Source organism: Nocardia sp. NPDC004168 (assembly GCF_040610355.1).
GTDB lineage: Bacteria > Actinomycetota > Actinomycetes > Mycobacteriales > Mycobacteriaceae > Nocardia > Nocardia sichangensis.
The window spans coordinates 1-114526 of record NZ_JBEXME010000002.1 but is presented as its reverse complement, the minus strand read 5'-3'; the positions used below and the strand labels follow the sequence as shown (position 1 = coordinate 114526).

At 68.1% G+C, this 114526-nt stretch carries 104 protein-coding genes and 1 riboswitch (1 of these 105 cut by a window edge); of the genes, 57 read left to right on the top strand and 47 right to left on the bottom strand.

Annotated elements, in window-relative coordinates:
• Positions 1–275 carry the 5' portion of a hypothetical protein gene (locus ABZW96_RS04260; protein ID WP_355071230.1) on the bottom strand. The gene continues 88 nt to the left of window position 1, outside the view, so the window shows 275 of its 363 coding nt (coding positions 1–275); its start codon is at positions 273–275; its stop codon lies beyond the left edge, outside the window.
• Between the two features lie 267 nt (positions 276–542).
• Here ABZW96_RS04260 and ABZW96_RS04255 point away from each other — a divergent pair, with 267 nt between their 5' ends.
• The 5 genes from ABZW96_RS04255 (at position 543) to ABZW96_RS04235 (ending at position 6142) form a co-directional block, all read left to right on the top strand.
• Positions 543–1892 carry a hypothetical protein gene (locus ABZW96_RS04255; RefSeq protein ID WP_355072077.1) on the top strand — a complete coding sequence of 450 codons (1350 nt, stop codon included), beginning with the start codon at positions 543–545 and terminating at the stop codon, positions 1890–1892.
• Positions 1892–2911: a hypothetical protein gene (locus tag ABZW96_RS04250; protein WP_355071229.1), complete on the top strand. Its 1020-nt coding sequence runs from the start codon at positions 1892–1894 to the stop codon at positions 2909–2911. The genes ABZW96_RS04255 and ABZW96_RS04250 overlap by 1 nt, the downstream gene beginning before the upstream one ends.
• Before the next feature lies 1 nt (position 2912).
• Positions 2913–4439, top strand: coding sequence for a tetratricopeptide repeat protein (locus ABZW96_RS04245; RefSeq protein ID WP_355071227.1), 1527 nt, complete (start codon positions 2913–2915; stop codon positions 4437–4439).
• The gene (locus tag ABZW96_RS04240; RefSeq protein ID WP_355071225.1) at positions 4436–5692 is read left to right on the top strand and encodes a CHAT domain-containing protein; all 1257 of its coding nucleotides are present in this window, start codon (positions 4436–4438) and stop codon (positions 5690–5692) included. Before ABZW96_RS04245 ends, ABZW96_RS04240 begins: the two co-directional genes overlap by 4 nt.
• A 219-nt stretch (positions 5693–5911) precedes the next feature.
• Positions 5912–6142 (top strand): hypothetical protein, encoded by a 231-nt coding sequence (locus ABZW96_RS04235; protein ID WP_355071223.1) that lies wholly within the window; start codon positions 5912–5914, stop codon positions 6140–6142.
• A gap of 11 nt (positions 6143–6153) precedes the next feature.
• On the opposite strand, the gene ABZW96_RS04230 is transcribed toward ABZW96_RS04235, so the two are convergent.
• From ABZW96_RS04230 to ABZW96_RS04205, 6 genes are all read right to left on the bottom strand, one after another.
• Positions 6154–6558 (bottom strand): nitroreductase family deazaflavin-dependent oxidoreductase, encoded by a 405-nt coding sequence (locus ABZW96_RS04230; RefSeq protein WP_355071221.1) that lies wholly within the window; start codon positions 6556–6558, stop codon positions 6154–6156.
• A 99-nt stretch (positions 6559–6657) separates the two neighbouring features.
• Positions 6658–7497, bottom strand: a complete 840-nt coding sequence (locus tag ABZW96_RS04225) for an alpha/beta hydrolase (protein ID WP_355071219.1) — start codon at positions 7495–7497, stop codon at positions 6658–6660.
• A gap of 33 nt (positions 7498–7530) precedes the next feature.
• Positions 7531–7827, bottom strand: a complete 297-nt coding sequence (locus tag ABZW96_RS04220; protein WP_355071217.1) for a hypothetical protein — start codon at positions 7825–7827, stop codon at positions 7531–7533.
• 98 nt (positions 7828–7925) lie between these two features.
• Positions 7926–8651: an amino acid ABC transporter ATP-binding protein gene (locus ABZW96_RS04215; RefSeq protein ID WP_355071216.1), complete on the bottom strand. Its 726-nt coding sequence runs from the start codon at positions 8649–8651 to the stop codon at positions 7926–7928.
• Positions 8652–10448: an ABC transporter substrate-binding protein/permease gene (locus tag ABZW96_RS04210; RefSeq protein WP_355071214.1), complete on the bottom strand. Its 1797-nt coding sequence runs from the start codon at positions 10446–10448 to the stop codon at positions 8652–8654.
• A gap of 152 nt (positions 10449–10600) precedes the next feature.
• Entirely contained in the window at positions 10601–11395 is a 795-nt protein-coding gene (locus tag ABZW96_RS04205; protein ID WP_355071212.1) for an LLM class F420-dependent oxidoreductase, read from the bottom strand.
• A 148-nt stretch (positions 11396–11543) separates the two neighbouring features.
• Here ABZW96_RS04205 and ABZW96_RS04200 point away from each other — a divergent pair, with 148 nt between their 5' ends.
• From ABZW96_RS04200 to ugpC, 3 genes are all read left to right on the top strand, one after another.
• The gene (locus ABZW96_RS04200; RefSeq protein WP_355071210.1) at positions 11544–12803 is read left to right on the top strand and encodes a helix-turn-helix domain-containing protein; all 1260 of its coding nucleotides are present in this window, start codon (positions 11544–11546) and stop codon (positions 12801–12803) included.
• A 126-nt stretch (positions 12804–12929) separates the two neighbouring features.
• A complete protein-coding gene (locus tag ABZW96_RS04195; RefSeq protein ID WP_355071209.1) occupies positions 12930–13916 on the top strand; it encodes a phosphotriesterase-related protein in 987 nt (328 codons plus the stop codon).
• A 91-nt stretch (positions 13917–14007) separates the two neighbouring features.
• Positions 14008–15090: a sn-glycerol-3-phosphate ABC transporter ATP-binding protein UgpC gene (gene ugpC / locus ABZW96_RS04190; protein ID WP_355071208.1), complete on the top strand. Its 1083-nt coding sequence runs from the start codon at positions 14008–14010 to the stop codon at positions 15088–15090.
• Positions 15091–15231: 141 nt separating this feature from the next.
• On the opposite strand, the gene ABZW96_RS04185 is transcribed toward ugpC, so the two are convergent.
• Positions 15232–15750: a helix-turn-helix domain-containing protein gene (locus ABZW96_RS04185; RefSeq protein WP_355071206.1), complete on the bottom strand. Its 519-nt coding sequence runs from the start codon at positions 15748–15750 to the stop codon at positions 15232–15234.
• Between the two features lie 111 nt (positions 15751–15861).
• Between ABZW96_RS04185 and ABZW96_RS04180 the strand changes: the two genes are divergently transcribed.
• A complete protein-coding gene (locus tag ABZW96_RS04180; RefSeq protein ID WP_355071204.1) occupies positions 15862–17034 on the top strand; it encodes an acetyl-CoA C-acyltransferase in 1173 nt (390 codons plus the stop codon).
• A gap of 113 nt (positions 17035–17147) precedes the next feature.
• Here the strand turns inward: ABZW96_RS04180 and ABZW96_RS04175 are convergent, their stop codons facing one another.
• Together ABZW96_RS04175 and ABZW96_RS04170 are read right to left on the bottom strand one after the other, a co-directional pair.
• Complete coding sequence (locus ABZW96_RS04175; protein WP_355071203.1) at positions 17148–17486, bottom strand: hypothetical protein; 339 nt, start codon at positions 17484–17486, stop codon at positions 17148–17150.
• Positions 17487–17522: 36 nt separating this feature from the next.
• Positions 17523–17912 (bottom strand): hypothetical protein, encoded by a 390-nt coding sequence (locus ABZW96_RS04170; protein WP_355071201.1) that lies wholly within the window; start codon positions 17910–17912, stop codon positions 17523–17525.
• 106 nt (positions 17913–18018) lie between these two features.
• Between ABZW96_RS04170 and ABZW96_RS04165 the strand changes: the two genes are divergently transcribed.
• The gene (locus ABZW96_RS04165; RefSeq protein WP_355071200.1) at positions 18019–19005 is read left to right on the top strand and encodes an o-succinylbenzoate synthase; all 987 of its coding nucleotides are present in this window, start codon (positions 18019–18021) and stop codon (positions 19003–19005) included.
• A 382-nt stretch (positions 19006–19387) separates the two neighbouring features.
• On the opposite strand, the gene ABZW96_RS04160 is transcribed toward ABZW96_RS04165, so the two are convergent.
• A complete protein-coding gene (locus ABZW96_RS04160; protein ID WP_355071198.1) occupies positions 19388–19900 on the bottom strand; it encodes a TIGR04338 family metallohydrolase in 513 nt (170 codons plus the stop codon).
• Positions 19901–20003: 103 nt separating this feature from the next.
• Positions 20004–20849 (bottom strand): DUF2786 domain-containing protein, encoded by an 846-nt coding sequence (locus tag ABZW96_RS04155; RefSeq protein ID WP_355071196.1) that lies wholly within the window; start codon positions 20847–20849, stop codon positions 20004–20006.
• Positions 20850–20971: 122 nt separating this feature from the next.
• Here ABZW96_RS04155 and ABZW96_RS04150 point away from each other — a divergent pair, with 122 nt between their 5' ends.
• The 6 genes from ABZW96_RS04150 to ABZW96_RS04125 all read left to right on the top strand — a co-directional run bounded on the left by ABZW96_RS04150 (position 20972) and on the right by ABZW96_RS04125 (position 27905).
• Positions 20972–22273: an ABC transporter substrate-binding protein gene (locus tag ABZW96_RS04150; protein ID WP_355071194.1), complete on the top strand. Its 1302-nt coding sequence runs from the start codon at positions 20972–20974 to the stop codon at positions 22271–22273.
• Between the two features lie 122 nt (positions 22274–22395).
• A complete protein-coding gene (locus ABZW96_RS04145) occupies positions 22396–23343 on the top strand; it encodes a sugar ABC transporter permease (RefSeq protein WP_355072075.1) in 948 nt (315 codons plus the stop codon).
• On the top strand, positions 23343–24236 hold the full coding sequence (locus tag ABZW96_RS04140; RefSeq protein WP_355071192.1) for a carbohydrate ABC transporter permease: 894 nt from the start codon (positions 23343–23345) through the stop codon (positions 24234–24236). The genes ABZW96_RS04145 and ABZW96_RS04140 overlap by 1 nt, the downstream gene beginning before the upstream one ends.
• 235 nt (positions 24237–24471) lie before the next feature.
• Positions 24472–26760 carry a transglycosylase domain-containing protein gene (locus tag ABZW96_RS04135; RefSeq protein WP_355071190.1) on the top strand — a complete coding sequence of 763 codons (2289 nt, stop codon included), beginning with the start codon at positions 24472–24474 and terminating at the stop codon, positions 26758–26760.
• Between the two features lie 251 nt (positions 26761–27011).
• Entirely contained in the window at positions 27012–27470 is a 459-nt protein-coding gene (locus ABZW96_RS04130) for a GyrI-like domain-containing protein (protein WP_355071188.1), read from the top strand.
• Between the two features lie 9 nt (positions 27471–27479).
• Positions 27480–27905, top strand: coding sequence for a GyrI-like domain-containing protein (locus ABZW96_RS04125; protein WP_355071187.1), 426 nt, complete (start codon positions 27480–27482; stop codon positions 27903–27905).
• A gap of 69 nt (positions 27906–27974) precedes the next feature.
• Here ABZW96_RS04125 and ABZW96_RS04120 read toward each other — a convergent pair whose 3' ends face one another.
• The 4 genes from ABZW96_RS04120 to ABZW96_RS04105 form a co-directional block, all read right to left on the bottom strand.
• On the bottom strand, positions 27975–29075 hold the full coding sequence (locus ABZW96_RS04120; protein ID WP_355071185.1) for an inositol-3-phosphate synthase: 1101 nt from the start codon (positions 29073–29075) through the stop codon (positions 27975–27977).
• Positions 29068–29625 carry a PadR family transcriptional regulator gene (locus tag ABZW96_RS04115; protein WP_039803160.1) on the bottom strand — a complete coding sequence of 186 codons (558 nt, stop codon included), beginning with the start codon at positions 29623–29625 and terminating at the stop codon, positions 29068–29070. Before ABZW96_RS04115 ends, ABZW96_RS04120 begins: the two co-directional genes overlap by 8 nt.
• 113 nt (positions 29626–29738) lie before the next feature.
• Positions 29739–30536: a DUF1707 domain-containing protein gene (locus tag ABZW96_RS04110; RefSeq protein ID WP_355071184.1), complete on the bottom strand. Its 798-nt coding sequence runs from the start codon at positions 30534–30536 to the stop codon at positions 29739–29741.
• A 5-nt stretch (positions 30537–30541) separates the two neighbouring features.
• Positions 30542–31645, bottom strand: coding sequence for a DUF1707 domain-containing protein (locus ABZW96_RS04105; RefSeq protein WP_355071183.1), 1104 nt, complete (start codon positions 31643–31645; stop codon positions 30542–30544).
• 112 nt (positions 31646–31757) lie between these two features.
• On the opposite strand from ABZW96_RS04105, the gene ABZW96_RS04100 reads away from it, so the two are divergent.
• The 3 genes from ABZW96_RS04100 to ABZW96_RS04090 all read left to right on the top strand — a co-directional run bounded on the left by ABZW96_RS04100 (position 31758) and on the right by ABZW96_RS04090 (position 37449).
• On the top strand, positions 31758–32177 hold the full coding sequence (locus ABZW96_RS04100; protein WP_355071181.1) for a DUF5318 domain-containing protein: 420 nt from the start codon (positions 31758–31760) through the stop codon (positions 32175–32177).
• 684 nt (positions 32178–32861) lie between these two features.
• Positions 32862–35057, top strand: a complete 2196-nt coding sequence (locus tag ABZW96_RS04095; RefSeq protein WP_355072073.1) for a transglycosylase domain-containing protein — start codon at positions 32862–32864, stop codon at positions 35055–35057.
• A gap of 661 nt (positions 35058–35718) precedes the next feature.
• Complete coding sequence (locus ABZW96_RS04090) at positions 35719–37449, top strand: glycosyltransferase 87 family protein (RefSeq protein ID WP_355071179.1); 1731 nt, start codon at positions 35719–35721, stop codon at positions 37447–37449.
• 21 nt (positions 37450–37470) lie between these two features.
• On the opposite strand, the gene ABZW96_RS04085 is transcribed toward ABZW96_RS04090, so the two are convergent.
• A complete protein-coding gene (locus tag ABZW96_RS04085; protein ID WP_355071177.1) occupies positions 37471–39042 on the bottom strand; it encodes a TerD family protein in 1572 nt (523 codons plus the stop codon).
• Positions 39043–39070: 28 nt separating this feature from the next.
• Positions 39071–40492, bottom strand: coding sequence for a TerD family protein (locus ABZW96_RS04080; protein WP_355071175.1), 1422 nt, complete (start codon positions 40490–40492; stop codon positions 39071–39073).
• A 181-nt stretch (positions 40493–40673) separates the two neighbouring features.
• Between ABZW96_RS04080 and ABZW96_RS04075 the strand changes: the two genes are divergently transcribed.
• From ABZW96_RS04075 to ABZW96_RS04055, 5 genes are all read left to right on the top strand, one after another.
• Positions 40674–41297: an AIM24 family protein gene (locus tag ABZW96_RS04075; RefSeq protein WP_355072071.1), complete on the top strand. Its 624-nt coding sequence runs from the start codon at positions 40674–40676 to the stop codon at positions 41295–41297.
• 6 nt (positions 41298–41303) lie between these two features.
• Complete coding sequence (locus ABZW96_RS04070) at positions 41304–41999, top strand: AIM24 family protein (RefSeq protein WP_355071173.1); 696 nt, start codon at positions 41304–41306, stop codon at positions 41997–41999.
• Positions 42000–42001: 2 nt separating this feature from the next.
• The gene (locus ABZW96_RS04065; RefSeq protein ID WP_355072070.1) at positions 42002–42766 is read left to right on the top strand and encodes an AIM24 family protein; all 765 of its coding nucleotides are present in this window, start codon (positions 42002–42004) and stop codon (positions 42764–42766) included.
• 103 nt (positions 42767–42869) lie between these two features.
• Entirely contained in the window at positions 42870–44372 is a 1503-nt protein-coding gene (locus ABZW96_RS04060) for a hypothetical protein (protein WP_355071171.1), read from the top strand.
• A 137-nt stretch (positions 44373–44509) separates the two neighbouring features.
• On the top strand, positions 44510–45355 hold the full coding sequence (locus ABZW96_RS04055) for a hypothetical protein (RefSeq protein ID WP_355071170.1): 846 nt from the start codon (positions 44510–44512) through the stop codon (positions 45353–45355).
• 3 nt (positions 45356–45358) lie between these two features.
• Here the strand turns inward: ABZW96_RS04055 and ABZW96_RS04050 are convergent, their stop codons facing one another.
• A complete protein-coding gene (locus tag ABZW96_RS04050) occupies positions 45359–46156 on the bottom strand; it encodes an MBL fold metallo-hydrolase (protein WP_355071168.1) in 798 nt (265 codons plus the stop codon).
• A gap of 47 nt (positions 46157–46203) precedes the next feature.
• Here ABZW96_RS04050 and ABZW96_RS04045 point away from each other — a divergent pair, with 47 nt between their 5' ends.
• Positions 46204–46602, top strand: a complete 399-nt coding sequence (locus tag ABZW96_RS04045; protein ID WP_355071166.1) for a MerR family transcriptional regulator — start codon at positions 46204–46206, stop codon at positions 46600–46602.
• A gap of 40 nt (positions 46603–46642) precedes the next feature.
• On the opposite strand, the gene ABZW96_RS04040 is transcribed toward ABZW96_RS04045, so the two are convergent.
• Together ABZW96_RS04040 and ABZW96_RS04035 are read right to left on the bottom strand one after the other, a co-directional pair.
• Positions 46643–46798, bottom strand: a complete 156-nt coding sequence (locus ABZW96_RS04040; RefSeq protein WP_355071164.1) for a hypothetical protein — start codon at positions 46796–46798, stop codon at positions 46643–46645.
• A 180-nt stretch (positions 46799–46978) separates the two neighbouring features.
• Entirely contained in the window at positions 46979–47146 is a 168-nt protein-coding gene (locus ABZW96_RS04035; protein ID WP_355071163.1) for a hypothetical protein, read from the bottom strand.
• A 148-nt stretch (positions 47147–47294) separates the two neighbouring features.
• Between ABZW96_RS04035 and ABZW96_RS04030 the strand changes: the two genes are divergently transcribed.
• Positions 47295–48140 (top strand): hypothetical protein, encoded by an 846-nt coding sequence (locus tag ABZW96_RS04030; protein WP_355071161.1) that lies wholly within the window; start codon positions 47295–47297, stop codon positions 48138–48140.
• On the top strand, positions 48137–48706 hold the full coding sequence (locus ABZW96_RS04025; RefSeq protein ID WP_355071159.1) for a class IV adenylate cyclase: 570 nt from the start codon (positions 48137–48139) through the stop codon (positions 48704–48706). Before ABZW96_RS04030 ends, ABZW96_RS04025 begins: the two co-directional genes overlap by 4 nt.
• On the opposite strand, the gene ABZW96_RS04020 is transcribed toward ABZW96_RS04025, so the two are convergent.
• Genes ABZW96_RS04020 through ABZW96_RS04000 form a run of 5 tightly spaced genes read right to left on the bottom strand, consistent with a single transcriptional unit; the run spans position 48678 to position 54564 of the window.
• Complete coding sequence (locus ABZW96_RS04020; RefSeq protein WP_355072068.1) at positions 48678–49466, bottom strand: HAD family hydrolase; 789 nt, start codon at positions 49464–49466, stop codon at positions 48678–48680. The genes ABZW96_RS04025 and ABZW96_RS04020 overlap by 29 nt on opposite strands.
• Before the next feature lie 59 nt (positions 49467–49525).
• Positions 49526–50665 carry a cysteine protease StiP family protein gene (locus ABZW96_RS04015; protein WP_355071157.1) on the bottom strand — a complete coding sequence of 380 codons (1140 nt, stop codon included), beginning with the start codon at positions 50663–50665 and terminating at the stop codon, positions 49526–49528.
• The gene (locus tag ABZW96_RS04010; RefSeq protein ID WP_355071155.1) at positions 50662–52122 is read right to left on the bottom strand and encodes a phosphoribosyltransferase family protein; all 1461 of its coding nucleotides are present in this window, start codon (positions 52120–52122) and stop codon (positions 50662–50664) included. Before ABZW96_RS04010 ends, ABZW96_RS04015 begins: the two co-directional genes overlap by 4 nt.
• The gene (locus ABZW96_RS04005) at positions 52119–53333 is read right to left on the bottom strand and encodes an HpcH/HpaI aldolase/citrate lyase family protein (RefSeq protein ID WP_355071153.1); all 1215 of its coding nucleotides are present in this window, start codon (positions 53331–53333) and stop codon (positions 52119–52121) included. Before ABZW96_RS04005 ends, ABZW96_RS04010 begins: the two co-directional genes overlap by 4 nt.
• Before the next feature lie 13 nt (positions 53334–53346).
• Entirely contained in the window at positions 53347–54564 is a 1218-nt protein-coding gene (locus tag ABZW96_RS04000; protein ID WP_355071151.1) for a hypothetical protein, read from the bottom strand.
• A 144-nt stretch (positions 54565–54708) separates the two neighbouring features.
• Between ABZW96_RS04000 and ABZW96_RS03995 the strand changes: the two genes are divergently transcribed.
• From ABZW96_RS03995 to ABZW96_RS03985, 3 genes are all read left to right on the top strand, one after another.
• Positions 54709–55284, top strand: a complete 576-nt coding sequence (locus tag ABZW96_RS03995; RefSeq protein WP_355071149.1) for a TerD family protein — start codon at positions 54709–54711, stop codon at positions 55282–55284.
• Positions 55285–55443: 159 nt separating this feature from the next.
• Positions 55444–56541 carry a DUF475 domain-containing protein gene (locus ABZW96_RS03990; RefSeq protein WP_355071148.1) on the top strand — a complete coding sequence of 366 codons (1098 nt, stop codon included), beginning with the start codon at positions 55444–55446 and terminating at the stop codon, positions 56539–56541.
• A gap of 95 nt (positions 56542–56636) precedes the next feature.
• Positions 56637–57260, top strand: coding sequence for a Tellurium resistance (locus ABZW96_RS03985; protein ID WP_355071146.1), 624 nt, complete (start codon positions 56637–56639; stop codon positions 57258–57260).
• Position 57261: 1 nt separating this feature from the next.
• On the opposite strand, the gene ABZW96_RS03980 is transcribed toward ABZW96_RS03985, so the two are convergent.
• Positions 57262–58158 (bottom strand): DMT family transporter, encoded by an 897-nt coding sequence (locus ABZW96_RS03980; protein ID WP_355071144.1) that lies wholly within the window; start codon positions 58156–58158, stop codon positions 57262–57264.
• A gap of 84 nt (positions 58159–58242) precedes the next feature.
• On the opposite strand from ABZW96_RS03980, the gene ABZW96_RS03975 reads away from it, so the two are divergent.
• Positions 58243–58776, top strand: a complete 534-nt coding sequence (locus ABZW96_RS03975; RefSeq protein ID WP_355071143.1) for a CGNR zinc finger domain-containing protein — start codon at positions 58243–58245, stop codon at positions 58774–58776.
• Here ABZW96_RS03975 and ABZW96_RS03970 read toward each other — a convergent pair.
• Entirely contained in the window at positions 58773–60164 is a 1392-nt protein-coding gene (locus ABZW96_RS03970; protein WP_355071141.1) for a hypothetical protein, read from the bottom strand. The genes ABZW96_RS03975 and ABZW96_RS03970 overlap by 4 nt on opposite strands.
• Before the next feature lie 214 nt (positions 60165–60378).
• Here ABZW96_RS03970 and rpsF point away from each other — a divergent pair, with 214 nt between their 5' ends.
• From rpsF to dnaB, 5 genes are all read left to right on the top strand, one after another.
• Positions 60379–60666, top strand: coding sequence for a 30S ribosomal protein S6 (rpsF, locus tag ABZW96_RS03965; protein WP_039803204.1), 288 nt, complete (start codon positions 60379–60381; stop codon positions 60664–60666).
• A gap of 88 nt (positions 60667–60754) precedes the next feature.
• On the top strand, positions 60755–61291 hold the full coding sequence (locus ABZW96_RS03960; RefSeq protein ID WP_039803206.1) for a single-stranded DNA-binding protein: 537 nt from the start codon (positions 60755–60757) through the stop codon (positions 61289–61291).
• Positions 61292–61349: 58 nt separating this feature from the next.
• Complete coding sequence (rpsR, locus tag ABZW96_RS03955) at positions 61350–61601, top strand: 30S ribosomal protein S18 (protein ID WP_043700357.1); 252 nt, start codon at positions 61350–61352, stop codon at positions 61599–61601.
• Between the two features lie 17 nt (positions 61602–61618).
• Positions 61619–62071 carry a 50S ribosomal protein L9 gene (gene rplI, locus ABZW96_RS03950; protein WP_355071139.1) on the top strand — a complete coding sequence of 151 codons (453 nt, stop codon included), beginning with the start codon at positions 61619–61621 and terminating at the stop codon, positions 62069–62071.
• A gap of 629 nt (positions 62072–62700) precedes the next feature.
• A complete protein-coding gene (gene dnaB / locus ABZW96_RS03945; RefSeq protein WP_355071138.1) occupies positions 62701–65295 on the top strand; it encodes a replicative DNA helicase in 2595 nt (864 codons plus the stop codon).
• Positions 65296–65313: 18 nt separating this feature from the next.
• Here dnaB and ABZW96_RS03940 read toward each other — a convergent pair whose 3' ends face one another.
• Positions 65314–65727, bottom strand: a complete 414-nt coding sequence (locus ABZW96_RS03940) for a MerR family transcriptional regulator (RefSeq protein WP_355071136.1) — start codon at positions 65725–65727, stop codon at positions 65314–65316.
• 26 nt (positions 65728–65753) lie between these two features.
• Positions 65754–66770 carry an NADP-dependent oxidoreductase gene (locus ABZW96_RS03935; protein WP_355071134.1) on the bottom strand — a complete coding sequence of 339 codons (1017 nt, stop codon included), beginning with the start codon at positions 66768–66770 and terminating at the stop codon, positions 65754–65756.
• A gap of 194 nt (positions 66771–66964) precedes the next feature.
• On the opposite strand from ABZW96_RS03935, the gene ABZW96_RS03930 reads away from it, so the two are divergent.
• The gene (locus ABZW96_RS03930; protein ID WP_355071133.1) at positions 66965–68635 is read left to right on the top strand and encodes a cutinase family protein; all 1671 of its coding nucleotides are present in this window, start codon (positions 66965–66967) and stop codon (positions 68633–68635) included.
• Positions 68636–68748: 113 nt separating this feature from the next.
• Here the strand turns inward: ABZW96_RS03930 and ABZW96_RS03925 are convergent, their stop codons facing one another.
• A complete protein-coding gene (locus ABZW96_RS03925) occupies positions 68749–69969 on the bottom strand; it encodes a hypothetical protein (protein ID WP_355071131.1) in 1221 nt (406 codons plus the stop codon).
• Positions 69970–70217: 248 nt separating this feature from the next.
• Here ABZW96_RS03925 and ABZW96_RS03920 point away from each other — a divergent pair, with 248 nt between their 5' ends.
• From ABZW96_RS03920 to ABZW96_RS03905, 4 genes are all read left to right on the top strand, one after another.
• The gene (locus ABZW96_RS03920; RefSeq protein ID WP_355071129.1) at positions 70218–71129 is read left to right on the top strand and encodes a DMT family transporter; all 912 of its coding nucleotides are present in this window, start codon (positions 70218–70220) and stop codon (positions 71127–71129) included.
• A 102-nt stretch (positions 71130–71231) separates the two neighbouring features.
• The gene (locus ABZW96_RS03915; protein ID WP_355071128.1) at positions 71232–71897 is read left to right on the top strand and encodes a class I SAM-dependent methyltransferase; all 666 of its coding nucleotides are present in this window, start codon (positions 71232–71234) and stop codon (positions 71895–71897) included.
• Between the two features lie 134 nt (positions 71898–72031).
• Complete coding sequence (locus ABZW96_RS03910; protein ID WP_355071126.1) at positions 72032–73375, top strand: wax ester/triacylglycerol synthase family O-acyltransferase; 1344 nt, start codon at positions 72032–72034, stop codon at positions 73373–73375.
• A 218-nt stretch (positions 73376–73593) separates the two neighbouring features.
• On the top strand, positions 73594–74718 hold the full coding sequence (locus ABZW96_RS03905; protein WP_355071124.1) for a nitronate monooxygenase family protein: 1125 nt from the start codon (positions 73594–73596) through the stop codon (positions 74716–74718).
• Positions 74719–75098: 380 nt separating this feature from the next.
• On the opposite strand, the gene ABZW96_RS03900 is transcribed toward ABZW96_RS03905, so the two are convergent.
• The gene (locus ABZW96_RS03900; protein WP_355071122.1) at positions 75099–75875 is read right to left on the bottom strand and encodes a GntR family transcriptional regulator; all 777 of its coding nucleotides are present in this window, start codon (positions 75873–75875) and stop codon (positions 75099–75101) included.
• Between the two features lie 105 nt (positions 75876–75980).
• Between ABZW96_RS03900 and ABZW96_RS03895 the strand changes: the two genes are divergently transcribed.
• Positions 75981–77471 (top strand): AarF/ABC1/UbiB kinase family protein, encoded by a 1491-nt coding sequence (locus ABZW96_RS03895; protein ID WP_355071121.1) that lies wholly within the window; start codon positions 75981–75983, stop codon positions 77469–77471.
• A 120-nt stretch (positions 77472–77591) separates the two neighbouring features.
• Here ABZW96_RS03895 and ABZW96_RS03890 read toward each other — a convergent pair whose 3' ends face one another.
• Positions 77592–78191 (bottom strand): GDSL-type esterase/lipase family protein, encoded by a 600-nt coding sequence (locus ABZW96_RS03890; protein WP_355071119.1) that lies wholly within the window; start codon positions 78189–78191, stop codon positions 77592–77594.
• A gap of 85 nt (positions 78192–78276) precedes the next feature.
• On the opposite strand from ABZW96_RS03890, the gene ABZW96_RS03885 reads away from it, so the two are divergent.
• Positions 78277–79071 (top strand): 2OG-Fe(II) oxygenase family protein, encoded by a 795-nt coding sequence (locus ABZW96_RS03885; RefSeq protein ID WP_355071117.1) that lies wholly within the window; start codon positions 78277–78279, stop codon positions 79069–79071.
• Positions 79058–79822: an SDR family oxidoreductase gene (locus ABZW96_RS03880; protein ID WP_355071115.1), complete on the top strand. Its 765-nt coding sequence runs from the start codon at positions 79058–79060 to the stop codon at positions 79820–79822. The genes ABZW96_RS03885 and ABZW96_RS03880 overlap by 14 nt, the downstream gene beginning before the upstream one ends.
• Before the next feature lie 8 nt (positions 79823–79830).
• Here the strand turns inward: ABZW96_RS03880 and ABZW96_RS03875 are convergent, their stop codons facing one another.
• Positions 79831–80700 carry an SDR family NAD(P)-dependent oxidoreductase gene (locus tag ABZW96_RS03875; protein WP_355071113.1) on the bottom strand — a complete coding sequence of 290 codons (870 nt, stop codon included), beginning with the start codon at positions 80698–80700 and terminating at the stop codon, positions 79831–79833.
• Between the two features lie 21 nt (positions 80701–80721).
• Positions 80722–81621 (bottom strand): polysaccharide deacetylase family protein, encoded by a 900-nt coding sequence (locus ABZW96_RS03870; RefSeq protein ID WP_355071111.1) that lies wholly within the window; start codon positions 81619–81621, stop codon positions 80722–80724.
• 279 nt (positions 81622–81900) lie between these two features.
• On the opposite strand from ABZW96_RS03870, the gene ABZW96_RS03865 reads away from it, so the two are divergent.
• Positions 81901–84273, top strand: a complete 2373-nt coding sequence (locus ABZW96_RS03865; protein ID WP_355071109.1) for a lysylphosphatidylglycerol synthase transmembrane domain-containing protein — start codon at positions 81901–81903, stop codon at positions 84271–84273.
• On the opposite strand, the gene ABZW96_RS03860 is transcribed toward ABZW96_RS03865, so the two are convergent.
• Positions 84270–84968 (bottom strand): class I SAM-dependent methyltransferase, encoded by a 699-nt coding sequence (locus ABZW96_RS03860; protein WP_355071108.1) that lies wholly within the window; start codon positions 84966–84968, stop codon positions 84270–84272. The two genes, ABZW96_RS03865 and ABZW96_RS03860, sit on opposite strands and share 4 nt — an antisense overlap.
• Positions 84969–85066: 98 nt before the next feature.
• Between ABZW96_RS03860 and ABZW96_RS03855 the strand changes: the two genes are divergently transcribed.
• Positions 85067–85639: a TetR/AcrR family transcriptional regulator gene (locus ABZW96_RS03855; protein ID WP_355071106.1), complete on the top strand. Its 573-nt coding sequence runs from the start codon at positions 85067–85069 to the stop codon at positions 85637–85639.
• A gap of 46 nt (positions 85640–85685) precedes the next feature.
• On the opposite strand, the gene ABZW96_RS03850 is transcribed toward ABZW96_RS03855, so the two are convergent.
• Positions 85686–86288 (bottom strand): cysteine hydrolase, encoded by a 603-nt coding sequence (locus ABZW96_RS03850; protein WP_355071104.1) that lies wholly within the window; start codon positions 86286–86288, stop codon positions 85686–85688.
• Positions 86289–86356: 68 nt separating this feature from the next.
• On the bottom strand, positions 86357–87928 hold the full coding sequence (gene fadD5 / locus ABZW96_RS03845; RefSeq protein WP_355071103.1) for a fatty-acid--CoA ligase FadD5: 1572 nt from the start codon (positions 87926–87928) through the stop codon (positions 86357–86359).
• A 342-nt stretch (positions 87929–88270) separates the two neighbouring features.
• Here fadD5 and ABZW96_RS03840 point away from each other — a divergent pair, with 342 nt between their 5' ends.
• Complete coding sequence (locus tag ABZW96_RS03840; RefSeq protein ID WP_355071101.1) at positions 88271–89248, top strand: nitronate monooxygenase family protein; 978 nt, start codon at positions 88271–88273, stop codon at positions 89246–89248.
• A 6-nt stretch (positions 89249–89254) separates the two neighbouring features.
• On the opposite strand, the gene ABZW96_RS03835 is transcribed toward ABZW96_RS03840, so the two are convergent.
• Positions 89255–90226 (bottom strand): MBL fold metallo-hydrolase, encoded by a 972-nt coding sequence (locus ABZW96_RS03835; RefSeq protein WP_355071100.1) that lies wholly within the window; start codon positions 90224–90226, stop codon positions 89255–89257.
• A 114-nt stretch (positions 90227–90340) separates the two neighbouring features.
• Between ABZW96_RS03835 and ABZW96_RS03830 the strand changes: the two genes are divergently transcribed.
• The 3 genes from ABZW96_RS03830 to ABZW96_RS03820 are packed head-to-tail and all read left to right on the top strand — an operon-like array spanning position 90341 to position 97598.
• On the top strand, positions 90341–90673 hold the full coding sequence (locus ABZW96_RS03830; protein ID WP_355071098.1) for an acyl carrier protein: 333 nt from the start codon (positions 90341–90343) through the stop codon (positions 90671–90673).
• A complete protein-coding gene (locus ABZW96_RS03825; protein WP_355071097.1) occupies positions 90670–95739 on the top strand; it encodes an SDR family NAD(P)-dependent oxidoreductase in 5070 nt (1689 codons plus the stop codon). Before ABZW96_RS03830 ends, ABZW96_RS03825 begins: the two co-directional genes overlap by 4 nt.
• Entirely contained in the window at positions 95736–97598 is a 1863-nt protein-coding gene (locus tag ABZW96_RS03820) for a fatty acyl-AMP ligase (RefSeq protein ID WP_355071095.1), read from the top strand. The genes ABZW96_RS03825 and ABZW96_RS03820 overlap by 4 nt, the downstream gene beginning before the upstream one ends.
• A gap of 21 nt (positions 97599–97619) precedes the next feature.
• On the opposite strand, the gene ABZW96_RS03815 is transcribed toward ABZW96_RS03820, so the two are convergent.
• From ABZW96_RS03815 to ABZW96_RS03805, 3 genes are all read right to left on the bottom strand, one after another.
• Positions 97620–98024: an RNA-binding S4 domain-containing protein gene (locus ABZW96_RS03815; protein WP_355071094.1), complete on the bottom strand. Its 405-nt coding sequence runs from the start codon at positions 98022–98024 to the stop codon at positions 97620–97622.
• Positions 98025–98027: 3 nt separating this feature from the next.
• Positions 98028–98624 (bottom strand): NlpC/P60 family protein, encoded by a 597-nt coding sequence (locus ABZW96_RS03810; protein ID WP_355071092.1) that lies wholly within the window; start codon positions 98622–98624, stop codon positions 98028–98030.
• Between the two features lie 78 nt (positions 98625–98702).
• A riboswitch (cyclic di-AMP (ydaO/yuaA leader) is annotated at positions 98703–98872 on the bottom strand.
• A gap of 219 nt (positions 98873–99091) precedes the next feature.
• The gene (locus tag ABZW96_RS03805) at positions 99092–99349 is read right to left on the bottom strand and encodes a hypothetical protein (RefSeq protein WP_355071090.1); all 258 of its coding nucleotides are present in this window, start codon (positions 99347–99349) and stop codon (positions 99092–99094) included.
• A 168-nt stretch (positions 99350–99517) separates the two neighbouring features.
• On the opposite strand from ABZW96_RS03805, the gene ABZW96_RS03800 reads away from it, so the two are divergent.
• From ABZW96_RS03800 to ABZW96_RS03770, 7 genes are all read left to right on the top strand, one after another.
• Positions 99518–100699, top strand: coding sequence for an ATP-binding protein (locus ABZW96_RS03800; RefSeq protein WP_355071089.1), 1182 nt, complete (start codon positions 99518–99520; stop codon positions 100697–100699).
• Positions 100700–100860: 161 nt separating this feature from the next.
• Positions 100861–102816: an acyl-CoA dehydrogenase family protein gene (locus ABZW96_RS03795; protein ID WP_355071087.1), complete on the top strand. Its 1956-nt coding sequence runs from the start codon at positions 100861–100863 to the stop codon at positions 102814–102816.
• A gap of 330 nt (positions 102817–103146) precedes the next feature.
• The gene (locus ABZW96_RS03790) at positions 103147–104109 is read left to right on the top strand and encodes an alpha/beta hydrolase (RefSeq protein ID WP_355071086.1); all 963 of its coding nucleotides are present in this window, start codon (positions 103147–103149) and stop codon (positions 104107–104109) included.
• Positions 104110–104300: 191 nt separating this feature from the next.
• Entirely contained in the window at positions 104301–104588 is a 288-nt protein-coding gene (locus ABZW96_RS03785; protein WP_355071084.1) for a hypothetical protein, read from the top strand.
• Positions 104589–105357: 769 nt separating this feature from the next.
• A complete protein-coding gene (locus ABZW96_RS03780; RefSeq protein WP_355071083.1) occupies positions 105358–106188 on the top strand; it encodes a hypothetical protein in 831 nt (276 codons plus the stop codon).
• A gap of 25 nt (positions 106189–106213) precedes the next feature.
• Positions 106214–108154 carry a fumarate reductase/succinate dehydrogenase flavoprotein subunit gene (locus ABZW96_RS03775; protein ID WP_355071081.1) on the top strand — a complete coding sequence of 647 codons (1941 nt, stop codon included), beginning with the start codon at positions 106214–106216 and terminating at the stop codon, positions 108152–108154.
• A gap of 2 nt (positions 108155–108156) precedes the next feature.
• The gene (locus ABZW96_RS03770; protein ID WP_355071079.1) at positions 108157–108903 is read left to right on the top strand and encodes a succinate dehydrogenase/fumarate reductase iron-sulfur subunit; all 747 of its coding nucleotides are present in this window, start codon (positions 108157–108159) and stop codon (positions 108901–108903) included.
• A gap of 46 nt (positions 108904–108949) precedes the next feature.
• Here ABZW96_RS03770 and ABZW96_RS03765 read toward each other — a convergent pair whose 3' ends face one another.
• The 5 genes from ABZW96_RS03765 to ABZW96_RS03745 form a co-directional block, all read right to left on the bottom strand.
• On the bottom strand, positions 108950–109147 hold the full coding sequence (locus tag ABZW96_RS03765) for a hypothetical protein (RefSeq protein WP_355071078.1): 198 nt from the start codon (positions 109145–109147) through the stop codon (positions 108950–108952).
• An 89-nt stretch (positions 109148–109236) separates the two neighbouring features.
• A complete protein-coding gene (locus ABZW96_RS03760; protein ID WP_355071076.1) occupies positions 109237–109461 on the bottom strand; it encodes a DUF397 domain-containing protein in 225 nt (74 codons plus the stop codon).
• Between the two features lie 178 nt (positions 109462–109639).
• On the bottom strand, positions 109640–110110 hold the full coding sequence (locus tag ABZW96_RS03755; protein WP_355071075.1) for a DNA-directed RNA polymerase subunit beta: 471 nt from the start codon (positions 110108–110110) through the stop codon (positions 109640–109642).
• Between the two features lie 205 nt (positions 110111–110315).
• Positions 110316–111239, bottom strand: a complete 924-nt coding sequence (locus ABZW96_RS03750; protein WP_355072065.1) for a DNA-3-methyladenine glycosylase 2 family protein — start codon at positions 111237–111239, stop codon at positions 110316–110318.
• Between the two features lie 363 nt (positions 111240–111602).
• Positions 111603–114392: an FAD-binding and (Fe-S)-binding domain-containing protein gene (locus tag ABZW96_RS03745; protein ID WP_355072063.1), complete on the bottom strand. Its 2790-nt coding sequence runs from the start codon at positions 114390–114392 to the stop codon at positions 111603–111605.
• Positions 114393–114526 lie beyond the last annotated feature (134 nt).

Here is a 114526-nt window from a genome sequence, read left to right as displayed (position 1 = left end):
CCGCTCGGCGTGAAGGGGTAGCTGAGCGCTTGATAGGAGCCGACACCATACTGCGGGAACGGCCCGCTGGCGTAGAGGCCGAAGCAGTCGACGTGCAAGACGTAGTTGCTTCCTCCGTCGGGTTGGCAAGTCGTCGACGCACCGAAAAGGTCTCGCTCGACGACGCAATCCTGCGGCGCCGCTTGGGCGGTCCCGGAACCGACAATTGCGACGAATGCCAAACCCGAAACACCGGCCGCCGCGACGCGTACAGCGGTAGTCAACACTTTCTTCATAGAATCTCCTCCTGTTCAGGGTTCTCTTCGGCCGTCAGCGGCTGGATGTTACGACTGGCAGAGCTGAAACCGACAGTGAGTGTGGACAATTCGGTGTCCGATACGAAACGTCCGTTCCTGGTGGTGACGGCTTACCTCGGAGTGCTTGACTGCTTGCGGCGCCGGTTCGTATACGACCGACGCCGAGGAATCCGTCGTGAGGTTGCCGTGCACCCGCCGGGACGAGAGTCGCGGCAATACACTGCACGCATGCGACGACCGCGCGCCATGGTGCTCGATGAGGTGTGGCGCAGGCTCGAGGGTGTCGAACCGCTCAGCGGCCCGCACGGGGGTCCGCTGCGCCGGACGGTGAAGCTCGTGCTCGACCCGTTGGTGATCCGGCCCGTGCAGCATCCGTTGTGCGCGGGGCCGATCCTGACGGCGGATGGCGCGGTGTTGTTGGAGGCGCGCATTCAGGCGGCGGCCGATGTACTGCGTGCGACGGCGGCCTGGTTCACGGTGCTCAAGCAGGTGCGGCGGACACTGCGGATCACCGAGGGGCACCCGCAGGATCTGTATTTCCAGCGCTGTTTCGAGCTGGCGACCACCTCGGGTATGCCGGATCCGGCGCGGGCGCGCGGAGTCGCGGAGGACGCACTGCGCGAGATCCACGAGTACACCGCCGGACGCACCACGCAAGCGCTGAAGGAATACCTCACCGACCGCGAGCGGGAACGGGAGCTGGCCGGTCTGCTCGAGCTGGCCTGGCGGCGGCGTCCGCTCACCGGCCCGCCGGGCGGTGACCACGACGCGGAGGTGGACGAGCTGCTGGAAGCCTGTGCGGCCGCACGACTCGGTGAGGACGCCGACGGACAGGAGACCCTGGACCGGCTGATCGCCGCCCATGCGGGTACGCACGCGGGGATCCGGCTGTGGCAGGACGCGTCCGCTCAGGAACTCGGGTTGACCACGCATCCGGTGCCGCCTCGCCCCGCGATCGGTTCTTCGGCCTCGAAATCGACCCTCGGGCTCCCGTTCGATCGCACCGTGTACGAGCGGGTGTTCACCGTGCTCCAGGCATCCACCGAGCGCGCGGAGCTGCCGCCGATCCCCGAGCTGGTCGACGCCGAGATCGCGCGGAGTTGTGCACCGTGGGCGCTGCTGGACGAGTCGCTGCGCGTAACAGCGACGGCGGGGACCGCGCTGGCGACCGGTTTGGCGCCCATCGAGCACCGTCGTGAACAGTCGACGGGCCGACCGCGGCTACGTCTAGCCGAAACAGCGACGGAAACAATGCAATCCACGGCGCATCAGGTGGTGAACAGCCGCTGGCAGCGGGAAGCATACGTGTTGCAGGCGCGGCGGCTGGTGGTGTCCGCCGAGCGGCCCACCGGTCCGCTGGCCGCCATCGCCGCCGAGCTGATCACGCCGTGGCAGCCGTACCTGCGGCGCTTGTGGGTCCGCTTGCACGGCAGAGATGTCCGAGAGTTCGCCGTTTACGATCCGGACGAGCTGTGGGATCTGCTCGACGGTGTGGCGCGTTCGGTGATCCTGGACCATCGCACGCGGGTCAAGCGGGCGCTGAGCGTGCGGGCGAGCGTGGGTGAGCCGGACGCGGCGGAAACGAAGGCGAGCTGATGACGACCGTACGCATCCGCCGCCGCGACGGCCTGTGGATCCTCGCGCCGGACGACGCTCCGACCGTCGTGGACGGCGCGGCCGGGGTGGACGTGCTCGTGCTCGAGGTGGCGGGCGGGCATCTGACGTGGAGCCTGCTCAGCGGGCAGACGACCCCGGCGGCGGTGCTCGACGACCTCGACCTCGCACAGGAGTGGATCTGGGCGGTGTACGGCCCAGAGGTGGCCATCGCTCTCGACGAAACGAGCGGCAGTGAAGGGGAATACACGGCCGAGCCCGCACTGCCCGACCTCGCCGCGCATGCCTGGCGGCTCGGCTACGCCCGCTGGGCGGCACGCTGGTGGCCCGCGTCGACTCTGGACGGCATCGCCCCGCTGGACGAAGACCTGCTGGAAGACGAGATAGCCACGCTGAGCGAGGAATGCGATCTGATCGTCGACGGCGCCGACGCGACTCCCGAAGAACGCACGGCCGCACGGGCACTCGGCCGCGCGGAGGATTACGCGCTCGCCGCCGGACCGGCCACCATCGTCGCGCCCGGCGCTCTCGTCCTGGCCAGGGGCAGCGCGGGCTGGGACTGGCATCGCTGCCCGCCGGGCCTGCTCGACGCCTCGGAGCGCGCCGTGTCCTGGGAAGTGGTGCGCGCGGCGGGGACCACGATAGTGCGGGTGAGCGCGGTCGCCGCCCCACTTTCGCCAACGGACCTACCGGCACACCTGCATCCCAGGGCCGGAATTCGCACTCCGGCAGACGCCGCCGACGTGCCGCTGATCCGCGACGGCGAGCTCTGGCGGGCCGAGAGCACGGCCCCGGCCGGAGCGGAAGCGGGCGTGACCGTGCACATCTACGTCCCGGGCGTCGGCGTGGACGAACAGGAGCCGGACGCGGCGACGCGCCGAGCGCGGATTCGCGACCTGGTCACGACGCGGCTGCACCGCGCGGACGAAGCATCCGGCAACTCCGCCGACTCGCTCCTGCTGGCGGAAATCGCCGCTGCCGCGTCGGATTCGGACTTCTGATATGACCGAGGCGACTCCGGACGACGGCCGGGAACTGCTCGCCGCTGGCGCCGCCGCATACACCCGCGGCGACCCCGCCGAGGCGAAACGCCTGTTCGAGGACGCCGCTGAACGAACAACCGGCGATATCCGGCTCGGCGCGATCATCAACGCCGCGAGCATGGCCGACGAACTCGGCGACCACGCCGCCTCGCTCGCCCTCTACCGCTCGGCGTTGGCCGAGATGCCCGAACACGCACCGCGATTGCGCCCGAATGCCCTGGTCAACATGTCGCAAGCGCTCCAGCATCTGGGCGATCTCGACGCGGCGCAAGCGGCGCTGGAGCAAGCACGCGCCTTGCTCGCCGACAACACCGACACCGATCTCGGTGTGCTGCGCGTAGCCTGCCTGCTCTCCCTGACCGCCGTCGCACTGCACCGGCAGAACTGGGCCTACGCCGCCGAGATCGCCGCCGAATCACTCGACGCGGCACGGCGTTTCGCGCCGCAACTGGCGGGTCATCCGCTGATGAATCTCGCCGCCACCTACTTCGAGACCGGACGCCGCGACCTGGCCGTCGATTTCACGCGGCAAGCGCTCGCCGCGTTCGAGTCCGCGGGCGACCGCAACGCGGTCGCCGAGACCGAACAGAATCTCGCCACCATGCTCGTCCGCCTCGAGCGGTACGACGAGGCCGAGGCGCCGCTGCGATCCAGTCAGGCCTATTTCGAGCAGGCCGGGCTGGGGTATCGGGCCGGGGTCGGACTCAAGACCATGGGATTTCTCGCCGAGGGCCGCGGCGATCTGGCGGACGCCCAGGATCTCTACGGGCGGAGCCTCTCGTATTTCGTCACGTCTAGCGCCGTACTGGATGCCGCCGACCTGCGCATTCGTTCCGCCACCGTGGCGTTCAAGTCCGGGCGGGTCGCAGAGTGCGAGGAATTGCTCGCCGCCGCGTTCGCGGTCTATGCCGAGCGTGGCCTAGGCCTGCACTGCGCCCAGCTCGATTTCTGGCACGCGACGCTCCTGGAAGGCGCGATCGACGCGTCCGAGTCGCCGCCCGCGGAGTTGCTCTGGCGCGCTGTGGGGATCGCCGTTCCCGCCGCCCTGGCCATCGACGCCGTGCGCCACACCTTGCCGAACGGTACGCAGCGCGAGCAGTGGAACCGGCAGATCGCCGACCCCGCGATGCGGCTTGCGTTCCGCTTCGCCTACCTTTCCGGCAACGGTGTCCTCGTCACCGATTTGGTCGAAACACAGTGCGCTGGGACAGCTTTGGCGCTCGATCGCACCGAACGGGCGACTCGCACACGGCTTCCGCTCGATCTGCTCGACCCGCCGGAGGACTTCACCGATCATCCCGGCAACGCCGCCCTGCAACTGGGCGCCGCCTTAGCAGAGGTCGCGGCCGGAGCGGGTCTGCCGGTCGCTCCGCCACCGCGCCTGGCACTTGCCGCGGAAGGCCGAATCGCGCTCGCGCCGTTCATCGCCGCCGCCGAACAGCGCTACGGCCGGGTGATCCGCGACGATCGGGTGCTGACGGTATGACGCGACCGACGGTGCTGGTCCGCATGGCGGACGCGGGAGACATCTACGTGTCGTGGCGATGGGTCGACGACAGCGCGCCTCGCGGCGCGGGAGTGCTCCCGGAGGACGCGGCGATGCGGGCGGTCGGACTGCTCGCCGACGCGCTGCCGCGTCCCGCCGAGCCCGGCGGTCTCGAGCAGGCGCTCACCACCGGCGCGTTCGCCGACTACGAACGGGAATATGCCGTCGCACAGGCGCTTTCGCGAGCACTTTTGCCTTATGGCCTGGCCGCACAGCTCTACGAGCTGTGGCAGCGCGGCGTGCGCCCGCATATCCGGCTGCAACCGTCACCGCGTGTCGCCCAGGTGCCGTGGGAACTCGTCGCGCCGGATCGCGACGTCCGGCTGATCGACATCGCCGACGTCAGCCTGCTCGCGCCTGCCGGCGTCGCGCAAGCGCCCGGACGGATCGCCCGCACTTGGACCGAGACCGCCGCGCGGCCGGTCGTCGCGGTGCTGGATCCGCGCATTCCCGGCTTCCGCGCCGATTCGACGCTCGGCTCGGTGCTGGGCCGGATGACCGCTGAAGCCCCGCTCGCACAACGAATGGCGATGTACACCGCGAACGACCGCTTGCGCCCCGCGGTAGCGAACCCGGTCGAGACCTTCCGGCGCACGGATGTCGATCGCGACTGGCTCGGCTCCGTCCTGCGCGCGGGCGCGAGCCGCTTGCTCTACGTCGGACACGTCACCGCCGCCGCGCCCGGATCGGGCCGCAGTGAGGACGCCGAACTGCATCTCGCCTGCACCGCCGATGCCGTCGGCTTCGCGGAACCGTCCCGCACCCACCGGCCGCTCTCGGCCAAAGACCTCCTGCTCGGAACGCATACCATCGAATCGGAACCTGTTGCCGGACAACGACTGTGGCCGATCCCGAGCCGGGTCGCGCTGATCGCCTGTGAGAGCGGCGGCGACCTGCGGTTCAGCGAAGCGCTCGGCTTGACCGCCGCGATGATCACCGGCGGCGCGGAACTGGTCACCGCCAGCCGGTGGCCGCTGCCCACGGATTTCGCCTTTCAGCGCGTCGCGGGCGCACCGGCGCAGGTCCACCCGCTCCAGGAGACGATCTGCGCCATCGACGAGGCGCACGAGCGACCCGACCCCGTGACCGCCATCGCCGAATGGCAGCGCGACCGTCTCAGCGCATGGCGCGACACCGGCCGGATCGAGCATTCCCCGGTGCTCTGGGCGGCCTTCGCCACCGTGTGCGCCTAACTCGGGCAAACCATCCCGCGCGGTCTCCATATACCGGTCTACGTGCAGCGATGCCGCGGGAAACGCGCGAGAATGGGTAACGCAACTAGTGCGCAAACCGACACTCAGCTTCGAACGTGTGGATAAGCTCGAACGCCGTCACCCATCACGATTCGCGACCAGGAGAACCAGCAACACCAGTTGGATGACCGCCTCGACCGGCCTCTGAGGAGCCCACCAATGCGCTACTACGCCGTCTACGACAACGACGGAAACCTCGCCACCATCCTCGGGCAACCCGACGACGCGCCGCCGCTGCGCCCCGCCGCCTTCCACCGGGGCCAACGGCTCACGGAACTGGCTCTACCGGAAGGGGCCGTTGACCCCACCGACCCCGACAATCTGACCGCCCTGCTCGACCTGGTCGCCGACCGGCGAGTCGACGCGGCCGACACGCGCGCCCGACGCTAGTCCGGTGCTCGTCACGCCCGCGTGAGGGCGACCACCGGGATGACCCGGGACGTCTGCATCTCGTGTTCGGCGAAGAACGGGTAGGCGTTCTTCAGCATCGCCCAGGTGCGGGCACGGTCGTCGCCGGTCAACGGGGCGGCCAGCGCCGGATAGCTCTCCTCGCCCACTTCGACGGTGACGCGCGGGTTCTCCCGCAGGTTCGCGTACCAGTCGGGATGTTTCGGCGCACCGATGTTGGAAGCGACGACGAGCAGGCGGTCGCCGTCGTGGTGGAACATCAGCGGGGTGGTGTACGGGGCGCCGGTTCTGCGGCCGATCGTGGTCAGCAAGATCAGACGGTCGCGTTGCATGCCCTCGATCTCGCCGCCCGCTCGGAACTGGGCGATGGTTCGCCGATTGACTTCCTTGACCTCCACGGTTCACCTCCCTTGCCTGTCGGTGGACGAGACTCAGCTTTCCCCCCGTCCGCGCACCGTGTGCGGGGAACGGCGGGATGAACAGCGCCGCCGAGGCATTCACCCGCGATGGGCGAGCAGGTGCTGGATCAGCAGGCGGGTCAGCGCCTCGGGCGCCTCTTCCGGAACCCAGTGCGAGACGTCCTCGAGCATCTCGAATCGGTACGGGCCGGAGACGTATTTTCCGGTCGCCAGCGCCGCGGTGGAGCCGAAGGTCGCGTCCTCGGTGCCCCATACGTACAAGGTGGGAACGCACACCGGGCCGGTCGGACCGGCGAGGTCCATGGCGCGATACCAGTTCAACGCGGCGGTGAGCGCGCCGGGCCGCGACAACCGACCCACGTAATCCTCGACGCGTTCCTCCGGGATCTTCCACTCGAAGATCCGGCGCAGCGCGGCGGCGTCGTCGGCGAGCAGAGCCCGCTCCGCGGTGCGCGGCTGCCGAAGGGCGATCACATGGTGGGACCGCAACGCTTGATCCTCGTCCTCGGCTATCGCCTGCTGGAGCGCGGAAGGATGCGGATGCGACACCGCGCTGAACGTGCGGACGCGCTCCGGCAGCTCCGCCGCCACTGCCCATCCGACCCGCGCGCCGCAGCCGTGGCCGATCAGGTCGAAGCGCTCCCACCCCAGCGCGTCGGCTATCGCGACCACGTCGCCGACCAGTTCCTCGAGCCGATAGTCGGCGGCTCGCTCCGGCCGCACCCCCGGCGAGTACCCGCGCTGGTCGGGCGCGACGACGCGGCACCCGCCGCCGCCGAGCACGCGGAGCTGGAACTCCCACTCCCGTGCGCCTTGGGGGAACTCGTGCAGCAACAGCACTTCCCGTCCGCCGGGAGCGCCGGCGGCCAGTACGTCGAAGGTTCCCGCCCCGGTACGAATCTCGAGTTCTTCGATCACCCGCCCGACTCTAGAACCGGAGACCGACGCGAATCAGTGCTCGTCGAAGTGACCGTCGTGGGCGGCGTGACGATGGCCGTCGTGCAGGTAGTCGACGTGGTCGCCGTGCTGGACGGCCTCGTGGCCGCAGTTCGGACCGTGCCGGTGCGGGTGATCGCGGCATTCGCAGTGCTCGGACCGCTCGCATTCGTCGTAGTGACCCGCGTGTTCGCGATGCAGATGACCATCGTGGGCGTAGTCGATGTGATCGCCGTGCTGGAACGCCGTGTGCCCGCAGTCCGGGCCGTGCACATGGTCGTGGCCGGTGTGCTGGGCGTGTGCTGTGGTCATCGAATTTCCCTCTTTCCTCGCGCGGATAGCTGGAATCGTGATGACAAATACATTAGCAGATGCGCATCAATGAAAGTTGCGCCGAATGTGCTACCGACTCAGAGCACCTGGGCGAGGAACCTCTGCAAACGCGGAGTCCGCGCGTCGTCGAACAAAGCGTCGGGCGTGCCGGTCTCCACGACCTGCCCCTGATCCATGAACACGACGCTGTCGGACACCGTGCGGGCGAAGCCCATCTCGTGGGTGACCACGACCATCGACATGCCGCCGGAGGCGAGGTCGGTCATCAAACCGAGCACGCCCTTCACCAGCTCGGGATCCAGCGCCGAGGTGGCCTCATCGAAGAACATGAGTTCCGGCTGCATCGCCAGCGCCCGTGCGATGGCCACGCGCTGCTGCTGCCCGCCGGACAGGTTCCCGGGACGGGAATCGGCTTTGTCGGCCAGACCGACGATCTCCAATTGCTCGACGGCCAGTGCCCGTGCTCGGTCCTTGGACAGGCCGCGCAGCTTGCGCGGGCCCAGCGCGACGTTCTCCGCGACGGTCTTGTGCGGGAACAGATTGAAATGCTGGAACACCATGCCGATACGCTGCCGCAGCCGGTCCGGATTCTCGGTGAGCACGGACTTGCCGTCCAACAGCACGTCGCCCTGATCGGGCTCGTACAACCGGTTCAGCACCCGCAGCAGGGTCGACTTGCCCGACCCGGACGGCCCGATGACGGTGACGGTCTTGCCCGCGTCGACGTGGATGTCGATCCCGCGCAGCACGTGGTTGTGTCCGAGCGTCAGATGCAGTCCGGTACCGGTGAGGGAGGCACTCATCTATCCGCGCCCTTCCGTGATCGTGGCCGCCTCCACCTGGTCGATCGGCCGGTCGGGTCGGCCGGTCCGCATCCGGCGGTCGATGTAGTTCACCAGGTGGGTGAGCGGGATGGTGAGCAGCAGATAGGCCAGACCGGCGGCGACCAGCGGCGAGAGATTGCCGGTCTGCGCGTTGAGATCGCGGCCGACGGCGAACAGCTCGCGCTGGGTGGCGAGCAGGCCGAGGAAGTAGATCAGCGAGGAATCCTTGATGAGGGCGATGAACTGGTTCATCAGAGCCGGGAGCACCCGGCGCACGCCCTGCGGGATCACCACCAGCGTCATCGCCTGGCGGTAACCGAAACCGATGGCGCGCGCCGCCTCCAACTGCCCGGCCTCGACCGATTGGATGCCGGAGCGGAAGATCTCACCGATATAGGCCGAGGCGAGCAACGCCAGCGCGACCGCACCGAGCCAGTACGGGTTGTTGCCGGTCAGGTTGCGCACCACCGGCCCGACGCCGAGACCGATCAGCAGGATGATCACCACGGCGGGCAAACCGCGGAAGATGTCGGTGTAAACCCGCGCGGGCCAGCGCAACCAGCGAGTCCGCGAAATACCGGCGACCGCGAGCAGCATGCCGATCACGGTGCCGAGCGCACCCGAGACCACCGCGAGGATCAAGGTATTGGGCAGGCCGGTCTTCAACAGATCGGGAAATGCCTTGCGGTACAGCGACCAGTCGAAGAACGTCTCCCGCAACTGCTGCACCGTGGATTTCGGCGCGTTCTGCTCCGTCTCGTCCTTTTTCTTGCCCGCCGCGAGCGCCGCGAAGTCCGGCAGCTGCGGCGCGGGCGCGGCCCGCGAGCCCGGCTTCCAGCCCGGCGGCAGCTCCCGTGGCACCCAGTCGGTGTAGAGCTTGGCGTAGGTGCCGTCCGCGATCACCGCGTCCAGGCCGCTGTTGAGCGCGTCGATCAGCGGCTGGTTGTTCTTGGCGACCGCGTAGCCGACGAAGTTGTCCAGGCTGAAGGTGTTCTGCGACACCGATGTTCCGTCGCCCGGCTTGATCGCGCCTTCCGCTTGGGCGGACGGGGCCACCCAGGCGTCCACCTGGCCGGACTTCAAGTTGGCGTAGGCGGTGTTGTAGTCGGGGAACTTCACCGGGTCCAGATGCAGCTGGTTCACGACGAACTCGTCCTGCACGGTGCCCTGCACCACCGCGATCCGTGTGCTCCGGTTCAGGTCGGCGAACCCCTTGATGCCGCTGCCGCTCGGCACCACCAGGGAGAAATAGCCGAAGTCGTAGCCGTTGGTGAAGCCGACCAGCTGGCGGCGCGCGTCGGTGGTGGTGATGTTGGACGAGCCCACGTCGAAGCGACCGCCGGACACCTGGGCGAGCAGCCCGGCGAACTCGGTGCCGGAGAACTCCACCTGGAGGCCGAGCTTCGCGCCGATCGCCTTCAGCAGCTCGTTGTCGAAGCCGGTGAACGTGCCCTGCCGGTCGACGCAGATGCTCGGCGGCGCGTCCGAGAGCGTGCCGACGCTGAGCTTGCCGGGCGTGATCAAGCCGAGCTTCGAGACGTCGATCGAGGTCAGCGGCGCGGTGGTCGCGGTGGTGTAGCGGTCGCTGCCCGCGGCGGCCGACGAGGCCAGGTTGGTCGGCGCGGCGGAGGCGGCGGCCGGGCCGGGCGGTGCGCAGAGGTTGCGCTCGGTGCTCGCGTCGTCGGAGCCGGAACCGCACGCCGTCGCGCTGAGACCGACGGCAAGCAATATCACGGCGATCAACGCACGAGACCGAACAGCGGGCAGAACAGCCATGACGGACAACCCTAGCGGCGGAATTCTGCTAACCCACGGCTACCCCAGGGCCGGAATTGCCGGAATCCATGCCGCCGCGGCGGTCCAGAGTTTCGATCACGGTGATTCGAACTCCACACCGCCCTCGCGCAACAGTCGCCGGGCAATCCGGATCAGGCCAGCCCGCTCACCGGTTCCGGGTTGACCTCGTCGCGCCACCGCACGGCCTTCGCGACCTCGCTCAGGTCGTAATCCGGTCCGCTGGCCCCGATGGTGAAGGTGGTCACCCCCGCCTCGACGAAAGCGGGCGCCTTCTCCAGACCCGGCCACTGCACCGAGCGCTCGATGCGCGCTTGATCGGTGCCGACGGCGGCGCAGTGCTCGGCGAGCACCTTGTTCTTGTGCGCGAGCACGTCCAGGTCGGCGAAGGTGTGCCACATGTCGGCGTACTGCGCGACCAGCCGCAAGGTCTTCTTCTCGCCACCGCCGCCGATCAGGATCGGCAGGTCGCGAGTCGGGCGCGGATTGAGCTTCGGCAGCCGGGCGCTGATCCGGGCGAGGGTCTCCTTCAGCAACTCGAGCCTGCTGCCCGGGGTGCCGAATTCGTAGCCGTACTCGTCGTAGTCCTTCTCGAACCAGCCCGCGCCGATGCCGAGGATGAGCCGCCCGCCGCTGATGTGGTCGACGGTGCGCGCCATATCGGCCAGCAGATCCGGATTGCGGTAGCCGCCGCCGGTGACCAGCGCGCCGATCTCCACCCGTTCGGTCTGCTCGGCGAACGCGCCCAGCATCGTCCAGCACTCGAAGTGCGCGCCGTCGGGATCGCCGGTGAGCGGGTAGAAGTGGTCCCAATTGAACACGATGTCGACGCCCGCGTCCTCGCACCGCAACACCGCGTCACGGATGAGCCGGTACTCCGGCGCGTGCTGCGGTTGTAGCTGAACTCCGATACGAACTGGACGACTCATGGCATTACTCCTCGTCGCTCGGCCCGCCCCCGCCCCGAGGCTACCGGCGCGGTGGGGTTCCCGCAGGTCGCCGCACGATGCTTCCGGCGCATCCGGCGGGGGCTAGGTTGAGACCCGATGCCGAGCCCGGCGAAGGGAGGTGTCGCCAGTGGCCGACGGCGAGAACGAAGTGGTTCGCGCGGTCGTCTCGACGATGCTGCGCGGTCGCGATCAGCTGATCGCCGAGCTGTCGGCGGTGATGCGCGCGCAAGTCGCGGCGCTCGACCTGGATGCCCGGCTGCGGGGCCTGTTCGAGGCGGGCACCACCGACAATCTGATGTCCGTCCTCGACTTCGTGCAGAACGACGCCGCCGAGCACGACGTGCACGCCCCGGCGCGGGCGCTGGTGTACGCGCGCACGCTCGCGCAGCGCGACGTCCCGCTGTCGGCGCTGATGCGGGCGTACCGGGTGGGGCATGCCGGGTTCCTCGACATCGCGATGCGCTACGCGGCGGAACTGGGTGGCTCCGACAGCGCGGCGGCGATCATCCGGATCGTCCATCGCTCCGCGGTGTACATCGACCGGGTGTGCGAGCACGTCGGCATCGCCTACGAGCAGGAGCGCGACCGGTGGGTGGGCAGTCGCGGCGGCCTGCGTCAGGAATGGGTGGCGCGGGTGCTCGACGGCTCGGCCGACGACATCGACCAGGCCGAGCAAGTGCTCGGCTATCCCTTGTCCGGCCGGCACGTCGCGGTGAACGCCTGGACCGAGCCGCAGCTGTCCGCACGGGCCGCGGTGGATGTCCTGGACGCCGTGCGCGCGGCGCTGGTTCCGCTGCTCGGCCACCCCCGCCGGGCGCTGCTGGTGCCGACCGACGAACGCGAAGTGCGGCTGTGGTTCTCGATCGCTCGGGACACGACCATCGATGCCGAGGCCATCGAGCGTGCCCTGTCGGCACTGGCGTTGCCGGTGCGTGTGGCGGTGGGCGGGCGCGGCTCCGGCGTCGCGGGATTCCGCCGCAGCCTGCGGCAAGCCGATCGGGTGCGCGAACTCGTGCTGCTGGCCGGTCCCGACGCGCCCCGCGCGGTGTCGCACGACCAGGTGGCGGCCGTCGCGCTGCTGGGCGGCGACATCGAGGAACTGCGCCAGTACGTGGCCGACTGCCTGGGTGAACTCGCGACCGGCAACCAGCGCAATCTCTGGCTGCGCGAAACCCTGCGCGTCTTCCTGGCCAACAACCGCAGCTACGCCGCGGCCGCGCAGGAGTTGGCCGTGCACCGCAACACCGTCCAGTACCGGGTGCGGCAGGCACTCGACCTGACCCGCCACGACTTCGACGATCACGATCGCACGCTGCACCTGCATCTGGCGTTGCAAGCCGCCCGCTGGTTCGGACCGGCGGTGCTGCAACCGTGCCCGGTGGCCTGAGCCACGTCCTTCTGTGCGATGCGCACGAAAGTTGTACGAAGATTCAGCACCGGAGAATATGGCCCACCTCACATACCGGTTCGTACGATTCCTGCGAATGCGCAGCTCAGATGAGGAGAAATCGCTGTGTCGACGCTGGAAACCGTGCGCGGGCCGATCGATTCCGCCGAGCTCGGAGTGACACTTATGCACGAGCACGTCTTCGTGCTCACCGGGGACGTCCAGCAGAACTACCCGGCCGAATGGGGCTCCGAGGACGAACGCATCGCCGATGCCGTGCGACGGTTGCGGGTCGCCTACGACGCCGGGGTGCGGACGATCGTCGATCCGACGGTGGTCGGGCTGGGCCGCTACATCCCACGGATCCAGCGAATCGCCGAGCAGGTGCCGCTGAACCTGGTGGTCGCCACCGGCATCTACACCTACGGGGATGTCCCGTTCTTCTTCCACTACCGCGGCCCTGCGTTGAACGAGATCGTCGGCGCCCAGGTCCCCGACCCGATGGTCGACATGTTCGTCGGCGACATCCGCGACGGCATCGCGGGCACCGGGGTCAAGGCGGGCATGCTCAAGTGCGCGATCGATAAGCAAGGGCTGACCGCGGGCGTCGAACGGGTCATGCGCGCGGTCGCCAGGGCCCATCTCGAGACCGGCGTGCCGATCACGGTGCACACCCATCCGGAGTCGCGCGCCGGGCTCGACGTGAAGCGCGTGATGTGCGACGAGGAAGGCGTCGACCCGGGTCGCATCGTGCTCGGGCACAGCGGCGACACCACCGACTGCGATCACCTCGCCGAACTCGCCGACGCCGGCTTCGTGCTCGGCATGGACCGCTTCGGCATCAACCTCGACACCACCTTCGAAGCCCGCGCCGACACCCTGATCGAGATGGTCCGCCGCGGCTACACCGACCGGATGGTGCTGTCCCAGGACGCGAGCTGCTACATCGACTGGATCGAGCCCGCCGCCATGGCCGCCCTGCCGCAGTGGCACTACACCCACCTGTTCGACGACGTGTTCCCCTACGTGCTCGAACGCGGCGTCACCAAGGAGCAGATCGACACCATGCTCGTCGACGTCCCGCGCGCGTTCTTCGAGGCGCGCACCCGCTGACGTGGCTCGTCGCCGGCCCGCCCGATAGGATCGCCGCACCCTTACTCGGATCGTCCGGCACGTTCCTGCCGGGATGGGATGTGAATTCGTCATGGCCACTGTGACCTTCGACAACGCGACGCGGCTCTACCCCGGATCCGCCAAACCCGCGGTGGATCGGCTGAACCTGGAGATCGAGGACGGCGAATTCCTCGTCCTGGTCGGTCCCTCCGGCTGCGGGAAATCGACCTCGTTGCGCATGCTCGCCGGGCTGGAGGAGGTCAACGGCGGACGCATCCTGATCGGCGAGAACGACGTCACGCACGCCGAGCCGAAGGAACGCGATATCGCCATGGTGTTCCAGAACTACGCGCTCTATCCGCACATGACCGTCGCGGAGAACATGGGCTTCGCGCTGAAGCTGGCCAAGGTGGCCAAGGCGGAGAAGGAGAAGCGGGTCCTGGAGGCGGCCAAGCTGCTGGACCTGGAGCCCTTCCTGGATCGCAAGCCGAAGGCGCTGTCCGGCGGCCAGCGTCAGCGGGTGGCGATGGGCCGCGCGATCGTGCGGCAGCCGCAGGTGTTCCTGATGGACGAGCCGCTGTCCAACCTGGACGCCAAGCTGCGCGTGCAGACCCGCACCCAGATCGCGCAGTTGCAGCGCAGGCTCGGCACCACCACGGTGTACGTCACCCACGACCAGGTCGAGGCGATGACCATGGGCGATCGGGTCGCCGTGCTGAAGGACGGCCTGTTGCAGCAGTGCGCCACTCCGCGCGACCTCTACCGCGATCCGGCCAACGTGTTCGTCGCGGGGTTCATGGGTTCGCCTGCCATGAACCTGTTCACGCTTCCGGTCACCGATAGCCGGGTGGAGCTGGGCGGGCACGCGATCGCGCTGCCGCGCACGGTCGCGGACGAGGCGGGGAACACCGTGACGGTCGGTATCCGCCCGGAGCATTTCGAACTGGGTAACGGCTCCGGCATCGAGATGGAAGTCGACGTGGTGGAGGAACTCGGTTCCGACGCCTACATCTACGGCCGCACCGTTGCCGAAGGCGGGACCGACGGCGCCGGGGAAACCATCGTCTCGCGCGCGGATTGGCGCAATCCGCCTGCGAAGGGCGCCCGGCTGCGGCTGGCCACCGCGCCGGAGCACGTCTACTTCTTCGACACCGAAGGACGCAGGCTCAACTGAGCACGCTGCCGGGTGGGCCGCACGGCTTCGGCTCTCGGCTCGATCCAGCGCGAGGCGGTCACCGCCGGCGGCTCGGCAGCTCAGGTGTGGTCGCGGCATCGCAGGTCGACGGCCCGCTCGGCACAGCGCCGCGAGCAGGCATCAGTCTGTCGCGTCCACTCGACGGCGCTCGCGCCGCTGCTGGGCGTACTCCTCGTTGAGCCGTACGCCCAGTTCCTCGAGTTCGATCTCGCGGCCGGACTCGCTGCGCACCTGCACCCGCACCGGGGCGCCGGTCGACTCCTCGACCAAGAGCAGTGGGGCAGGCCCCGGCTGCAAGTAGGCGTCGCCCCACTGCATGAGCGCCAGCACGGCGGGCAGTAGATCTCGTCCCATCCGGGTGAGCACGTATTCGTGCCTGGTGCGCTTGCCTTCCTCTTGGTAGGGCCGTTTCGCCAGCAAGCCCGCCTCGGTGAGCTTGCGCAACTGGGCCGCGGCCGCCGCGTCGGTGATGCCGACGCGGCTGGCGAACCCGTCGAACCGCCGGGTCCCGTAGTACGCCTCGCGCAGGATGAGCACCGCCGAGCGCGTACCGACGATGTCCATCGCCTTGGCGATCGAGCATTCCTCGGCCTTCCACGCGCTGAGATCGGCCAACGGTCCTTCCATCACTGCTGCCATGACGAACATCATACCGGAGCTGACTTGTGTCAACTATTGCCAGGTGTAATCTGACTATGTGTTGATAGAGCCAGGCATGGCGGCCCGGCTCTCGGTCCGGAAGGAAGCACCATGAGAGACGCGGTGATCGTCGAAGCGGTACGCACGCCGATCGGCAAAGGCAAGCCGAACGGAGCACTGCACGATGTCAATGCGGTTGATCTGCTGGCCCACAGCCTGCGCGAGGTGGTGAACCGCAGCGGCATCGATCCCGCCCTCATCGATGACGTGATCGGCGGCGTCGTCACCCAGTTCGGCGAGCAGGGGGCGAATATGACACGGCGGGCCGCATTGGCCGCCGGATATCCCGAATCGGTCCCGGCCACCACCGTCGACCGGCAGTGCGGCAGCAGCCAGCAGGCGATCCACTTCGCCGCGCAAGGCGTGATCGCGGGCGCCTACGACATCGTGGTCGCCGCGGGCGTGGAGTCGATGGGCCGGATTCCCATGGGCGCCAATCTGGTCGGATCGGACGACATCTCCGGCGTCGGCTTCGCCGAGCGCTACCCGGAAGGCCTGGTGTCGCAGGGCATCAGCGCGGAGCTGATCGCGGCGAAATGGGGACTCACCCGCACCCAGCTGGACGAGTTCGCGCTCGCCAGCCACGAGAAGGCCGCGCTCGCCACCAAGAACGGCCTGTTCGCGCGGGAACTAGCGCCGATCAACGGACTCGCCACCGATGAGGGCATCCGGGTCGGTAGCACGCTGGAGACGCTGGGCGCACTCCGTCCCGCCTACTACGACCCGGCCATGGCCGCCCGCTTCCCGCAGATCGGCTGGGCGATCACGGCCGCGAGCGCGAGCCAGGTCAGCGACGGCAGCGCGGCGGTGCTCATCATGACCAGCGAGCGCGCGAAGGAATTCGGGCTGAAGCCGCTCGCCCGGCTGCACAGCTTCGCGGTGGCCGGCGACGACCCGCTACTGATGCTCACCGCGGTGATCCCGGCGACCAGAAAGGTCTTGCAGCGGGCCGGTTTGCAGCTGTCGGACATCGACCTGATCGAGATCAACGAAGCGTTCTCGCCGGTGGTCCTGGCCTGGGCGCACGACACCGGTGCGGACCTGGCGAAGGTCAACGTCAACGGCGGCGCGATCGCGATCGGGCACCCGCTCGGCGCGTCCGGCGCACGCCTGATGACCACGCTGGTCCACGCCATGCAGGACCGCGGCGCCCGCTACGGCCTGCAAACCATGTGCGAGGCAGGTGGTCTGGCGAACGCCACCATCGTGGAGCGGCTGGGCTGATCCGCTTCTGTCCCATCCGAATCCATGGGCGGATCTGTGGGCAGTTTTCGACCGGCACCCTCCGCTCGAAAACTGCCCACACCTGGGCAGATCGAACTCGGAGAAGCGGCAGATCAATACGAGACCAGCACGACCGCGATCAAGAAGCCGACCAGCCAGGATTCGAGGATCAGCGGCACCGCGATCAGCGGAGTCCAAGCGATCGGCCTCCGGTCGCGCACCTTCTCCAGGGCCGAGACGACCGCTGCGAGCACCGACGCCACGATGCCCGCCCAGGCGATGACCTGTGCCCACGGCAGGTACCCGACGCCTCGGCCCTCGTGTCCGTCGCGCAGGAGCACTTCGTAGAGCGGGACGAAAGCGGCCATCACCCAGCCGAATCCGAGGACGATCACCGACCCCAGCGCCACGCGCAAGGCATCGGCCGTTCGTCGCCGGATGTGCCACGCCATTGCTTCAGCATGACCGGTCAACGGCCGCAGGGCATCTCAAGCGCCTGTGTAGACCTGGGAAGCCAGCGCGACGCCGCCGGCGAACGACAGGACGATGAGCGCCATCGCCAGCACCGGCCAGTACCACATGTACCAACGCTTGATCGCGGCCAGAACGAGGATCGCGGTAACCCCGACGATCGCGGTCGCCGTCCCGCCCCATGACACCGCGAACGCCCAGCCGAGGTATTCGGTGCGGCAGTTGTCCTGGCCGCACGGATCTGAGGCGAAGGCGAAGAAGACGGTGAAATAGGCGGCGGCCGCACCCAGAACTACGGCGACGGAGTACAGCACGACGGCGAGTACGACGTCCCAGGTCCGCACCGGCCGCTGCCCTACGGGCGGCGTGCCGTACGGCCAAGGCTGCGGAGTACCGGTGTGGATCATGACGCCAACGATCCCGTCTCGCGCGCCGGGCCGACTCGGGGAAACTACTCGAGTCCGCATGCGCAATCCCGCGATCGGCCGCCGCAGCCGCATAAGCTGGTCGGCGATGAGCGACTCCGCAGCGCAGAACGTCGTCTACGCCATTCCGATGCGCACCCGCTTCCGTGGCATCACGGTGCGCGAGGGCATGCTGATCCACGGGCCGCTCGGCTGGGGCGAATTCTGTCCGTTTCCCGAATACGACGACCGGGAGGCCGCCGGCTGGCTGGCCACCGCCGTGGAGCAGGTAACCACCGGCTGGCCCGAACCGGTGCGGGATCGCATTCCGATCAATTGCACCGTGCCCGCCGTCGACCCGCGGCAGGCGCACGCGATCGTGGCCCGATCCGGCTGCCGCACCGCCAAGGTGAAAGTCGCCGACCACCCGGAATCGCTCGCCGAGGATCTGGCCAGGGTGGAGGCGGTCCGCGACGCGCTCGGCCCCAACGGCGCGATCCGAGTCGACGCCAACGCGGTCTGGGATATCGACACCGCGGTGCGCCACATCGAGCTGATCGACAAGGCCGCGGGCGGGCTGGAGTACGTGGAACAGCCGTGCCGCACCATCGAGGAACTCGCCGCGGTGCGCCGCCGCGTGGACGTGCGCATCGCCGCCGACGAATCCATCCGCCGCGCCGAGGACCCGATGCGGGTCGCGGTCGCCGGGGCCGCCGACATCGCCGTCCTCAAATGCACGCCGCTCGGCGGAGTCCGCCGCGCCTTGCAGGTGGCCGAGGCAGCCGGGCTGCCCTGCGTGGTCTCCTCCGCCTTGGAGACCAGCGTCGGCCTCGCCGCCCAGCTGGCGCTGGCCGGGGCGCTGCCCGAACTCGACTTCGCCTGCGGCCTGGGCACCTTGAGCCTGCTCACCGGCGACGTGACGCGCGGCTCCCTCCGTGCGGTCGACGGCTACCTGCCGGTCCTGCGCACCCCACCCGAGCCGGAACCGGAATTGCTCGAAAGCCATCGGCAGCCCGATGCCGATCGCGCCGCCTGGTGGCAGGACCGCTTGGCTCGCGTCAGTGCCCTCGCCGCACAGAAGAACCCGGCCACATAACGCGCGTGGTTGCAACGGGTCCACCTCGCACCCCCAAGCGACACCTGTGTTCGGGGTCAGGCAGGTGTGGCAGCGTGCACCGAACCCCTCAGGATCTGCTATACCCTGCTACTCCCGAGACCGAGACGAGCACGCGTACCAGCGGCGCAGGTAACGCACCAACTCCACGGCCAAGATCAACGCCGACCCGTTACTCGAGCCTTCTCCTACTCCAGCAGCGCACCTCGATCCCACCAGACCCTACACAGGACCGCTAGGCTCAACATCGCCTCATATTCGCAGGCAGGGCGGCCTAGCGGCCACGATGACAGCCGCCTGGATCGCCATTCCGGTCACCAGGTGAATGCCTGATCGCGAAACCTGGTAAAGAATCGCCGGCCGCTCACCCGATCCGGACGCCGCATCCCAGCATCGTCGTGCGCAAGAGCAACGCTGCCTCAGGACCGACGACGCCGTCTACGAGGTCCACGTAGCGGTCGCAGAATTCCGGGCCGTGCGGGGCTGCCGACTCGGGGGCGGATTCGAGGTGATGCGCCAGTTCGTGCAGGATGACCAATTCCCGCAGCGCCCACGCGGTGCCGCCGGTGTGCAGCGGAACCGCCAGAACGTTCCCGGCCGCCTCGTAGTGCGCGGCCGTTGTTCCGGCGCGAGAACGGACGCGCACCGCCGCGGCGGCCCGCTCCCAGCGCGCCCGCACCCAATTGAGCGCCAGCACCTTGTCCGTATAGCTCTGTACGGATTCCACCGAGGCGAAGCGGCGCTCGATCGGCAACGTGAGCTGCGAACCATAGAGTTCGACGGTGCGCACACCGTGCTCGTCCGCGCGATCGAACACCCCGCGTACCAACTGCTCGGCGTCGTAGACCTTGGCACGCTGGCCGTCGCGCACGGTCATCGCCGCGCCGCCGATCCCACGGGCGGCATCGGCCTGTCGCCGAGTTGCGCCGACCGGACCCCGGCAGCCGCTCGCCCGGTTCGGCCCGTGACGTCCACGCCGGTCAACCGCCCTCGGAAGAGTTCAACTTCTTACGCGCGGCGGGCAGTTCGGGCGAATTACCGATCCGTGCGGCCCGCCCCGCCCGGTCCCCCGCCGCCCGCGCCGCCGCCGAATGTCCCGCCGACTCCTGCGGCCCGCGCCAGGTGCCTCGCGCCTCCGACGTCTTCGCGTAGAAGTCTGTGAGCTCGATCTCCTTGTTCCGCAGGGCCAGCGCCGTCCCGGACACCTCGGCGTCGCGTGGCAACACTTCGGCTTCCACCTCTGCCTTGACCTCCGACAGCCGCCGCCCGATCCGCGCGGCGAACGCCATCTGGAAATTCAGCCGCGCCGTCACACCGGCGACCGGCGCCTGCACCCGGCGCCGCACCTGGCGACCCCACCGCTTCTCCACCACGATCTTCTCGACGGTGGCCGATCGGTAGGCCCCCGACTTGATGTACTGGTCGGACGCGCGCACCATCTGCACGAGCAGGCTGGCGTAGAGCGCCTCGCAGGTGTCGATGTCGGAGTCGAACCCGTAGGCGTAGACCTGCGTCGAAGTCCGGGCGACGTCACAGCGCACGTCGTTCGCGGCCGCGATCGCGACGAACAGCTGGACATAGGTGCGCAACCCGCGTTTGCCGGGCTCGCCGATCGGAATGATCCGCTGCACCGGTGTGGGCCTGCGCTCGCGTCCCGCGATGTGCGCCCGCGCCACGGCGAGGTCGATGGACGACTTAGTGGCCAGCCGCTGAGCAGCGGCGAGAAACGCCTCGGCCTCGTGTTCGTTGTCCGTGCACTCGGCCTTGCGCAGCAGCCCACCGATGCGCGTGAGCATCCGATCGGGAACCGCGTTCGGCGAAGACATCGCGCCCCAGCCTAGTGGGCGAGTTCCAGCCACTGTCCCGCACGCCGGATCGGCACCATGTATCTTGCCTTGTGCACCGGCAGGGTGTGCTGCCGCTCACGAACGATCCTGGAGTGTTTGCGATGGCTGTGAAGAAGGTGACGTCCCTACGTTCGTCGCTCGTACCGCGGGCCGCGGTGGCCCTCGCGGCGGTCGGGCTGCTGACCGCGACGTTCACCAGCGCCTGCTCCAGCGACAGCAGCGGGAGCCCGATCAGCCAGAATCTCACCGGTCGCGGCCCGATCACCTACGTCGAGGGCAAGGACACCACCGAGACCGGCGCGGTGAAGCAGCTGATCGAGCGCTGGAACGCCGCGCACCCGGACGAGCAGGTGACGTTCAAGGAGCAGTCGAACGACGCCTCGCAGCAGTACGACGACCTGGTCGAGCACATGCGTTCCAAGCAGTCCAACTACGACGTGGTCGCCTTGGACGTGCCGTGGACCGCCGAGTTCGCCGCCAAGGGCTGGATCCAGCCGCTGAAGGATTCCTTCGCCATCGACACCAGCGCGCTGCTGTCCCCGCCGGTCGCCAGCGCCACCTACAACAACACGTTGTACGCCGCGCCGCGCAACACCAACGGCGGCCTGCTGTTCTACCGCAAGGATTTGGTGCCGAACCCGCCCAAGACCTGGAACGAGCTGCTGGCCCAGTGCCCCATCGCGCGCCAGCAGAACATCGGTTGCTACGCGGGTCAGTTCGCGCCCTACGAGGGTCTGACCGTGAACGCGGCCGAGGTGATCAACGCCTACGGCGGCAGCTTCGTCGGCGCCGACGGCAAGACCCCCACGGTGAACAGCCCGCAGTCCCGCGCCGGACTGAAGGTCCTGGTCGACGCCTACAACAACGGCGACATTCCCAAAGAGGCCATCACCTTCAAGGAGCCCGAGTCCAGCAACGCCTTCGCGACGGGCAAGCTGATGTTCCTGCGCTCGTGGCCGTCCACCTTCGGTGACGTCGGCGGCGAGGCCTCCGCCGTGAAGGACAAGTTCGCGGTCGCCCCGCTGCCGGGGGAGAACGGCGTGGGCGCCTCCACCCTCGGCGGCTACAACGCGGCGATCAGCGCGTACTCCAAGAACAAGGCAACCGCGCTGGACTTCCTGCGCTTCCTGATCAGCGAGGACGCGCAGCACATCGTCGCCGCGGGCGCGCTGCCCTCGGTGCGCGCGTCCATGTACGACGACCCGGCGCTGATCGCGAAGATGCCGTACCTGCCCGCGCTCAAGGACTCCATCGCCAGCGCCGTGCCGCGCCCGGTGACGCCGTTCTACCCCGCCGTGAGCAAGGCCATCCAGGACAACGCCTATGCTGCGTTGAACGGAACCAAGTCCGTCGACGACGCGATCACCGGTATGCAAAAGGGCATCGAAACCGCTGGATCGTGAGCGGTTGAACGCAACGGACCCGACGAACCCGCAGGAGAGAAACGGTGTCGGATCCTTCGGGAACGGCGACTAGCGTGCCGGAAGACGAATTCGTTCCGGCCAGGCGCGGCTTCGCCGCCAGGCTGGCCTCGGAGCTGCGTCGCTCCGGGAAAGCCTGGCTGTTCGTCACCCCCGTCCTGATCGCGCTCGCGGTCGTCATCGGTTATCCCGTGTTCCGGGCGCTGTGGATGTCCTTCCAGAAGGACTCGGGACTCGACCCGGCGACCGGCATGTTCGTCGAAGGCGGCAACGCCGGGTTCGACAATTACACGCACTGGCTGCTGCAACAGTGCCAGATCGCGACCGGCGAGACGGTGCCGTGCCCGACCGGCAATCTCGGCTCGCAATTCTGGCTGGCCATCGGGGTCACGCTGTTCTTCACGGTCGTCACCGTCGCGCTGGAGGCCACGATCGGCCTCGGCATGGCCATGGTGATGGGTAAGACCTTCCGTGGCCGGGCGCTGCTGCGCGCGGCCGTGCTGATCCCGTGGGCGATCCCGACCGCCGTCACCGCGCGGTTGTGGGAATTCATGTTCCAGTACGACGGCGTGGTGAACCGCGTGCTCGGCACGCACATCCTGTGGACTTCGGACCCGTGGCCCGCCCGGATCGCGGTGATCGCGGCCGACGTCTGGAAGACCACGCCGTTCATGGCGCTGCTGCTGCTGGCAGGCCTGCAAGTCATCCCGGCCGACGTGTACGAGGCGGCTCGCGTCGACGGCGCGTCGGCCTGGCAGCGGTTCACCCAGATCACGCTGCCGCTGCTGAAGCCGGCCCTGCTGGTCGCGGTGCTGTTCCGGACCATGGACGCGCTGCGGATGTACGACCTGCCCGCGATCATGACGCTGGGCAACCCCGCCACCCGCACGGTATCCATCCTGGTGGTCGATCAGGTCCGGCAAGGCCCCAACAGCGCGGCCGCGTTGTCCACGATCACCTTCCTTTTGATCTTCGCCGTGGCGTTCGTGCTGGTGAAGATCCTGGGCGCCAACGCGGTTCGTACCCAGGAAGAACAGCGGGAGGCGCACTGATGTCCGTGCAGACAGCGGAGCAGGCCGTGACGAGCGAATCCGCCGCGGCGCCGGTGCCGTGGACCAAACGCATCGGCTCGGTACGGCTGTACCTGGGCGCGCTGATCGTGCTGGTGTGGGGGCTCGCGCCGTTCTACTGGATGGCGGTCACCGCGTTCCGCGATCCCGACTACACCTTCGACAACACTCCGTGGCCGACCCACGTGACGCTGGAGAACTTCCGCAACGCGTTCGACACCAGCCGCGGCAACGACTTCGGCAAGGCGCTGGTCAACAGCCTCGTCATCGGCTCCATCACGACGGTGATCGCGCTTGGGATCGGCGTGCTGGCCGCGTACGCGCTGGCCCGGCTCACCTTCCACGGCAAGTACGTGGTGTCCGGACTGATTCTCAGCGCCTCGATGTTCCCGGTGGTCGTCCTGGTGACCCCGCTGTTCCAGCTCTTCACCAACCTCGGCTGGATCGGCGAATACCAGGCGATGATCATTCCGAACATCTCGTTCGTGCTGCCGATGACGGTCTACATCCTCGCGTCCTTCTTCGCCGAACTGCCGTGGGAACTCGAAGAAGCCGCGCGGATCGACGGCGCCACCAAACTGCAGGCCTTCCGCTTGGTGATGCTGCCCCTGGCCGCTCCCGCCGTGTTCACCACCGCGATCCTCGCGTTCATCGCGGCGGTCAACGAATACCTGCTCGCCCGTTTGCTTTCCAGCGACAAGACCGAGCCGGTCACCGTCGCCATCGCCCGCTTCTCCGGCAACAACCCGCTGGTGCAGCCGTACGCGGCGATCATGGCGGCAGGCACGATCGTCACCATCCCGCTGGTCGTCATGGTCCTGATCTTCCAGCGCCGGATCATCTCCGGCCTCACCGCGGGCGGCGTGAAGAGCTGAGTCTTTTGCCGCTTCGCTCGAAACCCGTGGTTGAGCTGGTGTGGTGGCGTTGGCGGGATCGCTAGGGACAGATAGGTTCGCCGCTTCGCGCAGCACGCATATGGTCTGCGTGCACCGCTGTGTCAACGGCCCGAGAAGTGGAAACCCGGTTGTGAACGTACGCGGTAAACTCGGCCTTTCGATGCTCTTTTCCGTCCGTTCGTGCAGGTGAGTTCGTCCGACGCTCCGGGAGGAGATGATCGTGAGCTCGTTCCGCAAACCGCGTGAACGCAGGCGTGGCGCCAAGGGGGGTCCTCCGACCGCACCGTATGCCTCGATCGCGGGCTGGACGCAGCGGCCGGATACGGCGAACCGGAACGCGCGGGAGCGGCGCGAGCGCGCGGCGGCTCGCCGGAAATCGCGACCGACCGCGCCACGCCCCGCGGAGCCGGATCGTCCGCCGCGCAGCCGGGCCGAACGCATCCGTCGCCTGCTGCTGGCCTTGTTCATCATCTTCGGCGTGGTGCCCGCGTTGCTGTCGGTCCTGGCGTACTGGAGCGCCGAGATCCCGGATCCGAATGCGGTGCAGACCAATCAGATCGCGACCGTCTTCGCCGCCGACGGCAGCACCGTGCTCGCGAAAATCGTCCCGCCGGATGGGAATCGGACGCCGGTCCCGTTGTCCGATGTGCCGCGCCCGGTGCGCGACGCGGTGCTGTCGGCGGAGGACCGCAATTTCTACACCAATCCCGGTTATTCGACTTCCGGCTTCCTGCGCGCCGCGCGAGACAATCTGCTCGGCAAGGACAACGCGGGCGGCGGCTCCACCATCACCCAGCAGTACGTGAAGAACGCCTTTCTCGGCTCCGAACGCACGGTCACCCGCAAGATGCGCGAGCTGATCATCGCGGCGAAGATGGCACGGCAGTGGAGCAAAGACGACATCCTCGCCGCCTACCTCAACACCATCTACTACGGCCGCGGGTCGTACGGCATCGGCGCGGCGGCCAAGGTCTACTTCGACAAGCAGGTCGACCAGCTGACCCTCGCGGAGGGCGCGGTGCTCGCGGCGCTGATCCGCACGCCCTCGATCCTGGATCCGGAAACCCACCTCGCGGACCTGAAGGCGCGCTGGCGGTACGTGATCGACGGAATGGTCGAGATGGGCGCGCTCGCGCCGGGCGATCGGGACGCGACCACCTTTCCGCCGATCATCCCGCTCAGCCAGATCCCGGACGAGAACGTGGCTCGCGGCCCCGAGGGCCTGATCCGCAACCAGGTCGTGCGCGAGCTGCGCGACTCCGGCATCAGCGAGCGCGACTTGAACAAGGGCGCGCTGCAGATCACCACCACCATCGACGCCAGAGCGCAGCACGCGGTACTGGGCGCGGTGCGCGACCGGCTCGGTGCGCAGCCACCGGAACTGCGCGCCGCGGTGGTGTCGATCGATCCGCGTTCCGGCGCGGTACGCGCGTACTTCGGCGGCTACGACGGCATCGGCTTCGACTTCGCCCAGGCGCCGTTGCAGACCGGCTCGGCGTTCAAGGTCTTCGCGGCGATCGCCGCGCAACAGCAGAGCATTCCGCTCTCCCGCGTGCTGGACAGCTCCCCCGTGACCGACCGCGGTACCCGGATCACCAACGTGGACGGCGAATCGTGCGGCAGGTGCACCATGGCCGAGGCGCTCAAACGCTCGCTGAACACCAGCTTCTACCGGCTGACCATGACGATGTTCGACGGTCCTCAGTCCATCGCGGACGCGGCGCACGCGGCGGGGATTCCGGAGGAGCTGCCCGGCGTCGCGGGCAAGACCCTTACCGAGGACGGCGGGAAACCGCTGAACGGAATCGTCCTCGGGCAGTATTCGGTCCGGCCGATCGATATGGCCTCGGCGTATGCCACGATCGGCGCGTCGGGCGTCTACCACCGGCCGTACTTCGTGCAGCGAGTGGTGACCGGTGACGGGCGGGTGCTGCTGGATCGCGGCGAGCAAAAGGTCGGCGACCAGCCGCCCGCGGGTCAACAGCGCATCTCCAAGACGATCGCGGAGAACACCGTCGAGGCGATGCTCCCGATCGCGGCCTACTCCAACGGGCACGCGCTGAAGAACAACCGCCCATCGGCAGCCAAGACAGGTACCACGCAGTTCGGCGCGAGCGAGTCGAACAAGGACGCGTGGATGATCGGCTTCACCCCGTCGCTGTCCACGGCGGTGTGGGTCGGAACCGATCAGCCACAACCGATCCGCACCGCACGCGGAGCCGACATCTACGGCTCCGGCCTGCCCGCCGACATCTGGAAACAGGTCATGGACGACGCGCTCGACGGCGCTCCGATCGAACAGTTCCCTGGTGCGCAGGCTCCGGGCGCGCAAGCCCCGGCCCGGCCGAATCCGAGCAAGCCGCCCTCCGGCGGTCCCTACGACATCCTGAACCCACCGCAGCCGTCATCGCAGCGCGAGCCCGTCGTCATCATCCCGCCCAGCCCGCAACCGCCCAGCGAGGTCGAGATTTTCCCCGGACTGAGCATTCCGGTTCCTGGATAGCGATGATGCTGTGACCTTCCGTGGCCCGGCGGAACGCATGACATGGCAGCATCGTTTGCCAGAGTGAGAGCGAACAGCGAGTGCGTCGGAACGGGCCGACGCCGAAACCGCGAAAACAATGCGGAAGGATATGCGCCCGAGCGACGACAGCGCGGCGCGAGCGACGGGCCCGGAGGCGGTAGCCTGCGTCACCACGGAGGGCACCGGGACCGACGCCAATTGAGGACAGACGAGACATAGGGGCTACGCCGGTGGATTTCAATGTCGTTGACCAACCCGAGACGCTGGTGGCGGGAACAGTGCTTCGCAGCCCCGCGCTCGCGGTCGAGGGGCCGCGCCGCGCGAAAGTCGAAGAGGCGTGGAAGCGCAACCTGGCCCGCAAGCTGCCCGGACCGCCGACCACCGCGTACGTCGACCACGCGCCGGAGATCAATTCGTACCTGACCCATATCGTCGGCTACCGCTGTCACGGCTTGGCCGACCTGCAGCCCGGAGACGTGCTCGCCCGGGTGCCCGCCGGGCGCTTCGCCCGGTTCGTCGCCAGTGGAGACAATCTCGGCGACACCATCGTGAGCATCTGGCGAGCAGTGTGGGACGCGGAGGCCGCGGGGCGGCTCATTCGCGCTTATACCGGCGACTGGGAACACTATCCGGACGCACGGACGGTGGAAGTTTTCGTGGCAGTGGCAGACGATCAGGGCAACGGGTAGGAACAGACAGTGGACTTCGAGATCGTCACATTGCCGCAGAGCATGGTCGCGGGCCTGACCGTGCCGCTGGCCGGCCGGGAGGTGACCGCGCGTGACCTCGACCTGGTGAACTTCACCTGGGATCGCTATCTGGCGCGGGAGAAGAACGTGCCGCGGGTGGCGGCCTACATCGGTCAGAACGACCACGCCGTCGCCGTACTCGGCTACGAGATCGGCGCGATGGACGAGCTGGACTCCGGCGATGTGCTCACCATCATCCCGCAGGGCCGCTACGCCAAGTTCGTCGTCTCCGACAAGCCCTACGACCTGCTGCGCACCGCCTGGGCACAGGTGGCGAAGGCGGAGAACGCGGGAACCATCACCCGCTCCCACACCGCGGAGGTGGAGCGCTACACCGGCCCGGCGTCGGTGGAGGTCTACGTCTCGCTGGACTAGCGCGGACGCCGCACAACGCAGCCGGCCGGAGGCTTCTGCCTCCGGCCGGCTTGCGTCGGTGTCACCGAATCACTCGGCGCCGATGATGAAGGCTTCCAGCTGGGCGCGCGCGATGTCGTCGGCGAGCTGCTGCGGCGGGGACTTCATCAGGTAGGCCGAGGCGGGGATGACCGGTCCGCCGATGCCGCGGTCCTTGGCGATCTTCGCCGCGCGTACGGCGTCGATGATGATGCCCGCGGAGTTCGGCGAGTCCCACACCTCGAGCTTGTACTCCAGGTTCAGCGGCACGTCACCGAAGGCGCGGCCTTCCAGGCGGACGTAGGCCCACTTGCGGTCGTCGAGCCAGCCCACGTGGTCGGACGGGCCGATGTGCACGTCGTTGGCGCCGAGTTCCTTCTTGAGGTTGCTGGTGACGGCTTGGGTCTTGGAGATCTTCTTCGACTCCAGGCGCTCGCGCTCGAGCATGTTCTTGAAGTCCATGTTGCCGCCGACGTTCAGCTGCATGGTGCGGTCGAGCTGCACACCGCGATCCTCGAACAGCTTGGCCATCACGCGGTGGGTGATGGTCGCGCCGACCTGGCTCTTGATGTCGTCACCGACGATGGGGACACCGGCTTCGGTGAACTTCGCCGCCCAGACCGGGTCGGAGGCGATGAACACCGGCAACGCGTTGACGAACGCGACACCCGCGTCGATCGCGCACTGCGCGTAGAACTTGTCGGCCTCCTCCGAGCCCACCGGCAGGTAGGACACCAGCACGTCGACGTTGTTGTCCTTCAGCACCCGCACCACGTCGACCGGCTCGGCCTCGGACAGCTCGATGGTCTGCGCGTAGTACTTGCCGATGCCGTCGAGGGTCGGCCCGCGCTGCACGACGACGTCGCTCGGCGGCACGTCGGAGATCTTGATCGTGTTGTTCTCGCTGGCGAAGATCGCCTCGGCCAGGTCGAAGCCGACCTTCTTGGCGTCCACGTCGAACGCCGCGACGAACTTGACGTCGCGGACGTGGTACGGCCCGAACCGCACGTGCATCAGGCCGGGGACGGTCGCGGATTCGTCCGCGTCCTTGTAGTACTGCACGCCCTGGACCAGCGAGGAGGCGCAGTTGCCCACACCCACGATGGCGACGCGAACCTCTGTGGCGTTGTCAGCCTTCTTGACGTCACTCATGGCCGATATTTCCCTCTTTCTGTGGTGCCGCCTTCGTCGATTGCTCCGCCGCAATCAACTCGTTGAGCCAGCGCACTTCGCGCTCGCTTGATTCGAGTCCGAGTTGATGGAGCTGCCGGGTGTAGCGATCCAACGACCCGCTGGCCTTCTTGATCGCCTCCCGGAGCCCCTCTCGGCGCTCCTCGACCTGACGCCGCCTGCCCTCCAGGATCCGCATCCGCGCTTCCGCGGGAGTGCGGCTGAAGAAAGCCAGATGAACGCCGAAGCCGTCGTCGGTGTAGTTCTGCGGCCCGGTGTCGGCGAGCAACTCGCTGAACCGTTCCCGCCCGGCCGGGGTCAATTGATAGACCCGTCGCGCGCGGCGTGTCGTCGCGCCCGCGGGGATCTCCTCGGCGATCAACCCGTCCGCCTGCATGCGGCGCAGTGTCGGGTAGAGCGATCCGTAGGAGAAGGCACGGAAGGCCCCGAGCAGGCCCGTCAACCGCTTGCGCAGCTCGTACCCGTGCATGGGCGCTTCCAGGAGCAGCCCGAGGATTGCCAGTTCGAGCACCGGGCTTCACCCCCTGACTGTGTACAGAACCTAACCGATGGATGCGACTTTCCACTATATCGGAGCGATACATCTGTGCACAGCCGTAGGCCCGGTGGGGGTGTCGGGCGCAGTCAGCGAGTGGGCGGGAAGACCGCGAGCGGCTCGCCCGCGAAAGTGGCCGTCAGGGAGCCGGACGAACCGCCTTGGTCCTTGACATAGATCTGTAGCACCGGGCCGAGATCGACCGGACCTGTGGAGCCGAAACTCAGCATTACGTGGGTGACCACACCATTCGGTGTACGCACGGATTGCGGCGCTCCGGCCAGCAGACCGGCGACGGCGGGCACATCGATGGTCGAGAGGTCGAAGGTGCGAGTCCCGCGTTCCCGCTCCGAGGTCCGTGAGCTGCGGAAGTCGCCGTTGTAGTAGTAGTCTCCGGTCTCCGACGCACTGCCGGGCTGCTGCCGGTCCACGACCACGTACTTCGGAAACAACGTGACCTTGTCGGCGACCAGGTCGCCGAACTCGGCCCGGTATTCCGCGAGGAAATAACCCAACCCCGCACCCGTGGTCAGGTCGGGAACGTCCTCGGAGGACCCGGGCAGGTCGACGCCACATCGGCTGATCCCGCCGATCATCGCACCTGCCACGAAGGCCGCGACCAGCGCCGATACCGGCGCCAGCCAGCGGCGTGGACGCCGCCGGTCCACCCGGACCGCCGGGGCGTTCGCCAGCCCGTCCGGCACCTGGAGATCATCGATCAACTCGTCGAGCTCGCCGAAGGACTTCGCGCGCATGGCTCGGGCGGTGCGCGCGGCGTGCTCGGCGGCGGTGAGCTGGCCGTCGGCCAACGCGGCGTCCAGCAGGCCGCACACGTCGGCGCGATCGGTGTCGCGGGCACGGACGTCGCTGTATCGGGTGGTCGCCATCGCTCTCATCCTCCGAAGGGCCAGACGCGGCGCACCTCGCCCGCCGGGGTCAGCACGAAGTGGCCGCTCTCCTTGACGGAGTTGCCCACGTGGATTTCGACGACAGGTTGCCCGGTGGCAACGCCGTAACCGGGGGACAGGCCGTTCACGCCCACCCTCAAAAGCGTGACGACGCCGCCGGGCACCCGGGTCGTCGCGGGCGCGTCGGCGAGAGCCCGGCCGATCGTGTCCACATTCAGCGCGGCCAAGTCCACCGACGGGGTATCGGTCTTGCGCGTCTCGATCTCATGGGACTGGGCGAAACCACCGCGGTAGTCGTACTGGACCTTCCGGTTCGGCTGGCCGGGCACGGCCCGGGTGAGCGTGGCCAAATCGTCGTGCAGATACAGCTCGTCCACCTGCAGATCGCCGAATTTCCGCTGGTAGTTGCGCAGGAAGAGGGCGATTCCCTCGGCGGTGACCAGACTCGGCGTCGCGACCACCACGGGCTGCACCGACCCGAGTTCCGCCACCGTCGGTGCTTGGGCCGCGGATCGCGGTTCCGCTTCCCTGGTCACCGCGAGAAAACCGGCGCAGGCGGCCAGCGCCGCGGCCACGGCCACCGCGGCCCGATACCACTGACGCCGATGCGAACGCGGCGGTCGCGGGGCGGGGGCGACGTCACGGGGCCGCTGGAGATCCGCGACCAGATCGTCCAGATCTCCCAGGGTGCGCGCTTCCGCGGCGAGTTCGGTGAGGGCGTCGTGCTCGTCTTCGGACAGCTGGCCATCGGCACGGGCGCGGTCGAGCAGTTCGCGCGTAGTGGCGCGATCGGCATCGCGCGCCCTGGTGTGACCGGGATAACTACCGCCGGAACCGGAGCGGCGCAATACTTTTCGCGCGACCGACGGGCGCCGCGCGGCGAACCCGCGCGCAGCGGCCGGGGTTTGCAGGTCGGCGGTGAGCGCGGCCAATTCGCCGAGCGTCTTCGCCGCCGCGGCCTGCGCGATCCGGTCGTGGTACTCGTCGGCGCCGAGCTGCCCCTCGGCGTAGGCGGCATCCAGAAGACCGGATGCGTCGGCGCGGTCGAGATCACGCGCTCGCATGCGCCCGGATGCTGCGGTGGACACAGACGGATCGTAGTCCGGGTAGCGGCGCGACGCGCTGGATCGGCCCGGCCGGGAACGGTCAATCCGCAGCAGCCCGGGGCGGCCCGATTCCATCCCCGCTACTCTGGTTCTCGTGCGAATTCAGCGGCAAGTTGTCGACTACGCCCTGCGGCGCCGGTCGCTGCTGGCTGACGTCTATGCGGGCCGGGTCGATGTCGCCGAGGTGTGTGATGCGAATCCTTATCTCTTGCGTGCGGCGAAGTTCCATGGCCGCGGGAGCGAGGTCACATGCCCCATCTGCCGGAAGGAACAGCTGACCCTCGTATCCTGGGTCTTCGGCGACGGCCTGGGGCCGGTCGCCGGATCGGCTCGCACACCCGAGGAGCTTGCGCGACTCGCCGAGACGCGCGAAGAATTCTCGGTTCATGTCGTCGAGGTATGCCGGACCTGCAGCTGGAATCATCTGGTGCAGTCCTATGTACTCGGTTCCGCGCCGGCACCGCCGCGACGCCGCTCCGGGACACGCGCGAACCGGCGCACCGCCGCCGAATGAAGTGCCTGGGTCGTCCCCGGCGGGTGACTCGCGGAGCCGGCATGCGTCCGCCGCGGTGACGACTACCGCTGATTGCCACCTGGACCGCTACGAGTTATGGAGATCTTGTCAGTGAATTCGCCCTACGAGCCCTACGGCGATGAGCCACATGGCGGTCGTCCTCCGCAGAGTTCACGTCCAAGTCCCAACCCGTATCAGAATCCCCGTCCCGGACCACCTCCCGGCGCCCGTCCGGTCCCGCCGCCCGGTGCGCGTCCCCTCCCCGGTGAGCCGCGCGGCCCCCAGCCGCCGCGCCGTCCCGGCCCTCCGCCGAACGGTCGCCCTCCGCAGGGCGGCCGTCCGCCCCAGCCGAGCCGGCCGCCACAGCCCAACCGCGGCGCGCCCAATGGTGGCGCTCCCGGCCCCCAGCCTGCCCAGCGGACGCAGCGGCCGGGTTCCCTGACCGAGGCGGTGAACGAACGCGACAGGCGCGGCCCCGCCACCGGACCGCGTCCGGCCACCGGCGCACGTCCGGCGGTGGACCGTGACGGACGTCGCGTCCCCGGTAGCGGCCCCACGACCGGCGAACGCAGGCAGGCCGCGGGCGGTCCGCCGTCGGGCCCGCCGCCGCGTCGTGGCGGCAGCGGCGGCTCCGACGGGCCGGGAAGGCGGCAGCCCGGGCAGCAGAAGAAATTTCCCTGGCGGATCGTGCGCCGCACCCTCTACGTGCTGATCGCGTTGGCCATTCTGCTGCCCAGCGGCATCTTCCTGGCCGCGTACACCACGGTGTCGGTGCCGCAGCCGGGCGACCTGAAGTCGAACCAGGTGGCGACCATCTTCGCCTCCGACGGCACCTCGGTGATCAGCAAAGTGGTTCCGCCGGAAGGCAACCGGACCGACGTCACCATCGACCAGATCCCGCCGCACGTGCGCAACGCGGTGATGGCCGCCGAGGACCGCGACTTCTACACCAACCCCGGCTTCTCGATCTCCGGCTTCGCGCGCGCGGCCAGGGACAACGTTCTCGGCCGGGAGAGTGCGGGCGGTGGCTCGACCATCACCCAGCAGTACGTGAAGAACGCGCTGGTCGGTGACGAGCACTCGCTGACCCGCAAGATGCACGAGCTGGTCATCTCGGCCAAGATGGCGCGGCAGTGGAGCAAGGACGAGATCCTCGCCGCGTACCTGAACACCATCTATTTCGGTCGCGGCGCGTACGGCATCGACGCGGCGGCCAAGGCGTACTTCGGCAAGCCGGTGTCGGAACTCACCGTCGCCGAGGGCGCGGTGCTCGCCGCCACCATCCAGCTGCCGTCCAGCCTGGACCCGGAGAAGAACCCCGAGGGCGCGAAGACCCGCTGGAACTACGTGCTCGACGGCATGGTCTCCGGCGGCAACCTGAGCGCGACCGAGCGACAGGGCCTGCAGTACCCGCGGGTCGTCCCGCTCTCCTCGACTCGGGACAAGGCGCAGGACTCCGGCCCCGAGGGCCTGATCAAGACCCAGGTGCTCAAGGAACTCGGCGCGGCGGGCATCAGCGAGCAGCAGCTGAACACCGCGGGCTTGCAGATCACCACCACGATCGACCCGAAGGCCCAGCAGGCCGCCGTCGACGCGGCCACCTCGAAGATGCAGGGTGAACCGGAGCAGCTGCGTACCGCCGTGGTCTCGATCGATCCGCACACCGGCGCCGTGCGCGCCTACTACGGCGGCAACGACGGCCAGGGCTACGACTTCGCCAACGCCGGTTTGCAGACCGGTTCGTCGTTCAAGGTCATCGGCCTCGCGGCCAACCTGGAGCTGGGCATCCCGCTGTCGCAGATGTACGACAGCTCGCCGCTGACCGTGAACGGCATCAAGATCTCCAACGTCGAAGGCGAGGGTTGCGGCACGTGCACCATCGCCGAGGCGCTGAAACGGTCACTGAACACCAGCTTCTACCGGATGGAGCTGGACATGCAGAACGGCCCGCGCAAGATCGCCGACATGGCGTACAAGCTCGGCATGCCGGACACCATCGCGGGAGTCGGCAAGACGCTCACCGAGTCGGACGGCTCCGGGCCCAACAACGGCATCGTGCTCGGCCAGTACCAGGCGCGGCCGCTCGACATTGCCTCGATGTATGCGACGCTGGCCGCCTCCGGCGTCTACCACGCGCCGCACTTCGTGTCGAAGGTCGTGACCGCCGACGGTCAGGTCCTGCTCGACCGTGGTGAGGTAGCCGGTGAGCAGCGCGTTTCGGCCGCTGTCGCCGACAACGTCACCGCCGCGATGAAGCCGATCGCGGCCTACTCCCGTAACCACGGGCTGGCCAACGGGCGCGAATCGGCGACCAAGACCGGTACCGCGCAGCTGCTGGACACCGGCGAGAACAAGGACGCCTGGATGGTGGGCTACACCCCGTCGCTATCGACAGCGGTGTGGGTAGGCAGCGTCGACAACTCGCCGCTGCGCAACTACAGCGGCGGCATGATCTACGGCTCCGGTCTGCCCTCCGACATCTGGAAGGCGACCATGGACGGCGCGCTCTCGGGGACTCGCAACGAGACATTCCCGAAGCCCGCCCCCATCAAGGGCCAGGCCGGTGTCCCCGAATGGTCGGCGCCCTACACCCCGCCGTCCACTGTCGACTCTCCGCTTCTGCCACCCGTGGTGGTCGCGCCGACCCAGGTGGAGATTCTGCCCGGCATCACGATCCCGGTCCCCGGCGTCCAGCCCGCACCTCAGCAGCAGCGCCCGCAGCAGCAGCGTGAACCGGACTCCGGACCGCTGCCCGGCCAACCGGTCGCACCGTCCGACGGTGCCGCACCGACGGCCACCGGCTCACCGAGACCCGGCAACAACGGCAACTCGGGTAACAACGAAGGCACGAACGGAACCGCTCCGACACGGGGCCGATAGTTCGCCGGCGCACAGGCCGGGTCCGACCGCATCAGGTCCGGTCCCGGCCTTCGTCGTATTTGCGCCGGATTGCCGAGAGACGGCTTGCTCCCTGGGCTGGTAATTCCGGGAAGCCGTGATCGATCGGTCCGGTCGGCGAATTCCATTCCCGGCGCCCTCGGATGCAAGTACATATCCGAACTTCGGTGGACAGGATCACCGTGAAAAACGCCCCTCTGGGCAGACATTATTGGTCAGCAGGCGGATCACCGAACTCGCCAAGGATGTCCAGACCAGAATGCGTTGATCATGCGGGCCATCCCCGCCCGGCGTCATTCATACCCAACGCATGAGAAAATACGGAAAGGCTCGACCGCCCAACAGCGGTCGAAAGACCGAATCCTTTCAGCCCTGGCCAACGTATCCGATCGCAGCCAGGGCCGACACGAAGGAAGAGATCAGATCGGAGTCTTGTACCAGAAACCATTCGGATCCTGGTAGCACCTCTCCCTGGCACCCGCCCAGCTCGAGCATTCTGCGTACTTGAAGTATCCCTGCGGGACGACATACGTTCCGAATTACGCTCGCGATGCTCGGAGGCCGTGCGCGGATGGCAACGCGCGGAAGACCGAAGCCGACTCGGTCCGGACCGTGGGCCGTACTCCGGGTAGCCTCGGTTTCCGTGACCGATCAGCAGCTGGTGGAGCCACGGAGGAATGGGAGGGCACCGCTGTCGGACCAGAAGGCGCCCGGTGGGGCGTACTACGCCGCCCCTGCTCCGCTCGCCTCTGATCTGCGATCGGCGGACGCGCGGGACCGGCCGAGTCGCAACGATTCGCTCGCCGCGCAATTGTCGACGGTGATCGGTGGGCCGGTCGGTGATCATGCGCTGATCGGGCGGGTGCGGTTCTGGACGCCCATGCGGGTGCTGATGGCGTTCGCCCTGGTGTTCCTGGCGCTCGGCTGGTTCGGCAAGGCGGGATGCATCCAGCAGACCACCGGCGCGGACGGTCCCACGCTCGACTGGAACAACGGCCGCCAGTACGTGGCGATGTGCTATTCGGACACCGTGCCGCTCTACGGGGCCGAGCGCCTGAACGAAGGCGCCTTCCCGTACAAGAAGCAGTGGACCGAACAGACTCCCGACGGTGGACGGGAGACGCGGTACATGGAATATCCCGTGCTCTCGGGCCTGTACCAGTACCTTTCGATGCGGATCGCGAAGAGCTGGGACGCTTCGCCGCTGCCCGGCGCACTCCAAGTGGTGATCTACTTCAACGTCGTCGCGGTCGGTCTCGCCATGGCCTGGCTGATCACCGTCTGGGCGTCGGCGTTGCTGTCCGGCCGCCGGATCTGGGACGCGGCGCTGATCGCCTGTTCGCCGTTGGTGATCGTGCACGCCTTCACCAATTTCGACGCGCTCGCGACGGCCTTCGCCGCGACCGGCCTGCTCGCCTGGGCCCGGCGCAAACCCGTGCTGGCGGGAGTGCTGCTCGGTCTGGGCGGCGCCGCCAAACTGTATCCGCTGCTGCTGCTCGGGCCGATCCTCGTGCTGTGCCTGCGTACCGAGACGAGGCAACGCACGCTGCGCACGCACCTCGGCCTGCGGATACGCGACATCGACGGCTGGCCGACCTTCCTGGCGTGGGTGCGGGAGACGCCCTACCGCATCCAATTCCTCAGCGCCCGACCGATCGGCGCCGCGTCCGTCGCGATGTGCGCCGCGCTGGCGACCTGGCTGGTGGTGAACCTTCCGATCGCCGCGCTGTTCCCGAACGGCTGGCAGGAATTCTTCCGGCTCAACACCACCCGGCACGCCGACCCGGACTCGATCTACAACGTGATCTCCTCGTTCACCGGCTGGCGCGGCTTCGACGGCGCGCTGACCTACGGGGAGCAGCCCGCGATCCTGAACGCGGTCTCACTGCTGGCGTTCGTCGCGGCCTGCGCGGTGATCGCCTACATCGGATTCACCGCGCCTCGACGGCCGCGGCTGGCGCAACTGTGCTTCCTCGTGGTCGCGGCGTTCCTGCTGACGAACAAGGTGTGGAGTCCGCAGTACTCGTTGTGGCTGGTGCCGCTGGCCGTCCTGGCGCTGCCGCACCGGCGCATCCTGCTGACTTGGATGACCGTCGACGCGCTGGTCTGGGTGCCGCGAATGTTCTACTACCTCGGCTTGGACCGCAAAGGTTTGCCAGAGCAGTGGTTCACCGGCACCGTCGCCCTGCGCGACTTGGCGGTGGCGGGGCTGTGCGCCCTGATCGTGCGCCAGATCTACCGCCCGGAGGAGGACCTGGTGCGGCGCGACTTCGTCGACGACCCGGTCGGCGGTGTCGTCGACCGCATGCCGGATCCACTGCTGCCCTGGCTGCCTGAGCCGCTGCGGCCGCGAACGGCGGTCGCGGGCGGCTGACCCGGTCGCCGGTTCAGGCGCTCACCTCGTACGCAGGAAGCGCGCCTGCCGTTCCGGCTCGTGCGGCAACAGATCCAGATCGAGTTGCCAAGCGCTGCCGGTCCATGGATCGAACAGCGGCGTGCCGCCGATCGTCGGCAGGTGGCGGCACGACTGCGACAGCATCGCCACGGTGGTGTCGGCCGAATCGGATTCGTTCGCGCCCACGATCACGATGGACAGTCCGATCAGCTCGCCGCGCGTGATCAACGCGCCGATGCGCTGTGCGTCCGAACTCTGGTAGCCGTGCGGAAAGTCCGCGGCCAGCAGGACCCGGTGCTCGCTGGGCGGCGTGAAAGCACCGCTCGTATAAGCCAATTCCGCCAGTTCGGCCGCGTCCACCAGCGCTTGCAGCCGCGCCGAGATGTCGGCGTGGTCGGTGATCGGCGGTCCGTTCAGCACGGGAGCGAGCAGGCCGGTGAAGCCGCCGAACGCATCGGTGAGGTCGATGATGTCGACCAGCGTTCGCCGTTGCGGCGCCGTGGCGAGCAACCGCGCCAGCAGTGCGCCCACGACCGGCGCGACCGCACGGGTCGACTCGGCATCGATCCACAGCGGCCGATTCAGCGGCACCGGAACACAGTACGGAATACGCAGCGACCCCCGGTCGAGCGCGTACAACTCACCGAGCCGGATACCGTCGCTCGGCGCGGACGGCTTGTCCCAAGCGGGTGAGTCCCAGGACGCGAGGGCGCGCGGCAGCACCCGGTCGGCCGCGGCGAGTTCGCCCATCAGCTGTTCGGCATCCCGCTGGTGGTTGCGCTCGGCGGTGTCGACTAGTTCGTCGTGCCGTTGCTGCGCGGCGCTGCGCGCCTGCTCGGCCGCCGGAGTGTTCCTGGTCGCGGGATCGGAGACGGCGAGCGACAGCTCGTGATCCAACCGCTTGGCCGCGTACTCTCGCGCCGATACCAGCGCGGCGGCCGACCGCGCCGCGTCCTCGAACACCATCCACAGCCGTTCCAGGCCGTGACCGACTTCCAGCGGCGCACCGGCGGCGGCGATCTGCGCGTCACCCGCCAGTGGACCGGACATGGTGTGCGTACCGGGTTGGTCGGCCTGCTCCGGGGCCGCACCGTCGACCTCGACGCCGTGCGCGGTGAGCAGCACGGCGAGGCCGCCCGCGTAACCCTGGCCCACCGCCCGCAGTTTCCAGGCCGGACCGCGCCGGTACACCTCCAGGCAGATCAGCGCCGTCTCACCGGACGACGGGGTGATCGCGAATTCGGCGGTCGCGCTGTCGTTCTCGGACAGGGTGGCGGTGACCGGCCCGAGCCCGCCCGCCCGCGCGGGGGCGGCCGGATCGGCGCTGACCACCAGTAGTACGGCCTTCGCGTCCGCGCGCACCTCGGTGAGCGTGATCGTGACCCCGTCGGCCGCCAAGGCGACCCCTGCCGTGGCGGGCTGGTTGTAGAAGACGAAATCGTCGCTCGAGAACACCTTCAGGTTCTCCGCCACCACCAGCGCGGAAACATCGAGGGCAGCCTCGGCTTTCGCACTGAAACGAACGACCTCACCGGTCAACGGGATGTTCTGACCGGCCTGCAGTTGAATCACCTTGTCCGCCCTGCTGTCCCGCCGCCGATCAACCGTTGACGAGGAAGCGGCCGAGCTGCGGCACCGCCTCACCCGGATGCTTGGCCTGGAAGCCTTCGCCGAGCGCCTGCAGTTTCCAGTCGTTGCCCACCCGGTACAGCTTGGCCATCGCCATCGCGGTGAACGGCATGCCGCCCGCGAGGGTGTATCTGGCCAGCTCGCCGTTGTTCGTCCCGTCGACCAAGCGGCAGAACGCGTTCTGCACCTGCTCGAAGGTGTGGCCCTTGTAGGAGGTCACGATGAACAGCAGCGTGTTGACGTGCGCGGGGACGCGGGTCAGGTCGACCAGGATCACCTCGTCGTCGCCCTCGCCCTCACCGGTGAGGTTGTCGCCCTGGTGGCGGATGGAGCCGTCTTTGGAAGTCAACTGTCCGTAGTACGCGACGTCCACCGGGTTCATGTCGGCGAACATGATGACCGACGCGTCGAGGTCGATGTCGACCGTGCGGTTGCCGAACATGCCGCGGCTGCGCACCGGATCCCAGCCGAGACCCATCTTCACGAAGGTCAGCGCGGCGCCTTCCTTGCGCAGCGTGACGCGCTGCCCCTTGACCAGGCTGACCGGGCGGTCCTTGCTGAGGCTGACCTCGGCGGGCTGCTGCGGCTGCGGCGGCTGGCCGGGCGGCGGGTAGCCGGGCCCGGGGCCGGGCGGCGGCGGGTAACCCGGACCGGGCGGCGGATAACCAGGGGCACCCTGCGGTGGCTGGCCGGGGCCGGGCGGCGGGTAGCCAGGTCCGGGCGGCGGATAACCACCGGTCGGCGCGTACTGCGGCGCCTGCTGCTGGGTGGGGTACGCCGGGGTGGTCGGCGGCGGGTAGTTCGGCTGCTGCTGGACGGGCGGCTGCTGAACCGGCTGCTGCGGAGGCGGCGGCGGGGCCTGGGGAGCCTGAGCGGGCTGGGCGGGAGCATCGTCGACCGTCACACCGTGATCGGTGACCAGCGCGGCGAAACCGCCCGCGTAGCCCTGTCCGACCGCACGCACCTTCCACGCACCCTGGCGGCGGTACAGCTCGAGCGCGATCACGATCGACTCGGTGTTCAGCCCGTCGATCCGATAGGCGTACAACTGATTTCCGGCCGCATCCGACACGATCGCGGTCGGGGCGGGGAACCTACCGAAATTGCTGTTCGCGTCGTCGAGCGTGATCACAGCGCGAATCTGATCGATGTCGGCGGGCACCGCGTTCAGCGACACAGCCAGCGACGCGGGCTGGCCCGCGGGCGCAGGCTGCAGATTGACCCCGGGGCCGCTCGGCTGGTTGAAGAAGACGAAATCCGCATCGGAACGGACCTTGCCCCGCTCGGTGACCAGTAGCGCCGACAAATCCGCCGGCGCCGTGAGCTGGACGGATATCACCACGTCGTTGGTGGCCAGCGGACCGTTCTGGCCCTTGGCGAGAGTTGCGGACAAGTTCGACCCTTCGCTTGTCGGTGCGTTCGCCTGACACTCTACGAGAAACGCGCTGCGCGGCGCTGGAATCGAACGGCCGTGCTGCCCCGACACCCACGGAAGCATCGGTTAGGGTGACGGCACGTAGATGGAATACGGCGACTCCACCGTGTTCCCGATCGAGACAGCAGGCAAACATTCCATGGCGCAACTGTTCGAGCAGTCGAAGAAGGTGATCGAGGCCCACCTGGCCGGCACCAGTCTCCGCGCGATCTCCGGTTCGATGATCGCCTACGAGGGAAACGTGCAGTTCAAGGCGGCCGGCTTCGGCGGTGGCGACGGCGTGCTCGCCGGGCTGAAGCGCCGAGCCACCGGTGAGAAGCTCTCGCTGATGGAGTGCGCCGGTCACGGACGAGTGTTCTTCGCGGTCAACGGCCAGCACGTCACCGTCGTCGACTTGAACAACGAGACGCTGCAAGTGGAGTCGCAACAACTGCTCGCGTTCGCCGGGAACCTCCGCACCGACGTGCGTTTCGCCGGTTTGCGCGGTGCGTCGACCGGACAGGGCCTGTTCACCACGACCGTCTCCGGCCAGGGCCAGGTCGCGCTGCTCTCGGCCGGCGGTCCGCTCATCCACCTGGAGGTCTCGCCGCAGTACCCGCTGATCGTCGATCCGGACGCGTTCGTCGCGGCGCGCGGAAACCTCAACCAGTCCTTCGTCACCGACGTGTCCTGGCGCAGTTTCGTCGGTCAGGACGCGGGCGAGGCGTTCTCGCTGCGCTGGGACGGCCACGGCGTGGTGTTGATCCAACCGGCGGAACGGTAGAGACGGATGTTCGAGAAGATCAACGGCAAAGTCGTCAAGGTCAACGTCGGAATGGCGGGGGGCGTGGTCGCCCGCAACGGCGCGATGCTGTTCTACACCGGCGATGTTTCCTTTGCCCCCCACCAGGTTCCGGGGGCGCAAGGGATGGGCGGCATGGGCGGGCTGATGGGGCTAGCGGGCCGCGCGATGGCGGGTGAGCACGAGCGCACCATGCTCGCGCAGGGCAATGGCGAGGTCCATTACGGATTCGCCGGCCTGGAGGTGCACGTGGTGCACATGCAGCCGGGTGCGACGTTGCGCGTCGAGGCTTCGCGACTGCTCGCCAACACCGCCGGATTGCAGAGTTCGGTGGTCTCCGTGATGAGTTCGGGTGGCGGAGGCGGTGGCGGCCTGATGGGCGCGCTGCGTGGCGCCGCCTCGGGGGCGTTGACCGGACAGGGCCTGTTCACCACCCAGTTGTCCGGGCAGGGCGCCGCGGTGCTGCTCGCGCACGGCGGATTCCTGGAATTGCAAGTAGGCGGCCCGAATCCGATCGTGGTCGATCCGCAAGCCTTCGTCGCCGCCTACGGCAATGTGCAGACCGAGCTCAAAGCGGCGCTGAGCTGGCGAGACGCCGTCGGGCGCGGTTCCGGCGAGGCGATGCAGTTGCATTGCGTCGGGCAGGGCGTCGTCTACGTGCAGGCCTCCGAAGAGAAGTTGTGAGCATGTCCCAGATCCTCAACCCCATGAACCTCGGTGAGAGCGACAACATCCCGGGAAACAGCTACGCCTACTGCATCGACCTGAACAAGCCGTGGTTCATGCGCAAGGGCGCGATGATCGCCTACTACGGCGACATCCGGTTCCAGGCGCTCAGCCACGGGTTGCAGGGCGGACTGCTGCACATGGTGTCGCAGCAGTTCTCGGCGCCGCTGTTCACCGGCGACTACGTCGTCGCGGAGGGGCACGGCAAGCTGATCATCGGCGACCGTGGCTACGACATCAACTCCTACGATCTCGAGGACAACGGCAACCTGACCATCCGGGCGGCGAACCTGCTGGCCTTCGAGCCGGGCCTGTCGCTGAACCAGTCCATCGTGCCCGGGTTCCTCACGTTGATCGGCACCGGCAAGTTCCTCGCCTCGTCCAACGGGCCGGTGATGTTCGCCGAGCCACCGCTGCGCGTCGACCCCGAGTCGCTGGTCGGCTGGGCGGATTGCCCTTCTCCGAGCCACCACTACGACGAACGCTGGATCTCGGGTTTTCTGGCCGCCGGTGCGGCACGATTCGGCGTGAACTCCGGTGAGGAGCGCCAGTTCGATTTCACCGGCGCGGGGACCGTGCTGATCCAGTCCAGCGAGAAGGTGCTCAGCGACTCCGTGCTGGTGCGCACCATCGAGGGACAGATCCAGAGCGGCATCACCGTCGGCGGCCTGCAACGACTGCAAGGACTCATCGCCCAGCAACTGGCCGGGCACCAGCAGTACTGAAACGCGGCGCGACGCGAATCGGGTACCCGACGGTCGCGGCCGTGCCCGCGTAATCACTCGCGTGGGGGATTCGCGGCCCGCCGGACCCGGATACCGTTCATTCGTGTTTCACATCCTCCCCTCCCAGGTTCTGCGCGCGACGCTGCCTGCGGCAATCCTTGCCGCGGTAGTCGCGGTGCCCGCCGCCGCGACGCCGATCCCTTCGGTGCCCGCCGTGCCGGAACCGGCGCGATTCGTCGGTGCCGCCGCGAGCGGCGAACCGGTCACCGGCATCCCACCGGTCCCGCAGAACCCACATCTCGCGCCGAACGGAAACTCGGGAGTCCACAACGACGGGTGGATGAGCGATACCTACCGCCGCCCCGGTCCGCTCGGCCGGTCACCGCGGACCGATTCCCTGCTGCTCGGCAGCGAGTGCGGTTCGGTGGCGTTCGACCGCGCCGGACGCATCGTCAGCACCTGCCTGGGGCTGCAACCGGGCCTTTACCTCATCGACCCGACGACGATGAGCGTCCTCGGCAAACATCCACTGCCGGGCAAGAATCCCCTCGATACGCTGCGGCCCGGCGCTTTCAACAATTTCGGCGGCGGCGGGTACTTCTACCTCGATGACGAAGACCGCGCCGTGGTGGGCACCAGCACCGGACACATTCAAGTGTTCGCCGAGAACCCCGCCGCCGACGGGTTCTCGCTGGTACGCGACTACGACCTGACCGGCGTGCTGCACCCCGAGGAGACGCTGAACTCCGCACTGCCGGACTCGAACGGCCTGATCTGGTTCGTGGCCAAGACGAACGGCGTGGTCGGCACACTGGATCCGGATACCGGAGCGGCGCAGGTGGTTCGGCTCGGAGACGGTACGGAGAATCAGATCGAGAACTCGTTCGCGGTCGGTGCGGCCGGTGAGGTCTACATCGCCACCAACCGGCGGCTCCTGCGTTTCGACGCCGGTCCCGACGGCGCGCCCCGGATCACCTGGCAAACCACCTACGCCAACAGCAACCAGCGCAAGCCGGGCCAAGTGGACGACGGAACCGGCACCACGCCCACCGTCCTGCCCGACGGCTATGTCGCCATCACCGACAATGCCGATCCGATGAACGTCGTCGTCTACCGCACCGCGCCCTCGGTCGCCGAACGGCAGGTGTGCGCGGTGCCGGTGTTCGAGCCGGGCCACAGCGCCACCGAGAACTCGCTGATCGGCGCGGGACGCTCACTCATCGTCGAGAACAACTACGGCTACGGACACCCCGACGCGGTCGCCTCCGGTAAGACCACCGCCGCGGGCTTCGCCCGTGTCGACATCGACGCCGACGGCAACGGCTGCCATCTGACCTGGACCAACGCGGTCGAAGCCGCGCCGTCGGTGGTACCGAAGCTGTCCCTGGCCACCGGGTTGATCTACACCTACACGAAGGGCACCGATCCGAGCGATCCCTGGTACTGGACGGCCCTCGACTACCGCACCGGCGCGACCGTGTGGAAACAGCTGTCCGGCACCGGCCTCGGCTTCAACAACAATTACGCCGGAATCGCCCTCGGCCCCGACGGAGCGGCCTACCTCGGCACACTCGGCGGACTGGTGTCGATGCGCGACAGCGGGTGAGCCGGGGCGCGCGAACCGCGTCGGAGCAGAACAGACTCGTGGGCGTATCACCTACGGAGAGCGAAGGATTCGCGACAGGTCGGTGAACTCGTCTCGATGTTCCCCAGGGCCGGTGACGGTCGGCGGAGAATCGAAAGATGGCTGACTTGGCGCTTTCGCCGCAGCGCCGCACGGCGCTGACGAACCTCGTCCAAGACGAATCCACCTTCGCGACAGCGTATCCGCGGGTCGCGGACTACTGGTCCACCGCGGGCCGGTTGCCCGGCACCGGTGACGACATCACCGACGCCACGTTCGACCTACACCTACTGCACTACATGACCGGCGGTGCCAGCACGAATCCGTACTGGGACATCGTCGCCGCCGCGGTATCGCCCGGACCGAGGGAGCGCGCGAACCGTGCCGAGGTGAACGGCGGCAACCCGAAAGGCAGTGCGCGGCTGGCGTATGCGCAGATCGTGCTGCAAGCCGCGTACGCGTACGCGATCCCCGCACCTGCCACACTGCGCTGGGTAGCGGACGTCGCGCAGGGCAGGCCGGTGCTGGAAGTCGGCTCCGGGCGCGGTTACTGGGCGCATCAGCTCACCCGAATCGGCGTGCCCATCAGCGCTTTCGACTCCCACCCGCCGGACCGGGCGACCAACACGGCCTTCCCCGCCGCGCCGGGGCAGGCCGCGACCTGGCATCCCACCGCCACGCCGCCGTCTTCCACGGCCGATCTGGTCGCCGGGCACGCCGACCACGCGCTGTTCCTCTGCTGGCCGCCCGGCTGGGAGAACCCGATGGCCTCCAGCACCCTCGCCGCCTACCAGGAGGCGGGCGGCTCGTCGCTGATCTACATCGGCGAAGCACGCGGCGGGCGGACGGCCGACAGCGCGTTCTTCGACCTGCTCGAAGCCGGATGGACCTTGCTCGACCAGGACCCGGGCTATATCTCGTGGTGGAATCTCGGCGACCGGGCACAGTGCTGGCAGCGCCGGTAGGGGTCAGCTCGCGCGCTGGAACTCCCACGGGTCGTGCGCGCTGATCAGGGTGACCTCGTCGCCGTGATCGCGGTGTAGCTCGCGCAGCCGAGCCTGGGTGCCCAGCCGCAAGTCGTGGTGGACCTCGGAACCGGTCTGCACGACGTCGAGCACCGGGTGCGGCTGCGGAGCCGGATCGAGTTCGCGGTGGTAGTAGTACGCGTCGCCGCAGTGCAGCAACCAACTGTCGCCGTGGCGAACGGCGACCCCGGTGTGGCCCGCGGTGTGCCCGCCCAGCGGGATCAGCTGGAAGTCGTCGGGCAGGTCCTTCGGTTGGATCGCGTTGAAACCGAACCATTTTCCGGTCGGTTCCGACGGGTAGGCCACCCAGTTCGGATCGTGCGCCCAGTGCGCGGAGCGATAGCGGAAGCTCGGCGCTTCGGCCTGCGCCGCTGCCAGTTCGGCGGCGAGGACGTGGACCTGTGCGTGCGGGAAGTCGGGCAATCCCCCGCAGTGGTCCACGTCGAGGTGGGTGAGGATGATGTGCCGGACGTCGGCGGGCTCGTAGCCGAGCCGTTCGACGTGCCGGATCGCGGTTTCGTCTTCGGAAAGGATGGGCTGGGCCATCGCCACCCAGTCCGCGCCGAGGGTGCCCGCCGGGTCGCGCACGTCGTCCAGTCCGATGCCCGTCTCGATCAGGACCAGGCCGTCGGACGCGGTCTCGACCAGCAGGCAGTGGTTCACGGCATGCGCGGGCGCGGGTCCGTCGTAGGTGGCTTCGATCTGCCGAACCGATCCGCAATTGAGGTGATGGATTGTCATGTGAGCTAGTCTGTGACTTGAAGCGCGGTTCAAGTCAAGGAGACGAGATGGCCGACCTGCTCGATATCGCCGAGGTCGGCGAACAAACCGGCCTCGCCCCCTCCGCCCTGCGTTTCTACGAGAAACGCGGACTCATCGCCCCGACCGGCCGCAACGGCCTGCGCCGCACCTACCACCCCGACGTCCTGAGCCGCCTGGCCCTCATCCTCTGCGCACGCGGCGCCGGTTTCACCCTCACCGAAATCGCCCGCTTCCTCCGCGCCTCCCCCTCCGACGCCGAACTACGCGCCCGCATGGCCGAAAAAGCCCGGCAACTCGACGACGACATAACCCGCCTCATCCGCATGCGCGACAGCCTCCGCCACGCCGCCACCTGCACCCACGACCCGTTGGTCGAATGCCCGGACTTCAAATCCACCTTCGAGCCGACCTCCAGCGCTGTGTAACTAAACAGATCCATCCCGATCGGCCGATGGGCGGGCACGCCTATTCGCTGGTCGAGTCGATCGGGAATGCCTTCCCGTCGATGACTACGAAAGTTTCGCTGGCGAATCCGTACTCATCCACGACCGACCACGTCCCATCGGCGTGCTCCACCCAGGCGGCGGGACCGCCTTGTTCGTCACTTCCCTGCCTGCCCACCGCTAATCCTCCGACGATCCGAAGATGTAGGCCGAGGCGGACAGGTATTGCTACAGCCGGGGCCGTGGCCGCAGTGGACATTCGCAACGAAGCGCGCTTGCTCCAAGGATCGGAAGGAACCATCGACCGCGCAGTTTCGGTGCATCCTGCGCCACTGCTCGGTGTCGGCGAGCGAGATGCTCATCGATCCGTCTCCTGCTCGACGCGGTGGATGATGTCGTACGCATCGACCGATTCATCGGTTTCGTTCTCGCGATCGATGAGCCACGGCAGCACGAACCAAACAATCCACAGCCCGAACAGGACTGCGACGACAACGACACTCGTAGTAATGATATCGGCGGGCATACACACAACCTCTCGACAGACTCGATAGTTGCCGCCAACTCGCCATAACTGCAGCCAGAGCGGCGATTACGGAGAGATTCTGGCTTTGGCCATGCCCTTCGCTCGATAACGCAACGGGTATCTCATTGTGAGATATAAGCTCGGCGCAATGGAGACCAAGTACGGGGGAATCGAGGTCCCTGCGGCGGTCTGGCACAAGCCCGAAGTGGGCGCGCTCCTGCGGCGACGCGATGTGTCGGCGCTACTCCGCTCAGTTCAGCGGTACACCGGAGCAAGCCAAGCACGCATCGCAGCGGCAGTAGGGCTGGGCCAGGGCCGAGTCAACGAGATTATCAACAGCAGAAGAACTGTCACCCGCTTCGACGTGTTCGAGCGGATCGCGGATGGCATCTCGATGCCGGACCACGCACGTGTCTTGTTCGGCCTCGCTCCGCGTCACGCGCATACGCTCACCGGCCACGCCGAGATTGCGCAAGCATTCACCGTGCAGTCGGAGGCCGATGCCGAGCTACGCCGACAAGCGCTGATCGCAGAGCGAATCGACCTGTTGGCTGTACGCGGTCTGGGGCTGCTCGCACTCAACGAGTCGTTGCTGCGTGGCACACTGCTGCAACGGACCGACAGCGTCGCTGTTCGAGCTCTCCTCTTGGATCCGGATTCGAAGGCCACAGGTATCCGCGCAGCGGAAATCGGCGAATCGAGACAGTCCTTCGCTGCGGGCATCAAGCTCGCCCTGGCACGGATATCCGAGTTTCACGAGCATCCCTTTGTCGAACTGCAAGTCGCTGTCTACGACTCGCTGCCGACCTGGCGGATGCTGGTTTTCGACCAGACTTTGTATCTGTCTGCTTTCGGCGCGTCCGCCGAAGGACATCGCTCAGGGATGTACAAGCTCACGGCGGCTGCCAACGGAGTCCTGCATGCCGGATTCCTACGGCAGTTCGAGCAGATGTGGCTGCAAGCCCGTCCGATCGCGAGAGGATCGATCACATGATCGAGGCGGAACTCAAGGCTCGGGTCCGTGACGTCGAGTCCGTGCATGCTGCGTTGGCGGCACGGAGCGCAGGTCAACGCTCGAAGTACAAGGACACCTACTACGACCTCGCGGACGAGCGATTGTCTTCGGAGGGCCGCGAGCTGCGGCTGCGGACGATCACTACGGACAACGGACGGCGATCTTTGCTGCCCTACAAGGAACCCGCGGTCGACACGGCGAGTGGATCGAAGCCGGAATTCGAAACCGAGGTGGCCGACCCCTCGGTGATCGACTCTGTGCTACGCGGTCTCGGCCTGAAAGACCTGGTCTGCTTCGAAAAGCACTGCATCAATTATCGATTCGCATCCGGAGGGCGCGAGTTGCTGGCCACGCTGGTGACCGTCCCCGAATTGGACGGCACGTTCATCGAGCTGGAAACCATCGTGCCCGAAGCGGAGCTGGCGGAAGCGCTGGAAATCGTGCGTACCACGTTTCGTCGACTCGGAATCCAGGACGGCGATCTCACCACCGAGCAGTACACCGATGCCGTACTGGCTACTCGGAAGGCGTCGGAGCTGCCTTGATGAACCAGTTGATGATCTCCTCGCCCGCGAGGATGCCGGTGGCTCGGGTGACGGTGAGGTTGGGGTGGGTCCAGTTGAGTTGTTCGAGTTCGCCGTGGCGGGGGCGGATGGCGGAGTCGGCGGCGCGCAGCATTTCGGCGTCGAGGGCGCCGTCGCCCGCGGCGAGGGTGCGCGCCTCGTCGGCGAGTTCCCGGTTTTCCCAGAGGCGCTTGCGCACCTCGGCGACCGCGCGGCTCTTGCAGACCGCGACCGGCATGGTGTAGATCTTGCGGCCCTGCTGGGAGGCCGACCAGCCGCGCGGACGGCACCAGTCGTCCCACTCGGCGAGGAATCCCTCGGGGACGGCTTTGGGCTTGACCACCAGATAGCAGAACAGGTGGTCGGCCACGCGGAACTTGGTGACCCAGGAGTCGTCGATGCGGGTGTGCAATTCCTTGCTCACCTCGGACAGGGTGGCCCCACCCGCACGGACCTTGGCGTCGATGTCGATGCGCCAGCTCAGATCGGGCACGCCATCCACCAGGATGTTCCCGCCGTTGCTCGTGATCGCGTAGCGCCACGGCGCTCCGGGCAGCCGGATGCGGTCGAACTGTTTGATGGTGCGGGTGGTGGTGGGAACGACAGCGGCGGGTTCGGTCAGGGTCTGCATCCGCAGCGCCGCGGTGGTGGTCATGAACGAAAGCGGCGCCCCTTCCAGATGCTCCACGCAGACCGTCGGCACGTCGGCGGTGGTGCTGAAGGCGTTACGCGAGTAGATCATCGTCCGGTCCAGGTCGGTCGCGATCAGCGCCCGTCTTCGATGGGTTGCCGGGGATAGGTTCACTGCTGCACGTCCTTGATCAATCCCATACACGAATATGCCAGGTCGGCGACGATTTCGACCGGGACACCCCGGGCCGAGGCGAGCATCCGGATGTGCGCGTGCTCCGGCGCGTCCGCCTCGCGCACCAGCACCCGCCACGGCACCCGCCGCAGCAGCACCCGCGTGGTCTCGCCGACACCGGGCTTCACGAAATTCACGCTGGTGATGCCGTACCGCTCCCGCACCTGCTCCACCGATGCCCAGCCGGTCCAGGTGGGCGTCCGGTCGCTCGCGCGGATCGCGGCCACCTCGGCGGGCACCCGATCGCGGATCGCGTCGAAGGCGCCGCTCACGGTGTCCAGCAGGCGCCCGGACACGTCGTCACCGGCCAGTTCGCGGTAGAACTTGGCGCCGTGGAAATCGCCGGGTCCGATCAGCGTGTCGTTCAGAACCGTGCGCGAAACCAGGCCGGAGACAGTCGAATTCAGGCAGGCCGAGGCGATCAGGAAGTCGTCGCGGGTGCCGTAGGTGCGCACGCAGTGCCCTGGATCGGCCAGCACCGCCAATTCGTCGTCGAACCGCGGGCCACCGGCGGCGTGGTAGGCGTCCAGCGCTTCGGTCAGTTCGCGGGTGATCGCGCCTTTGCCGGTCCATCCGTCCACGAACACGACCGAGGACGGATCGTGCTGCTCGGCCAGATAGTCCAGCGCCACCGCGTCGATGCCGCGATCCCGCACGATCGACACCGCGTAGTGCGGCACCTCCAGGCTCGGACGCCGCGAACGCAGCCACCGGCGCATGAGAATGCCGACCGGCGTGCCCGCGCGGGCCAGCGACACCAGGACGACGTCCTCGCCACGTTCGGCGACGACCAGCTCCGACACGGTCGCCACGGCCAGCGCGAGCCGTTCGGCGCTGGCCGCGAGCACCTCGTCGAACAGCGCGCGGTACGACGCGTCGGGCTGATATTCGATCGGCAGCGACTCCGCGTAGTGCGCCTTCCCGGCCTGGATCCGCCGTTCCCGCTCGGCGATGTCGGCCTCCAGGTCGACTTCCGACAGATCCTTCAGCAGCCAGGAAACTTCCTCGGCCGCGTAGGAGCCGAATTCCGGTCCGTGCAGCGGGATGGGTAGCGCGCCCACCCTGGTACCGGTCATATCCGGCTCCCGTTCGACTCCACGCGTTCGGCGTACAGCCGCCGCGGATCCGCCTCCGGCAGCACCGCGAGCAGCACGTCGGCCCCGGAAGCGGTCAGTACATCGATCAGCCCGTGTTCGGCCGTCAGCTCCGCGGTGTCGGCAGGCGAGTCGACCACGACGACGAGCACCGGATCGGCGGCCGGGCCGTCGCCCTCAGCGCCGCTGTCCACACCGTCGTCGGTGATCGTCACGGCGGCATCGCGCTCCGACGAAGCGGCGACCAGCCCCGCCAGATCGGCCTCGAACAGGTCGAGCGAGGTCGCGGGCCACTGCGCGTTGTAGAGATAGCGCGGCGCGGCATCGCCCGGCTCGGGTGCGGTGAAGCGAAACCCTCGCCGCAACGGATATCCCGGCTCATCCAGCACGTACGCGGGCGATCGCGTGGTGGTCTGGAAGCGGGTGGGCGTGCCCGACTCGGCGAGCAGCGCCGCCAATCGCAGGGGCAGGTACATCAGCTCCTCGTGTCCGAGCACGATGACGGGCCTGCCCGCGAAGTCCGCGTCGAGCCGGGCGGTCAAAGCCTGGCCTGCTTCCAGCAGCGCCGCCTCGAACGCGCCGATGTCGGAAGCGAGTACGCCGTGCCTGCCACCCTCTGGAACCGCGGCCGGCCAGGGGAGTTCGACGCGCCCGAACGAACCGAGATGCGCGGCGGTCGGGTTGAGCCGCGGTTCGGGAAGGGCGCCGACCGCCTCGACCAGCCCGTCGGGCAGCGACGCGCGACCGATGGCGAGACAGACCGTGTCGATCCGGGCACCGAGTTCGGCCGCGGCCGCGTCGAATCGGGCGCGATCGGCCTCGGTGCGCAGATCGACCAGTGACGCGAGCACGTAGTGCGCACGGGGCGCGAAGGCGTGCAGCGCGCGCACCGCATCGATCGCCGTCGCGCCGGTGGAAATCTCGTCATCGACGAGTACCAGCGGCAGATCGTTGACGAAGATGTCGGCAGGCGCCGGTTGCAGCAGGTGGGAAGTGGCGTGCGAGTGCCCCTCCTCGAAACCGGCGAGCGTCGACGCGTGCGGCACCGCGCGCCGGGTCGAATGCAGATAGCAGCTCGCGCCGATTCGCGCGGCCACACAATGACCGAGACCCGTTGCGGTCTCGGCGAATCCGAGCACGACGGCATCGCGCTCACCGAGCACCGCGCGGACCAGATCGCCCAGCTGATCGCCCGCACCGAGCACCACCCGCGGATCGGTCGGCAGATGCTTGCCCAGCACGGTGGAAACCAGCAGGTGCGCCCGGCGCCGATTGTTGTGGCGCACACCCGGCTGCACCAGGGCCGTGATCGGCAAACGCGCCGTGCGCAGCCGGTCCGAGCCGAGTTCGCGCACCGGATCGTGATGCAGGTCTATACCGAGCACTTTTGTCGCCCAGAATGTTTCGTTGTCGCCGAAATCGGTCGCGGTTCGGCTCATACGGTGACCAACGCCGTCAGCAGATCCACGAACGACACTCCCTTGTTCGCCACGCCGAACACCCGCGCGCGCAACAAGGTCTGTCGCGCCCAACTGCGATGCGGCCGCATCTCGTTCATCTTGTTCCGGTAGCCGGAGGCCGCCACGCCGCCGACGTCGTCGCGCAGGATGTCCAGCGCGTCCGAGTACTCCTCGTGTGTCACCACCGACAACGCGTGCACGGCCGCCACGTGGGACGGGTGGATCACCGTCTTGCCCTGGATGCCGTTGGCCCGGTCCAACGTGATCTCCCGCAGCAAACCGTCCAGATCCCGGCTGACCAGGTACTGCCGGAACGGCACCGCGTCGGACTCCTCGAACGGCGCCGTCCGCAGCAGCGGCCGGAACATCCGTTCGTGATCGGCGAAGTACTCCCACACCGGCCCCGTGATGACGAAACCGGTTCCGTCCGCGCGCCCCAGGTAGTTCACGATGTCGGCGATGACGTCGGCGACCACGCGCACGTCGTAGATGGTCAGGTCGCGGTCGCGCCGGATGCCGAAGGTCGAGCACATGTCGGTCGCGCCGACCCGCACCGCGAGCACCCGGTCCCGGTGCGCGGCCAGCAGCGCCGCGATCTGGGTGAGTTCGTAATCGCGGGTCTCCCGATGCACCAGCCCCGCCGACTCCAGCACCGGCATCCCGTACAGCGGCCGGCCCAGCCGCTGGGCCGCCACGTTCAGCGCGTTGAGGTACTTCGGCCCGGTGACGCTGTCGAACTTCGGGAACACGAACCCGGTCAGCACCTTGGCGCCCGGTCCGAGTTGCTCGATGAGCTCGGTGATCGTGTCCGCGTCGCGCACCCGAACGAACAACAGCGGGTTGGCGTCGTGGCTGCCCGCGAGCAGATCCAGCGCGTCGACGGTCTGCCGCTTGGCGTACTCCACCTCGTGATCGGCCACCGCGTCCTCGAGGTCGATCACCATCGAACACACGCCGTGCCCGGCCCGCCTGCCGATCGTCAGCGCGAGATCGGGCCTGGTCGCGGGCGCGTACAGCGTCGCACCGAGACCGATCGCGAGCAGCTCGCGGTCGGTGTTGTCGTCGCCGAACGGTTCGGGCTGCCGGTGGAAAAGACGCCTCGCCTCCGGTCCGGGCAACTGCCGGAAGTGGCGCAGCGGCATTCGCTTCCGCAGGGAAACCTCCTGCTGGACGGCGATGCCTGCGGTCATCGTTGCCCCATTCTCATTCTCGTCGTGGTCCTGCTTGTCTTCTCATTCGATCCACTACCCCGGCTATGAATTCGGTGACGGCATCCAGTTCCGCCACATAGGCCCAGTAGTCGGGGTGACGCCCCGACAGTGTTTCGCTGATTCGGTCGATTCGTGCCGCTTGCGCGTCGAGGACCGAGCCCCATTCGGCGACCAGCCCGCGGCTCACCGCGAGCATCTGCGCGTCCCGCAGCCGGAATCGTACGGCCTTGGCCTGTTCGTGCGGGTCGGACCGAATCGCACGCAGCAGGCTGAGCCGCTTGGTGACGGCGTCGACTCGCTGCTCGGCCTCGGCGAGGAACCCGCGCGCGGATGTGGTCAGATCAAGTGCAAACTCCGGATTGTTCTCTACCGCCGCCGCACGCGCCCTGCCGAGGGCCGCGTCCGCGGCCTCGATGGCTCGCTGACTTTCCCGCTCATTGTTAGCCAGATCGGCCGAACTCGCAGCATTGAACTCGCGCAGCAGCGCCGAGAACGCCTGCGGAACGCCTTCGGCCCTGGTCCGGACGGCGGCAAGCCGGGTTGTCACGGACGATATCGCGTTGTTCGCGGCCGCCGCCCGAGATGGTGCTTGCGCCAACGCATCCGCCAGCTCGTTGGTGACCGCCTGCAGATGGTTCGCGGCCTCCCGCACGGTGCCCGCGGACCCGCCGGAGCCCGCCGCCTCCAGTGTGACCAGCGCCTCATCGACCGCGGCGGCGTGCCTGCGCACCGACGGATAGTCCGCGAACTCCGATTCGGCGGCCCGCCCGCGCACACCGGCCGCGGCGACCTTGACCTGCTGGGCCAACTGCGGCACCGCGCCGAGCACCGCCACCGACTCCTCCAGCTTGCCCTGGTCGCCGCGATAGAACTCGTCGACCGCGCGCGCCGCGTCGGCCAGTTGCCGTACCGCCGCGTCGACGCGCTGCCGGCCCTGCGGCACCGGCGGGCCGCCCTGCTGCGCGGCCTCCAGCTCGGCGCTCAGCGTCAGATACACCTCCGCGGCGCCATAGCACCTGTGCCGCAACGGTTCCCAGCGCGCGCCCGTGCGCCGCTCGGGGAAGATCTGATCGGCGGCGTGCACCGCGGCCTCGGCCGCGCTCTGGCGCCGATCCATGTCGAGGAAAGCCGTCGCCAGCGTCGTGCGGGCATGCTCGATCCACTCGTCGTTCTCCGACGAACGAAACCATCCACGCCTCCGGCCTGCCACGCCCCGATGGTAGGAGATCTTCCTGTTCGCCGGGGGTTACGCGGGTTCCTACGAAAGTTCGCGGAAACCTACTACTGTCGATGGCGTCCCCGGCGATCCGGACATGCTGGGAACCAATGACGGACTATTGAAAGGGAATCCCGCATGGGTGTCAGTTTGTCCAAGGGCGGCAATGTCTCGCTGACCAAGGCGGCGCCTAACCTCACTGCTGTCTCGGTCGGCCTGGGGTGGGATGTGCGGACCACCACCGGCACCGACTTCGACCTCGACGCCAGCGCCATTGCGACCGGCGGGGACAAGAAGGTCCTGTCCGACCAGCACTTCGTCTTCTTCAACAACCTGCGTTCTCCCGAGGGCTCGATCGAGCACGCGGGCGACAACCGGACCGGCGAAGGCGAGGGCGACGACGAGGTCATCAACGTCGACCTGGCGAACACCCCGCCCACGATCGAGAGCATCTTCTTCCCGGTCTCGATCTACGACGCCGACTCCCGGTCGCAGTCCTTCGGCCAGGTCCGCAACGCCTACATCCGTGTCGTGGACCGCAGCAACGGCGAGGAGCTCGCCCGCTACGACCTCACCGAGGACGCCTCGACCGAGACCGCCATGGTCTTCGGCGAGCTGTACCGCAACGGCGCGGAGTGGAAGTTCCGCGCGATCGGTCAGGGCTACGCCTCCGGTCTGGCGGGCATCGCCCGTGATTACGGCGTGAACGTCTGAGCAACACTTAGCTGTTCACAGGGGGCCCGGCGACGGGCCCCCTCGTCGTGCCACCCAGGCATGCCGGCGCCCTGGGAGCAACGTTGGACAACCGGCGATCCAGCAGCCACGCTGGTAGCAAACGTCGCCGCCTCGTTTTCACTCACGAAAGGTCCCAGCGTGGTCCTGCGCATATTCGGCATGTCCCTCGTCGTCACGGTGCTCTCGCTCGTCGTCGCGGTCGTGTACGGCGGACCGACCGCCCTCGCGCTCGCCGCGATCCTCGGCATCCTCGAGGTGTCGCTCTCGTTCGACAACGCCGTGATCAACGCCACCGTCCTGGAACGGATGAGCGCGTTCTGGCAGCGGATCTTCCTCACCGTCGGCGTGCTGATCGCCGTGTTCGGCATGCGGCTGGTCTTCCCGCTGGCGATCGTGTGGATCACCGCGGGGCTGGATCCGGTGCGGGCCTTCGACCTGGCCCTCAATCCGCCCCCGGACGGCGCCCTTACCTTCCCGGACGGCAGCCCGAGCTACGAGAAGCTGCTCACCGACGCGCATCCGCAGATCGCGGCGTTCGGCGGTATGTTCCTGGCCCTGCTGTTCCTCAACTTCATCTTCGAGGAACGCGAGATCACCTGGCTGAGCTGGCTGGAGCGGCCGCTTGCCAAGGCGGGCAAGCTGGACATGCTCTCCGTGGTGGTCGCGGGTGCGGGCCTGATCCTCACCGCGGAGTTCATCGCCGACGAGGCGCACCGCTCGACCGTGCTGGTCGCGGGCCTGCTCGGCATGATCACCTACATCGCGGTGGACGGGCTCGGCTCCATGTTCCACACCGAGGAGCAGAGCGGAGGGCCGTCGGAGCTGGTCAAGGCCACCGGTAAGGCGGGCTTCTTCCTGTTCCTCTACCTGGAGGTGCTCGACGCGTCGTTCTCCTTCGACGGCGTGATCGGCGCGTTCGCCATCACCTCCGACCCGATCATCATCGCGCTCGGCCTCGGCCTGATCGGCGCCATGTTCGTCCGGTCGATCACGGTGTACCTGGTTCGCAAGGGCACGCTGTCGGAGTACGTCTACCTGGAGCACGGCGCGCACTGGGCGATCGGCGCGCTCGCGGCGATCCTGCTGGTCTCGATCGGAGTGCACATCAACGAGGTCGTCACCGGCCTGGTCGGCGTCGCGTTCATCGGTGCGGCGTTCATCACCAGCATCGTCCGCAACGGCCGAGCGGACGAAGAGGAACTGGACAGCGAACGGGAACCGACGCCGGTAGGCTGATTCCCGGCAAGCAGCCCGAAGACCCGTTGCGGCAGCGGCCCCATCCCGAGGGATGGCCGCTGCCGCTCTCGTTTCCACAGAGGGGGGATCGCGCCATGGCGATCGACGACAACCCCGGCGGCGTCAACCTGTCCAAGGTGACCCTGTCGAAGGCGACACCGAGCATCAACCTGACCAAGCCGGGTGAGCAGCAGGGCACCATGCGGGTCAACCTGAACTGGTCGAGCGGACCGAAGGGATTCTTCCGCCGCGCCAAGCCGATCGATCTCGACCTCGGCTGTCTCTACGAACTGTCCAACGGCGCCAAGGGCGTCGTGCAGGCGATCGGCGGCAATTTCGGCACGCTGGAGGCCGAGCCCTACATCCGGCTCGACGGCGACGATCGCAGCGGCGCGGCCGCGTCGGGCGAGAACCTGCACATCGACCTCGCGCGGCCCGAGCTGTTCCGGCGCATCCTGATCTTCGCCTTCATCTACGAGGGCGTGCCGAACTGGGCCGCCGCCGACGGCGTGGTGACGCTCTACCCCACATCCGGTCCGCAGGTCGAGGTCCGCCTGGATTCTCCGGTGGACGGCGCTCGCTCGTGCGCCATCGCCCTGCTGCAGAACCAGGGGGCCGGGATCACCGTGCACCGGGAAGTGCACTACGTCAACGGCGCCCAGCGCGAACTCGACCAGGCATACCAGTGGGGTATGCAGTGGCAGGCCGGGCGCAAGTAGGTCACCGCGGCACGGGCACCGGTTGCCGCGCGACGACCGCCGACGCCGGCTTGCGAGCCGCGAACACCAAGCCCACCAGGCCGATGGCGAGTCCGGCGACGGTCAACGGTCGCAGCGGCTGATCGATCAGCAACCAGGCCAGGATCGCGGTCACGGCGGGCGTCGCGAAGAACAGCTTGCCCACCCTGGTCGCGTCCCACCGGCGCAACATGGCGTTGAGCAGCAGGAACGCGGCCATGGAGTTGACCAGCACCATCCAGATGAGCGACCCGGCGAACCGGCCCACGTCCGACACGTGCACTTGGCCGGACAGCCAGGTCAGCACCCCGGCGATCGGCGCGCTGATCGCCACGTGCAGCGCCGTGGCCGCCCTGGGATCGACGGTGGGCGTGAATCGCTTCTGGTACACGGTGCCGATGCTCAACCCGAGCAGCCCTGCCACGCACAGCAGCAGTCCGGCCAGGGAGAAGTGGGACTGGTCGAACACGGCGAGTGCGACTCCGATGCCGCCGATGCCGAAGCCGAACCACTGCCGCATCGTGACGACTTCGCCGATCAGTCCGGCGCACAGAGCGATGACCACCGGATTCAAGCCCTGCACCAGCGCGATCACCGCCGCCGAGACATGCTCGGCCATCGCCGTGTAGAACGCGCCGAACTGGACCATCTGCATCAACAGCCCGGCGACGAGCACGTGACGCAATTGGCCTCCCTGCGGCCACGTGACCCGCGCGAGGAGGGCGTAGGCCGTGAGCAGCACTCCCGCGACGGCGAAGCGCACGAACAGCACCAGTAGCGGCGGCGCCGCGCCGACCCCGATCACCCCCGCGATGAACGCACTGCTCCACAACAAGACGAACAGCGGCTGCGCGGCCACCATCGCGAATCGGCTCTGCACGGACCCTCCTCGGAGTAACCACCTTGGGTGGTTATCACAGTGGCATCCGGTTCAATAACCTGTCAAGGCGGTTACTATGAGGAGGTGTTCACCTTCGTGAGCGGCAACCTCGCCCTGGACTTCGCCGGTACCGTCATGGGGCGCTCGACCAGGTTCGAGGACGTCCTCTCCACACCCGCGGCGCTGGCCGACTGGATCGTCGCCGCGGGCCTGCTCGACAGCCCGCCAACCGGCGACGCCGATACCCTCGCGCGGGCAGTGCGCTTGCGTGAGGCGGCCTATCGCATGGCGCTGGCCACCGCCCGCGGAACCGCCTTCGACGACGGCGACCGCGGGACCGTCAACGAATTCGCCGAGGGCGTCCCGCCCTCGATCAGCCTGCGCGCCGACGGCACGGTCGTCCGCTCCGGCGACGCGGACGCGGCCTTGGCCGCCGTCGCACGTTCCGCGATCGAGTTACTGGGCAGCCGGGCGCTCGTCAAGGAGTGCGGTCGCCCCGTGTGCACGCGGCTGTATGTGGACACTTCCCGTGGCGGCTCGCGCCGGTGGTGCGACATGACCCTGTGCGGCAACCGCGCCAAAAGCGCGGCCTTTCGGGCCCGGCACGGTGGGCCTTAGACCACCGGAACCAGATCGCGGGGGTCGGACCGCGCGGCCCGGGGCGTCATCGAACGATTTCCACGCGGCGCCGCCCACAGGAAGACGAAGAAGAACACGATCAGCAGGCTCGCGCGCCCCCACACACCGAATTGGACGATGTGCTCCATCAACTCGACCGACTTGCCCGTACCCATCGAGTAGAAGTAGCGGAACACCCCGATCCCGATGGCCGCGTCGGCGACGAGATAGCTGCCGACCAACCACCAGGGGATCTCGAGCAGCACCAGGAACGGCACCAGCCAGAGGGTGTACTGCGGGGAATGCACCTTGTGGAACAACAGGAATCCACACAGCATCGCGCCGCTCACACCGACCCACGGGAACACGCCGGTCGCCAGGTAGCGCCGCCGGCCGAGCCACATGGCCAGCGCGAACGCCGCGAGCACCAGCAACGGGGAAGCGACCGAGACCAGTTGCTGGAACGCCGCCTCGCTGCGCGGATCGGGACCGAACATCGGCCGAAGTCCCCAGTACCAGATGGAATTCGTGGTGATATCGGCCTGACGCAACTGCTGGAAGGTGATGGACGCGCGCCAGCCTTCGTAACCCACCAGCGCGAACGGCAGATTCACCACTACCACGGTGCCGATCGCCGCGCCCGCGGTGAGCAGAGCGCCACGGACGTCCGGTCCGCGATCGCCCGCTCCCGCTTCGCGCTCGCCACCGCCGGTGAGCACGTACGCCAGCAAGGGCAACACGAAGATCCCCGGGTACAGCTTGAGGCAGAACCCGAGCCCGAGCAGCACCGCGGCCACGATGCCCCTGGTACGCACCGAGTAGCGGGTCAAGGCGGTCATCACGTAGACGGCCGCCACCGCCGTGCACACCACCGGAAGCTCCCAGTTGTGGAAGGCATAGAGCACCAGCGGCGGTCCGGCCGCCCACAGCAGGGCCGCGCCGCCGGCCAGGCGAGCCAGCATCCACGCGGTCAGCAACGCGAAGGGCGCCAGCAGCAGCGCCGAGTACCGCAGGAAATCGGCGTCATTGTGCGCGCCCACCGCGCCGAACCACATCAGCACGCCGCTGAGCACCGGATATTCCACCGCGCCGCCGACCAACGCCCCGTCGTCGGTGATGCCGCCGGTCACATAGGGAAAGACATGCTCGTTGATGTCTCGGCCGAGCCAGAGGAATTGGATATCGGAATAGCAGACGTCCGAATCCTTGATCACATCGAAAACCGTGCTGCGCCCGTCCCGGTCGAACGGCGCACCCGCGCAACGCGCCTTGTTCGCGTACGCCAGCGCGAGGACGAGACCGCAGAGCAGCACCACCACCACGGCGAACGCCGCGCGGCGTCGCACGCCACCCGCGGGCAGGTCGCTGGCGGCGAGTCCGGTCGGCATGGATCCACCCTAAGCGGACGGTCGGGGCCGTGCCGCCATTCCCCTTCCTAGCGACGCGAACGCGCGAGCCGAACACGTGCGAGCCGGGGCGGCTCGCGGGGCGATTTCACTGCTCAGGTGCCGCTCATGTAGCCTGTTCGGGTTGCTGACGCAACGACCCTCCTGCCACGGACCGTCCGTGGCCGTTTCCTAGTCCACAGGAGGTGATTGGTCCGTGCGTCATTACGAAGTGATGGTCATCCTCGATCCGAGCCTGGACGAGCGCACTGTTGGTCCGTCGCTGGACAACCTGCTCAGTGTCGTTCGCACCGAGGGCGGCAAGATCGACAAGGTCGACATCTGGGGCCGCCGCAGGCTCGCCTACGAGATCGCCAAGCACGCCGAGGGCATCTACGCCGTGGTCGACCTGACCGCCGAGCCCGCCACCGTGAGCGAGCTCGACCGCCAGCTCGGTCTCAACGAGTCGGTGCTGCGCACCAAGGTTCTGCGCCACGACAAGTAGTCCGGCAACCCTCGTTTGCGTCGGAGCCTGTGCCTAGGCTCTAGCGCAACAGCGAGACGCGGACTGCACACCGAGCAGGAGGAACCACATGGCAGGCGACACGGTCATCACCGTCATCGGAAATCTGACGGCCGACCCGGAGCTTCGATTCACACCGGCGGGACAGGCGGTGGCGAATTTCACCGTCGCGTCGACTCCCCGTGTGTTCGACCGTAATTCGAACGAATGGAAAGACGGCGAAGCGCTGTTCCTGCGCTGCAATATCTGGCGCGAGGCCGCAGAGAATGTCGCCGAAAGCCTGACCAGGGGTTCCCGTGTCATCGTGAGCGGACGGCTCAAGCAGCGCTCCTACGAAACCCGCGAGGGTGAGAAGCGCACGGTCGTCGAGCTCGAGGTCGACGAGGTCGGCCCCTCGCTGCGCTACGCCACCGCGAAGGTCAACAAGACCAGCCGCGGCAGTGGTGGCGGCGGCTTCGGGTCCGGGTCCGGCGGCGGTGGCGGCTATGCCTCCTCCGGTGGTGGCGGTGGGCGTTCCGGCGGTGCCGAGGACGACCCTTGGGGCAGTGCGCCCGCGGCAGGCTCCTTCGGGGGCAACAGCCGCATGGATGACGAACCGCCGTTCTGAGAACGGCCACAACGGCCCGCACGAATTCGGGCCATCACTGATTACGGAGTACAAGACCATGCCTAAAGCGCCCGCGCGCGAAAAGGTGCTGAAGAAGAAGGCTTGCTCGTTCTGCAAGGAGAGCAAGACCGGAACCGTCACGATCGATTACAAGGACACGGCGTTGCTGCGCAAGTACGTCAGCGACCGCGGCAAGATCCGCGCCCGCCGCGTCACCGGCAACTGCGTCCAGCACCAGCGTGATGTCGCGGTTGCGGTCAAGAACTCGCGTGAGGTCGCGCTGCTGCCTTACGTGTCGACGGCTCGCTGAGAAAGGGAGGCACGCCAATGAAGTTGATTCTTACCGCTGATGTGGACAACCTCGGTGCCCCCGGCGACACCGTTGAGGTCAAGGACGGCTACGGCCGCAACTACCTGCTGCCGCGCGGCCTGGCGATCGCGGCCAGCCGTGGCGCGCAGAAGCAGGTCGAGGGCATTCGCCGGGCGCAGGAAGCCCGCCGGGTCCGCGACCTGGACCACGCCAACGAGCTGAAGCAGGCCATCGAGAACCTGGAGTCGGTCTCGCTGGCGGTGAAGACCGCGGGCACCGGCAAGCTGTTCGGCTCGGTGACCCAGTCGGACGTCGCGGCGGCCGTCAAGGCGGCGGGTGGCCCCGTCGTCGACAAGCGCAGCATCGAGCTGCCGAAGGCGCACATCAAGTCGACCGGCAAGCACGCCATCCTGGTGCACCTGCACCCGGACGTGGCGGCGAAGTTCGACCTCACGGTCACCGCCGCCTGATTCCAGGCATCGCGTCGAGGACCACTCCCGTCCGTTCACGGGAGTGGTCCTCGGTCGTGCTCCGCTGCCGCGAGCCGCTTTGTAGCTAATTATTTGCCGGATGACCGAGCGCGTCATCAGGGACAATCTGGGCCGCACCGCACACCGCAACGACGCCGGGTCTACCCAGCCTGTGGATTACGGGTCGAACCGACCTTCCGCAATGTGATTCAGGCCATATGTAGCTCACGTGCTGTTAACCCAACACGCCCGGCTGTTCAACTTGGCCGACACGCCGGTACTTCATTAATCCACACCTGGAAGAACGCGGAAGTCCATATCTATCTGCGTATTTGACCCCGCCGACCTGGGTTTTCCCCAAGTTGTACACAGGGGGTGCACACGGTTGAGTGAACTCTCCCCAAGTTATCCACAGCTGTGTGCACAGTGCGGTTTGGTGCACAGCCAGCGGGTCGCCTAGGTTCGTCGCATCGCTGCGCGCGGGCCGCTCCCGAGCGCGCGCACGGACCGGTGCCGCGGCGGTAGCTGGAGCCCTGGTCAAAGGCTTTTTCGAACGTGTCGGTGCCCGGGAGTAAAACGAGTCGACAGGGTGCATCCCGGTCGTGGGGTAGAGAGGACGGTCGAGTCTGGTGACAACCACCGATGACCGCGGGCACACGGACTTCCCGCCCGAACCTCCCGGCGAGGACTTCGGCCGCCAGCCTCCGCACGACATGGCGGCCGAGCAGTCGGTGCTCGGCGGCATGCTGTTGAGCAAGGACGCCATCGCCGACGTCGTCGAGGCGATTCGGCCCGGCGATTTCTACCGTCCCGCCCATCAGGCCATCTACGACACGATCCTGGATCTCTACGGGCGCGGCGAACCCGCCGACCCGGTGACCGTCGCCGCGGGCCTGGACCGCCGTGGCGAGCTCAAGCGCATCGGCGGCGCGCCGTATCTGGTCACGCTCACCCAGACCGTGCCGACCGCGGCCAACGCGGGCTACTACGCCGAAATCGTGGCCGAGAAGGCCATTTTGCGCCGCCTGGTCGAGGCGGGCACCCGCATCGTCCAGTACGGCTACGCGGGCGCCGACGGCCAGGACGTCGCCGAGGTCGTCGACCGCGCCCAAGCCGAGGTCTACGAGGTCACCGAACGCCGCACCAGCGAAGACTTCCTCCCCCTGGAAGAACTGCTCCAGCCGACGATGGACGAAATCGACTCCATCGCCAGCCGCGGCGGCATCTCCCTCGGCGTCCCCACCGGTTTCACCGAACTCGACGAAATCACCAATGGCCTGCACCCCGGTCAGATGATCATCGTCGCGGCCAGGCCTGGTGTGGGCAAGGCGCTGGCCCTGGATACCCCCCTTCCGACACCCACCGGATGGACCACCATGGGTGAGGTCCACGTCGGCGACGAATTGTTGGACGCGAAGGGTCGTCCCACCCGCGTCGTAGCGGCGACCGAGGTTTTGTCCGGGCGTCCCTGCTACGAGGTGGAGTTCTCCGACGGCTCCGTGCTCGTCGCGGACGAACAACATCAATGGCTCACGGAGACCAGGGCATCCAGACGGTCGAAACGGGCAGCTGCCGAGGTGCGTACGACCGCCGAGATCGCGAGAACGCTGCGGTGCGACACCGCGGATCGCAGACTGAACCACTCGGTCAGCAATTCCGGCCCGCTACAACTGCCTGCGCGCGCCCTGACGGTGCCGCCCTACACGCTGGGCGCCTGGCTCGGCGACGGACCGTCCGCCGCCGCACAGCTCACCTGCGCCGATCCAGAGATCATCGCGCGAATCGAGGCCGAGGGGATCGTCGCGGTGCCCTCGCGGTCGGCTCGGCTGCGTTATCAGCTGACATTGCCTGCCGACGAGCCGATCCCCGCACGCGAGTGCCTGGTCTGCGGCAAGGAATTCGTTCCTTTCACCACCGAGGTCCGCACCTGTGGGCGGTCCTGCGGCGGAAAGGCTCGGTTCCTTTCGGCTCCGGTGCCTGCACCGCGCTGCCCGAATTGCGGCGAACGGTCGATCGGTCTGCGCCTGTGCCAGAAGTGCCGGAACACCGTCGGGAGCGTGCAGGCGCGCCTGCGGACGCTCGGTGTCCTCGGTGACAAGCACATTCCCATCGACTACCTGCGAGCGTCCGAGCAACAGCGACGGTCCCTACTGGCCGGTTTGCTGGACACCGACGGCACCGTGACCAACGGCGGCTCCGTACAGTTCAGTGTCACGAACGCCCGGCTCGTCGCAGACGTGCACGAGCTGATCGTCGGCCTCGGTTACCGCTGTCATCTCTCCACCAAGCGAGTCCGAGGTCGTTCCGAGGAATCCTCTACCGCCTACACCCTCACCTTCGCCACCGACGACGAGGTGTTCGGTCTGTATCGGAAGGCCTTGCTGCACAAGGAACGGCGCGCCAGCCGCAGCACGGTGCGATCGAACTCGCGATTCGTCGTCGATGTACGCCGGATCGACAGCGTGCCGGTGCGCTGCGTCGAAGTGGACAACGCCGATCATCTGTATCTGGCCGGACGCTCGATGATTCCCACGCACAACTCGACTTTGGGAATGGATTTCATGCGCAGTTGCTCGATCAAGCATGGCTTGGCGAGCGTCATCTTCTCCTTGGAGATGAGTCGTACCGAGATCGTCATGCGGTTGTTGTCGGCGGAGGCGAAGATCAAGCTCGGGGATATGCGGTCCGGGCGGATGAGCGACGACGACTGGACCAAGTTGGCGCGGCGGATGAGTGAGATCAGCGAGGCGCCGCTGTTCGTGGACGATTCGCCGAACCTGACGATGATGGAGATCCGCGCCAAAGCGCGGCGGCTCAAGCAGCGCCACGATTTGAAACTCGTGGTCGTGGATTACCTCCAGCTGATGACGTCCGGCAAAAAGGTCGAATCCCGTCAGCAGGAAGTCTCGGACTTCTCCCGTAATCTGAAACTGCTGGCCAAGGAACTCGAAGTGCCGGTGGTCGCGATCAGCCAGCTCAACCGCGGTCCCGAACAGCGAACCGACAAGCGCCCCATGGTGTCCGATCTCCGCGAGTCGGGATCTTTGGAACAAGACGCGGATATGGTCATCCTGCTGCACCGTCCCGACGCTTTCGAGCGCGACGACCCGCGCGGCGGTGAGGCCGACCTGATTCTCGGTAAACACCGTAACGGCCCCACCGCGACGATCACCGTCGCCCATCAGCTGCATTTGTCGCGGTTCGTGGATATGGCGCGCGGCTGAGTTCGGGGGAGGCTGGGCTCAAGTACCGCACGGCTGTTGGTCTTCGCCAGTCGGCTCGCTCGGGCTGTCCTGTGCCAGCCACGGCATCCGGTCGATCAGGCGATCACGTAGTTCGATCAGATTCGCGATGCGCCGATTGAGCTCGGCGAACCGTGGTGGGCCGACGGATGCGTACCCGTTGGGGCACCGCGGCTCGAACGGGAAAGTTTGGGGCAGGTCGCGGTCGAGGTAGGGCACGAACGCGCGGACATCGTCGATGGTGAATCCGGCATCGAGCAGTTCCCGGATGTTGTGTACCCGCTTCACCGCCTCTTCGTCGTAGCGGCGGTAGCCCGAAGTGGTGCGTTCACAGGTGAGCAGACCTCGTTCCTCGTAGAAGCGCAGCGCGCGCGTGGTCGTTCCGGTCCGCTCCGCCAGTTCACCGATCAGCATTGTCGTGTCCTTCCCGTGGTGACTGTTCAACGCGTGAGCCGCACAACTACTTTCCCGGTGTAGCGACCTCGCACCAGGTCGAGCACTGCCTGTGGAGCGTTTTCCAGCCCATCGACGACATTCTCGGCGTGCCGCAGCGAACCCTCGGCGAGCCACTGGCGTAACCGCCGTCCGAATTCCGGCGCCAGATCCAGGTGATCGAGGGCGGTGAATCCGCGCAGTGTGATTCGCTTCGCGATCACCGGCAGCAGGTCTCCGGGCCCACCATCGGGCGTCCCACCCGCGCGCTGCCGGGCGAGCGCGCCGCACAGGGCGATTCGCCCGCCGACGTTCATCGTCTCGATCGCGGCGCGCAGTTGCGCGCCGCCGACGTTGTCGAAATACACGTCGACCCCTTCCGGCGCGGCTGCCCGGAACTGGTCGGACAACGGCTGGTCGTGATAGTCGAACGCCGTGTCGAAGCCGAGCTCGTCGATGACGTAGCGGGCCTTCCGCGGTGATCCCACGCTCCCGACGACTCGCCCGGCGCCGAGCAGTCGCGCGAGCTGGCCGGCCAGGCTTCCGGTAGCTCCGGCGGCGCTGGAGACCAGAACGGTCTCACCCTCGCGTAACCCCGCGACCACGGTCAGCCCCACATACGCGACCAATCCGAAACCGAGGTACGTCGACGGCGACGGATACGCCTGTGCGTCGACGACCCGAACGCTGTCGGCGTCCGCGATGGCGTACTCGCGCCAGCCGTGTTGGTGCAGCACCAATGCTCCCTCCGGCACATGCTGGTCAGCGGACGCGACGACCTCACCGATCGCGCCACCGGACATCACTTCGCCGATGGCGAAGGCGGGCATCGGGATTTCGGGATATCCGCCGATTTGCATCAGCATTCCCGGATCGAGCGACATGTACAGGTTGCGGATCAGCACTTGACCCGGTGCGGGATCGAGTACCGCCTCTTCGATCAGCCGGAAGTCCGGCAATGCCGGCAATCCGTTCGGTCGCGCGGCCAGCTGGATCGCTCGGGAGGTTCGCGTCACAGTCGTCATGCCCCGACGCTAAGGATTGACGCATACGTGAAGGTCAAGCAGCAATCAGGCGCGAGGGGACGCTTCGCGGTTCGAACCCTTCCATCCGGCACTAAGTAACGCTCAGGGCCCCTACCACGACGTCCTCGGTGACGTATGGCCCGTCGGGGGGCTTGTCCGTCCACTTTGTCGGTGTATGGAATGGAAATCAGGACATGGCTCTTCGCGAGTTCTTCGCGCGGCATCGCATCGCTTCGGCGGTTGCCGCTCCGGCGGTGCTGGGCGTGGCGGCGGTGGTCGCCACCTCGTTGGCGTTGACGTCGACGCCGGAAACCAGGGAAACCCAGCTCACGACCTCTGTCACGGAATGCCGCGACATGGTCACCATCTCGGTGGCCGGTCGCAACGACACTCCGGTGGAGGGGACCACCAGGATGCTGGTGGATGCCAACGGCAACCCGTTGCCCGCCGCGCTGTCGGGTGATCACAGCAGTGAGTGGGTCGATCCGGTCGTCAACGCACCGGCCGACGACGTCGATCCGGACGCGTACGCCGCGGTCTACATCGCCTATCCGGCGAATATGTCCACCTACGAGGACGCTGTCAACGCCGGTGTCGCGAACACCGAGCGGGTGATGCGGGAGATCGCCCAGGCGTGCCCCGACACCAAGTTCTCGATCGTCGGCTACAGCGAGGGCGCCGACGTCGTCCGCCGCGTCGCGATGCAGATCGGCCATCAGGAACCCGGCCAGGACGGCGCGTACGGGATCGTGGATCCGGCCGACGTCGTCGGCGTCGTCATCCTCGCCGACTCGGGTCGCTCGGCGGGCGACGGGCCGTTCCCGGGATCGAAGGACCCGTTCAGCAACCCGGACGGCTTCGACCAGCAATATCAGAACGGCACGAACGCGGTTCCCGGGCAGGGCGCGGTGCGCGGCACCAGCGGTGACTTCGGCGCGCTGAACGGCAAGATCGCGTCGTTCTGCTCCGACGGCGATCTCACCTGCTCGGCGCCGCAGAACATCTCCCTGCTGCAATTGGTGGTCAATGTCGGCAGGCAGTTGAACGTGGACGCGCTCGAGCGCGACGGGCTCACGCCGGCGACCGGGCAGGACGTCGCCGTGGTCCTCGGCCGGATCGCGATGGCGGCGTTCGCGGACATCCAGTCGCAGCCGAACTGGATGCAGAGCGACGAGACCTTCCTGCAGGTGCTGCTGCGGGTGTCGGATCCGGCGTACAAGCCGGGTGAGAAGAAAGCGCCGGTGCAGGCGGACTCCATTGCCACGAACGACATGTCGCCGCTGGCCTACCTGCCGCAGAAGGTGCTCAACGAGATCGTCGGGCTCATCGTGACGAACCAGAACACGATCCCGGTCATCCTCAGCGACCCGTACAACCTCACCCTGGGCCCGAATCACACCGGTCACCACTTCGACTACTGGGACGACGCGGACCCCGCCGCGGGCAAGCCGCTGACCTCGGCGGAGTACGCGGCCGCGTGGCTCACCCATCTGGCGAAGCAGGCGCAGGCCGGTAAGCAGGTCGACCCGACGTCCAAGCCGCAGGAGGCGGACCTGGCCGCCGTGTACAAGGCGGCGGAGACCACCTCGGCGGCTCCGACGACCGAACCCGCCAAGAGCTCGACCACGGCACCGAAGCCGACCAGCGCCGCCCCTACGACAACCGGCACCACGGACCGGCCGACGACGACGGCGCCGACCTCGACCACCACCTCGGCGCCGGTGGTCACCACCACCACGCCCGCGCCTGCTCCGGTCGCGGCGCCGGTCGAGACGACGAAGCCGACCACCACGACCGAATCGACCACGACGACAACGCACTCCGCGGCGCCGACCACCACGGCGACCGCGAAGGCGTCGAACTGATCGACCCGAGGGCCGCGATCACAGCCGTTCGGCGTGATCGCGGCCCGCGGCGTATTCGCCCGCCAACGCGCGAGCGGTGACGTGTAACCGGGTGCGCTCGGTGTCGGGCGGAATCAGTCGTGCACGGCGCGAAGGTTGCGGGCCAGCACTTCGACGCGATGGCGTTGGAGCTGGGTGAATTCCCCAGGATGATGGATTTCCACACTCAGCCGTCCGGCGAAAGTGCTGATGACGCAGGTGCCGCCGCCCGGTTGCTGCGGACGGCGGCCGGTCAGGTCCGGCTTCGCGAGCATGGTGGAGTGGAAGTCGTCGATGCGCAGCTCGTCCTGCTCGGGCAGCGGCGGGATAGTGCCCCAGTTGGTCGCGATGACCACGCCGGGCAGAGCCGGTCGCGGCGCCGCCGCCATGTCGGGGATGCTCAACGGCGTGCGCTGCACGATGCCAGCGGCCAGGCCCGCGTGCAGCGCCGCGCTGATGCCGCGGGCCGATTCCACCAGCGTGACGGCGGATTCGGGGGAGAGGTAATTGGCGAAACCGAGGACGTTCGTGCCTTCGGTGGCGGAGATTTCGGGGCTCACCCTGGTCCGCAGGTCGACGGAGTACAGGTAGAGCAGCCCGGTGAGCGGTAGCTCGCGGATCTCGGCTTCGGTCCGCAACAGCGCCGCCGACACCAGACCGTGCACCGTGACGTTCTCGCGATGTCCGAGGGCGACCAGCGCCGCGGTCTCCTCTCGGGAGAGCCGGCATCGGGTGGTGTGCAGCGTCGGATAGTCGTCGTCGCGCGGCTGCGGTACCTGTGGCGCGGTAGCAGCGGCCCCGGCTCCGGGCAGCGCCATCTTCTCGATGCCTCGCGCCGCGAGCAGATGCTCGATCGATTCGGGGAACGCGTGCACCGGCGACTCGGGGATCTTTCCGCCGACCGCGTCTCGATACCCGGCCCAGAACTCGGTGACGATGGCGAACGCGTGGAACGCGTCCGCGATGCTGTGATGGATCACGAGGGTGACGCTCGCGGTGTCGCCGTCGCGTACCACGCACAGCCCACAGACGCCGGTGCGCTGGTCGAATTTCGCTCCAGTGAAGGCGAATTCGGTATCGCCGTCGGCGACGAAGACCTGGGGTGCCGCGTCCGTCACGGTGAAGACTCGACCGCCGTCGGCGGACGACTCGATGCGGGCGCGCAGAATGGGATGCGCCCGGGCGACTGCCTCGAAGGCGGCTGTCAACGCGGGCAGGTCCAACCGACCGGATACCCGTGCCGCATAACCGATGAAGACCTCGCCCGCGGCGAACATCTCCTCGCTCGGGGCCAGTCGGCGGATGACGTCGACCACGATGATGCCTTCCCTTCGCTCCGGGCGAAGACTAGCCCGAACAACGTTGCACTCGCGCATCATTCGCTCAAATAGGACGAACGGGACATGGAACGGAGCGAACCGGCCTTGCCGGAGCGGGGAAGTGGATCTGTCGGATGATCGGATCACCTGGATAAGCTCCCAGTGGTCGAAAGCGAGCGGAGCATGTTCTCAACCCCCGGCACCGAATCGGTCGCCGTCCGTCCGCACCGCGCGGTGGTCGTGCGATGACCCGCCGCGGATGGGCCCTCTTCCTGGCGATGGGCGTGATCTGGGGCGTGCCGTACGCGATGATCCGCATCGCGGTAGAGGATCTCGACCCGATCGTGGTCGCGTTCGGCCGCACGCTGATCGGTGGCTTGCTGCTCCTGCCGGTCGCGCTCTACGCCGACGCGCTGGCGCCGGTGTTCCGGCGATGGCGGCCTCTGCTGCTCTACACCCTGGTGGAGATCACCGGGCCGTGGTTCCTGATCGGGTACGCCGAGACCACGCTGCACAGTTCGACGGTCGGCTTGCTGATCGCGGCGGTGCCGCTGATCGCCGTGGTGATCGTGACCGTGCTCGGCCACGACCGGTTCGACGCGAGCCGGGTGGTCGGCCTGCTCGTCGGGTTCGCGGGCGTCGCCGCGCTCGTCGGCTTGGATGTCGATTCGGGGAATCCGGCGGCGATCGCGGCGATCGGGCTCACCACGGTCGGCTACGCGGTCGGTCCGATCGTCATCAATCGCGCACTGGCCGATCTGCCCCCGCTCGGTGTGGTGACCGCATCGCTGCTGCTGGCGGCGGTGATCTACGCGCCGTTCGCGGGGTGGCTGCGCCCGTCGCGCATCACCGCCGACGCGGCCTGGTCGGTGCTCGGCCTCGCGGTGATCTGCACGGCCGTAGCGTTCCTGTTCTTCTTCGCGCTGATCGCCGAGGTCGGCCCGGCCCGTGCGACGGTGATCACCTACATCAATCCCGCGGTGGCGATCCTGCTCGGCGTCACGGCGCTCGGCGAGCCGCTGACCGCGGGCATGGCGATCGGCTTCCCGCTGGTCATCCTCGGTTCCGTGCTGGGAACCGCGCGCGGTCGCGACACAGCGGCACGAGCGGACGCGCCCGCCGCGCCGGAGGCTGCCGCCCAATTACCCGAGAGGTGATCGCCACGGCGCCTGATCACCCGGCACCGCGTCTACGCGGACGGCCTCGCCGTCGCCCTGGCATTCGATTCGGGGGAGTGAGCACGTAATACGCTGCTCCGGGTGCTGGATTCGACCGAAGACTTCGCAGACGAACACCCTGACGTGGCCATCACCCGAGCCGCCTACGACCACGTCGCCAAGCTCTACACCGAGCTTTTCCGCCACCACCTCGCCGGTGCGGTGCTCGATCGGGCGATGCTCGGCGCCTTCGTGGAATCGGTGGCGGGCAACGGCTCCGGCCCCATAGCCGATGTCGGCTGCGGCCCGGGACGGATCACCGGACACCTCGCTGCGTTGGGTGCGCAGGTATTCGGGATCGATCTCTCGCCGCGAATGGTGGAGCTGGCCCGCGTGGAACATCCGCAGCTACTTTTCGCGCAAGGTTCCGTAGAGCAGCTACCGATAAGCAACGAGGCGCTCGGCGGCATAGTCGCGTGGTATTCGTTGATTCACCTCCCACCGGATCGCGTGCCGCACGTGTTGAGCGAGTTCCATCGGGTACTCGCAAGCAAAGGGCACGTGTTGCTGGCTTTCCAGACGGCCGACCAGCCCGACGCGGTGGAAGCCTTCGACCACAAGGTGACTCGCGCCTACCGGTGGGCGCCGAAGCGTCTCGTGCGTCTGCTCGGTGACGCCGGGTTCGCCATGATCGCTCGCATGGTGCGCGAGCCGGGTCCCGACGAGCGGTTCGGGCAGGCCTACCTGCTGGCCTCGAAGGTTCGGTGATTCACCGAACGCGGTCCGTCGCGCCCGGGTAAGTTTGTCGTGTCGCGGCGGTTTCATGGCTGCGCGGGCCCGCCGACAACGTGGTCGATTCGTACTCCGAACATCCTCACCATGTCGTCAGGGGGCGACTCATCATGGAATTCATCGCGCCGGTCGATGCCGTCTTCTTGCTCGCCGAATCCCGCGAACAGCCGATGCACGTGGGAGCGTTGCAGCTGTTCGAGCCGCCGGAGGACGCCGGAGCGGACTTCGCCGCACAAGTGCACGACAAGCTATTACGCAGCACCGACATCGATCCGGCCTTTCGCAAGCATCCCGCGACGATCTTCGGGTCTCCGCAGATGGCGTGGACGCGCGCCGAGGACGTGGAACTCGACTACCACGTGCGGCGGCTGGCCGTGCCCGGGCCGGGACGCATGGACCAGCTCGTTGAGCTGGCCTCCGGCCTGCACGGCAGTCTGCTCGACCGGCACCGCCCGCTGTGGGAGTTCCACCTGATCGAGGGCCTCGCCGACGGCAGGTTCGCACTGTATTCGAAGATGCATCACGCGTTGATCGACGGCGTTTCCGCCCAGCGTCTACTCCGGCGCACGCTGACCGGCGATCCGTCCTCGAGTGTCACGCGCGTGCCGTGGCACCTGCCTCGGGGCAGGCGTAGGACGCCGTCCGGTACCGATGGTGTGGCGCGAAACCTGTTCTCCGCCGCGACATCCGGCGTATCGGTCCTGCGTGCCGCGCGCACCGCGCTGTCGCGGCAGCAGCTGACCCTGCCGTTCGCGGCGCCGCGCACCATGTTCAACGTCCCGATCGGCGGCGCGCGCCGTGCGGTGGTGCGGTCCTGGCCGTTGGAACGGTTGCAGCAAGTGAAAAAGGCGACCGGCTCGACGCTCAACGACGTGGTGCTCACCATGTCGGCGGGCGCACTGCGGCGCTACCTGCTCGAACGAGCCGCTCTGCCGGACAAGCCGTTGGTCGCGATGGTGCCGATGTCGCTGCGCGCCGAGGACGACGACGAGACCAACGGGGTCAAGGTCGGCGCGGTGCTGTGCAACCTCGGCACCGACATCGCCGATGCGCTGGAGCGCCTGCAGGTGGTCGCCGCGTCGATGCGCGACGGCAAGGACGTCTATCGCACGCTGTCGTGCAATCAGACGATGGCGTTGTCGGCACTGATGCTCAGCCCGCTCGCCCTCAACCTCGTGCCCGCGCTGATCCCGTGGACCAGTCCGACCTTCAACATCGTCATCTCGAACGTGCCCGGGCCGCGAGAGCCGATGTACTGGAACGGCGCGCGTCTCGACGCGAGTTACCCGCTGTCGATCCCGTTCGACGGTCAGGCGGTGAACATCACGCTCACCTCCAACGCGGGCAATCTCGACTTCGGCCTGGTCGGCTGCCGTCGCAGTGTGCCGCAGCTGCCCCGTCTGCTCGACCACCTGGAGGAGTCGCTCGCCGAACTGGAGCGCGCCACCGCCTGATCCGGCATCGCATTCCGCAGAAAACTAGAACGTGTTACTGTCGAGGCATGGTGCGAAGGCCAGTCGAGGATGCCGCAGCCGCTTCATGGCGATATCAGCGGCTCGCGGTGGACTCGACGTGCGGCGACCAGGCCGAACCGAGCGCCACTTATGCAACTCGTTCTAGTACATCTGCGCCGCGCCGTTCGCGGCGGAGCAGTTAGGGAGACCAGCACGCCATGCGTACCGAAATCTGCGAACGGCTCGGGATCGAATTCCCTATCTTCGCCTTCACCCACTGCCGCGACGTGGCGGCCGCGGTCAGCAATGCGGGCGGACTCGGCGTGCTCGGCGCCGTCGGCTTCACCGCCGAGCAGCTCGAGGTCGAGTTGGCTTGGCTGGATGAGCACGTACAGGGCGTGTACGGCGTCGATCTGGTGATTCCCTCCAAGTACGAGGGCAAGGGCATCGATGGACTGAGCCCGGAGGAACTCGAAGCCAAGCTGGCCGAACTGGTCCCGCAGGGGCACCGCGACTTCGCCGAGAAGATCCTCGCCGACCACGGCGTGCCCAAGCTGCCCGAGAGCGAGCACCACAACCAACTGCTCGGCTGGACCGCCACCACAGCGGGCCCGCAGGTGGAGGTGATTCTGCGGCACCCGAAGGCGAAGCTGGTCGCCAACGCCCTCGGCACCCCGCCCGAGGACGTGATCAAGCAGGTGCAGGATTCCGGCCGGTTGATCGGCGCGCTGTGCGGTTCGGTCAAGCACGCACTCAACCACAAGCGCGCCGGCCTCGACTTCGTGGTCTGCCAGGGCACCGAGGGCGGCGGCCACTGCGGCGAGGTCTCCTCGATGGTGCTGTGGCCACAGGTCATCGATGCCGTCGGCGATCTGCCCGTGCTGGCCGCGGGCGGCATCGGCAACGGCCGCCAGGTGGCCGCCGCGATGGCGATGGGCGCGGCGGGCGCGTGGACCGGCTCGGTGTGGCTCACCGTCGAGGAAGCCAACGTGCCGCCCGCCCAGATGCAGACCTACATCGACGCGACCAGCCACGACACCGTGCGTTCGCGCGCATGGACCGGCAAGCCCGCCCGCATGCTGCGCAACGACTGGACCGAGGCGTGGGAGCGGGCCGATACCCCCGACCCGCTGCCGATGCCGCTGCAGATGATGGTCGCGTTGGAAGGCGTGAAGCGCGGGCACCGTTATCCGGAGGCCGCCAAGGACGTCAACTTCAATCCGGTCGGCCAGATCGTCGGCATGATGAATCGGGTGGAGCGTTCCGCGGATGTGGTCAACCGCCTGATCCAGGAGTACGTCGAGGCGTGCGAGCGCCTCAACAAGCTCAACGGCGGGGCCTGAGTCCGGGCGTCGATTCCGGGACGGCGATGCCGTGCGGCATCCGTCCGGTCGAAAGCCCGGGACGATCGCACCGGCGTAGCGGCGGCCACCCCTACGCCGGTGCGATCTCCGGTTCACGACTTCGGGCCGAACTCGAACCCCGCTGCCCAGAAGCACTCGGTCGCGCCGCTGAGACCCTGTGCCGGAGACGATTTCGTCGTGGTCGGCGCGGTGCGCAGCAGCCCGAACACCCACGCAAGCCGCGGCCGATTCATCCCATTCGACCCATTAGCGTCTGGGACAGATACGCTCAGGGAACGCGGTGGCCCAGCTCACTTCGGCGCAACGAGAGGATGGTCGGGGCAAATCGTCCCAGACGCACTGTGCAGCGTACGAAACGACTAGGCGGTGGCGGCCTGGTTCACGCCGGCGCTTTCCTCGATGCCGACCACCAATTCCTCGAAGCGCGCGATCACCTTCTCGTGGTACATGCCGAACAGATCCTCGAACAGCGCCAGCTGAGCCTCGCTCGGCCCCGAGCCGGAATCCCACACCGCGGCCAGCGCTCGCCAGACCAGAACGTGCAGATCCGGCGCGCCCGCGAAATACGCTTCGACCGCCTCCGGCACCTCGAGCACCGTCTCACCGATCGAGTTCAAGATCGCCCGCTGCATGGGGAGACCGAGCGTGGTCAGCAGTCTGCGCACCAGCGCGACCTCGAGCGCCAGCATCTGCCGCAGATCCGGAACCTGCTGACGCGCCAGGGATTCGAGCTCGTCGATGGTGGATTTCAGTTCGGCCGAATCGATCCGCTGTTCGCCACCGGTGTAGGCGAGCAGCGTCTCGAGCACAAGATTGCGCTCGACGTCCACGATGTCGCGGAACATCTCCATCGCGATGTCCGGCATGGGAATCGAGAAGCGGAACAGCTGGCGGTACACGTCCACCCCGCCCGCCTCTCGGACGTCACGGATCGTGAATCCCTTGCCGCGCCGGGCTTCGACGAAACCGTACGACTCCAGCCTGCCCAGCGTCAGCTGCGCGGTCGCGCGGTTCATATCGAATTCCTCGGCGACCTGACGCACCGACGGCATGAGATCCCCCGGCTGATATTCCCCCGCGGCAACCCGGCGCGCCAGCTCGTCGGCAACGTCGGCGACCACCGTCTGGGATCCCATCGAAGTCACCTTTCGACTACTTTCGAACACGTCCCAGACAGTCTAAGCCCTACTGTCGGGTACTGCACCTGTGTCACACTTGTGCCCGCGACTGTGAGGTGAGTCATGACCATCCGGCCCATCGGAGAGCGCCCCGAGCCGGGGGCCGCGGGCAAACGATCCCGGCTCTTCGCGTCGCGTTCCCACGATAAACCGCCTGTTCACGGCGCTGTTCGCGGCGCGAAACTGGCCGCGCTGCCGGTGGCCTTCGCGGGACGGCAGGCCGCGGGCATCGGCAAGCGGGCGCTCGGCAGATCGGCCGAAGAAGTCAATCGGGACATTCAGCTGCGCACCGCGCAGCACATCTTCGAGGTGCTCGGCGAGCTGAAAGGCTGCGCCGCGAAGCTGGGGCAACTGCTGGCCATCTACGAGTTGGCACTGCCGCGGGAGGTGGCCGAGCCGTACCGGATCGCGCTCAGCAGGTTGCAGGACGCCGCGCCCGCGATGCTGCCGCACGCCGTCCGCGCTGCCATAGCCGAAAGCATGGGGACGGAATGGCATTCGCACTTCCGCGAATTCGATGATCGACGCGCCGCCGCGGCCTCGCTAGGGCAGGTGCACCGGGCGATCTGGCACGACGGCAGACCGGTCGCGGTCAAGGTGATGTATCCCGGCGGCAGGCAGGCGGTGGCCCGCGATTTGGACCACCTGCGCCGGATCTCCTATCTCGCCACGGTTTTCCTGCCGGGCGCGGACGTGAAGGCGGTGACCGAAGCGATCTGCGCGTCGGTCGCAGGGGAACTCGACTATGCGGCGGAAGCCGAGCATCAGCGCGCCTTCGCCGCGGCCTACGCGGATGATCCCGACTTCTATGTGCCGAATGTGGTTGCGCAACACGGTGACGTGCTGATCAGCGAATGGATCGATGGCACACCCGTACCGCGCGTCCTCGCCGCGGGCACGCAGGCCGAGCGTGACCGGGTGGGCATGCTCATGGTCCGCTTCGTGACCTCCGGCTGGGCTCGCCACGGCCTGCTGTACGCCGATCCGCATCCGGGCAACTTCCGCGTGCTGCCGGACGGCCGGCTCGGCGTCATGGACTTCGGCGCGTGCAGCCCGTGGCCTCCTGCGGGTTTCGGCGAACTGACGCTCGACTGCTGTAAAGCGATATTCCGAGGCGGGCCAGGAGATCTGGCCGACGCCACGCGCCGACACGGCTTCGTGGCGAACGGACTCGCTCTCGACAGCGACGCGCTCTACGCCGCCATCACTCCCTGCGGTGAACCCTTCCGGCACGAGACCTACCGGCTGACCACCCGCTGGTTGCGGCGACAAGTGTTGCGCACCACCAATCCTCGATTGACCAATGTGGTCCGGCAGCTGACCATGCCCGCCTACTTCACGCCGTTCGCCCGCTCGTTCCTGACGCTCGTTGGCGTGCTCGGTCAGCTGGAGACCGAAGGTCCTTATCGCGACGAGATCGTCCGTTGGGTACCGGAATTGAGCGAAGCGTTCGTCTCGGACGAGGTGCCGAAGGCCGGTTCACCGACACTGGATCTGGAGCCCGCGCGGAGACGGCGGGCAGAGGCGGCCGAGCGGGGAATGTCGATCGGGTAATTCCGGTCACTATGGGGCGCAGGGTATTTCGGTGCAACACCGGGTCGGTGACGCCGAATTCGAAATAGTAGCCCGTTCTGTCTGAGACAGATTAGAACTATACGATCCGAAATCTACGTGTCACCGCGACAGCCACGCGCGCCACTGCGGAGCGATGAGCGCGGCCATCTCCTCGTAACCCGCGGCCCCTGGGTGCGCCCCGTCACCCGCGCGCACGTCGGCGGCCCACACCGCGCTGTCGCGCAGTAGCTGGTGCACTCGCACGTACGGCACCTCCGCCGCGGCGCAGACCTGCGCGAATCGCTCGTCCAGTGCGGCGGTGCGGGCATCGTGCTCGTCGTCGGCGATCGGCGGCGGAGCGACCATCAGCACCGGCCAACCTCGCTCGCCCGCCTGCGCGAGCAACTCGCCGAGGTTGGCCACCGACTCCTCGGGCGCGACCCGCGGACCGCCGTTCTCGTGCATGGCGTCGTTCACGCCGAAGGAGAGCACGACCCGCGCGTCCACGCCCTCCCGCAGGCGGGGCGCGCATTCGGCGCGGAAGCGCCGCAGGATCTCGGCCGAGGTCTGTCTGCGCACCCCGAGGTTGTAGGCCGTCAGCGGAATCCCTTCCGCATGTGCCGCGGACGCGAGCCTGCCCACCCACCCCCGGAAATCCGGGTCGCCGACACCGGCGACGAACGAATCCCCGACGAAACACACACGCAGATCCCGGTTCATTCGCGTGATCCTCGCAGGGCCGCGACCGGCCCGCGTGTTCCGGGTACGGGCAATATGATCACGGAGGTTCGACCGGGAGGGAGTAATGGTGACAACCGAGCCGGAGCTCGCGACACCGCCGGTTCCGCAGTGGTTCGCAGAGTTGTTCGCCCACCGACGCTGGATCCGGCGCAGCAGGCCCTTTCCGCACGTGTACGCCCGCGATGTCTTCGTTCCCGAGTTCTATCAGCGGTTGACCGAGCAACTGGAGCGGGTTCGCGGCGAGCGCCCCGACCTGGTCGCCCCGGTCGCCGACGGCTACAGCGCCGACGGAATTCGGCTGGGGGACCTACGCGACGGCCCGCTCGCGGTGTTCACCTCACGCGAGTGGCACGACCTGGTCGCCCGGCTCGGGGGTGTCGAACCGACCGGCGACGTCGAAGGATCGGTGCACCACCACGGGCCGGGCAGCCCGTTCGGCTGGCCGCACAACGATCTCAACCCGGCCTGGTTCCCCGGCCAGCCGCCCGGTCCCGGCGAAGTACGCCTGCCCGACGCCACCGTGCACACCAAAACTGGGGCACGCGCGCCCGGCGTCGTCGCGCGCGAGACCGTGCGCGGCGTCGCGGTGCTGTTCTATCTGGGCAATCCGGGATGGCAGCCGGGCGACGGCGGCGAGACCGCGCTGTACGACCACGTCGCCCAGGGAGCCGCGCTGCCGTGCGTGTCCCTCGTCCCGCCGCTGGACAATTCGCTGCTGCTGTTCGAGGTCACCCCGCGCACCTGGCACACGTTCGCGGGCAACAACGTCAACGACCGCAACAGCGTGGTGATGTGGGTGCACCGCACCAAGGCGGACGCCGAACGGCGCTGGGGAGGAGACAAGATTGTCCACTGGTGAACGCCGCGTCTGCCTGCTCACCGGTGCGAGCGGCACGCTGGGCGACGCGTTCTGCCAGGCCTACTACCGCGACTACGACATCGTCGCCGTGTGCCGCACGCGCACACCCGCGGTGCCGTCGCAGCTGGAGTGGTACATCGATCCGCTGGCGCCGAACGCGACCGTGCCCGAGAACGATTCCCGTGTGTTCGTGGTGCGGTCGGATCTGACCGAGCCGGGTGAAGTGGAACGGGTGGTCGATCTGGCGCTGGCCCGGTTCGGCGGAGTCGACCTGCTGGTGAACAACGCGGCGCACGTCCGGCTGCATCCGGGCGGCATCGTCGACGGCGACGCAGCGCTGGACGACTTCGATCCGCACTTCGCGCTGAACGTAGCGGTACCCCTGCGTCTTTCGGCGCGGCTGGCACAACGATGCTGGTTGCACGCGGGACCCGAGAATCGCGCGCGCAACCGCAACATCGTCAATGTCTCGAGCATCTCCGGCTCGGAGGTCTACCCGGCACAGACGCTGTACTCCGCGTCGAAAGCCGCGCTCAACCAGCTGACCCGGAATATCGCCGCCGAGTTCGCCGAGTTCGGGGTGCGCGCGAACGCGATCGCCCCGACCACTTTTCCGGCCCTGGTCCCCACCGAGCAAGTCGCGCGGGCGATCGTCGAGCTGGACGCGGGCGCGGTGTCCGGTGGGGTGTACGGGGTCGGTGTCGAGCCGGAGCGGGCAGCGGGCTCCTCACTCCGGCTCACAGAACCGTGACCGCCTGACTATTCGGTCGACGTGAGCCCGGTGGCCCGCTCGGACAGCGTCCAGAGCCGTCCCGCGAGATCGGCGTCGACCGCCTGCTTGTTGCGCGGCGGCTCCAGTCGGAAACGATGGAAGTACTGGCCGTTGATCGCCGCACCGTCGGCGGTCGTGGCCAAATGCACCAGCGGCTCGGCGCCCTTGTCCGGCTGGATGAAGAACGGGCGCGCCAGCGGAGACCGGACGAACCAGCCGAAGCCGAGCGGCGCGTTGTCGTAGACATGGGTCGCGACCACACCGGGGTGGAAGGCCGCGGTGGTGATGCCGGTGCCCTCGGTGCGGCGGGCCAGTTCCCTGGTGAACAAGATGTTCGCCAGTTTGGACGCGCCGTACGCGCCGAGCTGGTTGAACGAGCCGGTCGGCGCGTTGGCCGTGTCCAAGTCCAGCTTCGCCATCCGGTAGGTCGTGCTCGCGGTGTTCACCACCCGGGCCCGCGAACGGGTCAAACGCTCCAGCAGCAGGTTGGTCAGCAGGAACGGGGACAGGTGATTGACCTGGAAGGTGAGTTCGTTGCCGTCGTCGGTGACCGTCCGCTTGGGCCACGCGCCGCCCGCGTTGTTGGCCAGCACGTCGATCGTCGGGTACCGGTCGAGCAGTTGGTCGGCCAGCTTGCGCACGTCGTCGAGCCGGGCGAAGTCGGCGACGAACGGCTGCGCGCCCGCCTTCGCCGCCACCTCGGCGGTGCGCTCCGGTGATCGGCCGACGACGGCGACGGTGGCGCCGCGAGCCGCGAGCCGCTGCGCCGCTGCGGCGCCGATGCCCGAGCTCGCGCCGGTCACCACCACCGTCTTTCCGGTGAGGTCCTGGTCCTGTGTCTGTTCCTGCGCTGCCATCGCTGCCTCTCGCAGATCGGTTTACCTGACCCGATCGTCATCGGCTCGCGCGGGTTCGGCAAGCACCGACGCGCTCGAGTAGTGGGCGGCGATCTCGTCGCTGGTGGTCAGCCACACTCTCGGGTGGCCCGACACGTATGCGAGTGCTTCGTCCAGGTATTTGATCCGGAAAGCCTGCCCGATCACGAAGGGGTGCAGGGCCAGCGCCATGACCCGCCCGCTGTCGGCCGACTCGGCGTAGAGCTGGTCGAACTGATCGCGGACCATGCGCACGAAATCCGGTCCGCTGGTGGCTTTGCCGAGGAACAGTGTGTTGTCGTTGAGTTCCACCGAGTAAGGGACACTGAGCACGCCGGGTACCGACAGGGGATAGGGCTGGTCGTCGTTGGTCCAGTCGAGGACGTAGCCGAGGCCGAGTTCGGCCAGCAGCGACGGGGTGCGGAAGGACTCGGTGAGCGCGGGCCCCATCCAGCCGCGCGGCCTGCGTCCGGTCGCGCGCTCGATGGTCGCGACCACATCGGCGAGGTAGGCGCCCTCCTCCTCCGCCGGAACGTCCGGCTGGAAGATCGAGTTGTTCTTCCCGTGCGCGAGCCACGCCCAGTCCCGCCGTACACCCGCCGCGATGATCTGCGGATACCGCTCGGCGACATCGGAATTCAGCAACGCGCTGGCCCGGATACCGTGCCGGTCGAGCACCTCGATCACCCGCCAGATGCCCACCCGCGGTCCGTAATCACGCCAGCCGTAGTTCAGCGGATCCGGCGCGAGCCCGGCAGTACCGGGAAAGATGCTCGTGGACGGCCGGTCCACCCGATAGTGCTCGACATTGAGTCCGACATAGAACGCCACCCTGGCACCGCCGGGCCACCGCAACGGCGGACGATCGACGATCGGGCTGTACTCGAAGAGTTCGTTGTCCATGCCCTCATGCTGAAACTTGACACTGATGTGAAGATCAACCTCGAGCGTGAGTGATGTCCGGCACACTGCACAACCGAGCGGAGACAGCGGCGGGGTTCCGCGAGCCGGATCGTCCACACCAGCCGGTATCGTGCAGCGAACGTAACAACAGACTTCGTACACACATGGGTAACTCACCGGGTACGCCCAGAAAAGGGGAGCGGCACTCGACGCAGGACCTGAACGCGGGTCTCGCGGCTCCAACCAGTACGGCCTGAATACCCGGAGAGGCGGGCGAGCATGCGAGTGGACGGGCGGGAGATCCCGGTCACGGGGAGCCTGCTACAGCCGCTGATCCGGCGCACGAGCGACATCATCCGGGTCGTCCTCGCAACACTGTGGGTGGCAGTCGTGATCGCGGCCTCACTGATCACCCGCCCGGAATGGCTGGCCCTGGAACGCTCGGTCTCCAACATCGTCGGTTTCCTCAACCCGGACCAGTCGAACCTGGTGTACCTGGTCTACGGCATGGCGATTCTCGCGCTGCCGTTCGCGATCCTGATCGAGCTGATCATCGGCAGGCAGTGGAAGCTGCTCGCCGGCTACGCCGCTGCCGGGGCGGTAGCGGGATTGCTGTTGTCCATCACCGGCACCGGCCTCTCCGCGCCGAAATGGCATCTGCAGGTGCCGGACCGGTTGGACACCTTCCTGTCCCAGTTCCTCGACGATCCGCGCTGGATCGCGATGATCGCCGCCATGCTCACCGTCGCCAGTCCGTGGCTGCCCACCCGCCCGCGGCGCTGGTTGTGGTTCCTGCTGCTGGCGTTCGCGCCGATCCACCTCGCGGTCAGCACCGTGGTGCCCGCCCGGGCGATGTTCGGGCTCGCGGTCGGCTGGCTGGTCGGCGCGGTGATCGTGCTCGTGGTGGGCACGCCCGCGCTGGAGGTCCCGCTCGACGCGGCCGTGCGGGTGCTCGCCAATCGTGGTCACACGGTCACCGGGTTCACCGTGGTGCATCCGGCGGGCCGCGGTCCGTTGGTGCTCGCCGCCGCCATCGAAGGGCCGGAACGCGAGCTGCTCGTCGAGATGTTCGGCAAGAACCAGCGCAGTTTCGGCGCGCTGCGCCAGCTGTGGCGCTGGCTGACCTTCCGCTCCAGCGAAACCGCGGCCATCCACGGTTCCATGCACCGTGCGGTCGAGCATCGCGCGCTCATGGCGATCGCCGTCGCCGACCTGGGGCTCGGCAGCGGCACCCCCGTCGCGGTCGCCGCGCTGTCGCGTGGCTGGATGTTGTACGCGCACACGCAGCCGTGCGGCACGGCGATCACCGAACAGTCCGCCGAAGTGCTGCCCGGAGTGTGGCGAGCGCTGGACACTCTGCAACAGAAGCAGATCTCACACGGCGACCTGCGGCCGGTCGACATCCGTGTGGCCGACGGCGTCACACTGTTCGGCGGCTTCGGCAACGCCGAATACGGAGCGTCGGACGCGCAACTGCAATCCGACATCGCCCAGTTGCTGGTGACGACCACCGCGACGTTCGGCAAGGAGCCCGCCGTGCGCGCGGCGATCGAAACCCTGGGTGAGGCGCGGGTACTCGCCGCGGCGGGCCGGTTGACCAAGTCGGCCATCCCGACCGGCATCCGCAAAGCGGTCCCGGAATGGAAGATCGCGCTGTCCGACGCCCGCGACGAGGTGCGCAAACAGACCGGTCAGGACCGGATCGAAGCCGAGCAGATCACCCGGTTCTCCCGCAACCAGATCATCCAGTTGGTCCTGCTGATCGGGCTGGTGTACGTCGCCTACCCGTTCATCAGCGCCGTGCCGACCTTCTTCACCCAGCTGCGCACGGCGAACTGGTGGTGGGCGCTGCTCGGGCTGCTCGTCTCCGCCCTGACCTACGTCGGCGCGGCGGCGGCGCTGTGGGCCTGTGCGTTCGGCGCGGTGAACATCCGGAATCTGCTCATCATGCAGGTCGCCAATACTTTCGCCGCGACCACCACCCCCGCAGGCGTCGGCGGACTCGCGTTGAGCGTGCGGTTTCTGCAGAAGTCAGGTATCGGCACGGTGCGCGCCACCGCCGCGGTCGCGCTGCAACAGGCGGTGCAGGTGATCACGCATGTCGGCCTGCTGCTCGCGTTCAGCATCCTGGCGGGCACCTCGACGGACCTGTCGCATTTCGTCCCGCACGCCACGGTGCTGTATCTGCTCGCCGGCGTGGGCGTCGGGATCGTCGGCGCGTTCATGTTCGTGCCGAAACTGCGCCGCTGGCTGAACGACGCGGTGCGGCCGCAGTTGCAGGAGGTCATCGGCGAACTCGCCGACCTGGCTCGCGATCCCAAACGTTCCGCGGTGATCATCGGCGGATGCGCGGCGCTCACCGTCGGTATGGCGGGCGCGCTGTGGGCCAGCGTGCAGGCGTTCGGCGGCGGCACCACCTTCATCACCGTCACGATCGTCACCATGATCGGCGGCACGCTGGCCGCGGCCGCGCCGACCCCGGGCGGTGTCGGCGCGGTCGAGGCGGCACTGATCGGTGGTCTGGCCGCCTTCGGCCTGCCCGCGAACATCGCGGTGCCCTCGGTGCTGCTCTACCGCGTACTCACCTGCTGGCTTCCGGTGTTCTGCGGCTGGGGCGCCATGCGCTGGCTGGCGAAGAAGGACCTGATCTAAGCGGCGGTCTCGCCTGGTTTGTTCGCCAGCAGCACGGCGGTCGCGGGGCGGACGACGACGAATTCGACACTTTCGAAACCGTTCGCGCGCAGGTCGTCTCGATACCGGCGGATATCGATGCCCGCCAGTGGATCACCCTGGTCGTGATCGGCATCGTGGGTGCGGTGCGCCGCGAATCTCGCCATGACGCGCACCACGGTGGAGAGCAACGGATCGGTCGGCAGCGTGTCGGCGAGCAGCAGCCGGCCGCCCGGGCGCAATACCCGGAACATCTGCGCGATGGCGTCGGCACGGTGCGACGCGGGGATGTGATGCATCGCGAAGGTCGAGGTCACGAGATCGGCGGACGCGTCGGGCAGCGGAAGATCCTGTGCCGTCCCGACTTCGAACCGGCAATTGGCCAGGTCATGTGAGCGCGCGGTCGCGTAGTCGATCATCTGCGGCGACGGATCGACGCCGGTGACCCGGCCGACGCGGCGAGCGAGCACGCGAGCGAGGTCGCCCGGACCGCAACCGACATCGACGACCTCGGCGCCGGCGGCGGGACGAGCCAACTCGGCGAGCCGGGCGTTCAGGCGGTTCGCCCGGCCGAGTAGAAGCGCGGCTTTGAGGGCACGGTAGCGGCGCGGTTGGGTGAGCAGCACGCCGACGTCGGGGTGGCTATCGGTGGCAGACTGGTGTTCGTTTCCGGACATGAGTTCAGGATCTGCCGATATGGCCGTGCCGACCAGGATCAATGCCACGGAAACCGTCCGTAATCGGACGCGTACGAGACATTTGTCCGGGAGGCACCGTGCCGGAAGAACAGGACAGCGCCGATCGCCGGGTCCGGCGCACCAGGGCCTCGCTGCACCGAGCGCTGATCGAACTCATGGTCGAAGGCGCCTACGACCGGATCACCGTCCGCGACATCCTCGAGCGCGCGGACGTCGGGCGGTCGACGTTCTACACCCACTACCGGGACAAAGACGATCTGCTGCTGCGCAGCAGCACCGACTACCTGCGCGCGGCCATGACCGCGGCCGAGACCGACGCGGACGTTCCCGAACCGCTCGCGCCGGTGCGCACGCTGTTCGAGCTGGCCGCCGGTCACCCGGAGATCTACCGGGCGCTGCTCGGCCGCAAGAGCGGCACCGTGCTATTGCGCACCACGCGGGTGATGGTCGCGCAGATCCTTGCCGAGCGGCTGCGCGACCGGCTGACGATGCCGGAAGACGAGTTCGCGACCACCGTGACGTTCCTGTCCTGGGGTGTCGTCGGCCTGCTCGGCGCGATCGCGGAAGGACACCCACCGCTCTCGGCCGGGGAGGCGTACCAGCAGGTGGTCCGCCTCATCGGTCCAGGGTTGGCCGGACGGAGTGGGTGACCGGCCTTCCGCGTGGGCCGAGAAGCCATTTCCTCCGCGGCGATGCTCAGCCGCTGATCAGTTCCAGCGCATCCGCGGCGCGCACACTGCCCGCGGTGACGAGTTCGAGGTTGGCCAAAGCGGCTTCGTGCGCTTCCGGGGTGGCGGCGGCCACGCAGTCGGCTACCGGGTGCACGGTGAAGCCGAGATCGGTGCCGTGCCGTGCGGTCTGCTCGACGGTCAGGTTGGTGGCGACGCCAGTGACGAAGAGCGTCTCGATCCCTTGATCGGCCAACCATTCCGGCAATTTGCTGCCCGCCAGGCCGGAGAGTTTCTGGTTGTCGAAGACTTCCGTCGGCTGCGCCGCCATCTCCGGAATGATCGCGGCGCCCGGTGATTCCGGCCGGAACTCGGTCTGCGCCGCGCCGACCGAGCGCATGAATCCGGTGTTGCGCACCAGTTCTCCTTCGCCGATCGGAATGGTGAACCGGGTGAAGACCACCGGCAGCCGCGCCGCGAGCGCCGCGGCGTGGAAGTCCGTCGCCCGCGCCACGACGCCAGAAGCCGCCACGGGCGCGGCCAGCATGGGACCGAAGAACCCCTCCGGCCGAATGACATTCACCTGCCAGTGCAGCGCCAGCACAGCGGCGCGGATGCGTCGGATCGCCATGTGACGACCTTACGCATCCGCGCCCGCGTGCATTGTCCGATTCACGTGAAACCGAACGCACCGCACGCTCAGGACGAATAGTCCTTGCGCAACTGGACTTTGACCACCTTGCCGCTCGCATTGCGCGGCAGCTCGGCAAGCAGCACCAGCTCCTTGGGGTGCTTGTAGCGCGCGAGGTTCTCGTTGAGGAACGGCTCCAACTCGGCCAAGGTCAGCTCGTCGTCCGGGTTGTGCAGGGCGACCACCGCGACCGGCACCTCACCCCACTTCTCGTGCGTGCGGCCCACCACCGCGGCCTCCCGGATCTTCGGGTGGGCGAACAGGACGTTCTCCACCTCGGCGCAGTAGATGTTCTCGCCACCGGAGATGATCATGTCCTTCTTGCGGTCCACCACGTAGACGAAGCCCTCTTCGTCCTGGCGGACCAGGTCGCCGGAGTGGAACCAGCCGCCCGCGAAGGCCTCGGCGGTGGCTTCCGGCTTGCTCCAGTAGCCCTGCATGAGCGTGGGACCGCGATAGACGATCTCGCCCACTTCGCCGGGCGCGACGTCGTTCATCTCGTCGTCGACGATGCGCGCCTGGATGGTGGGGATCACCTTGCCGACCGAGCCGAGCTTGCGGATGGCGTCCTTGCCCTCCAGCACGCAGGTGATCGGCGACATCTCCGTCTGGCCGAACACCGCGACGTTGAACGAGTTCGGGAAGCACTCGGCCATCGCGCGCAGCACGGTGTCGGAGGCGGGCGCGGCGCCCCAGCTGAGCACCTCGAGCGCGAGCTTGCGATCCTTCACCGTCGGATGGTCGCAGACCAGCTGCCACTGCGCGGGCACGCAGAACGCGGAGGTGGCCTGCTCGCGCTCCAGCGCGTCCAGGAACTCACCGGCGTCGAAGGCGCCGAGCGGATGCAGCACCGTCTTCGAGCCCAGCAGGAAGGCGGGCGCGAGGCTACCGAGACCGGCGATGTGGAACAGCGGCGAGGTGCACAGCCCGATCGAGTCGGGTTCCAGCGCCAGCGCTCGGATGCAGGTCAGCGCCTGCGCGTTCATATTCGCGTGGGTCAGCACCGCGCCCTTCGGGCTGCCGGTGGTGCCCGAGGTGTACATGATGAGGCTGGGGGTGTCCTCGGGTATGTCCAGCGGGGTGTGCGACTCACCCGATTCGGCGATCAGGTCGTCGTAGCCGATCACGCCGTCCTCGGACGCGCCGCCGATCACCACGAGGGTCTCCAGGGCGGGCGCCTGCGCTCGCACGGCGGCGGCCAGCGGCCGCAGCACGGTATCGGTGACGACCGCCTCGGCCCCGCTGTCGCCGACGATATAGGCGACCTCCGGCGGCGTGAGCCGGAAGTTGACCGGGACCGCGATCGCGCCCAGCGCGTTGATGCCGAACACGGCCTCGAGGTATTCCGGGTAATTCAGCGCCAGGATCAGCACCCGGTCGCCGAACCCGACGCCCCGGCGCGCCAGTCCGTCGGCGAACTTCAGCGACCGCTCGTGCAACTGCCGCCAGGTCGTGTCCACGCCACGGAACCGGATCGCGACCGCGTCCGGGCGCATCTGCGCGTGCACGGCGATCTGGTTGTTCCAGTGATTACGCCGCGACCTGATCGGCTCGTCGAGCGCTGCTGCCCCGGTGGTCATTGCCACGAACTCCTCTCGGACCGTCATCGGCCCGCCGGGTGGTCCGACGGCGGCGACGGGCTGAATCGCGTGCAGAATATCAACTAACTTAAACGCCCGGCAAGAGATTGCGGAATGAATCCGGGTTAATCAGCCCGGAGCTGGGACCCGGTTCGGCTTGAACTCTTCTAGCAGGCCATTTGACCTCCCACCGAACGGTTGCGAAGCGGAAACGGCAGCGATGAAGATCATCAAATATGCGAACCTCGGCTCACTTGTGAGTTGAATACGGGCCGATTCTCGTGTCACCATCGACCCGAACGGGCGAACCGGCACGCCCGCGCGAGACATAGGAGAAGCGCAATGCTGCGGACCAGGTTCACCGAGAAGTTCGGGGTGGAACACCCGATCGTGCAGGGCGGCATGATGTGGGTCGGGCGGGCCGAACTCGTCGCGGCCGTCGCCAACGCGGGCGGGCTCGGCTTCATCACGGCGCTGACCCAGCCGACCCCGGACGACCTGCTCCGCGAGATCGAGCGCACCAGAGAACTCACCGACAAGCCGTTCGGCGTGAACGTCACCATCCTGCCGTCGATCAATCCGCCGCCGTACGCGGAATACGTGCGGGCGATCATCGACAGCGGCGTCGGGATCGTCGAAACGGCAGGCAGCAACCCCGAACCGTTCCTGCCGTACTACAAGGACGCGGGCATCAAGGTGCTGCACAAGTGCACCAGCGTGCGGCACGCGCTGAAGGCCGAGCGGATCGGCGTGGACGGAGTGAGCATCGATGGCTTCGAATGCGCGGGCCACCCCGGTGAGGACGACGTCCCCGGCCTGGTGCTCATCCCGGCCGCCGCACGGGAGCTGAGCATCCCGATGATCGCCTCCGGCGGCATCGCCGACGCCCGCGGCCTGGTCGCCGCGCTCGCCCTCGGCGCGGACGGCGTCAACATGGGCACCCGGTTCCTGTGCACGCAGGAGTCCTCGATCGATCAGAAGGTCAAGGAGAAGATCGTCGCGAACTCCGAGCGCGACACCCAGCTCATCTTCCGCACCATGCGCAACACGGCGCGGGTGGCGGACAACGAGATCAGCCGCAAGGTCGTCGAGATCGAGAAGTCCGGCGGCACCTTCGACGACGTGCGGGACCTGGTGGCGGGAGCGCGCGGCCGCCGGGTCTTCGAGGAGGGCGACCTGGACGCGGGCATCTGGTCGGTCGGCCTGTGCCAGGGCCTGATCCACGACATCCCGACCTGCGCCGAGCTGATCGGCCGGATAGTCACCGAGGCCGAGGAGCTGATCACGGCCCGTCTGGCCGAAACCGTGGTGGTCGGCTGACCGCGTTTACTTGGCCGCGCGGGCGGTGACGGCCGCGTAGTCGTGGCTCGCGACGAGTTCGATGCCGTCGGGCAGCGCGTGCAGGCGATGGATCGTGGTGAAGGCGGCGTCCCGGTCGGCGTCGAACAGCTTGCCCGGCATGGGCGCCTTCTCCCGCAGCAGATCGACCTGCAACTTGCTCCAGACGGCGTCGCCGGCGAACAGCACGCGGCTGCCGTCGTCCACCGCGAGCAATACGCCGATGCTGCCCGGCGTGTGGCCCGCGAGATCGACCAGCAGCACGGAGCCGTCGCCGAACAAATCCTTGCTGCGCGGGAAGGTCAGCACGGGCGGTCCGTCCAGCTCGAAGCGGTCGAAACTGCGCCCACGCAGCGGTCCGCGCGCCACACCGGCCGGTGCGTGCGGGCCGCCCATCGCCCAGTCGTACTCGACTCCGGGCAATCGGATCTCGACCGAGGCGGGCAACTCCAGCAGGCCGGAGACGTGATCCCAGTGCAGATGGGTCGGCACCACGAAATCGATGTCCTCGCCCGCGACATCGTGCGCGGCGAGCGCGTCGGACAGCCCGAGCACCGGCTTGTCCGGCGCGACGAGCAGCGGCACCGGGAACGGCAATTCGGGCAGCACGCGCTCGTGCACGCCCGCACACAGGGCCGGGTCGACCAGGAACCGCGCCTTCGGATGCTCGACCAGGAACGCCGCCATCGACAGCCGCATCTCCCGCAGGCTGCGCACGCCCTCGGCCACGATCGTGGTCGGCGCCGACATGGTGGCCTGGGTGAGCACGGTCAGCCGCACCGTGGCGCTCGCGGCGGGCGGCGGCAGCGCTTCGAGGTTCGCCAGCAGGGCGGTGTCGGGGCGGCGCGGCCGCAACAACCGGCCCGGCGTGGCCGCCAGCGCGGCGCAGCAGCGCAGCAGGGTGGGCAGAGTCGGCGTGCGCTCGGCACGGGTGGCGGCACCGCTGTCCGGTTCGGTCACGGTGCCACGGTATGTGATCACGCCGGTTCGCGAAAGAGCCGGGCAGGCAGCGGATATGCGACGTTGCTCCGGGCGGTTTCTGCGGCATAATCGCGGGGGTACCGTTCTCGAGCGGTGACAACAGCCGGGGAGACGGGGAGGGAGGACGCGATGCGGCCCGGTCTTCCGGACGGGCACAGTGGTGCACCGGAACACGACGGTTCGCTCGGCAATAGCCGACGCACCGCACTCACTTGTGCCGCCGTCCTTGCCGTAGCGGATCTACTAGGTGTCGACGCCGCCTCGGTGTCGACCAGCTCGCCATTCACCGATCTCGGCCTCGGTTCCACTCAGCTCGCGAGGCTGACCGCCTATCTCGAGGACGCCATGGGAGTCGAAGTTCCGCTGACCGCGCTCTACGACCATCCGGACATCGAACAGCTTGTCGAGTATCTCGCGATGCGATGAGCAGCGCGGCCACTGACTCCGTCGGCTCGCATCCACCCGTCTCCATCATCGGCATCGGCTGCCGACTGCCCGGGGCGGCGAGCGTCGCCGAGTTCTGGCAGCTGTTGCTCGAGGGCCGGGACGCCACGTCCGCCCCGCCCGCCGGGCGGCTGGGCTCGCGGCGCGGCGGGTACCTCGCGGATGTCGAGTCCTTCGACAACGACTGGTTCGCCATCTCCGACCGCGAGGCCGCGCTGATGGATCCGCAGCAGCGGCTCGCGCTGGAAGTCGCGGTCGAGGCGCTCGACGACGCCGGGATCGGCTATCGCACGCGGGGTTCCGGCGCGGCCGTCGTCTTCGGCGCGTCGGGGTACGACCACGGCATCGCGGTGCTCGGCCGCGCGGGTCACGACGCGCCCTACGCGGTGACCGGGTCGGCGCTCAGCATCATCGCCAACCGGTTGTCGTACGTGCTCGACCTGCACGGGCCGAGTCTGGTACTCGACAGCGCATGCTCGTCCTCGCTCGCCGCGGTCGACCTCGCGGTCCGGCTGCTCGCCGACGGCGCCGTCCCGTTCGCCATCGTGGGCGGCGTCAATCTCGTCTTGCTGGAACACACCTCGAACTACCTGGCCGAGGGCGGCTTCCTGTCGCCCGGCGGACGCTCGACGCCGTTCGACGTCGCCGCGGACGGTTACACCCGCGGCGACGGCTGCGCCGTGGTGATTCTGCAGCGCAGCGCGGACGCGGTACGCGAGGGCAACCGGGTGTACGCGGAGATCGTCGGAACCGCCGTCGGATCGGACGGCCGCTCCAACGGCCTGTACGCGCCGAACGGCCGCGCACAGCAGGAGACGTTGCGGGCCGCGTGGTCGCGAGCCGGGCGCCCGCCCAGCAGCGCGGGGTACATCGAATGCCACGGCACCGGAACGCCTTTGGGTGACGCGGTGGAGGTCGGCGCGCTCGCCGCCGCGCTCGGGCCCGGCGCGGACGACCCGATCTGGATCGGTTCGGTGAAGTCCAACATCGGGCATCTGGAGGCCGCCGCCGGAGTCACCGGGATGGTGAAGACCGCGCTGTCCGTCCACCACGGGGTGATCGCCCCGACGATCAACGTGCACACCGAGCATCCGCTGCTGCACTTGGCCGAGCGCGGCCTGCGCGTGCCCACCGAGCCGGTGGACTGGAGCGGGGTGGACGCGACGGAACGCGTGGCGGGCATCAGCTCGTTCGGATTCGGCGGCACGATCGCGCATCTCGTGCTCCGCGGCGCCACGCGAGCGCGGGCCGAACACGATGCGCACTTCCCGATACTGCTGCCGCTCACCGCACGTGACGAGGAGGAACTGCGCGACCGCGCGCTGCGGCTGGCCGATGAATTCGACCGAACAGGGCCCTCCTTGCCCGAATCGGTCGCAGCGGCGGCGCGAGCGGTGCCGGAGCCGACCCGGGCCGCGATCCTCGCGCACGATCACGCCGACGCGGTGCACCGGTTGCGCACGCTCGGCCACGGCGACGCCGACGCGGCGCTGGGCCCCGTGGCGAACCGCCGCCGTGGCGGGCTGTTGTTCCTGTTCTCCGGGCAAGGCGGCCAGCATCCGAAGATGGGCCGTGCGCTGGCGGCGCGATATCCGGTCTTCGCCGCCGCACTCGCCGAGGCGACCGACGCGATCGTGACGGCGGGCGGGCCGCGGGTCTGGACGCCGCGTCACGGTTTCACCTCCGCGGGTGCGGCGCAAGCCACCGATCTGGTGCAGCCCGCGTTGTTCGCCTTCCAGGTGGCGCTGGTGAAATTGCTGGCGGCATGGGGGATCCGCCCTGATGCGGTGGCAGGCCACAGTCTCGGCGAGATCGCGGCGGCGGCGGTGAGCGGCGCGCTGACCCTCGCGGACGCGGCGCGCGTGGTGGTGCTGCGCAGCGCGACGCTGGCGCATCTGGACGGGCGCGGCGCGATGGCAGTGCTGGAGGCGGCCCCGGGCGAGGCGGCCAAACTCGTGGAGCCGATGCGATCGGAAGTGGCCGTCGCCGCGATCAACGGCCCGAGGTCGGTAGTCGTGTCCGGCACCCCGCGCTATATCGACACGCTGGTGCGGCGAGCCACCCGCCGCAACATGTTCGCGCGCAGGCTCGCGGTCGACTTCGCCGCGCACAGCCCGCAGGTCACCACCGTGCTCGCGCCTTTCGTCGCGGCGTTGACCGAGATCACGCCCCTGACGCCGCGCCTGCCGGTGTATTCGACGGCGCGGCGCGGCGCGAAAATCACCACCGCCGCTATGGACCGCGACTACTGGACGGAGAATGCCGCGGGCACGGTGGAATTGGCGGCCGCGCTCGAGCGCGCGGCCGAAGACGGCATCGCCACCGTGGTGGAGATCGGCCCGCAGCCGGTGTTGCTCGCGGCGGTGCGGGAGTACCCGGACTTCCGCGACGGCACGCATGCCGTGGCGCTGCGCGATGACGAGGCGAGCGGCTTCCTCACCGGCGTGGCCGGGCTGTACCTGGAGGGGCGGCCGGTCGACTGGTCCGCGCTCGGCCCCTTCGGCACACCCGTACCGCGGCAGTGGCGCAAGCGGAAATTCCCGCTGCTGGTGGCCGGACCCGCGAGCGCGCACGTCCCCGAATCCGCCTTCGCCGCCGAGGATCTGACCCATCACGTGGTACAGGGCGACAACATCGTGCCCGCCGTCTTCTGGCTGCGGCGGCTGCTGCGGCTCGCCAAGGACACGGCGGGGGCGGCCGCACTGGCCGACTTCGCCGTACATGAGAGGACCGATCCCAGCGCCCTGCCCGAGGTCGTCTATCGCGGGCCGGGAGCGGAGGAAAGCGTACGGGCGGAGGTCACGGGCACCGGAACGCTGGCTTCGGCCCGGCCCGCCGGTGACCCCACACCCGCGGATATCGTCGCATGGATGCGGGTGGTCGACGCAAACCGGGCCGCAAGACATCACATGCGCGTCATCACCACCGGCGTCTTCTACCAGGAATTGCGCCGCAGACGGCTGGAGTACGGTCCGCGATTCCGCACGCTGCGCGGCATCGCCGCGGGCACCGGACGGGCGCTGGGCCTGTTCGACGCCGCCGAATTGCATCGCACCGCGACGCTGGACGGCTGCCTGCATGTGCTCGCCGCGGCGGTGTTCGACGAATTGCCCGGCACGTCGATTCCGCTGCCGATCGGCATCGACTCGGCCTGGCTGTCACATGAACCGAATCGCCACGTGCTCGAGGTGCACGCGCTGGTCCGCGAGCGCGCCGACACCGGATTGATCGGCGACGTCATCGCGACCGACCAGCACGGGGTGCCCTGTCTCGCCTTCTCCGGTGTACACATTCGCTATGCCGACCCCACCGACGAGGAGGGGCTCGGCAGGCTTCGCACGGCGCACGCCGAACACGAAACGCGAAACGCGCCCTTCCGTCAGGAGTCCTGGGAGTCGCGCGATCCCGGTTCACTCGGGCTCGGTGACGCACCCGCGACCCTCGTGCGGCGCGCGGTGGTGGTCGGCGCCTCCGACCTCGCCGTCCGGCTCGCTCGCGCGCTGGACGCCGAGCTGCCCACCGAGCGGATCGCGCGGGAACCGGACGACGCGAGCTCGCTCGTCAGCGCGGTACTGGCCGGGCGCAGCGGTGACCACGCCGTAGTGGCCGTCTGGCCCAGCGGTTTCGGCGTGAGCGCGGGCAAGAGCGCCGCGGCGGCCGGTCGTGTCCTCGAACTGCTGCAACTGATCTCCGCTCACGACGCCACCGCGTCCGTGACGGTGGTACTGCCGCACGAGGATCCGGCCCGCCCGCTCCCACGGCCCGATGAGCCCGCCGCGGCGGCCTCGGTCGTCCCCGCGGCGATCGCCGGGCTGGTGCGCTCGCTGCAACTGGAGACGGGTCGTACGGTGCGCCTGGTCTGGGCCGATTCCGACCCTAGGAACCTGCCGCTGCTCACCCGCCTGGTGGCGACCACCGACAGCGCCGTTCCCGACGAGCTGCGCCTGTCGGCGGGCGAGACCGCGGTGCGTCGCTTCACGCCCGCGCGACCACGCGCCGTGCCTGCCGTCGGCGTCGACGCGAACGGAACATACGTCGTCACCGGCGGACTGGGCACGCTCGGCTCGGTCGCCGTGCGCTGGTTGCTCGACGCGGGCGCGCGCGACGTGGTGGTGCTGACCAGGGCGCCTCGCCCGGTGCCCGCGCTGCTCGACGGCTTGGAGGACCGCATCGTCGTGGTGCGCTGCGACGCCGCCGACCGGGACGACCTGGCCAACGCGCTCAGCGACATCCGGGCCTCCGACTCGATGATCCGTGGTGTCGTGCACGCGGCGGGCGTGCTGGAGGACGCCGGGTTCGACGCGATTACCGCAGGCCAGCTGACCAGGACGTTCCTGCCCAAATCCACCGCGGCGGGCAATCTGATCGAGCTCACCGCCACCGACGCCACCGACTTCGTATTGCTGTTCTCCTCGGCCACCGGCGCCCTCGGTGCGCCGGGGCAGGCCGCGTACGCTGCCGCCAACGCCGCGATGGACGCACTCGCGCAGCGTGATCCGGGCAGACGGATCCTGAGCGTCGGCTGGGGGCTGTGGGATTCCGGCCTCGCCGCGGCGGCGGGCGGCGCGAGCCATTTGCGTCGAGCGGGCATCGGCGCGTTCGACTTGCCGGGCGGAAGTGCCGTACTGTCCCAGGTCCTGCGCTACGACGGCCCATACCTCCTGGCGCTGGAGCACACGCCGACGACCGACACTTCCCCGATCGCGATCCGTTTGACGAATCTGCTCGTGCCCGTCGGCCGTCCCGACCCCGCGCCCGCCCGCGCCGAGGCGAGTGAGCGCACGCCCGAGCCCGCCGAACCGCTGACCACGACCATCCGCCGCGTTCTGGCGAGCACGCTCGATCTGCCCGCCGAGCACATCGACGCCGGGGCCGACTTCAACGACCTCGGACTCAGTTCGTTGCTCGCGATCGAGATGCGCCGAAACCTGGAAGCGCGGCTACGCGTCCGGATCGCGACGGCGGAGTTGTTCAAACACCCCACCATCACCGCCCTCGGCGCCGCCCTGCTGGATCGGGTCGCCGCGAACACCGGAGAGACCTCGTGAGCCGCGGCGACCACCCGGCGGGAAATGGTCTCGCGACTTCGGTGGCCGCGTGGGCCGCCACCCGCCCGGACGAGCCCGCCTTCACCGAGCTGCGGTTCCGCGTCCAGGAACGCAAGCCCGTCACGCTGACCTACGCGCGCCTGCATGCCGCGTCGGGCGCGCTGGCCGCACGACTGCGGCAGGAAAGCGCCCCCGGCGACCGCGTGGGCATCCTCTGCGCCCACGGCATCGACTACGCGGTGGCGTTTCTCGCCTGCCTGTACAGCAATCGAGTCGCGGTGCCGCTGTTCCCGGCCGCGGGCGCACGCAACCGCGAACGCCTGCACGCCGTCCTGGCCGATGCCAGGCCCTCGCTCAGCCTGCTCTCCGCTCACGACGAGATCACCGCGCCGATCCTGGGCACAGCACTGGGACGAGCACTCACCTTGCCCGCGAATCCCGGTGTGCCGGACTGGGGTTCAGCCGCGGGAATCAGGTCCGGCGCGCCTACCGCGATGGCGTCGGCGAGCGTGGCCGACCCGACGGCACGCCGCGCGGCGTCACTCGAGACACGCTTCGTCGCACCCGGCATTCGTCCCGCCACGCCGTCGGCCGCACCGGTGATCGATCCGGTGTGCGACGAGCTGGCCTATTTGCAGTACACCTCCGGATCGACGAAGTCTCCCGCGGGCGTCCGGGTCACGCACGACAATCTCGCCACGGCGTTGACGCAACTCGGGCACGCCGTGTCGGTCGCGGACGATCGGCCCGTCGTGACCTGGCTGCCGTTCTTCCACGACATGGGTCTGATCCTCGGCCTTTCGCTGCCACTCTTCCTGGGCGTGCACGGCATCACGCTGGCGCCCGCCGAGTTCGTGAAGCGCCCCGTCCGCTGGCTGCGCGCGATCGCCGACTACCGCGCCGGTACCACGGGGTGTCCCAATTTCGGCCTGAAACTCGCGGTGTCCGGCACCACCCCCGCCGAGCGGGCCGGGCTGGACCTGTCCGGACTGGACATCGTGCTCAACGGCTCGGAGCCGGTCCGCGCCGACGCCTTGCAGGAGTTCACCGAGACCTTCGCCCCTTACGGTTTTCGCCATCACGCGCACACTCCCGGCTTCGGCTTGGCCGAGGCCACCCTGACGGTCACCGTCTGCGACCAGCACGAGAACCCGGTATGGCACCGTTTCGACCGCGCCGCACTGTCCGAAGGCCGCGCGGTCGCGCTGTCCGAGGACGCGGCGGGATCCGTGGACGGTGTGCCACTGGTCGGGTGCGGCGCCCCCGCTGGACAACAGCTGCGGATCGTCGATCCGGTGCTCGGAACCGCGCTGCCCGCTGGAAGCGTCGGCGAGATCTGGGTGGCCGGAGACAATGTGTGCGACGGATATTTCGGGAGACCGGATGCCACGGCGGAGATATTCTGCGCCACGCTGCCGGGAAGCACTGCCCGCTGGCTGCGCACCGGCGATCTCGGCTTCCAGCACGAGGGCCAGCTCTACATCGCGGGCCGCCGCAAGGACGTCATCGTGGTCGACGGACGCAATCACTATCCCGCCGACATCGAGGCGACGGTGCAGGCATGCGCGCCCGAGGTCAGGCCGGGTCACGTGACGGCGTTCGGGCACGACGACGGGCTGCGCGAAGACCTGGTCGTTGCCGCCGAACTCGGCACGGTCGACGGACGCGAGCCGATCGAACTGTTCGCCCTGGCCCGGCGCATCCGCACCGCGGTCGCGTCCACCCACGAGGTGATGCCCGGTGCGGTACTGCTCCTCGAACCGGGGCGAATCCCCAAGACCAGCAGCGGAAAGCTCCGCCGCGGCGAGTGCAGGGCACGCTATCTGGCGGGCCGACTCAGCCCGGTGGCCATGATCTGACCAGCGGTCGCCGGCTTTCGTTCAGTGCTCGTCTCGGCCCATGAGACGGTCGGTCTCGCGACGCTCGCGCTTGGTGGGCCGCCCTGCGCCGCGGTCACGGCGGGGCATGCTCGCCAGGATTTCGCGCGGGGGAGGAGGCGGACTGCGATCGATCAAGCACTGCGCGGCGATCGGAGCGCCGACGCGCTTGGTGACGATCCGCTCCACGATGACAATGCGTTCGATACCGCCCGCGCGGACGCGGACCTCGTCACCGGGACGCACGGGCTGTGCGGGCTTGACTGTCGCGCCGTTCACCCGGACGTGCCCGCCACGACATGCCTCCGCAGCGGCGGATCTGGTCTTGAACAGACGCACCGCCCAGGTCCACGAATCAACGCGGGCCTGGGTGGCGATGTTCTGGATGCCGGATTCGGCGCGGGCCACTCGTTAGACGATACGGCGTGCGGTGACCACCATGTCGGGGCGCAGCGGCGTGTAGGACACCGGTGTACCCGTCTGCACCGCGTTCAGGAGCTTGTTGTCGCCCGCGTAGATGCCGACGTGACCGCCGCCGTTGGTGATGACGATGTCACCCGGCTTCAGCTCGTTGTAAGCGACCGGAGCGCCGACGTGCGACTGCTCGAAGCTGGTGCGGGGAAGCTCGATGCCCGCCTGACGGAATGCCCACTGGACGAGACCGGAGCAGTCGAAGGAGCGGGGACCCGCCGCGCCCCAGGAGTACTGGGCGCCGACCTTGGTCCTGGCGGCGTCGAGGGCGATGTCACCCGGGGAGTTGCTCTGCTGCTGACCGAACAGGCCCGGCAGCATGGGCGCGAAATTGGGAGCCTGAGGAGCGACCTCTTGCGGCGCCTGGGCAGGGGCGGCGGGAACAGCCGCGAGCGCCTGCTGGATCTGCTGATTGAGCTGCTGGACCGGCTGTTCCCATTCCTGCGGAACATCGAAATTGCCGACACCGGGAACGTTGATGGTCGCGGCCATGGCCGGAATCGCGGGCATGGCGCCGGTCGCGGCCACCGCACCCATGACAATCGCACCCTTGACGGAATTCGGAACCCGAGAATCCCGTTGCAAGCTGTGTTTACCCACCGAGCTACGTCTCCGATCTTGCTGCTCTCCCGCCGACCGGGTTAGCTGACGGGCTCGGGCCGGGAGAGCGGCCCTACCTCGCGACCGAAATCGGCCTCGAGGATTCACCCCAGACGAACCTGTGGGTCCCCGGTACGACAGCCGAGACCGGTTGGCCCCGACAGCCGTTAAGGCGGTAACTAGTGGCGCCGTTTCTCTTACGAAGCGACTGGTTCCACTAAGTCACGAAGAGATTACGGTGCCGACGCGATGTTGTCCACCCCACAGAGCTGCGTCTTTTCCATCACGACCGGAGCCCGCTTGGATCGGCGGAAAATGGCCGCCCAAGCGAAGGTCACGGACTGATCTCGCCGGGCGGCGCGAGGTCACCGAAGGACATCGCCGGCCCGTCCGACCACTCGGGTTCAGGGGCGCGTTCCGTGCACCGCGCGCTCGAGTTCGTCGATCCTGCGGCGCGCCTCGGCCAGCTCGACCTCGAGCTTGCCGAGCGCCATGACCAGCGGGCCGACCGCGAGATCGGCGACCAGCTGTGGATCGTCGTAGCCCCGCTCGATCGCGACGAGGATGTTGGACCGGATGCGCTGGGCCACCGTGGCGCCCGCCGGCACGTTCCAAGACCCGACTACCTCGGCGAGGCCGGCGAGAGGTGGTTCGTCGGACATGCCCCTCCGTTCCCGCGCCGCCGTGCCGCGCGACCGTTCTGGCGAACCGCAACCAGCCTAGAGAGCCGGCGGCGAGAGCAATAGTGCAATACGAAACGCTAAGGCTTTCTAGAACACGCCATAGATGTGCCCAGATTATCCGGACGAAACGCGCTACGGTGTCGGGGCATGGACCCCGTGCGGAATCCGTATGCCCCTGGGGCGGGACAGCGCCCGCCCGAATTGGCCGGGCGCGACAAGCAACTCACGGCTTTCGACATCGTGCTCGAACGCGTCGCGCGCGGCAGGCCGGAACGCAGCGTCATGCTCACCGGCTTGCGCGGCGTCGGAAAGACGGTGTTGCTCAACCAGCTTCGCTCGGCCGCCATCTCGCGCGGCTGGGGCACCGGCAAGATCGAGGCGCGCCCGGACCAGGAATTGCGCCGCCCGCTGTCCTCGGCGCTGCACATGGCGGCGCGTGCGATCGCGACGGCGCACCGCAATCCGGAACGGGTGGACGACTTCCTCGGCATCCTCAAGGCTTTCGCGCTGCGGTCCACCGCGGACAAGGGCATGCGGGAACGCTGGCAGCCCGGCATCGACGTGCCCGCGGTGAGTGGCCGGGCCGATTCCGGCGACATCGAGATCGATCTGGTGGAGCTGCTGGTCGAGGCGGCGGCGCTGGCCGGTGACATCGGCGTCGGCATCGCGATCTTCATCGACGAGATGCAGGATCTGGGGCCCGCCGACATCTCCGCGATCTGCGGCGCGTGCCACGAACTGAGCCAGGACGCCGCACCGCTGATCGTGGTGGGCGCGGGCCTGCCGCACCTACCCGCGGTGCTGTCCGCCTCGAAGAGCTACTCGGAACGACTATTCAGCTATCACCGCATCGACCGCCTGGATCGGGAGTCCGCCGACCAAGCGCTGATCGCGCCCGCCCAGCGCGAGGATGTGAAGTTCACCGACGAGGCATTGGACTCGTTGTACAGCAAGGCCGATGGTTACCCGTATTTCGTGCAGGCGTACGGCAAGGCCGCATGGGATCAGGCGCCGGAGAGCCCGATCACGGCCGAGGATGTGGAGGTGGCCTCGCCCGCCGCCGAGGAAGAGTTGGCGGTCGGATTCTTCGGTTCCCGTTATGAGCGGGCTACCCCCGCTGAGCGGGAATACATGCGCGCCATGGCCGACCTGTCCGGCGACGACGGGCCGGTGGCGACCGCGGCGGTGGCCAACGAACTCGGCCGCAAACCGGCTTCCCTCTCGCCCGCCCGGGACGGCCTGATCAAGAAAGGCCTCATCTACTCCGCCGAGCGCGGCACCATCGGATTCACGGTGCCGCACTTCGGCCGCTATCTGCGCTCGGTCTGAGCGCCCGCCGGCCGCGCGCGCAGCGATTGATTGCCAACTATTCGCCCGTCTTTCAAGATCAATAGATATTCGTAGATTTATCTCGACCAGCAGGCCTACCGATGAGTAACAAACCCTCCTACACTCGGATGTGATCCTGATCACGTCCGAGGGAGGACATCATGGCGACAGCCGCGAAAGTCGACGCCACCGAAGAACAGGCCCGCGCACTGGTCGAGGAATCCCGCGAAACGAGCTGGGCCAAGCCGTCCTTCGCCAAGGAAATGTTCCTGGGGCGGTTCCGGCTCGACCTGATCCACCCGTATCCGGAGCCCGGCCCCGAGGACGCCGAGCGGACCGAGGCGTTCCTGTCCCGGCTGCGGACGCTGTGCGAGTCCATCGACGGATCGGTGATCGAAGCGGAGAGCCGGATCCCGGACGAGTACGTCAAGGGCCTGGCCGAACTCGGTTGCTTCGGCCTGAAGATCCCACAATCGTTCGGCGGCCAGGGACTTTCCCAGTTCGGCTACAACCGAGCGTTGATGCTGGTCGGCTCGGCGCACCCGAGCCTCGGCGTGCTGCTGTCCGCACATCAGTCGATCGGGGTGCCCGAACCGCTGAAACTGGCGGGCACCGACGAGCAGAAGGCCGAGTTCCTGCCCCGCTGCGCGGCCGGGGCGGTCAGCGCGTTCCTGCTCACCGAGCCCGACGTCGGCTCCGATCCGGCCAGGATGGCCAGTACCGCGACGCCGACCGAGGACGGCGAGGCCTACCTGCTCAACGGCGTGAAGCTGTGGACGACCAACGGCGTGGTCGCCGAGTTGCTGGTGGTGATGGCACGCGTGCCCAAGAGCGAGGGGCACCGCGGTGGCATCTCGGCGTTCGTGGTCGAAGCCGACTCACCGGGCATCACCGTCGAGCGGCGCAACTCGTTCATGGGCTTGCGCGGCATCGAGAACGGCCTGACCCGGATGCACGACGTCCGGGTGCCCAAGCGCAACCTGATCGGCCGGGAGGGCGACGGCCTCAAGATCGCGCTCACCACCCTGAACGCGGGCAGGCTCGCCATCCCCGCGTTGTGCACCGCCGCCGCCAAGTGGTCGCTGAAGATCGCGCGGGAGTGGAGCACCCAGCGGGTGCAGTGGGGCAGGCCGGTCGGCGAGCACGCGGCCGTCGGTCAGAAGATCGCGTTCATCGCGGCGACGACGTTCGCGCTGGAGGCGGCGCTCGATCTGTCGGCCACCATGTCCGACGAGGGCCGCAACGACATCCGGATCGAAGCGGCGCTGGCCAAGCTGTGGGCCAGTGAGATGAGCTGCCGGATCGCCGACGAACTCGTGCAGATCCGCGGCGGCCGCGGCTACGAGACGGCGGCCTCGCTCGCCGCGCGGGGCGAGCGGGCCGTCCCCGCCGAGCAGCTGGTGCGCGATCTGCGGATCAACCGCATCTTCGAAGGCTCCAGCGAGATCATGCGGTTGCTGATCGCCAGAGAGATGGCCGACGCGCACATGGCGGCCGCCGGCGCGCTGGTCGACCGCAAAGCAGAGTTCAAGGACAAGGCGAAGGCCGCGGTCGGCGCGACGGGTTTCTACGCCAAGTGGTTCCCGCAGCTCGCGGTCGGCGCGGGGACGGTACCCGCGGCGTACACCGAATTCGGCGTGCTGGCCCGGCATTTGCGCTTCGTCGAGCGCAGTGCGCGCAAGCAGGCCAGGTCCCTGATGTACGCGATGGGCCGGTGGCAGGCGGGCCTGGAGTACCGGCAGAACTTCCTCGGCCGGATCGTCGACATCGGCGCCGAGCTGTTCGCGATGTCGGCGGCCTGCGTGCGAGCCCACGCGTTGCGCGCCGCCGACGCGCCGGAGGGCAAGGCGGCCGAAGAACTGGCGGACACCTTCTGCAGGCAGTCGCGGCTGCGCGTGCGCGAGTTGTTCGACGCGCTGTGGGACAACACCGACGACGACGACCGCACCCTCACCCGCGGCGTGCTCGACGGCCGCTACGAATGGCTGGAGGGCGGCGTGCTCGACCCGAGCGAGGGGACCGGCCCGTGGATCGCGGAGTGGCAGATGGGCCCGTCCACCGAGGAGAACCTCCTGCATCCATTCCTGCCGTCCACGCGTTCCCACGCGGAAGCCTGAGCGGTAGCGGACCCGCCGCACGCCCGCCCGAGCGTGCGGCGGGCGGTCGCTCGCGAACTATTCGCCAATATCGGAATTCTCCTAGAGAACCGCAGATATTTCTCGCGAGCGCGCCGCACATAGCGATCAGGGCAATCTAAAGCTATCTAGTTCTCCAACTACTATTTCGTAGATTTTTCTGCGCGAGCGAAGCCAGCTGCTCGATCGACCGGCAGCGTCGGTTGGACAACGTGTACGTAACGGCAGGTGTAGGGGGTTAACGGGGCGGAAATCCAGTGCGACATCTGGGCAAGAGGCGCCGAACATGCGCCGCGCCCACAGGAGGGTGCCATGTCCACGACCATCGCCCGCCGCGCCGTAGATCACGACGGCCACCACGTCACAGTGTCGACCGAAGACGGCGTTCCCCTCGCGGTCCGCGTCTTCGGCGGCGACGACGCCCTCGCGACCGTCGTCTTCGTGCACGGCCACTGCCTGCGCACCGAATCCTGGATCTACCTGCGCGAGCACCTCCTGCGGCAGTGGGGAGACGACACCAGGATGGTGTTCTACGATCACCGCGGCCACGGCGAATCCGGGGTGGCGCATCCGTCGACCTACACCATCGAACAGCTCGGGTACGACCTGGACACCGTGTTGCGGACGGTCGCGCCGGCCGGTCCGGTGATCCTGGTCGGCCACTCGATGGGCGCGATGGTCGTGCTCGCCTACGCCCGGCTCTACCCGCAGGCCATCGGCACGCGGATCGCAGGCGTCGGGTTGCTCGCGGCCGCTGCCGCCGGGATCACCGAGGTGGGGCTGGCGCGCCTGTTGAACCGGCGGGCGGTGAACTCGCTGCAAGCCGCCGTCACGCACGCCCCGAGGGTGATGCAGGCGTCCAGGCACCTGACCCGCCGCCTGTTCACGCCGATCCTGCGCGAGGCCGAATTCGGCACCAGGAAGGTGAACCAGCGGATCGCCGCGCTGGCCACGGCCATGCTGAACGACACGCCGCTGCTGACCATGGCCGGATTCCTGCACTCGCTGATCACCTTCGACGAGACGGCGACTCTGCACCGGCTCGGCGCGATTCCCACGCTGGTGCTGGCGGGCTCGGCGGACCTCATCTTCCCGTTCGCGCACTCGGTGGCGCTGGCCTCCCAGCTGGCCGGTTCCGAACTGGTTCGGCTCGAAGGCGCCGGGCACAGCGTGCTGCTCGAGCGGGCCGAAGAAGTCGCGCTGTCCATCGCCGGACTCGCCGAGCGCGCGTTCGCCGCGGCGCCATCGGGTGCCGGGTACGCCGCAGCGGGCTGAGCTCGGCAAGCGGGCGGCAACCATCGGATTTCGACCGCACGCGAGCCAGGATCGAATTCTTTCGGTACTGTGTTGTAGATCACGTTGTGTGGTGGGTCACACGGCTCGGTGCAGCGCGGCCCTAGGCAAACGGGCAACCGCGCGTCACGGCACCGAGTTCGCATGTCCGCCAGGGAATTCAGGAGGTATCGATGACTCGCAGCGAATTCGCGGAACTACGCTACGCGGTCGGCCAACTCCGGCAATCCATCGGCGTACTCCGCACCCAGTACGGCGACGCCAGCACGGTGCGGCGGTTGGAGAACGACCTCGAGCGCCTCGCCATCGACGCCGACGAACTCGAGCAGTCACCGCCGCCGGAGGTGCGGCGGACCGCCCAAGACGTCATCTACGTGCCGGACAGCAAGTCCGACGAGGCCGCTTGGATGGGCGCACAGGACGAGGGGCTCGGCTTCCACTCCCGTCCGCGGACGAAGTAGTTCCGGGGTGGGCGGCGCGCGCCGCCCATCGCGGTACTCCCTGCCCGATGCCTGCCGTGGCGGCCGCACCCGTGCCACCGGGCTGCGCGCGGTCCCGGCGGCCTGGCGCACGACGCCGCCGTGATCGCACAGCGCGCGATGGACGTCTGAGCCGTATCGGTCCCCCGCACGACACATTCGTGCAGCGACCCGCCATGGTGCGCAAACCGCTCACCCCCGCCGGACACCGAGCGCGATGAAGATGTTCACCTTGCCCGGCGCGACGATCGAGTCGTTCTCCCGCGCACCAGCGCCGAGACCGCCACCCGTGTCGGTTCCCGCACCGAGCGTTCGGTCACCGCGGCGGGCACACCATCGAGACCGACATCCGGCGAGGCCGCGCGGCGCGTGCCGCTGCCTGCACAGGCGCTCCAGTCGCACCCTCCCGTTGCCGGGTGCATCCGAGCAGGTCAACAGGTTGATTCCGGTCGGATATGGCCGACGATCGATGTCTTCACCCTGCGGTTGAAGAGACAATTCCGGCATTCCGTTTTGCCTGCTCGAATCTTGTTTCGCGGAAGGTGACTTCGAAAAGTCCGGTTGGCCCGGAACCCGCGTAGACAAGCATGAGGCGTGCCTGATGTGGCGCAAATCATACGGTTGACGGCGGGGCATGTTTGTCGAGACCCCGTTCGATCAATAGCGCACGTGTCGTATGGTGCTCAGCATCACATTCGATTGCGGAGGTAACGATGACCACCCGCACACAAGATCAGCGAGGCATCCGCCTGTGAGTGCCGCACCGACCGCCGCCCCCGAAGCGGGCACCGGCGTATTCAGCAGAACAAGGGCCCGAATCTCGGATCGCACGTTGCGCACCGACCGATGGTGGATCCCCCCACTCGTCACGGTGCTCGGGCTAGCCGCGTTCGTCATCTACGCGACGATCAGATCGTATGTGCGCACGGCATATTGGGTCCCGGACTATCACTATCTGACCCCGTTCTATTCACCGTGCCTGAGCACTTCCTGCGTCGAGGGCTCCAGCCATTTCGGCACCCCTTTCGGCGATCTGCCCGCGATCCTGCCGCTGGGCTTCGTGGTGCTGCCCTTCCTGCTCGGTTTCCGCCTGACCTGCTACTACTACCGCAAGGCCTACTACCGGGCGGTGTGGTTCTCCCCGCCCGCCTGCGCCGTGGCCGAGCCGCACGCCAAGTACACCGGTGAGACCAGGCTGCCGCTGATCGTCCAAAACGCGCATCGCTACTTCTTCTATGTGGCCCTGGTGGTTTCGGTGATCAACACCTACGACGCCATCGTCGCCTTCCACGGCAAGACCGGTGGCTTCGGTTTCGGCCTCGGCAATATCGTGCTGCTGGTCAACGTGATCCTGCTGTGGGCCTACACGCTGTCGTGCCACTCGTGCAGGCACATCGCGGGTGGACGGCTCAAGAACTTCTCCGCGCATCCGGTGCGCTACTGGTTCTGGACTCAGGTCTCCAAGCTGAACACCCGGCACATGGCGCTGGCCTGGACCACTCTCGGCACGCTCGTGCTGACCGACTTCTACGTCATGTTGGTTGCCAGCCAAACGATTTCGGACCTGCGGTTCATCGACTGACCGCCTCATCGAGGAGTTTCTCTGCATGGCAGAAGTGGAACGGCACAAGTACGACGTCGTCGTGATCGGAGCGGGCGGCGCCGGATTGCGGGCGGTCATCGAAGCCAGGGAGCACGGCCTGTCCGTCGCGGTGGTGTGCAAGTCGCTGTTCGGCAAAGCGCACACCGTGATGGCCGAAGGCGGCTGCGCGGCGTCGATGGGCAACGCGAACGAGAAGGACAATTGGCAGGTCCATTTCCGGGACACGATGCGCGGCGGCAAGTTCCTGAACAACTGGCGCATGGCCGAATTGCATGCTCAGGAAGCGCCCGATCGAGTGTGGGAACTGGAGACCTACGGGGCGCTGTTCGACCGGACGGCGGACGGCCGCATCAGTCAGCGCAATTTCGGCGGCCACACCTACCCGCGGCTCGCGCATGTCGGCGACCGGACCGGCCTCGAGATCATCCGCACCATGCAGCAGAAGATCGTGTCGCTGCAACAGGAGGATTTCGCCGAGACCGGTGACTACGAGAAGCGCATCAAAGTCTTCGCCGAATGCACCATCACCGAATTGCTCAAGGACGGTGACCGCATCTCCGGCGCGTTCGGTTACTGGCGCGAATCCGGCCGCTTCATCCTGTTCGAGACCCCCGCGGTGGTCCTGGCGACCGGCGGCATCGGCAAGTCGTACAAGGTGACCTCGAACTCCTGGGAGTACACCGGCGACGGGCACGCGCTGGCGCTGCGCGCGGGCGCGACGCTGATCAACATGGAGTTCCTGCAGTTCCACCCCACCGGCATGGTCTGGCCGCCCAGCGTGAAGGGCATCCTGGTCACCGAGGGCGTACGCGGCGACGGCGGGGTGCTGAAGAACACCGAGGACAAGCGGTTCATGTTCGACTACATTCCGCCGGTCTTCAAGGGGCAGTACGCCGAGACCGAGGAAGAGGCCGACCAGTGGCTGCGCGACAACGATTCCGCTCGCCGCACACCGGACCTGCTGCCGCGTGACGAGGTCGCCCGCGCCATCAACGAAGAGGTCAAGGCCGGGCGCGGCACCGAGCACGGCGGCGTCTACCTCGACATCGCTTCCCGGATGCCCGCCGAGGAGATCGTGCGACGACTGCCTTCGATGCACCATCAGTTCAAAGAGCTGGCGGACGTCGACATCACGAAGGAACCGATGGAGGTCGGGCCCACCTGTCACTACGTGATGGGCGGAGTCGAGGTCGATCCGGACACCGGCGCGGCCACGGTGCCCGGTCTGTTCGCCGCGGGTGAGTGTTCCGGCGGCATGCACGGGTCCAACCGCCTCGGCGGGAACTCGCTGTCCGACCTGCTGGTGTTCGGCCGCCGGGCCGGGCTCGGGGCCGCGGCCTATGTGGAACAGCTCGGCGAGCGGCCCGCAGTCGCGGACGACGATGTCACGAACGCCGCGAAGGCCGCCGTGGCGCCGTTCGATCCGCCCGCCGACGGCAAAGGCGAGAACCCCTACACCTTGCACACCGATTTGCAGCAGACGATGAACGACCTGGTCGGCATCATCCGCAAGGAACACGAGGTGCGCGAGGCGATCGACAAACTCGCCGAGTTGCGTGCCCGGTTCCGCCAGGTGACCGTCGAGGGCCACCGCCAGTTCAACCCCGGCTGGCATCTCGCGCTCGACCTGCAGAACATGCTGCTGGTCAGCGAATGCGTGGCGCACGCGGCGCTGCTGCGGACCGAGAGCCGCGGCGGGCACACCCGGGACGACCACCCGTCGATGGACCCCGACTGGCGGAACAAACTGCTGGTCTGCGCGGTGGATCCGGGCACGGCCTGCGACCCGATCCCCGGCGTCACCGTGACGCGCAAGGATCAGATGCCGATGCGATCGGACCTGCTCGCCCTCTTCGATCTCGGCGAGCTCGAGAAGTACTACACCCCGGATGAACTCGCCGGGCACCCGGCCGCGGCCGGGCAATCGACGGAGCGAGAGGCGTAACGATGGGTTACGACGCCAAATTCCGCGTATGGCGCGGCGATCTCGACGGCGGAGAACTGCAGGATTTCACCGTGCTGGTGAACGAGGGCGAGGTCGTACTCGACATCATCCACCGGCTACAGGCCACCCAGGCGCCCGATTTGGCCGTGCGCTGGAACTGCAAGGCGGGCAAGTGCGGTTCCTGTTCGGCCGAAGTGAACGGGCGGCCGCGCCTGCTGTGCATGACCCGGATGTCCACCTTCACCCAGGACGAAGTGATCACGGTGACGCCGATGCGCACCTTCCCCGTGATCAAGGACCTCGTGACGGACGTGTCGTTCAATTACGAAAAGGCGCGGGAGATACCGTCTTTCACGCCACCCGCCGATCTCAAACCGGGCGAGTACCGGATGAAGCAGGTCGACGTCGAACGTTCGCAGGAATTCCGCAAGTGCATCGAGTGCTTCCTGTGCCAGAACACCTGTCACGTGGTGCGTGACCACGAAGAGAACAAGAAAGCGTTCGCCGGACCGCGCTATTTGATGCGGATCAGTGAATTGGAGATGCACCCGCTGGATGCGGGCGACCGCACCGAACTCGCCCAGGACGAGCAAGGGCTCGGTCTGTGCAACATCACCAAATGCTGTACCGAGGTCTGCCCCGAGCACATCAAGATCACCGACAACGCGTTGATCCCGATGAAGGAGCGGGTGGCCGACCGCAAGTACGACCCGCTGGTCTGGCTGGGCAACAAGCTGTTCCGCCGATAGACGCCGGACAACCGGCCGGGGCGATCCCCGGCCGGTCGGCGCACCCTTACAACATGGCCACGACGCCGAGGGCCACGACCCACACCAGCATGCCGACGAGCAGCGCCGACAACAGCGAGCTGGTGAGGACGAAGACTCCGACCGCCGACACCGCGAACAACAGCGCGACGATCAGCCATTCCACCCAATCGTCCGGCCGCAATTTCCGGTACCGGGGATGGGAACTCTTGAGCCCTCGGTCCACAGATGATGGGCTACCCGTATTCGGCCTCGATAAACGTCTTTTCGTTGCCGAAAATGTGTCATTCCGTGATCTTCGAAGGCGGCCGTGCCTTATCGCGGCCGGTCGAACTCTCCGTCCTGCACACCAGCGGTGAAGGCGGCCCACTCCGCGGGCGTGAAGATCAGCACCGGCCCCTCGGGATCGTTCCCGTTGCGCATTCCCACGTGTCCGTCGGCGAGCAGCGCCACTTCGACGCTGTCGTTGCCCGCCCCTTCCCCGGCCCTCCGCCACGTGGCGCCGGACAGGTCGATGTTCGTGTTGCCTTGAATGCTCACGAGACGGACTCCTTCGCTATCTGCCGTGGGAGACGTGTGTACGGACCGAGAACCCAGCACCACCGCTGGGCGCACGCACGCGCGCCCGATAGTACCGCCGCCGACCGGCGCTGTCGGGCGAACAACCGACGAAGAACGGCCCGGTACTCCGACCGACCACGTGATTCGCCGCCTGCGCTCAGCGGCGGCGTGGCGCGGGCTCCGCCCACGCACGAATGGCCGCGACGACCACCCGGCCGGACGGGCGAAACCTGTTCCGTGGCGGCACTATCCAAGACCGAATCGCGCCGACCGACGCCGTCGGGGACGGCAACGCGATCGTCGACCCCGTGCGGCAGACCGAGACGTTGAGCCGGAACAACTCCGCGAACAGGCGCGTGTCGTTTTCCGGCAGGTCCGGCGCGATCAGGAAGGTCCATCGATTCGAGCGCGGGTGCGCCAGGATCGGGCCCAGCCGCACGCTCTTGCTCTGCATGTGCGCCTTGACCGCCTGACCCAGGCTGCTCGGCATGGTCAACGCCCACACCGACCCCCCGCGCATCACGATCCGGCCGAGTTCGGGCGGATCCACAACGGCGGGCAGATCGCATTCCCGCCGGTAGAACAGGCATCTGGATCGTGGCGTATCCCCGAGTGGCCTCTGCTCCACTGACAACCCCCTGCAGTTGTGTGGTTCGACGATGAGTGCGCGCCATACGGAACCCCTCCGGCTACCGCTCGCGTACCGATGAGAATGCGGCGATGGCCGAGTGTGGCGCGACTACCTATAGTTTTGCTTTTCTCCGGCCGGAACCGACTGATAAAGAATGGGCAAAACTGCGGAAAAGTGAACGCGCCGAGGGGCCGCTGTGAACTCAGTGCCAGGTGTGATCGGTCAGCGGGGTGCGCGGGCCGAACTTCGGCTTGGAGAAGTGGCCGCTGATTTCCAGCAGGCGGATCGCTCGATAACGGTGCGGGCGCAGCGGCTCCAGGTATTCGACCATCGCATCGTCATCCATGGGACGGCCGAGCAGAGTCCAGCCGACCGCGGCGGACAGGTGGTAATCGCCGACCGACAGCGCGTCCGCGTCGCCGAAAGCCCGCTGCGCGATCTCCGCGGCCGTCCACACCCCGATACCGGGGACACCGCACAACCTTCGTGCCGCCTCGACCGGATCGACCCGGGCCGCGCGCTCCAGCGATTCGGCGATCCGAGCCGCGCGCACGATGGTCTGCGCGCGTTGCGGTCCGACATTGGCCCGGTGGTACACCCAGGAAGGAATTCGCCGCCAAGTGTCCGCGTCCGGCGGCAGCCGCATTCCCTCTGGTGCGGGGCCGGGCGCCGGTTCGCCGTACTGCCGCACCAGTTTCCGCCACGACGCCCGCGCGGAGACGGTGTGCACCTTTTGCTCCAGCACCGACGGCACAAGGGCTTCGAAGACCAAGCCCGTGCGCAGCATGCGCAGCCCGGGAAAACGGCGATGGGCATCGACGAGTTTCGGATGGTCCGGGAGGAACGCCGAGACATCCTCGTCCAGGCAGAGCATGTGCTCGAGACCCGCGAGGAATTCCGCCGCGCCCGGCCCCCAGGCGCGGGCCTGCACAGTGCGCGGATCGGACTGGGCGAGGCGGTAGGTGACCGGCCCGGTCGGCAGACGGGAGGCGTGCCAGTGCGCGCCGTCGCCGGTCACCCGATGGCACGGATCGCCGGTGCCGCGACCGAGGGGAGCGAGCGTGCACGCCAGGTCGATCGGCCGATCCGTGGTCACGGTCCGGCTGGCTCCCGGCTCGACCGTCATGCTGCGCACCCGAGACATTCTGCCCGGTGCGGCGCGCGGCGCCGCGTCCCCCTCCACCGGGACACGCGGATTATTATCTGAGCCACACCTAAAGCCATTCATACCGATCGCACATGATTATGGTTTCGCAATCAGATGTAACGGCATGAGATTCACGGCGATATTGTTTTCGTTCGGCAAATATCTGGCAGTAGCAATGACGGAGGTTCTTCGATGATCACCAATCTGCTCAACTGGCTGCTCAACGCCTGGGGTGGAGTTTCCGCGGGCAGCTCGGGCTACCAGATTCCGCCGGGCACCCTGCCGTTCGGCAGCTGAACCGCGCGGCGCCCGCCCTGCCTGTCCGGCGGGCACCCCAAAAGGTCACTCGCCCAGTAGGAATTGCGCGATGTGCCGCGCCCGGCGCCCAGCGAGGGACGCGGCCTGAGTGCGGCAGGAAAAGCCATCGGCGAGGAGGATCGCGTCGTCTCCCGCGGCGCGCAGCGCGGGGAGCATGCCGCTCTCGGCCACCGCGACCGAAATGTCGTAATGGCCCGACTGCATTCCGAAATTTCCCGCCAGACCGCAGCACCCGGTGATTTCCGTCACCGTCACGCCCATACTGGCTAATAAATGGCGATCGGCATCGAATCCGAGAATCGCGTGCTGGTGACAATGCGGTTGAACCACCACCGATCGGCCGGTGCGCTGCGGGGGGCGCCAGGAGGGCTGATCGGCGAGGAATTCGGCCAAGGTGCGCACCGCGGCGGCGGTCGGGGCGGATCTGGGATCGTCCGGCAACAATTCCGTGAGGTCCGCGCGCAGAACCGCGGTGCAGGACGGTTCCAGTCCCACGACCACTCCACCCGCCTCCACATGCTCCTGCAACGCGGTCAACGTGGCCCGCAACCGCGCGCGGGCGCCGTCGAGCTGACCGGTGCTGATCCAGGTGAGTCCGCAGCAGACGCGTTGCTCGGGGATGCGAACGCGGTAGCCCAAGGTGGCAAGCAGCCGCGCCGCGGCCAAGGCGATCTCCGGGTCGAACACGTCGGTGAAGGTATCGATCCACAGCATCACCTCGCCGGAGACACCGCTTTCGGCCCGCACCTCGGGCGCGTAGGCGGACTCGGCCAGGCGCGCGCCTTCGTCCAGATCGCGCCAGATGCGGCGGAACGTACGCGCTGCCAAGCGCGGCACCTCACGACGCGGGTCGATGCCTGCCGCCCGCAGCCCGGCTCGACGCAGCGCGGTCCGGCCCGCCAGCGCGTTGACGACCCGCGGCATCCGGCTCGCGGCGGACAGCCATCGAGGCAACCAGCCCAGCGAATAGTGATCGATCGGCCGGAGCCGGTGGCGGTAGCGGCGATACAGCGTCTCCGACTTGTAGGTGGCCATGTCCACGCCCGCCGGGCAGTCCGACCGGCACGCCCGGCAGGACAGGCACAGATCGAGCGACTCGGCGACGGCCTCCGACGACCAGGGCAGCGCGCCGCGCACCACCTCTTGCAGCACCCTCGCCCGCCCGCGTGTGCTGTCCTTCTCGTCCCGGGTCGCCTGGTAAGACGGGCACATGAAACCGCCGTCGGCCCGGCATTTGCCGACGCCGACGCAGCGGTGCACCGCGACGCTCATATCGCCGTCGTCTTCTCCGAGCGGGTAACCGTTCGATGTGCCGACGTCACCGAGTCCGGCCAGCCGCAGGTCGGCATCGATCGGACGCGGCGCGACGAGCACGCCCGGATTCAAGATGTCGCCGGGGTCGAACAAGGCCTTGTACCCGGCGAAGACATCGAGCACCGCGGGGGAGTACATCGCCGAGAGCAACTCGGAGCGAGCCCGGCCGTCGCCGTGCTCGCCGGACAGCGAACCGCCGTGCCGGACGACCAGCTCCGCCGCGTCGAACAGGAAGGCACGGAAGCGGTGCGGCGCGTCGGCGATCGGAAGATCGAGGCGGACGTGGATGCAGCCGTCGCCGATGTGCCCGTAGAGCAGGCCGTCGACACCATGCTCGCGCGTCAGCGCGGCGAAATCGCGGAGGTAGGAGCCGAGCCGTTCCGGTGGGACGGCCGCGTCCTCCCAGCCCGGCCAGGCCGGCCGCCCGTCCGGCGTGCGACCGGCCAGCCCCGCGCCGTCGGCTCTGATCCGCCACAGCTGCGCGGCGGTACCGGGATCGGTGACGATCCTGCTGTCCATCGCGCCCGCCGTCCGGCACAGTCGCTGTGCGACGGCCAGCGCGTCGGCCTGCGTCGCGCCCGCTGTCTCCACGAACAGCCAACCGCCACCGCGCGGCAGGTCGGGCACCGTTCCCCGATGCGCCCTGACCACGTCGACCAGCCGCGCGTCGATGCCCTCGACCGCGATCGGCGCGCAGGCCAGCACGGCGGCGACATCATCGGCCGCGGTGGCGATGTCCGGGTAGCCGAGCACCGTGAGCACGGTGGCCGCGGGCAGCTCGACCAGCTCGACGGTCGCGTCCAGCAGCAGACCGCAGGTGCCCTCGCTGCCGACGAACGCCTTCGCCGCCGACGCGCCGCGCTCGGGCAGCAGATGTTCCAAACCGTATCCGGACGCCTGGCGGTCGAAGCGCCCGAGATCGGTGCGCAACACCGCGAGATTCGCTCGGCTGAATTCCGCGAGACCCGGCACCGCGGACAGGTCGGCGGCCAGTGTGCGTTCGGTGCGGGTGCCGTCCAGGATGCGCAGTTCGCGCACCGTGTCGGAGGTGCGGCCCCACGCGACGGCGCGCGGCCCGCACGCGTTGTTGCCGATCATGCCGCCGAGCGTGCAGCGATTCTGTGTCGAAGGGTCCGGTCCGAAGCGCAGGCCGTGCGGGCGGGCCGCGCGCTGCAACTCCGACAGCACCACGCCCGGCTGCACGGTAGCCACGCGCGCGGCCGCATCGATCGCCACGATCCGGTTCATATGCCTGCTGAAATCGAGCACCAGCCCGGGACCGATCGCGTTGCCCGCCACCGACGTCCCCGCGCCGCGCGCGGTCACCGGCAGCCCCTCGGCTCCGGCGAACTCCAAGGTGACCGCGACGTCCTCGTCGGTCCGCGGAAAGACGACCGCCGCCGGGAGAACCCGATAGTTCGACGCGTCCGAGGAGTACTCCGCCCGCCGCCGCTCGGAGGCGTCGACCTCACCCGCGATCCTGCCGCGCAGCGCCGCCATACGGTTCACGGTGTTGATTTTTCCAGCGCCTGCGGCGCTGGGTGTTCACGGCCCCTTCATGGCTCGCGTCCGAGCGACCGCCGCTGGCGACTTCGTCGCGGCAGCGGGCGCGACACGGCAGCGCGCCGGGGCCC

What these genes read in the sequence shown, in the direction of transcription:
- ABZW96_RS04255 (WP_355072077.1), top strand. Translation starts at nt 543, where the DNA reads ATGGTGCTCGATGAGGTGTGGCGCAGGCTCGAGGGTGTCGAACCGCTC.
- ABZW96_RS04250 (WP_355071229.1), top strand. Translation starts at nt 1,892, where the DNA reads ATGACGACCGTACGCATCCGCCGCCGCGACGGCCTGTGGATCCTCGCG.
- ABZW96_RS04245 (WP_355071227.1), top strand. Translation starts at nt 2,913, where the DNA reads ATGACCGAGGCGACTCCGGACGACGGCCGGGAACTGCTCGCCGCTGGC.
- ABZW96_RS04240 (WP_355071225.1), top strand. Translation starts at nt 4,436, where the DNA reads ATGACGCGACCGACGGTGCTGGTCCGCATGGCGGACGCGGGAGACATC.
- ABZW96_RS04235 (WP_355071223.1), top strand. Translation starts at nt 5,912, where the DNA reads ATGCGCTACTACGCCGTCTACGACAACGACGGAAACCTCGCCACCATC.
- ABZW96_RS04220 (WP_355071217.1), bottom strand. Translation starts at nt 7,827, where the DNA reads ATGACCACAGCACACGCCCAGCACACCGGCCACGACCATGTGCACGGC.
- ABZW96_RS04215 (WP_355071216.1), bottom strand. Translation starts at nt 8,651, where the DNA reads ATGAGTGCCTCCCTCACCGGTACCGGACTGCATCTGACGCTCGGACAC.
- ABZW96_RS04210 (WP_355071214.1), bottom strand. Translation starts at nt 10,448, where the DNA reads ATGGCTGTTCTGCCCGCTGTTCGGTCTCGTGCGTTGATCGCCGTGATA.
- ABZW96_RS04205 (WP_355071212.1), bottom strand. Translation starts at nt 11,395, where the DNA reads ATGAGTCGTCCAGTTCGTATCGGAGTTCAGCTACAACCGCAGCACGCG.
- ugpC (WP_355071208.1), top strand. Translation starts at nt 14,008, where the DNA reads ATGGCCACTGTGACCTTCGACAACGCGACGCGGCTCTACCCCGGATCC.
- ABZW96_RS04185 (WP_355071206.1), bottom strand. Translation starts at nt 15,750, where the DNA reads ATGGCAGCAGTGATGGAAGGACCGTTGGCCGATCTCAGCGCGTGGAAG.
- ABZW96_RS04180 (WP_355071204.1), top strand. Translation starts at nt 15,862, where the DNA reads ATGAGAGACGCGGTGATCGTCGAAGCGGTACGCACGCCGATCGGCAAA.
- ABZW96_RS04175 (WP_355071203.1), bottom strand. Translation starts at nt 17,486, where the DNA reads ATGGCGTGGCACATCCGGCGACGAACGGCCGATGCCTTGCGCGTGGCG.
- ABZW96_RS04170 (WP_355071201.1), bottom strand. Translation starts at nt 17,912, where the DNA reads ATGATCCACACCGGTACTCCGCAGCCTTGGCCGTACGGCACGCCGCCC.
- ABZW96_RS04165 (WP_355071200.1), top strand. Translation starts at nt 18,019, where the DNA reads ATGAGCGACTCCGCAGCGCAGAACGTCGTCTACGCCATTCCGATGCGC.
- ABZW96_RS04160 (WP_355071198.1), bottom strand. Translation starts at nt 19,900, where the DNA reads ATGACCGTGCGCGACGGCCAGCGTGCCAAGGTCTACGACGCCGAGCAG.
- ABZW96_RS04155 (WP_355071196.1), bottom strand. Translation starts at nt 20,849, where the DNA reads ATGTCTTCGCCGAACGCGGTTCCCGATCGGATGCTCACGCGCATCGGT.
- ABZW96_RS04150 (WP_355071194.1), top strand. Translation starts at nt 20,972, where the DNA reads ATGGCTGTGAAGAAGGTGACGTCCCTACGTTCGTCGCTCGTACCGCGG.
- ABZW96_RS04140 (WP_355071192.1), top strand. Translation starts at nt 23,343, where the DNA reads ATGTCCGTGCAGACAGCGGAGCAGGCCGTGACGAGCGAATCCGCCGCG.
- ABZW96_RS04135 (WP_355071190.1), top strand. Translation starts at nt 24,472, where the DNA reads ATGATCGTGAGCTCGTTCCGCAAACCGCGTGAACGCAGGCGTGGCGCC.
- ABZW96_RS04120 (WP_355071185.1), bottom strand. Translation starts at nt 29,075, where the DNA reads ATGAGTGACGTCAAGAAGGCTGACAACGCCACAGAGGTTCGCGTCGCC.
- ABZW96_RS04110 (WP_355071184.1), bottom strand. Translation starts at nt 30,536, where the DNA reads ATGGCGACCACCCGATACAGCGACGTCCGTGCCCGCGACACCGATCGC.
- ABZW96_RS04075 (WP_355072071.1), top strand. Translation starts at nt 40,674, where the DNA reads ATGGCGCAACTGTTCGAGCAGTCGAAGAAGGTGATCGAGGCCCACCTG.
- ABZW96_RS04070 (WP_355071173.1), top strand. Translation starts at nt 41,304, where the DNA reads ATGTTCGAGAAGATCAACGGCAAAGTCGTCAAGGTCAACGTCGGAATG.
- ABZW96_RS04065 (WP_355072070.1), top strand. Translation starts at nt 42,002, where the DNA reads ATGTCCCAGATCCTCAACCCCATGAACCTCGGTGAGAGCGACAACATC.
- ABZW96_RS04055 (WP_355071170.1), top strand. Translation starts at nt 44,510, where the DNA reads ATGGCTGACTTGGCGCTTTCGCCGCAGCGCCGCACGGCGCTGACGAAC.
- ABZW96_RS04050 (WP_355071168.1), bottom strand. Translation starts at nt 46,156, where the DNA reads ATGACAATCCATCACCTCAATTGCGGATCGGTTCGGCAGATCGAAGCC.
- ABZW96_RS04045 (WP_355071166.1), top strand. Translation starts at nt 46,204, where the DNA reads ATGGCCGACCTGCTCGATATCGCCGAGGTCGGCGAACAAACCGGCCTC.
- ABZW96_RS04035 (WP_355071163.1), bottom strand. Translation starts at nt 47,146, where the DNA reads ATGCCCGCCGATATCATTACTACGAGTGTCGTTGTCGTCGCAGTCCTG.
- ABZW96_RS04030 (WP_355071161.1), top strand. Translation starts at nt 47,295, where the DNA reads ATGGAGACCAAGTACGGGGGAATCGAGGTCCCTGCGGCGGTCTGGCAC.
- ABZW96_RS04025 (WP_355071159.1), top strand. Translation starts at nt 48,137, where the DNA reads ATGATCGAGGCGGAACTCAAGGCTCGGGTCCGTGACGTCGAGTCCGTG.
- ABZW96_RS04020 (WP_355072068.1), bottom strand. Translation starts at nt 49,466, where the DNA reads ATGATCTACTCGCGTAACGCCTTCAGCACCACCGCCGACGTGCCGACG.
- ABZW96_RS04015 (WP_355071157.1), bottom strand. Translation starts at nt 50,665, where the DNA reads ATGACCGGTACCAGGGTGGGCGCGCTACCCATCCCGCTGCACGGACCG.
- ABZW96_RS04010 (WP_355071155.1), bottom strand. Translation starts at nt 52,122, where the DNA reads ATGAGCCGAACCGCGACCGATTTCGGCGACAACGAAACATTCTGGGCG.
- ABZW96_RS04005 (WP_355071153.1), bottom strand. Translation starts at nt 53,333, where the DNA reads ATGACCGCAGGCATCGCCGTCCAGCAGGAGGTTTCCCTGCGGAAGCGA.
- ABZW96_RS03995 (WP_355071149.1), top strand. Translation starts at nt 54,709, where the DNA reads ATGGGTGTCAGTTTGTCCAAGGGCGGCAATGTCTCGCTGACCAAGGCG.
- ABZW96_RS03985 (WP_355071146.1), top strand. Translation starts at nt 56,637, where the DNA reads ATGGCGATCGACGACAACCCCGGCGGCGTCAACCTGTCCAAGGTGACC.
- ABZW96_RS03970 (WP_355071141.1), bottom strand. Translation starts at nt 60,164, where the DNA reads ATGCCGACCGGACTCGCCGCCAGCGACCTGCCCGCGGGTGGCGTGCGA.
- ABZW96_RS03960 (WP_039803206.1), top strand. Translation starts at nt 60,755, where the DNA reads ATGGCAGGCGACACGGTCATCACCGTCATCGGAAATCTGACGGCCGAC.
- rpsR (WP_043700357.1), top strand. Translation starts at nt 61,350, where the DNA reads ATGCCTAAAGCGCCCGCGCGCGAAAAGGTGCTGAAGAAGAAGGCTTGC.
- rplI (WP_355071139.1), top strand. Translation starts at nt 61,619, where the DNA reads ATGAAGTTGATTCTTACCGCTGATGTGGACAACCTCGGTGCCCCCGGC.
- ABZW96_RS03940 (WP_355071136.1), bottom strand. Translation starts at nt 65,727, where the DNA reads ATGCTGATCGGTGAACTGGCGGAGCGGACCGGAACGACCACGCGCGCG.
- ABZW96_RS03935 (WP_355071134.1), bottom strand. Translation starts at nt 66,770, where the DNA reads ATGACGACTGTGACGCGAACCTCCCGAGCGATCCAGCTGGCCGCGCGA.
- ABZW96_RS03930 (WP_355071133.1), top strand. Translation starts at nt 66,965, where the DNA reads ATGGCTCTTCGCGAGTTCTTCGCGCGGCATCGCATCGCTTCGGCGGTT.
- ABZW96_RS03920 (WP_355071129.1), top strand. Translation starts at nt 70,218, where the DNA reads ATGACCCGCCGCGGATGGGCCCTCTTCCTGGCGATGGGCGTGATCTGG.
- ABZW96_RS03910 (WP_355071126.1), top strand. Translation starts at nt 72,032, where the DNA reads ATGGAATTCATCGCGCCGGTCGATGCCGTCTTCTTGCTCGCCGAATCC.
- ABZW96_RS03905 (WP_355071124.1), top strand. Translation starts at nt 73,594, where the DNA reads ATGCGTACCGAAATCTGCGAACGGCTCGGGATCGAATTCCCTATCTTC.
- ABZW96_RS03900 (WP_355071122.1), bottom strand. Translation starts at nt 75,875, where the DNA reads ATGGGATCCCAGACGGTGGTCGCCGACGTTGCCGACGAGCTGGCGCGC.
- ABZW96_RS03895 (WP_355071121.1), top strand. Translation starts at nt 75,981, where the DNA reads ATGACCATCCGGCCCATCGGAGAGCGCCCCGAGCCGGGGGCCGCGGGC.
- ABZW96_RS03890 (WP_355071119.1), bottom strand. Translation starts at nt 78,191, where the DNA reads ATGAACCGGGATCTGCGTGTGTGTTTCGTCGGGGATTCGTTCGTCGCC.
- ABZW96_RS03885 (WP_355071117.1), top strand. Translation starts at nt 78,277, where the DNA reads ATGGTGACAACCGAGCCGGAGCTCGCGACACCGCCGGTTCCGCAGTGG.
- ABZW96_RS03875 (WP_355071113.1), bottom strand. Translation starts at nt 80,700, where the DNA reads ATGGCAGCGCAGGAACAGACACAGGACCAGGACCTCACCGGAAAGACG.
- ABZW96_RS03870 (WP_355071111.1), bottom strand. Translation starts at nt 81,621, where the DNA reads ATGGACAACGAACTCTTCGAGTACAGCCCGATCGTCGATCGTCCGCCG.
- ABZW96_RS03865 (WP_355071109.1), top strand. Translation starts at nt 81,901, where the DNA reads ATGCGAGTGGACGGGCGGGAGATCCCGGTCACGGGGAGCCTGCTACAG.
- ABZW96_RS03860 (WP_355071108.1), bottom strand. Translation starts at nt 84,968, where the DNA reads ATGTCCGGAAACGAACACCAGTCTGCCACCGATAGCCACCCCGACGTC.
- ABZW96_RS03850 (WP_355071104.1), bottom strand. Translation starts at nt 86,288, where the DNA reads ATGGCGATCCGACGCATCCGCGCCGCTGTGCTGGCGCTGCACTGGCAG.
- fadD5 (WP_355071103.1), bottom strand. Translation starts at nt 87,928, where the DNA reads ATGACCACCGGGGCAGCAGCGCTCGACGAGCCGATCAGGTCGCGGCGT.
- ABZW96_RS03840 (WP_355071101.1), top strand. Translation starts at nt 88,271, where the DNA reads ATGCTGCGGACCAGGTTCACCGAGAAGTTCGGGGTGGAACACCCGATC.
- ABZW96_RS03825 (WP_355071097.1), top strand. Translation starts at nt 90,670, where the DNA reads ATGAGCAGCGCGGCCACTGACTCCGTCGGCTCGCATCCACCCGTCTCC.
- ABZW96_RS03810 (WP_355071092.1), bottom strand. Translation starts at nt 98,624, where the DNA reads ATGGGTGCGGTGGCCGCGACCGGCGCCATGCCCGCGATTCCGGCCATG.
- ABZW96_RS03805 (WP_355071090.1), bottom strand. Translation starts at nt 99,349, where the DNA reads ATGTCCGACGAACCACCTCTCGCCGGCCTCGCCGAGGTAGTCGGGTCT.
- ABZW96_RS03800 (WP_355071089.1), top strand. Translation starts at nt 99,518, where the DNA reads ATGGACCCCGTGCGGAATCCGTATGCCCCTGGGGCGGGACAGCGCCCG.
- ABZW96_RS03795 (WP_355071087.1), top strand. Translation starts at nt 100,861, where the DNA reads ATGGCGACAGCCGCGAAAGTCGACGCCACCGAAGAACAGGCCCGCGCA.
- ABZW96_RS03790 (WP_355071086.1), top strand. Translation starts at nt 103,147, where the DNA reads ATGTCCACGACCATCGCCCGCCGCGCCGTAGATCACGACGGCCACCAC.
- ABZW96_RS03785 (WP_355071084.1), top strand. Translation starts at nt 104,301, where the DNA reads ATGACTCGCAGCGAATTCGCGGAACTACGCTACGCGGTCGGCCAACTC.
- ABZW96_RS03775 (WP_355071081.1), top strand. Translation starts at nt 106,214, where the DNA reads ATGGCAGAAGTGGAACGGCACAAGTACGACGTCGTCGTGATCGGAGCG.
- ABZW96_RS03770 (WP_355071079.1), top strand. Translation starts at nt 108,157, where the DNA reads ATGGGTTACGACGCCAAATTCCGCGTATGGCGCGGCGATCTCGACGGC.
- ABZW96_RS03750 (WP_355072065.1), bottom strand. Translation starts at nt 111,239, where the DNA reads ATGACGGTCGAGCCGGGAGCCAGCCGGACCGTGACCACGGATCGGCCG.
- ABZW96_RS03745 (WP_355072063.1), bottom strand. Translation starts at nt 114,392, where the DNA reads ATGGCGGCGCTGCGCGGCAGGATCGCGGGTGAGGTCGACGCCTCCGAG.